108 protein-coding genes and 3 pseudogenes (1 of these 111 running past the window's edge) are annotated in these 110,631 nt (G+C 72.3%); 55 read left to right on the top strand and 56 right to left on the bottom strand.

Translation table 11 applies throughout. The annotated features are described in order from the left end of the window. Window positions 1-103: 103 nt before the first annotated feature. The gene (locus ACWEF6_RS03655; RefSeq protein ID WP_449681479.1) at window positions 104-439 is read right to left on the bottom strand and encodes a DUF3140 domain-containing protein; all 336 of its coding nucleotides are present in this window, start codon (window positions 437-439) and stop codon (window positions 104-106) included. A gap of 175 nt (window positions 440-614) precedes the next feature. On the opposite strand from ACWEF6_RS03655, the gene ACWEF6_RS03650 reads away from it, so the two are divergent. Then, window positions 615-1,340, top strand: a complete 726-nt coding sequence (locus ACWEF6_RS03650; RefSeq protein WP_310968470.1) for an ANTAR domain-containing response regulator — start codon at window positions 615-617, stop codon at window positions 1,338-1,340. Here the strand turns inward: ACWEF6_RS03650 and ACWEF6_RS03645 are convergent. Together ACWEF6_RS03645 and ACWEF6_RS03640 are read right to left on the bottom strand one after the other, a co-directional pair. Beyond that, complete coding sequence (locus tag ACWEF6_RS03645) at window positions 1,294-2,031, bottom strand: aspartate racemase/maleate isomerase family protein (protein ID WP_449681478.1); 738 nt, start codon at window positions 2,029-2,031, stop codon at window positions 1,294-1,296. The two genes, ACWEF6_RS03650 and ACWEF6_RS03645, sit on opposite strands and share 47 nt — an antisense overlap. 9 nt (window positions 2,032-2,040) lie before the next feature. Next, complete coding sequence (locus ACWEF6_RS03640; protein ID WP_310968471.1) at window positions 2,041-2,910, bottom strand: MurR/RpiR family transcriptional regulator; 870 nt, start codon at window positions 2,908-2,910, stop codon at window positions 2,041-2,043. A gap of 118 nt (window positions 2,911-3,028) precedes the next feature. Here ACWEF6_RS03640 and ACWEF6_RS03635 point away from each other — a divergent pair, with 118 nt between their 5' ends. From ACWEF6_RS03635 to ACWEF6_RS03625, 3 genes are read left to right on the top strand one after another with little or no spacing between them, the layout of a single operon-like run. Beyond that, window positions 3,029-4,420 carry an MFS transporter gene (locus tag ACWEF6_RS03635; RefSeq protein WP_449681477.1) on the top strand — a complete coding sequence of 464 codons (1,392 nt, stop codon included), beginning with the start codon at window positions 3,029-3,031 and terminating at the stop codon, window positions 4,418-4,420. After that, window positions 4,417-4,839: a GAF domain-containing protein gene (locus ACWEF6_RS03630; RefSeq protein ID WP_449681476.1), complete on the top strand. Its 423-nt coding sequence runs from the start codon at window positions 4,417-4,419 to the stop codon at window positions 4,837-4,839. Before ACWEF6_RS03635 ends, ACWEF6_RS03630 begins: the two co-directional genes overlap by 4 nt. Further along, window positions 4,836-6,044, top strand: a complete 1,209-nt coding sequence (locus tag ACWEF6_RS03625; protein ID WP_449681475.1) for an amidohydrolase family protein — start codon at window positions 4,836-4,838, stop codon at window positions 6,042-6,044. The genes ACWEF6_RS03630 and ACWEF6_RS03625 overlap by 4 nt, the downstream gene beginning before the upstream one ends. A gap of 1 nt (window position 6,045) precedes the next feature. Here ACWEF6_RS03625 and ACWEF6_RS03620 read toward each other — a convergent pair whose 3' ends face one another. Beyond that, a complete protein-coding gene (locus tag ACWEF6_RS03620) occupies window positions 6,046-7,110 on the bottom strand; it encodes an aldo/keto reductase (RefSeq protein WP_449681474.1) in 1,065 nt (354 codons plus the stop codon). Window positions 7,111-7,189: 79 nt separating this feature from the next. Continuing rightward, on the bottom strand, window positions 7,190-8,692 hold the full coding sequence (locus ACWEF6_RS03615; protein ID WP_449681473.1) for a tannase/feruloyl esterase family alpha/beta hydrolase: 1,503 nt from the start codon (window positions 8,690-8,692) through the stop codon (window positions 7,190-7,192). Window positions 8,693-8,827: 135 nt separating this feature from the next. On the opposite strand from ACWEF6_RS03615, the gene ACWEF6_RS03610 reads away from it, so the two are divergent. Both ACWEF6_RS03610 and ACWEF6_RS03605 read left to right on the top strand, forming a co-directional pair. Continuing rightward, the gene (locus ACWEF6_RS03610) at window positions 8,828-11,533 is read left to right on the top strand and encodes an ATP-binding protein (protein WP_449681472.1); all 2,706 of its coding nucleotides are present in this window, start codon (window positions 8,828-8,830) and stop codon (window positions 11,531-11,533) included. A gap of 93 nt (window positions 11,534-11,626) precedes the next feature. Further along, window positions 11,627-12,655 (top strand): alpha/beta fold hydrolase, encoded by a 1,029-nt coding sequence (locus ACWEF6_RS03605; RefSeq protein WP_449681471.1) that lies wholly within the window; start codon window positions 11,627-11,629, stop codon window positions 12,653-12,655. A 52-nt stretch (window positions 12,656-12,707) separates the two neighbouring features. Here ACWEF6_RS03605 and ACWEF6_RS03600 read toward each other — a convergent pair whose 3' ends face one another. Together ACWEF6_RS03600 and ACWEF6_RS03595 are read right to left on the bottom strand one after the other, a co-directional pair. Further along, window positions 12,708-13,139, bottom strand: coding sequence for an organic hydroperoxide resistance protein (locus tag ACWEF6_RS03600; protein WP_310967412.1), 432 nt, complete (start codon window positions 13,137-13,139; stop codon window positions 12,708-12,710). Window positions 13,140-13,210: 71 nt separating this feature from the next. Continuing rightward, on the bottom strand, window positions 13,211-14,806 hold the full coding sequence (locus ACWEF6_RS03595; protein WP_449681470.1) for an ABC-F family ATP-binding cassette domain-containing protein: 1,596 nt from the start codon (window positions 14,804-14,806) through the stop codon (window positions 13,211-13,213). 195 nt (window positions 14,807-15,001) lie between these two features. On the opposite strand from ACWEF6_RS03595, the gene ACWEF6_RS03590 reads away from it, so the two are divergent. After that, window positions 15,002-16,018 carry an NAD-dependent epimerase/dehydratase family protein gene (locus ACWEF6_RS03590; RefSeq protein ID WP_449681469.1) on the top strand — a complete coding sequence of 339 codons (1,017 nt, stop codon included), beginning with the start codon at window positions 15,002-15,004 and terminating at the stop codon, window positions 16,016-16,018. Between the two features lie 2 nt (window positions 16,019-16,020). Here the strand turns inward: ACWEF6_RS03590 and ACWEF6_RS03585 are convergent, their stop codons facing one another. From ACWEF6_RS03585 to ACWEF6_RS03575, 3 genes are all read right to left on the bottom strand, one after another. Further along, the gene (locus tag ACWEF6_RS03585; protein ID WP_449681468.1) at window positions 16,021-16,488 is read right to left on the bottom strand and encodes a DUF4383 domain-containing protein; all 468 of its coding nucleotides are present in this window, start codon (window positions 16,486-16,488) and stop codon (window positions 16,021-16,023) included. A gap of 37 nt (window positions 16,489-16,525) precedes the next feature. Further along, window positions 16,526-16,795, bottom strand: a complete 270-nt coding sequence (locus ACWEF6_RS03580; protein WP_449681467.1) for a hypothetical protein — start codon at window positions 16,793-16,795, stop codon at window positions 16,526-16,528. A gap of 393 nt (window positions 16,796-17,188) precedes the next feature. Further along, window positions 17,189-18,148 (bottom strand): ArsR/SmtB family transcription factor, encoded by a 960-nt coding sequence (locus ACWEF6_RS03575; RefSeq protein WP_449681466.1) that lies wholly within the window; start codon window positions 18,146-18,148, stop codon window positions 17,189-17,191. Window positions 18,149-18,521: 373 nt separating this feature from the next. Here ACWEF6_RS03575 and ACWEF6_RS03570 point away from each other — a divergent pair, with 373 nt between their 5' ends. The 6 genes from ACWEF6_RS03570 to ACWEF6_RS03545 all read left to right on the top strand — a co-directional run bounded on the left by ACWEF6_RS03570 (window position 18,522) and on the right by ACWEF6_RS03545 (window position 23,838). After that, window positions 18,522-20,705 (top strand): HAMP domain-containing sensor histidine kinase, encoded by a 2,184-nt coding sequence (locus ACWEF6_RS03570; RefSeq protein WP_449681465.1) that lies wholly within the window; start codon window positions 18,522-18,524, stop codon window positions 20,703-20,705. Next, window positions 20,702-21,136: a roadblock/LC7 domain-containing protein gene (locus ACWEF6_RS03565; protein WP_310967420.1), complete on the top strand. Its 435-nt coding sequence runs from the start codon at window positions 20,702-20,704 to the stop codon at window positions 21,134-21,136. Before ACWEF6_RS03570 ends, ACWEF6_RS03565 begins: the two co-directional genes overlap by 4 nt. Next, complete coding sequence (locus ACWEF6_RS03560) at window positions 21,133-21,510, top strand: DUF742 domain-containing protein (protein ID WP_086842601.1); 378 nt, start codon at window positions 21,133-21,135, stop codon at window positions 21,508-21,510. The genes ACWEF6_RS03565 and ACWEF6_RS03560 overlap by 4 nt, the downstream gene beginning before the upstream one ends. Further along, entirely contained in the window at window positions 21,491-22,105 is a 615-nt protein-coding gene (locus tag ACWEF6_RS03555; protein ID WP_449681464.1) for a GTP-binding protein, read from the top strand. The genes ACWEF6_RS03560 and ACWEF6_RS03555 overlap by 20 nt, the downstream gene beginning before the upstream one ends. A gap of 18 nt (window positions 22,106-22,123) precedes the next feature. Continuing rightward, window positions 22,124-22,882: an MHYT domain-containing protein gene (locus ACWEF6_RS03550; RefSeq protein WP_449681485.1), complete on the top strand. Its 759-nt coding sequence runs from the start codon at window positions 22,124-22,126 to the stop codon at window positions 22,880-22,882. A gap of 62 nt (window positions 22,883-22,944) precedes the next feature. After that, window positions 22,945-23,838, top strand: a complete 894-nt coding sequence (locus ACWEF6_RS03545; RefSeq protein WP_449681463.1) for an IS982 family transposase — start codon at window positions 22,945-22,947, stop codon at window positions 23,836-23,838. A gap of 19 nt (window positions 23,839-23,857) precedes the next feature. Here ACWEF6_RS03545 and ACWEF6_RS03540 read toward each other — a convergent pair whose 3' ends face one another. Next, a complete protein-coding gene (locus ACWEF6_RS03540) occupies window positions 23,858-24,484 on the bottom strand; it encodes a PaaI family thioesterase (protein ID WP_449681462.1) in 627 nt (208 codons plus the stop codon). A 181-nt stretch (window positions 24,485-24,665) separates the two neighbouring features. Here ACWEF6_RS03540 and ACWEF6_RS03535 point away from each other — a divergent pair, with 181 nt between their 5' ends. After that, entirely contained in the window at window positions 24,666-24,830 is a 165-nt protein-coding gene (locus ACWEF6_RS03535) for an aromatic-ring hydroxylase C-terminal domain-containing protein (protein ID WP_449681461.1), read from the top strand. On the opposite strand, the gene ACWEF6_RS03530 is transcribed toward ACWEF6_RS03535, so the two are convergent. Then, window positions 24,808-25,557, bottom strand: a complete 750-nt coding sequence (locus tag ACWEF6_RS03530) for an SDR family NAD(P)-dependent oxidoreductase (RefSeq protein ID WP_449681484.1) — start codon at window positions 25,555-25,557, stop codon at window positions 24,808-24,810. The two genes, ACWEF6_RS03535 and ACWEF6_RS03530, sit on opposite strands and share 23 nt — an antisense overlap. A 56-nt stretch (window positions 25,558-25,613) precedes the next feature. Here ACWEF6_RS03530 and ACWEF6_RS03525 point away from each other — a divergent pair, with 56 nt between their 5' ends. Next, window positions 25,614-26,150, top strand: a complete 537-nt coding sequence (locus ACWEF6_RS03525; RefSeq protein ID WP_449681460.1) for a ferritin — start codon at window positions 25,614-25,616, stop codon at window positions 26,148-26,150. A 14-nt stretch (window positions 26,151-26,164) separates the two neighbouring features. Here ACWEF6_RS03525 and ACWEF6_RS03520 read toward each other — a convergent pair whose 3' ends face one another. Further along, the gene (locus tag ACWEF6_RS03520; protein ID WP_449681459.1) at window positions 26,165-26,779 is read right to left on the bottom strand and encodes a helix-turn-helix domain-containing protein; all 615 of its coding nucleotides are present in this window, start codon (window positions 26,777-26,779) and stop codon (window positions 26,165-26,167) included. Between the two features lie 58 nt (window positions 26,780-26,837). On the opposite strand from ACWEF6_RS03520, the gene ACWEF6_RS03515 reads away from it, so the two are divergent. From ACWEF6_RS03515 to ACWEF6_RS03500, 4 genes are all read left to right on the top strand, one after another. Continuing rightward, entirely contained in the window at window positions 26,838-27,461 is a 624-nt protein-coding gene (locus ACWEF6_RS03515) for a hypothetical protein (protein WP_449681458.1), read from the top strand. A gap of 208 nt (window positions 27,462-27,669) precedes the next feature. Then, window positions 27,670-28,440, top strand: a complete 771-nt coding sequence (locus ACWEF6_RS03510; protein WP_449681457.1) for an SGNH/GDSL hydrolase family protein — start codon at window positions 27,670-27,672, stop codon at window positions 28,438-28,440. Continuing rightward, a complete protein-coding gene (locus ACWEF6_RS03505; protein WP_449681456.1) occupies window positions 28,437-28,628 on the top strand; it encodes a hypothetical protein in 192 nt (63 codons plus the stop codon). Before ACWEF6_RS03510 ends, ACWEF6_RS03505 begins: the two co-directional genes overlap by 4 nt. Beyond that, the gene (locus ACWEF6_RS03500; RefSeq protein WP_449681455.1) at window positions 28,628-29,539 is read left to right on the top strand and encodes an extracellular catalytic domain type 1 short-chain-length polyhydroxyalkanoate depolymerase; all 912 of its coding nucleotides are present in this window, start codon (window positions 28,628-28,630) and stop codon (window positions 29,537-29,539) included. The genes ACWEF6_RS03505 and ACWEF6_RS03500 overlap by 1 nt, the downstream gene beginning before the upstream one ends. Window positions 29,540-29,595: 56 nt before the next feature. On the opposite strand, the gene ACWEF6_RS03495 is transcribed toward ACWEF6_RS03500, so the two are convergent. From ACWEF6_RS03495 to ACWEF6_RS03470, 6 genes are read right to left on the bottom strand one after another with little or no spacing between them, the layout of a single operon-like run. Next, window positions 29,596-31,698, bottom strand: a complete 2,103-nt coding sequence (locus ACWEF6_RS03495; RefSeq protein WP_449681454.1) for an alpha/beta hydrolase family protein — start codon at window positions 31,696-31,698, stop codon at window positions 29,596-29,598. A 14-nt stretch (window positions 31,699-31,712) separates the two neighbouring features. Beyond that, window positions 31,713-31,928 (bottom strand): hypothetical protein, encoded by a 216-nt coding sequence (locus ACWEF6_RS03490; RefSeq protein WP_449681453.1) that lies wholly within the window; start codon window positions 31,926-31,928, stop codon window positions 31,713-31,715. A gap of 20 nt (window positions 31,929-31,948) precedes the next feature. Beyond that, window positions 31,949-32,818, bottom strand: coding sequence for an alpha/beta hydrolase family protein (locus ACWEF6_RS03485; RefSeq protein ID WP_449681452.1), 870 nt, complete (start codon window positions 32,816-32,818; stop codon window positions 31,949-31,951). Window positions 32,819-32,838: 20 nt separating this feature from the next. Next, a complete protein-coding gene (locus ACWEF6_RS03480) occupies window positions 32,839-33,822 on the bottom strand; it encodes a transporter (RefSeq protein WP_449681451.1) in 984 nt (327 codons plus the stop codon). Continuing rightward, a complete protein-coding gene (locus tag ACWEF6_RS03475; protein ID WP_449681450.1) occupies window positions 33,819-34,700 on the bottom strand; it encodes an ABC transporter ATP-binding protein in 882 nt (293 codons plus the stop codon). The genes ACWEF6_RS03480 and ACWEF6_RS03475 overlap by 4 nt, the downstream gene beginning before the upstream one ends. Beyond that, on the bottom strand, window positions 34,697-35,089 hold the full coding sequence (locus tag ACWEF6_RS03470) for a GntR family transcriptional regulator (RefSeq protein WP_449678439.1): 393 nt from the start codon (window positions 35,087-35,089) through the stop codon (window positions 34,697-34,699). The genes ACWEF6_RS03475 and ACWEF6_RS03470 overlap by 4 nt, the downstream gene beginning before the upstream one ends. Before the next feature lie 173 nt (window positions 35,090-35,262). Here ACWEF6_RS03470 and ACWEF6_RS03465 point away from each other — a divergent pair, with 173 nt between their 5' ends. Continuing rightward, complete coding sequence (locus tag ACWEF6_RS03465) at window positions 35,263-36,786, top strand: alpha/beta hydrolase (RefSeq protein ID WP_449681449.1); 1,524 nt, start codon at window positions 35,263-35,265, stop codon at window positions 36,784-36,786. Here ACWEF6_RS03465 and ACWEF6_RS03460 read toward each other — a convergent pair. Beyond that, entirely contained in the window at window positions 36,714-38,114 is a 1,401-nt protein-coding gene (locus ACWEF6_RS03460) for an NAD(P)/FAD-dependent oxidoreductase (RefSeq protein ID WP_449681448.1), read from the bottom strand. The genes ACWEF6_RS03465 and ACWEF6_RS03460 overlap by 73 nt on opposite strands. 109 nt (window positions 38,115-38,223) lie before the next feature. Between ACWEF6_RS03460 and ACWEF6_RS03455 the strand changes: the two genes are divergently transcribed. The 3 genes and pseudogenes from ACWEF6_RS03455 to ACWEF6_RS03445 all read left to right on the top strand — a co-directional run. After that, entirely contained in the window at window positions 38,224-38,787 is a 564-nt protein-coding gene (locus tag ACWEF6_RS03455) for a GNAT family N-acetyltransferase (protein ID WP_449681447.1), read from the top strand. Further along, the gene (locus tag ACWEF6_RS03450; protein WP_449681446.1) at window positions 38,784-39,698 is read left to right on the top strand and encodes an SAM-dependent methyltransferase; all 915 of its coding nucleotides are present in this window, start codon (window positions 38,784-38,786) and stop codon (window positions 39,696-39,698) included. The genes ACWEF6_RS03455 and ACWEF6_RS03450 overlap by 4 nt, the downstream gene beginning before the upstream one ends. A gap of 41 nt (window positions 39,699-39,739) precedes the next feature. Then, window positions 39,740-40,579: pseudogene (locus ACWEF6_RS03445) on the top strand (hypothetical protein); the annotation flags it as partial. Here the strand turns inward: ACWEF6_RS03445 and ACWEF6_RS03440 are convergent. Continuing rightward, window positions 40,495-41,109, bottom strand: a pseudogene (locus ACWEF6_RS03440) (pentapeptide repeat-containing protein); the annotation flags it as partial. The pseudogenes ACWEF6_RS03445 and ACWEF6_RS03440 sit on opposite strands and share 85 nt — an antisense overlap. A 59-nt stretch (window positions 41,110-41,168) precedes the next feature. Here ACWEF6_RS03440 and ACWEF6_RS03435 point away from each other — a divergent pair. Next, window positions 41,169-42,749: a DNA polymerase Y family protein gene (locus ACWEF6_RS03435; RefSeq protein ID WP_449681445.1), complete on the top strand. Its 1,581-nt coding sequence runs from the start codon at window positions 41,169-41,171 to the stop codon at window positions 42,747-42,749. Between the two features lie 161 nt (window positions 42,750-42,910). On the opposite strand, the gene ACWEF6_RS03430 is transcribed toward ACWEF6_RS03435, so the two are convergent. Beyond that, the gene (locus ACWEF6_RS03430; RefSeq protein ID WP_449681444.1) at window positions 42,911-45,775 is read right to left on the bottom strand and encodes a BTAD domain-containing putative transcriptional regulator; all 2,865 of its coding nucleotides are present in this window, start codon (window positions 45,773-45,775) and stop codon (window positions 42,911-42,913) included. 175 nt (window positions 45,776-45,950) lie between these two features. On the opposite strand from ACWEF6_RS03430, the gene ACWEF6_RS03425 reads away from it, so the two are divergent. Next, window positions 45,951-46,172 (top strand): hypothetical protein, encoded by a 222-nt coding sequence (locus ACWEF6_RS03425; protein ID WP_449681443.1) that lies wholly within the window; start codon window positions 45,951-45,953, stop codon window positions 46,170-46,172. A 131-nt stretch (window positions 46,173-46,303) separates the two neighbouring features. Further along, the gene (locus ACWEF6_RS03420) at window positions 46,304-49,630 is read left to right on the top strand and encodes an error-prone DNA polymerase (RefSeq protein WP_449681442.1); all 3,327 of its coding nucleotides are present in this window, start codon (window positions 46,304-46,306) and stop codon (window positions 49,628-49,630) included. A 29-nt stretch (window positions 49,631-49,659) separates the two neighbouring features. Here ACWEF6_RS03420 and ACWEF6_RS03415 read toward each other — a convergent pair whose 3' ends face one another. From ACWEF6_RS03415 to ACWEF6_RS03405, 3 genes are read right to left on the bottom strand one after another with little or no spacing between them, the layout of a single operon-like run. After that, window positions 49,660-50,685, bottom strand: a complete 1,026-nt coding sequence (locus tag ACWEF6_RS03415) for an alpha/beta hydrolase (protein WP_449681441.1) — start codon at window positions 50,683-50,685, stop codon at window positions 49,660-49,662. Between the two features lie 4 nt (window positions 50,686-50,689). Continuing rightward, window positions 50,690-51,049: a hypothetical protein gene (locus tag ACWEF6_RS03410; RefSeq protein WP_449681440.1), complete on the bottom strand. Its 360-nt coding sequence runs from the start codon at window positions 51,047-51,049 to the stop codon at window positions 50,690-50,692. 13 nt (window positions 51,050-51,062) lie between these two features. Continuing rightward, window positions 51,063-51,554, bottom strand: coding sequence for a TetR/AcrR family transcriptional regulator (locus ACWEF6_RS03405; RefSeq protein ID WP_449681439.1), 492 nt, complete (start codon window positions 51,552-51,554; stop codon window positions 51,063-51,065). A 153-nt stretch (window positions 51,555-51,707) separates the two neighbouring features. Here ACWEF6_RS03405 and ACWEF6_RS03400 point away from each other — a divergent pair, with 153 nt between their 5' ends. Further along, entirely contained in the window at window positions 51,708-53,741 is a 2,034-nt protein-coding gene (locus ACWEF6_RS03400) for a cellulose binding domain-containing protein (RefSeq protein WP_449681438.1), read from the top strand. Window positions 53,742-53,795: 54 nt separating this feature from the next. On the opposite strand, the gene ACWEF6_RS03395 is transcribed toward ACWEF6_RS03400, so the two are convergent. Beyond that, window positions 53,796-54,197, bottom strand: coding sequence for an SRPBCC family protein (locus tag ACWEF6_RS03395; RefSeq protein WP_449681437.1), 402 nt, complete (start codon window positions 54,195-54,197; stop codon window positions 53,796-53,798). Between the two features lie 53 nt (window positions 54,198-54,250). Here ACWEF6_RS03395 and ACWEF6_RS03390 point away from each other — a divergent pair, with 53 nt between their 5' ends. Continuing rightward, entirely contained in the window at window positions 54,251-54,667 is a 417-nt protein-coding gene (locus tag ACWEF6_RS03390; RefSeq protein ID WP_449681436.1) for a MarR family winged helix-turn-helix transcriptional regulator, read from the top strand. 458 nt (window positions 54,668-55,125) lie between these two features. On the opposite strand, the gene ACWEF6_RS03385 is transcribed toward ACWEF6_RS03390, so the two are convergent. Next, the gene (locus ACWEF6_RS03385) at window positions 55,126-55,980 is read right to left on the bottom strand and encodes an LLM class flavin-dependent oxidoreductase (protein WP_449681435.1); all 855 of its coding nucleotides are present in this window, start codon (window positions 55,978-55,980) and stop codon (window positions 55,126-55,128) included. Continuing rightward, window positions 55,977-56,999, bottom strand: coding sequence for an aldo/keto reductase (locus ACWEF6_RS03380; RefSeq protein ID WP_449681434.1), 1,023 nt, complete (start codon window positions 56,997-56,999; stop codon window positions 55,977-55,979). The genes ACWEF6_RS03385 and ACWEF6_RS03380 overlap by 4 nt, the downstream gene beginning before the upstream one ends. 87 nt (window positions 57,000-57,086) lie before the next feature. Here ACWEF6_RS03380 and ACWEF6_RS03375 point away from each other — a divergent pair, with 87 nt between their 5' ends. The 6 genes from ACWEF6_RS03375 (at window position 57,087) to ACWEF6_RS03350 (ending at window position 61,482) form a co-directional block, all read left to right on the top strand. Then, a complete protein-coding gene (locus ACWEF6_RS03375; protein WP_449681433.1) occupies window positions 57,087-57,653 on the top strand; it encodes a TetR/AcrR family transcriptional regulator in 567 nt (188 codons plus the stop codon). Continuing rightward, window positions 57,650-58,084, top strand: coding sequence for a pyridoxamine 5'-phosphate oxidase family protein (locus ACWEF6_RS03370; protein ID WP_449681432.1), 435 nt, complete (start codon window positions 57,650-57,652; stop codon window positions 58,082-58,084). Before ACWEF6_RS03375 ends, ACWEF6_RS03370 begins: the two co-directional genes overlap by 4 nt. A gap of 116 nt (window positions 58,085-58,200) precedes the next feature. Next, a complete protein-coding gene (locus tag ACWEF6_RS03365; protein ID WP_449681431.1) occupies window positions 58,201-59,409 on the top strand; it encodes a cytochrome P450 in 1,209 nt (402 codons plus the stop codon). Window positions 59,410-59,453: 44 nt separating this feature from the next. Beyond that, complete coding sequence (locus ACWEF6_RS03360; protein WP_449681483.1) at window positions 59,454-60,089, top strand: TetR/AcrR family transcriptional regulator; 636 nt, start codon at window positions 59,454-59,456, stop codon at window positions 60,087-60,089. A 20-nt stretch (window positions 60,090-60,109) separates the two neighbouring features. Then, window positions 60,110-60,310: a ferredoxin gene (locus tag ACWEF6_RS03355; RefSeq protein WP_449681430.1), complete on the top strand. Its 201-nt coding sequence runs from the start codon at window positions 60,110-60,112 to the stop codon at window positions 60,308-60,310. After that, window positions 60,307-61,482: an NAD(P)/FAD-dependent oxidoreductase gene (locus tag ACWEF6_RS03350; RefSeq protein WP_449681429.1), complete on the top strand. Its 1,176-nt coding sequence runs from the start codon at window positions 60,307-60,309 to the stop codon at window positions 61,480-61,482. The genes ACWEF6_RS03355 and ACWEF6_RS03350 overlap by 4 nt, the downstream gene beginning before the upstream one ends. A 45-nt stretch (window positions 61,483-61,527) precedes the next feature. Here ACWEF6_RS03350 and glmS read toward each other — a convergent pair whose 3' ends face one another. The 3 genes from glmS to dapA form a co-directional block, all read right to left on the bottom strand. Next, entirely contained in the window at window positions 61,528-63,351 is a 1,824-nt protein-coding gene (gene glmS / locus ACWEF6_RS03345) for a glutamine--fructose-6-phosphate transaminase (isomerizing) (RefSeq protein ID WP_449681428.1), read from the bottom strand. Between the two features lie 14 nt (window positions 63,352-63,365). Beyond that, window positions 63,366-63,638, bottom strand: a complete 273-nt coding sequence (locus tag ACWEF6_RS03340; RefSeq protein WP_449681427.1) for a hypothetical protein — start codon at window positions 63,636-63,638, stop codon at window positions 63,366-63,368. A gap of 111 nt (window positions 63,639-63,749) precedes the next feature. Continuing rightward, entirely contained in the window at window positions 63,750-64,631 is an 882-nt protein-coding gene (gene dapA, locus ACWEF6_RS03335; RefSeq protein WP_449681426.1) for a 4-hydroxy-tetrahydrodipicolinate synthase, read from the bottom strand. 72 nt (window positions 64,632-64,703) lie between these two features. On the opposite strand from dapA, the gene ACWEF6_RS03330 reads away from it, so the two are divergent. Further along, entirely contained in the window at window positions 64,704-65,630 is a 927-nt protein-coding gene (locus ACWEF6_RS03330; protein ID WP_449681425.1) for a LysR family transcriptional regulator, read from the top strand. 65 nt (window positions 65,631-65,695) lie between these two features. Beyond that, window positions 65,696-66,064 carry a hypothetical protein gene (locus ACWEF6_RS03325; protein ID WP_449681482.1) on the top strand — a complete coding sequence of 123 codons (369 nt, stop codon included), beginning with the start codon at window positions 65,696-65,698 and terminating at the stop codon, window positions 66,062-66,064. On the opposite strand, the gene ACWEF6_RS03320 is transcribed toward ACWEF6_RS03325, so the two are convergent. From ACWEF6_RS03320 to ACWEF6_RS03305, 4 genes are read right to left on the bottom strand one after another with little or no spacing between them, the layout of a single operon-like run. Continuing rightward, on the bottom strand, window positions 66,054-66,398 hold the full coding sequence (locus tag ACWEF6_RS03320) for an STAS domain-containing protein (protein ID WP_449681424.1): 345 nt from the start codon (window positions 66,396-66,398) through the stop codon (window positions 66,054-66,056). The genes ACWEF6_RS03325 and ACWEF6_RS03320 overlap by 11 nt on opposite strands. After that, complete coding sequence (locus ACWEF6_RS03315; protein ID WP_449681423.1) at window positions 66,395-67,624, bottom strand: PP2C family protein-serine/threonine phosphatase; 1,230 nt, start codon at window positions 67,622-67,624, stop codon at window positions 66,395-66,397. The genes ACWEF6_RS03320 and ACWEF6_RS03315 overlap by 4 nt, the downstream gene beginning before the upstream one ends. Beyond that, a complete protein-coding gene (locus ACWEF6_RS03310) occupies window positions 67,624-68,424 on the bottom strand; it encodes an alpha/beta fold hydrolase (RefSeq protein ID WP_449681422.1) in 801 nt (266 codons plus the stop codon). The genes ACWEF6_RS03315 and ACWEF6_RS03310 overlap by 1 nt, the downstream gene beginning before the upstream one ends. Before the next feature lie 56 nt (window positions 68,425-68,480). Further along, window positions 68,481-69,149, bottom strand: coding sequence for a TetR/AcrR family transcriptional regulator (locus tag ACWEF6_RS03305; RefSeq protein ID WP_449681421.1), 669 nt, complete (start codon window positions 69,147-69,149; stop codon window positions 68,481-68,483). Window positions 69,150-69,205: 56 nt separating this feature from the next. Here ACWEF6_RS03305 and ACWEF6_RS03300 point away from each other — a divergent pair, with 56 nt between their 5' ends. After that, entirely contained in the window at window positions 69,206-70,210 is a 1,005-nt protein-coding gene (locus ACWEF6_RS03300) for a hypothetical protein (RefSeq protein ID WP_449681420.1), read from the top strand. Here ACWEF6_RS03300 and ACWEF6_RS03295 read toward each other — a convergent pair. From ACWEF6_RS03295 to ACWEF6_RS03285, 3 genes and pseudogenes are all read right to left on the bottom strand, one after another. Then, complete coding sequence (locus tag ACWEF6_RS03295) at window positions 70,200-70,574, bottom strand: STAS domain-containing protein (RefSeq protein WP_449681419.1); 375 nt, start codon at window positions 70,572-70,574, stop codon at window positions 70,200-70,202. The two genes, ACWEF6_RS03300 and ACWEF6_RS03295, sit on opposite strands and share 11 nt — an antisense overlap. Window positions 70,575-70,673: 99 nt before the next feature. Further along, the gene (locus tag ACWEF6_RS03290) at window positions 70,674-71,012 is read right to left on the bottom strand and encodes a pyridoxamine 5'-phosphate oxidase family protein (protein WP_449681486.1); all 339 of its coding nucleotides are present in this window, start codon (window positions 71,010-71,012) and stop codon (window positions 70,674-70,676) included. Between the two features lie 29 nt (window positions 71,013-71,041). Further along, window positions 71,042-71,134: pseudogene (locus tag ACWEF6_RS03285) on the bottom strand (PPOX class F420-dependent oxidoreductase); the annotation flags it as partial. Between the two features lie 61 nt (window positions 71,135-71,195). On the opposite strand from ACWEF6_RS03285, the gene ACWEF6_RS03280 reads away from it, so the two are divergent. After that, window positions 71,196-71,789 carry an acyl-CoA-like ligand-binding transcription factor gene (locus tag ACWEF6_RS03280; RefSeq protein WP_449681418.1) on the top strand — a complete coding sequence of 198 codons (594 nt, stop codon included), beginning with the start codon at window positions 71,196-71,198 and terminating at the stop codon, window positions 71,787-71,789. Window positions 71,790-72,016: 227 nt separating this feature from the next. Here ACWEF6_RS03280 and ACWEF6_RS03275 read toward each other — a convergent pair whose 3' ends face one another. Continuing rightward, a complete protein-coding gene (locus ACWEF6_RS03275; protein WP_449681417.1) occupies window positions 72,017-73,027 on the bottom strand; it encodes a hypothetical protein in 1,011 nt (336 codons plus the stop codon). A gap of 406 nt (window positions 73,028-73,433) precedes the next feature. Between ACWEF6_RS03275 and ACWEF6_RS03270 the strand changes: the two genes are divergently transcribed. The 7 genes from ACWEF6_RS03270 to ACWEF6_RS03240 all read left to right on the top strand — a co-directional run bounded on the left by ACWEF6_RS03270 (window position 73,434) and on the right by ACWEF6_RS03240 (window position 81,515). Further along, window positions 73,434-74,543 (top strand): glycoside hydrolase family 53 protein, encoded by a 1,110-nt coding sequence (locus tag ACWEF6_RS03270; RefSeq protein ID WP_449681416.1) that lies wholly within the window; start codon window positions 73,434-73,436, stop codon window positions 74,541-74,543. A gap of 156 nt (window positions 74,544-74,699) precedes the next feature. Beyond that, window positions 74,700-76,976, top strand: a complete 2,277-nt coding sequence (locus ACWEF6_RS03265; RefSeq protein WP_449681415.1) for a cellulase family glycosylhydrolase — start codon at window positions 74,700-74,702, stop codon at window positions 76,974-76,976. 49 nt (window positions 76,977-77,025) lie between these two features. Next, complete coding sequence (locus tag ACWEF6_RS03260) at window positions 77,026-78,843, top strand: rhamnogalacturonan lyase (protein WP_449681414.1); 1,818 nt, start codon at window positions 77,026-77,028, stop codon at window positions 78,841-78,843. 166 nt (window positions 78,844-79,009) lie between these two features. Then, window positions 79,010-79,312: a hypothetical protein gene (locus tag ACWEF6_RS03255; protein WP_449681413.1), complete on the top strand. Its 303-nt coding sequence runs from the start codon at window positions 79,010-79,012 to the stop codon at window positions 79,310-79,312. A 32-nt stretch (window positions 79,313-79,344) separates the two neighbouring features. Further along, window positions 79,345-79,740: a VOC family protein gene (locus ACWEF6_RS03250; protein ID WP_449681412.1), complete on the top strand. Its 396-nt coding sequence runs from the start codon at window positions 79,345-79,347 to the stop codon at window positions 79,738-79,740. Window positions 79,741-79,755: 15 nt separating this feature from the next. Further along, complete coding sequence (locus tag ACWEF6_RS03245) at window positions 79,756-80,586, top strand: MEDS domain-containing protein (RefSeq protein ID WP_449681481.1); 831 nt, start codon at window positions 79,756-79,758, stop codon at window positions 80,584-80,586. Beyond that, complete coding sequence (locus ACWEF6_RS03240) at window positions 80,583-81,515, top strand: anti-sigma factor RsbA family regulatory protein (RefSeq protein ID WP_449681411.1); 933 nt, start codon at window positions 80,583-80,585, stop codon at window positions 81,513-81,515. The genes ACWEF6_RS03245 and ACWEF6_RS03240 overlap by 4 nt, the downstream gene beginning before the upstream one ends. A gap of 7 nt (window positions 81,516-81,522) precedes the next feature. Here the strand turns inward: ACWEF6_RS03240 and ACWEF6_RS03235 are convergent, their stop codons facing one another. After that, entirely contained in the window at window positions 81,523-82,464 is a 942-nt protein-coding gene (locus ACWEF6_RS03235) for a lysyl oxidase family protein (RefSeq protein ID WP_449681410.1), read from the bottom strand. A 162-nt stretch (window positions 82,465-82,626) separates the two neighbouring features. Between ACWEF6_RS03235 and wecB the strand changes: the two genes are divergently transcribed. After that, entirely contained in the window at window positions 82,627-83,793 is a 1,167-nt protein-coding gene (gene wecB / locus ACWEF6_RS03230) for a non-hydrolyzing UDP-N-acetylglucosamine 2-epimerase (protein ID WP_449681409.1), read from the top strand. Here wecB and ACWEF6_RS03225 read toward each other — a convergent pair. Further along, on the bottom strand, window positions 83,766-85,073 hold the full coding sequence (locus ACWEF6_RS03225) for an NAD(P)/FAD-dependent oxidoreductase (protein ID WP_449681408.1): 1,308 nt from the start codon (window positions 85,071-85,073) through the stop codon (window positions 83,766-83,768). The two genes, wecB and ACWEF6_RS03225, sit on opposite strands and share 28 nt — an antisense overlap. 4 nt (window positions 85,074-85,077) lie before the next feature. Next, window positions 85,078-85,908, bottom strand: a complete 831-nt coding sequence (locus ACWEF6_RS03220; RefSeq protein ID WP_449681407.1) for a glycosyltransferase — start codon at window positions 85,906-85,908, stop codon at window positions 85,078-85,080. Between the two features lie 305 nt (window positions 85,909-86,213). Between ACWEF6_RS03220 and ACWEF6_RS03215 the strand changes: the two genes are divergently transcribed. Together ACWEF6_RS03215 and ACWEF6_RS03210 are read left to right on the top strand one after the other, a co-directional pair. After that, window positions 86,214-87,644, top strand: a complete 1,431-nt coding sequence (locus tag ACWEF6_RS03215; RefSeq protein ID WP_449681406.1) for an exopolysaccharide biosynthesis polyprenyl glycosylphosphotransferase — start codon at window positions 86,214-86,216, stop codon at window positions 87,642-87,644. Beyond that, complete coding sequence (locus ACWEF6_RS03210; protein ID WP_449681405.1) at window positions 87,626-88,987, top strand: putative glycoside hydrolase family 15 protein; 1,362 nt, start codon at window positions 87,626-87,628, stop codon at window positions 88,985-88,987. The genes ACWEF6_RS03215 and ACWEF6_RS03210 overlap by 19 nt, the downstream gene beginning before the upstream one ends. Window positions 88,988-89,178: 191 nt before the next feature. On the opposite strand, the gene ACWEF6_RS03205 is transcribed toward ACWEF6_RS03210, so the two are convergent. The 9 genes from ACWEF6_RS03205 to ACWEF6_RS03165 are packed head-to-tail and all read right to left on the bottom strand — an operon-like array spanning window position 89,179 to window position 98,952. Then, the gene (locus ACWEF6_RS03205; RefSeq protein ID WP_449681404.1) at window positions 89,179-90,303 is read right to left on the bottom strand and encodes a glycosyltransferase family 4 protein; all 1,125 of its coding nucleotides are present in this window, start codon (window positions 90,301-90,303) and stop codon (window positions 89,179-89,181) included. Beyond that, window positions 90,300-91,409, bottom strand: a complete 1,110-nt coding sequence (locus ACWEF6_RS03200) for a glycosyltransferase (RefSeq protein WP_449681403.1) — start codon at window positions 91,407-91,409, stop codon at window positions 90,300-90,302. The genes ACWEF6_RS03205 and ACWEF6_RS03200 overlap by 4 nt, the downstream gene beginning before the upstream one ends. Next, window positions 91,406-92,830: an oligosaccharide flippase family protein gene (locus ACWEF6_RS03195; protein ID WP_449681402.1), complete on the bottom strand. Its 1,425-nt coding sequence runs from the start codon at window positions 92,828-92,830 to the stop codon at window positions 91,406-91,408. Before ACWEF6_RS03195 ends, ACWEF6_RS03200 begins: the two co-directional genes overlap by 4 nt. Then, complete coding sequence (locus ACWEF6_RS03190; protein ID WP_449681401.1) at window positions 92,827-94,062, bottom strand: glycosyltransferase 87 family protein; 1,236 nt, start codon at window positions 94,060-94,062, stop codon at window positions 92,827-92,829. Before ACWEF6_RS03190 ends, ACWEF6_RS03195 begins: the two co-directional genes overlap by 4 nt. After that, on the bottom strand, window positions 94,059-94,907 hold the full coding sequence (locus ACWEF6_RS03185) for a hypothetical protein (RefSeq protein ID WP_449681400.1): 849 nt from the start codon (window positions 94,905-94,907) through the stop codon (window positions 94,059-94,061). The genes ACWEF6_RS03190 and ACWEF6_RS03185 overlap by 4 nt, the downstream gene beginning before the upstream one ends. Then, window positions 94,904-95,947: a glycosyltransferase gene (locus ACWEF6_RS03180; protein ID WP_449681399.1), complete on the bottom strand. Its 1,044-nt coding sequence runs from the start codon at window positions 95,945-95,947 to the stop codon at window positions 94,904-94,906. Before ACWEF6_RS03180 ends, ACWEF6_RS03185 begins: the two co-directional genes overlap by 4 nt. Continuing rightward, entirely contained in the window at window positions 95,922-97,157 is a 1,236-nt protein-coding gene (locus tag ACWEF6_RS03175) for an O-antigen ligase family protein (protein ID WP_449681398.1), read from the bottom strand. The genes ACWEF6_RS03180 and ACWEF6_RS03175 overlap by 26 nt, the downstream gene beginning before the upstream one ends. Then, window positions 97,154-98,119: a polysaccharide deacetylase family protein gene (locus ACWEF6_RS03170; RefSeq protein WP_449681397.1), complete on the bottom strand. Its 966-nt coding sequence runs from the start codon at window positions 98,117-98,119 to the stop codon at window positions 97,154-97,156. The genes ACWEF6_RS03175 and ACWEF6_RS03170 overlap by 4 nt, the downstream gene beginning before the upstream one ends. Next, complete coding sequence (locus ACWEF6_RS03165; RefSeq protein ID WP_449681396.1) at window positions 98,116-98,952, bottom strand: hypothetical protein; 837 nt, start codon at window positions 98,950-98,952, stop codon at window positions 98,116-98,118. Before ACWEF6_RS03165 ends, ACWEF6_RS03170 begins: the two co-directional genes overlap by 4 nt. A 408-nt stretch (window positions 98,953-99,360) precedes the next feature. Between ACWEF6_RS03165 and ACWEF6_RS03160 the strand changes: the two genes are divergently transcribed. From ACWEF6_RS03160 to ACWEF6_RS03145, 4 genes are all read left to right on the top strand, one after another. Next, window positions 99,361-99,729: a hypothetical protein gene (locus tag ACWEF6_RS03160; RefSeq protein ID WP_449681395.1), complete on the top strand. Its 369-nt coding sequence runs from the start codon at window positions 99,361-99,363 to the stop codon at window positions 99,727-99,729. Window positions 99,730-99,835: 106 nt separating this feature from the next. Next, complete coding sequence (locus ACWEF6_RS03155) at window positions 99,836-100,186, top strand: hypothetical protein (protein ID WP_449681394.1); 351 nt, start codon at window positions 99,836-99,838, stop codon at window positions 100,184-100,186. Between the two features lie 92 nt (window positions 100,187-100,278). Further along, window positions 100,279-100,572 carry an ANTAR domain-containing protein gene (locus tag ACWEF6_RS03150; protein ID WP_449681393.1) on the top strand — a complete coding sequence of 98 codons (294 nt, stop codon included), beginning with the start codon at window positions 100,279-100,281 and terminating at the stop codon, window positions 100,570-100,572. Window positions 100,573-100,979: 407 nt separating this feature from the next. Next, the gene (locus ACWEF6_RS03145) at window positions 100,980-101,330 is read left to right on the top strand and encodes a hypothetical protein (RefSeq protein WP_449681392.1); all 351 of its coding nucleotides are present in this window, start codon (window positions 100,980-100,982) and stop codon (window positions 101,328-101,330) included. Between the two features lie 239 nt (window positions 101,331-101,569). On the opposite strand, the gene ACWEF6_RS03140 is transcribed toward ACWEF6_RS03145, so the two are convergent. Together ACWEF6_RS03140 and ACWEF6_RS03135 are read right to left on the bottom strand one after the other, a co-directional pair. Continuing rightward, entirely contained in the window at window positions 101,570-101,791 is a 222-nt protein-coding gene (locus ACWEF6_RS03140) for a hypothetical protein (protein ID WP_449681391.1), read from the bottom strand. A gap of 155 nt (window positions 101,792-101,946) precedes the next feature. Beyond that, on the bottom strand, window positions 101,947-103,575 hold the full coding sequence (locus ACWEF6_RS03135) for a glycoside hydrolase family 27 protein (RefSeq protein ID WP_449681390.1): 1,629 nt from the start codon (window positions 103,573-103,575) through the stop codon (window positions 101,947-101,949). Between the two features lie 235 nt (window positions 103,576-103,810). On the opposite strand from ACWEF6_RS03135, the gene ACWEF6_RS03130 reads away from it, so the two are divergent. From ACWEF6_RS03130 to ACWEF6_RS03120, 3 genes are all read left to right on the top strand, one after another. Continuing rightward, entirely contained in the window at window positions 103,811-106,687 is a 2,877-nt protein-coding gene (locus ACWEF6_RS03130; protein ID WP_449681389.1) for a glycoside hydrolase family 9 protein, read from the top strand. A 169-nt stretch (window positions 106,688-106,856) separates the two neighbouring features. Further along, window positions 106,857-107,582 (top strand): ABC transporter ATP-binding protein, encoded by a 726-nt coding sequence (locus ACWEF6_RS03125; protein ID WP_449681388.1) that lies wholly within the window; start codon window positions 106,857-106,859, stop codon window positions 107,580-107,582. After that, entirely contained in the window at window positions 107,579-108,304 is a 726-nt protein-coding gene (locus tag ACWEF6_RS03120) for an ABC transporter permease (RefSeq protein WP_449681387.1), read from the top strand. Before ACWEF6_RS03125 ends, ACWEF6_RS03120 begins: the two co-directional genes overlap by 4 nt. Window positions 108,305-108,335: 31 nt before the next feature. Here the strand turns inward: ACWEF6_RS03120 and ACWEF6_RS03115 are convergent, their stop codons facing one another. The 3 genes from ACWEF6_RS03115 to ACWEF6_RS03105 all read right to left on the bottom strand — a co-directional run. After that, the gene (locus ACWEF6_RS03115; RefSeq protein WP_449681386.1) at window positions 108,336-109,526 is read right to left on the bottom strand and encodes a glycoside hydrolase family 5 protein; all 1,191 of its coding nucleotides are present in this window, start codon (window positions 109,524-109,526) and stop codon (window positions 108,336-108,338) included. A gap of 157 nt (window positions 109,527-109,683) precedes the next feature. Beyond that, window positions 109,684-110,373 (bottom strand): PP2C family protein-serine/threonine phosphatase, encoded by a 690-nt coding sequence (locus ACWEF6_RS03110; RefSeq protein ID WP_449681385.1) that lies wholly within the window; start codon window positions 110,371-110,373, stop codon window positions 109,684-109,686. Window positions 110,374-110,414: 41 nt separating this feature from the next. Beyond that, on the bottom strand, window positions 110,415-110,631 hold the 3' end of the coding sequence (locus tag ACWEF6_RS03105; RefSeq protein WP_449681384.1) for an FHA domain-containing protein. Its footprint extends 368 nt past the window's final position; 217 of the gene's 585 nt are visible here — the last part of the coding sequence; its start codon lies off the right edge, out of view — the gene reads right to left on this strand; it ends in the stop codon at window positions 110,415-110,417.

Here is a 110,631-nt window from a genome sequence, read left to right as displayed (position 1 = left end):
CAACGCGGTGAGCGACATCGTCAACGCCGTCGCGAAGAACGCCGGCATCGGGATGGCGCTGACCCCGACCGCGGGCACCCAACGCCACATTGGGGCGCTTTGGTCAGGCGGGTTTGAGCGGGTCGTGGCCGAGCGACATCAGGCGGTGGCGCCAGTGGGCCTCGCCCGCGGTCGGCTCCAGGTCGTCGCGGCGCTGCGCGTGCACCCGGTCGACGACCCGGCGCATCACGTCGGCGTCGTGGGCGTCCACGTCGGACTTGCGCTTGCGCAGGATGGCCAGCACCTCGTTGCCCGTCGGCGGGCCCGCCTCGTCGGGGAGCGGTTCGGTCTCCGGGCCCGCGTCGCGGGTGCGCAGCCAGTCCTCCAGCTCGCGCGAGGTCATGTTCACCACCCGGTGGAACTCCGCCCACAGGTCGTCGTCGACTGCCGGATTGTCCATCTTCGGCGGCTACCCGGCGCGGCCTACGTCAAACCGCGGTCCCGTGGCCGGTAGAATTCGTTCGGACCCGTTGAAACGCCAGCGGTGGTCTCTGTTGACGCTGCTGGCGAGCTCGATCCCGTGCTCGCCGCTTGACGCATGGGAGGGGTGGGCCTTGCCGACCACTGGCGACGGCATGGCGGCACGGGTCGACGAGCTGAACGCGGTGCTGGCCGATCTCGTCGGGGTCCTCGAATCGATGTCCGACACGCCGGGGCTGCTCGACGCGGTCTGCGGCGAGGCGGTCCGGGTGGTCCCGGACGCGGACCTGGCCAGCATCATGGTCGTCCGCGACGGCGTGACCCAGACGGCGGCCTTCACGGACGAGCGAGCCCGGCGCATCGACGACGTCCAATACGCGGCGGGCGACGGTCCGGGCCTGCTCGCGGCCCTGACGGGTGAAGTGGTCCGGGTGGCGGTCGCGGAGACGGGTGAGCAATGGCCCGAATTCGTGGCGGCGGCCAAGGAACTCGGCGTGGGCAGCTACCTGGCGGTCCCGCTGCGGGTGGACGACACGCTGGTGGGCGCGATCACGCTGTTCGGCTTCGAGACCCACGGCTACCACGAGTTCGACACGAAGGTGCTGCGGCTGTTCACGTTGTGCGTGGAGACGGTGCTGCGCCTGACGCGCCGGTACCGGGAGGCGCGCGGGCTGGCCGACGAGCTTCGCAACGCGATGGAGACCCGCGCGGTGATCGAGCAGGCCAAGGGCATGCTGATGCTGATCCACCGGGTCAACGAGGACGCGGCGATGCACCGCCTGATCGTGGAGTCCCAGCACACGAACATCAAGCTCCGCGACGTCGCGGCCCGCTTCACGAAGCGAATGAGCTCGGCGGACGGCGGCCCGGCCCGGCCCTGAACAAGGTCCCCAGGCCGCTCTGCGCCGTGCCGCCGAGCGCGTCCCACACGGTGACCGCGGTCGCGGTGAGCACGGGCTTCTCGAGCCGTTCCTCCAGCTCGGCGAGCAGGGGCGTGGTGTGCAGGGCGGTCTCGGGGACGAGCACGGCAGCGGCGTCTTCGTGGTCGGCCGCCACGGCGAGTTCGGTGATCCGCGGCGCGTCCCAGGCGGCGAGAGCGCGATCGGAGCCCGCATCGGCCGAGACGGCGTGCACGGTGCTCACGCCGGCCTCGGCGAGGAAGGCGGCGAAGAGCGCGGTCAGGTCCGGGTGGTAGACGGAGGCGAGCGCAACACGCTCGACGTCCAGCCGCTCGAGGGCGGCGAGGTAGGCCAGTGAAGTGCTGCTCGCCGGGACGCCGAGGTGATCGGTCAGGGCTCGCGCCTGGTCGCGGGCCCCGTCGAGACCGTGGGTGAAACTGCAGCTGGAGCACGCCCAGCTGACGACGTCCGGAGTGGTGTCGAGCCGGTCGGCGGCGGCGACGAGACGGCCGGGCGTGCCGAGCGCCCGCACGGCGGCGGTCTGGCCGGCCGCATCGGGATCCCATTCGACATAGGCGAAGTCGAGATCGGGAGCGGGGTCGAGCCGGCGGCAGAGGGCGGCGAAGTCGTCCTCGCCGCAGTCGCGGGTGGGGTAGAGCAGGCCGATGCGCATGGTCTCCGGTTACCCGGACGGGCGCCGGTGCAAGAGGTCGAAGCGGGACCACATCGCCTCGGCCGCTTCGATCGACGCGCTCGTCCGCGCCGGGTCGACCGCCGCCAGCTGGGCCACGATCGCCTGGGCCAGGGCCATCCCCGCCGTCAACGAGGGGAAGAACGTCACGCCCTCCGCCGGCACCATCAGCACCTGCTCCGCCGCTCCCGCCAGGGCCGGGCTCGCCGCGTCCGTGATCGCGAAGACGCGGGCGCCGCGGTCGCGGGCCTCGTTCGCCGCCAGGACCGTGCTCTCGTACAAGCGCCAGAAACTGATCGCCACCAGGACGTCGTCCGCGGTCAGCTTGGCCGTCTGATTGGCCAGTTCCGCGTCGCCCGCCGTGATCGCGTGGACGTCGTAGCCCGCCAACCTCGCGTTGTGGGCCATTGCGATGCCGACCGCCGCGTAGCTCCCGTCCGCGATCACCAGTGTTCGGCGGGCCGCCGCCATCGCTCCCGCGACCGTCCGCAGCAGCGGCTCGTCGAACCGGCGGTTCAGCAGCGCGAGGCTGTCGAGGTCACGCCGGAGGGACGCCGACCCCGGTGAGCCGACGTCGCGGTGCTCCTCCGCGACCTGCGGCGCGCTCAGCGACGACATGTACCGCGCCCGCAGCTCCTGCTGCAGCGCCGGCCAGCCCGCGAAGCCCAGCGCCTGGGCCGTGCGCGTCACCGTCGCGACGTTGACGCCGGCCAGCTGCGCCAGCTCGGCCGTCGAGCCGAACGACGCCCGGCGCGGCTGCGAGACCAGCACTTCCAGCACCGCGGCCGACTTCGGGCGCAGCCCCCGCTCGGGCAGCCGGTCGCGCAGCCACGCCTCGAAACCGTCGTCGGTCTCCGCCACTTCGGCGCCCTCCCCTGCTGTCGGGTGCACCGTAACGCACCCAGTTTTGCAAAGAACGTTGCAGTTTTGACGAAATGCAGTCTATGTTGTCGGCACTCCCCGACGGAAGGCGTTCCCCATGACGCTGCTGACCCGGCTGGACCGGCTCCCGCTGAGCCGTCCCCACTACAAACTGCTGCTCATCGGCGGCCTCGGCTACACCTTCGACGGCATGGACTCGGCGGTCGTCGCCTTCCTGCTGCCCAGCGCCAAAGCCGCGTGGCACCTCGACAACGGCCAGCTCGGCCTGATCGGCTCCGCGACGCCGTTCGGCTTCCTCTTCGGCGCGATCGCGGCCGGCCTGCTCGGCGACCGCATCGGCCGCAAGAAGGTCATGATGTACGCGCTGGCCTTCTACGCGCTGTTCTCCGTCATCGCGTCCTTCTCCCCGAACTACGAGGTCTTCCTCGGCGCCCGCGTGCTCGCGGGGGCGGGCGCGGGCGCCGAAAGCGCGATCATCGCGCCCTTCCTGTCCGAGTTCGTCCCGGCCAAGCGGCGCGGCTGGTTCGTCGGCGCGCTCGCCGGGTTCTTCTCCTTCGGCTTCGTCGCGGCCGCGCTGATCGGGCGGTTCGTCGTGCCGTCCTTCGACGAAGGCTGGCGGGTCGCGCAGCTGGTCACCGCGCTGCCGATCGTCATGCTGCTGTGGTGGCGCCGGTCCCTGCCCGAATCGCCGCGCTTCCTGCTCGCCCACGGCCGGGCCGCCGAGGCCGAGGACGTCGTCGCCAAGATCGAGCGGGGCGTCGAGAAGGCCACCGGCACCACCCTCCCGCCGGTGCCGCCGGCCGACGCCGCCCCCGCGACCGAGACGCCGAAGGTCAACCTCCTCAGCGCGCTGAAGTTCCTGTGGAGCCCCGCCATGCGGCGCCGGACGGCGGTGATCTGGACCGTCTGGTTCGTGATCACGTTCTCCTACTACGGCTTCTTCTCGTGGATCCCCACGCTGCTGGTGGAACGCGGCATCACGGTGACGAAGAGCTTCGAGTTCTCGATCATCATCTACCTGGCCCAGGTGCCCGGGTACTTCTCCGCCGCGTGGCTGTCCGAACGGCTCGACCGCAAGCACACCATCGCCCTCTACCTGGCCGGCTCGGCGGTGAGCGCGTTCTGGCTGAGCCAGACCAGCGCGCCGTGGTCGATCACGCTCGCCGGTGCGGTGCTGTCCTTCTTCCTCAACGGCACCTACGCCGGGGTGTACTCCTACACGCCCGAGGTGTTCCCGACCTGGATCCGCGCCAGCGGCACCGGCCTGTCCAGCGCGTTCGGCCGGGTCGGCAGCATCCTGGCGCCGACGATCATCGGCCTGTCCGCGGCGAGCCTCGGCTTCGCCGGCGTCTTCGGCCTGACGACGGCGGTGCTGGCGGCCGGGGTGCTCTGCGTGCTCGTCTTCGGCCTGTCCACCGCGGGCCGCTCGCTGGAGGAACTGACCGAACACGGCGCCCCGGTGGCGGCCGCGAAGGAGATGACGAAGTGAGTCTGTCCACTGTGGAGGAACGGGTGCGCGCCGAGCTCGGCGTGCGGCTGTTCACCGTGCTCGCCTGGATCCCGGACCGCCGGGCGCTGCGCCGCGTGCACAGCAGCCACCCGGCGGAGTACCCCGTCGGCGGCGAGAAGACGGTCGAGGTCGCGGCGGGCTGGCTCGACCGCTGCATCACCGCGCAAGAGCCCTACTTCGGCCCGGACAAGGCGGCGGTGCGGGAGATCTTCGCCGACCACGAGCTGATCGAGTCCCTCGGCTGCGGCTCGATCATCAACGTCCCGGTGGTCGACGGCGACCGGACCCTCGGCGTGCTCAACATCCTCGACGCGGAAGGCGCCTACGACGAGGATTCGGTCCAGGTGGCCCGATCCCTCGCCCCGCTCGCCGTGCCGGCGCTCAAGGAGGAACAGTGACCCTGCTGCTGCGCAACGCCCGACTGCTCGACCCGCTCTCCGGCGAGTACACCGAAGGCGACCTCCGGTGCGCCGACGGCCGGATCGCCGAGGTCGGACCCGGCCTGACCGCGCCCGACGTCCCCGCGCTGGACCTGCGCGGCGCGGTCGTGCTGCCCGGGCTGGTCGACGCGCACGTGCACGTCACGGCGTCGACCGCGGACCTGGGCTCGCTGTCGTCGTCGTCACCGAACTACGTGGCCGCGCACGCCGCCCGGACGATGAGCCGGATGCTCGACCGCGGGTTCACCACCGTCCGCGACGCCTCGGGCGCCGACTTCGGCCTCGCCGACGCCCAGGCGGAGGGTCTGTTCCGCGGCCCGCGGCTGCTGTTCTGCGGGCGCGCGCTGAGCCAGACCGGCGGTCACGGCGACAGCCGCACCCGCGGTACGCAGGTGCAGGACGACCACCCGTGCTGCGCCGGGCTCGGCCGGGTGGCCGACGGCGAGGACGCCGTCCGCGCCGCGGCCCGCGACGAGCTTCGCAAGGGCGCCCACCACATCAAGGTGATGGCGTCGGGCGGCGTCGCGTCCCCGACCGACCGCATCGACTCGACGCAGTATTCGGCCGGGGAATTGCGCGCGATCGTCGAGGAAGCCGAGGCGGCCAACCGGTACGTCGCCGCGCACGCGTACACCGCTCGTGCTGTGAACCGGGCCCTCGAACTGGGCGTCCGGTCCATCGAGCACGGCAACCTCCTCGACGACCGCAGTGTCGAGCTCTTCCTCGAGCACGACGCCTTCCTCGTCCCGACCCTGGTGACGTACTGGGCCCTGAAGGAGGAAGGCCGCGAGCACGGGCTCCCGGAAGCCAGCTGGCGCAAGGTCGACGAGGTCCTCGGCGCCGGCTTGGCGGCCCTGGAGCGGGCGTCCCGCGGCGGCGTCAAACTGGTCTACGGCACGGACCTGCTCGGCGGCATGCACCGCCACCAGAACCACGAGTTCCGCCTGCGCGCCGAAGTCCAGTCACCGCTGGAAATCCTCCGCTCGGCCACGTCGACGGCGGCGGAGCTGCTGAACCTCACCGGCGAGATCGGGACCCTGGCCCTGGGGGCCCACGCGGACCTCCTGGTCGTCGACGGCGACCCCCTGTCCGACATCGGGGTGCTGGCCGAGCCGGAGAAGTTCCGCCACGTCATCCAGGGCGGCGCGGTGGTGTCCGGCTGAGCTACCAGTTCCGCACCGCGGGCGCGTACCCCGCCGGCTTGTCGCCGATCTTCAGCCCCGGACTGACGATCCAGTTCTGGTACTCCGGGGTGAACATCCGGTAGACCGACGCCGGCGGGACCGCGCTCGCCTCGTCGAGCAGCGTGCGCAGCTCGGCCGGGATCTCGAAGTCCAGCGCCGCCATGCTCGTGCCGAGCTGGCCGGCGCTGCTCGCGCCGACGATCGCCGCCGCGATGCCCGGCTGGGTGGCCACCCAGTTGATCGCCACCTGGGCCATCGTCACCCCCAGCTCGGCGGCGATCTTCCCGAGGGGTTCCAGCACCTGCGGCGTGCGGTCCGTCCCCGAAGGACCGTCGCTGAGCCGTCCGGTGCCGCCGTCGCGGTACTTGCCGGTGAGGACGCCGCCGGCCAGCGGGCTCCACGCCGTGACCCCGAGGCCGAGGTGCTGGGCCATCGGGACGTGCTCGGTCTCGATCTGCCGCTCGACCAGCGAATACGGCAGCTGCAGGTTGATCATCGGCGCCAGCGAGTGCGCCTCGGTCAGCGACTGCGCCCGTGCCGCGTACCAGCTCGGGACGTCGGACAGGCCGGGGTAGCGGATCTTGCCCGCGCGGACGAGGTCGTCGAGCGTGCGCACCACCTCCTCGACCGGGGTGATGCGGTCCCAGGTGTGCAGCAGGAAGACGTCGACGTAGTCGGTGCCCAGCCGGCGCAGCGACGCCTCGAGGGCGCGGATCAGGTGCTTGCGGCCGTTGCCGCCGGCGTTGGGATCGGCCGGGTCGACGCTGTTGGTGTACTTGGTGGTGAGCACGACCCGGTCGCGGGAGTGCGTTTCGGCGATGAGCTTGCCGAGGATCGTCTCGCTCTCGCCCGCGGTGTAGAAGTCCGCCGTGTCGACGAAGTTGCCGCCCTCGTCGAGGTACTTGCGGAAGACGGGGCGGGCTTCGTCCTCGGTTTTGCCGTAGGCGGCGTGGAAACCGCCGGTGCCGAAGTTCATCGTGCCGAGGGCGAGCCGGCTGACGCGCAGCCCGGACCGCCCGAGGAGGTAGTACTGATCGAGTGCCATGACCTCAGCGTGCCGAGCCATTTCTGGACCCGCAAGTCCAGTCCGCGAGCGCCGGGGGAGGGCGCTCGCGGACCGGAGCTCAGCGGCAGCGGTAGCTCGACGCCGTGGCCGGGTCCCCGCCGGTGTAGCGGGAAACCCGCGGGAGCGGGCACAGGTCGCGGGTCTTGCCGTCCGCGGACGCCGCCGTCAGCGTGGCCGGCGCCGTCCCGTGCTCGACCCAGTCGACCAGCTGCCCGAGCGCGTTCGTCGGCTCCGGGCCGCCACCGCCGAAGCAGTGCTCGACACCCGGCGCGAGGAACAGCCGGTAGAAGTCGTTGACCCGCTGCGGGCCACCCATCGTCCGTTCCACCTCCGCGCGGTAGGACAGCGTGCCGCCCGGCGGGATGAGCTGGTCGTTCGCGCCGACGAACGTGATCAGCTTGCCGCCGGCGCGGCGGAACGCCGAGAGATCGGGGTCGGACGTGCCGATGACGTCGTCGTACTCACGCACCGACTGGCGGAACAGGGCCGCGAACTGCGCGTAGGTCAGCTTCGAGGTGTCGAAATCGGCCTGCTTCTCCAGGAACGACTGCACCCACTTGACGGCCACCGGGAAGCCCGGCGCGGTCAGCGTGCCGTCGGGACCCGGCTGGGTGCCGGCGAGCCAGGTGAAGTCCGCGCCCTTCGGCAGCCCGGCCCACAGCTTGCGGCCGCGCTCGTCGGTCGGGCCCGCCCAGATCTTGCGCACGACCTCGGCGTCCGCGGCCGTGACGGTGACCTCGTGGCCATCGCAGACCACCTTCGTCCCGACGAGGCGACGCGGGTCGTAGCCGCACTCGTCCGGCCGGTCGACGATGCCGTTGGTCACGCCGTCCTTCGCGTCGCACGCCTGGACGGCGGCCGTGCGGAACGCGGAAAGCACGCAGGGGCTCGGGAAGTCGTGGCTCTGGTTCATCACGACCTGCGGCCAGAGGGTGGCGACCGCGAACTGCGTCCAGTCGACGGCGGGGGCGTTGGCCAGGATCCCGTCGAAGTCCTTCGGATAGGACTGGGCCTCGGAGTAGCCCTGGCGGCCACCGGTCGAGCAGCCGGTCCAGTACGCGTACGAGATCGGCCGCTGGTAGTACCGCTGCGTGACGGCCTTGCCGATGACGGCCTCTTCGTGCACCGATCGGGTGGCGAAGTTGGTCAGGAGCGTCTGGTCGACCCGGCCGCCGTTCAGCGCCCAGGACGTGTCGAGGCCGTCCAGGGACACGCCCGCGTCGGTGGTGACGGCGGCGTAGCCGGCCTGGGCCGCCTGGGGGAGCGCGTCGAAATTGCCGGCGGCGTAGGCACTGCCGCCGAGGGCTTGGAGCCGGCCGTTCCACCCGGTGTCCGGCAGGGCCACGGCGACCTTGACGTGGTCCTTGCCGGTGTGGGTGAGCGTGACGGTGATCAGGCAGTACGACGCCTGGGGCGTGGCCTGCACCGACTCGATCCCGGCGCCCGGCGGGGCGGGCACCGAGACGGCGGCGCAGGGGGCGGGGGTTGCTGCCGAGGCGGCCGGCTGCGTGACGGTGGTCAGCAGGAGCGGCACGGCGGCAGCGAGAAGGAGGCGTTTCATCGGTCTCTCCGGTCGCTGGTCATTGCGGGGGAACGCTAGGTGCCGGCGGGGCGGCCCGGCGCCCGTCGGATGACGCTGCCGCTGTACGTCACTCGGCCGTGAGCTGCGGAAACAGTGTTGGGTAAGGTCGTTTCCATGGCGCTGACCGGGCGGGACACCGAGCTGAAGGAGCTGGGCGAGCTCGTCGACGGCCCGGAGGACCGCGGCGGCGTCCTGATCCGCGGCGAGGCGGGCATCGGGAAGTCCGCGCTGGTGGCTTCGACGGCCGCGGCGGCCTCGGTGGCGGGGTTGCGGGTGCTGCGGACGACCGGGGCCGAGGCCGAGCAGAACCTGGCCTACGCCGGGCTGCACCAGCTGCTGCACCCGGTCCGGGCCGGGGTGGCGGAGCTGCCCGCGCCGCAGCGGGACGCCCTGCGGACGGCGCTGGGGCTGGCTTCGGGGGCGGAGCCGAGCGCGTATCTGGTCGGGCTGGCGGTGCTGACGCTCCTGGCCGAGGAGGCGGCGGCCAAGCCGTTGCTGCTGGTGGCGGAGGACGTGCACTGGCTGGACCGGGCCAGCGCGGACGTCCTGGCGTTCGTGGCGCGGCGGATCGAGACCGAGCCGATCGTCCTGGTGGCGACCCTGCGGGACGGCGCCGAGTCCCCGCTGCTGTCGGCGGGGCTGACGTCGATGGTGCTGGAGAGGTTGCCGGCGGACGCGGCGGCGGAGGTGCTGGATTCGGTGGCGCCGCGGTTGGCGCCGGCCGTCCGGACACGGCTGCTCGCCGAGGCGGCGGGGTTACCGCTGGCGCTGACGGAGCTGCCCGCGGCGGTGGCCTCGCTGGACGGCGTGGACCCGGTGCTGCCCCTGACCGAACGGCTGGAGCGGACGTTCACGGCCCGGGTGGCGGCGCTGCCCGCGGCGACCCGGACGGCCCTGCTGGTGGCGGCGCTCAACGAGACGACATCGTTGGCAGAGACCCTGGCGGCGACGGACGCCCTGCTCGGGACGGGTACCGCGACCGAGCGCGCCGCCGATCCCGCGGTCCTCGCCCCCGCCGTCGAAGCGCGGCTGGTCGAGCTGTCCGCGGGGGCCGTCACCTTCCGGCACCCCCTCATGCGGTCCGCCATCCCGGCCTCGGCCACCCCGCTCGACCGCCGCAACGCGCACCTCGCCCTCGTCGAAGCCCTCCGCGACCAGCCCGATCGGCGTGCCTGGCACCAAGCCGCCGCCACCGCCGGGCCGGACGAGACCGTGGCCGGCGAACTCGAACGCACCGCCGAGCGCGCCCGCTTCCGCGGTGGTGCCGCGGCCGCCATCGCCGCCCTCGAACAGGCGGCCCGGCTCAGTCCCGACGCCGGGGCCAGGACCGACCGGCTGCTGCTGGCCGCCGAACTGGCCGTCGAGTCCGGGCGGCGGGAGACCGCCGAACGCCTGGTCCACGCGGCCAACCCGGCCGATCCCCGGCGCCGGGCCACCGCCGGCCGGTTGCTCAGTGAGTTCGAAGACGGCGTCCGCGAAGACCCCGCCCGCGTCGCCGAACTCGCCCGGACCGCCGCGTCCGTCGCCGAAGACGGCCACCACGACGCCGCCATGCGGATCCTCTGGAGCGCCGCCATGCGCTGCTTCTGGACCGAACCCGGTCCGAAGGCGCGGAAGGCCCTCCTGGACGTCGCCGATCGGCTGCCGATCCCGGACGGCGACCCGCGGATCGTCGCCGTCACCGCCTATGTCGCTCCCTTCGAACGCGGCGCGGCCGTCCTCGGGCACCTCCGGGAGCTGGTCGCCAAGACCGGCGCCGACCCCGAAGTGGACCGGTACCTCGGCAGTGCCGCACTGCAGGTCGGTGCCTTCGACCTCGCCGCCCGGTTCTCCGCCGCCGCGGCGCCCGGGCTGCGGGCGCAGGGGCGGCTCGGGCTGCTGCCGCGGGCGCTGGCCGTGCTGGCGTGGAGCCGGGTCCGGCTCGGCGATCTGGCCGGTGCCGTGCCCGCCGCCGCGGAAGCGGTCCGGTTCGCGCGCGAGACCGGCCAGCCGTTCATGGCCGGTCTCGCCACCGCGGTCCAGGCCGAGATCGCCGCCCTGCGCGGCGAGCACAAGCAAGCGAAGGCCCTCGCCGACGAGGCCGAACGCGCCGGGCTCGCGGCCGGCGCCCGGCCGGTGCTGGCCACCGTGCAGCTCACGCGCGGCCTGGCCGGCCTGAGCGAAGGCCGGTTCGAGGACGCCTTCGCCGACCTGCGCCGGTTGCTCGACCCCGCCGACCCCGCCTACCAGCTGGCGTTGCGCACGTATTGCGTCGCGGAACTCACCGAAGCCGCGGTGCGGGCGGGCCGGACCGGCGAGCTGCGGGAGGTCGTGGCCGGACTCGAGTGCCTGGACACGCCGTCACCCGCGCTGCACATCGGCCTCCGGTACGCCCGGGCCGTGCTCGACCCGAGCGACGAGCGGTTCGCCAAGGCCCTCGACTCGGCCGGCTGGCCCGCCGAACGCGGCCGCGTCCACCTGGCGTACGGCGAGTGGCTGCGGCGGCAGCGGCGGGTCGTCGAATCGCGGACGCACCTGCGCACCGCCCGCAAGACGTTCGACGCGCTCGGCATGGCGGCCTGGGCCGACCGGGCCCGCCGCGAGCTGCGCAGCGCGGGCGAGTCGAGCCCGAACCGCGGGCCGGACGCCCGGGACAAGCTCACCCCGCACGAGCTGAGCATCGCGCAGCTGGCCGCCGAGGGGCTGACGAACCGGGAGATCGGGCAGCGGCTGTACCTTTCGCACCGGACCGTCGGCACCCACCTGCACCGGATCTTCCCCAAGCTGGGCGTCAGCTCGCGCGCCGACCTCGCCGGGATGCTGAAGACCCTCGAAGGATGACGTACACCGGCTGCGTCACCTGACGGGCGCGAAGGTCACCAAACGGCTCCTAACGTCGTGAAAGTCCCACAGTCTTTCGCGCAGGAGCAGCAGATGATCAGCAGGAGAAGGTTCGGGCACGTGTTCGCGGCCGGGCTCGCGGCGACGTCCTTGGCGGCCTGCTCGTCGGGCCCTCCCGCGGCCGCCCCCGCGCCGGCCCCCGACCTGCGGGCCGGGTCCGGGGAGCACACCTCGCTCGGGCCGGTCAAACAGGCCGACGCCGGCCTGGTCACGATGGCCTACCACGAGTTCGGCCCGGCCGGCGGGCAGCCGGTGGTGCTGCTGCACGGCTGGCCGTACGACCCGTACAGCTACGTCGACGTCGCCCCGATCCTGGCCGGCGCGGGTTACCGGGTGATCGTCCCCTACCTGCGCGGCTACGGCCCGACGGCGTTCAAATCGGCGGCGACGGTCCGCAACGGCCAGCAGACGGCCGTGGCGCTCGACGTCATCGCCCTGCTGGACGCGCTGAAGATCGACAAGGCCGTCTTCGGCGGCTACGACTGGGGTGGCCGGACCGTCGACATCATCGCCGCGCTGTGGCCGGAACGCTGCACGGCGATCGTCGCGGTGAGCGGGTACATCGTGACGAACCTGGCGGCGAACCAGAAGCCGCTGGCCCCGGCCGCCGAGCTCGGCTGGTGGTACCAGTACTACTTCGCGACCGAACGCGGCCGCGCGGGCTACGCGGCCAACCGCCACGACTTCAACAAGCTGATCTGGAAGACGGCGTCGCCGGCCTGGCACTTCGACGACGCGACGTACGACCGCAGCGCGGCGGCGTTCGACAACCCGGACCACGTCGCCATCGTCATCCACAACTACCGCTGGCGCCTGAGCTTGGCGCCGGGCGAGCCGCAGTACGAGGCGTACGAACAGAAGCTGAACGCGGGAGCGACCATCGGCGTCCCGGCGATCACGATCGGCAGCGACTTCGACGGCGCGGCCAAGGACGGCAAGGCCTACCGCGCCAAGTTCACCGGCAAGTACGAACACCGCGTCTTCGACGGCATCGGCCACAACGTGCCGCAGGAAGCACCGCGCCCGTTCGCCCAGGCCGTCATCGACGCCACCCACCTGTGAGCCTCGTGAGTGGTAAGGCGGGTTCTAACCCGCCTTACCACTCACGACGGCGTCAGGCGACCGTCGCGTCGAGGGTGACCTCGATGTTGCCGCGCGTGGCCTTCGAGTACGGGCACACCTGGTGCGCGCCCTGGACGAGCTCGTCGGCCGTGGCCTGGTCGATGCCCGTCGCCTCCAGGTGCAGCACCGCGCTGAGCCGGAACTCGCCGGCCTCGGTGTCGTGGTGCAGGGTCACTTCGGCGACCACGGCGAGGTCGTTCAGCGGCACCTTCTTCGCGCCCGCGACCCGGCGCACGGCCCCGACGAAGCAGGACGCCCAGCCCGCCGCGAACAGCTGCTCCGGGTTGGTCCCGTCGCCCGCGCCGCCGAAAGCCTTGGGCACGGCGAGGGTGACGTCGAGCGCGCCGTCGTCGGAGGTCGCGCGGCCGCCGTTGCGGCCCTCCGCGGTGGACGTGGCGACGGCGGTGTAGGTCACTTCGGACATCGTGTTCCTTTCAGCGGGTGACTTCACCACGCTAGAAATCCCGGAGAGCCCGCGGCGACCGTCGCCCGACGTCACCCGTGTACGTCACCGTTCTCCAGCCGCAGCCACCGGTCGATCCCGATCTCGGCGAGGAAGCGTTCGTCGTGGCTGACGACGACGAACGCGCCGCGGAACGCCGTCAGCGCGCTCTCCAGCTGCTCGGTGCCGACCAGGTCGAGGTTGTTCGTCGGCTCGTCCAGCAACAGCAGCTGCGGTGCCGGTTCGGCGAACAGGACGCAGGCGAGCGTGGCGCGCAGCCGTTCCCCGCCGGACAACACACCGACCGGCAGGTGCACCCGGGAACCGCGGAACAGGAAGCGGGCCAGCAGGTTCATCCGCCGGTCGGCCGGCAGCGCCGGGGCGGCCGCCGCCAGGTTCTCGGCGACGCTGCGGTCGTCGTCCAGCAGGTCCAGGCGCTGCGAGAGGAAGGCGATCCGGCCGTCGGCGCGGGTGAGGGTGCCGCCGTCGGGCTCGAGATCGCCGTGGACCAGCCGCAGCAGCGTCGACTTCCCGGCGCCGTTGGGGCCGGTGAGCGCGATCCGCTCGGGGCCGCGGATCGCCAGGTCGACGCCGTCGCCGAAGAGCCCGCGCACGCGCAGGCCCTCGCCGAGGAAGAGCGTCCGCCCGGCCGGGACCTCGGTCTGCGGCAGCTGCAGGCTGAGCTTCTGCTCGGGGCGCAGTTCGCGTTCGGCCTGGTCGAGCTTGGCCTTCGCGGCGCCGACGCGGGCGGCGTGCGTGCCGTCCGCCTTGGCCGCCGACTCCTGCGCGTTGCGCTTCATCGTGCCGGCGAAGATCTTCGGCAGTCCGGCGTTGCCCAGGTTGCGCGACGCCGTGCTGGCGCGACGGGCGGCGCGCTCGCGGGCCTGCTGCATCTCCCGCTTCTCGCGCTTGACCTCCTGCTCGGCGGTGCGGATGTTCTTCTCGGCGACCTCGCGCGCGGCTTTGACGGCCTCTTCGTAGGCGGTGAAGTTGCCGCCGTGGAACCGGATTTCGCCGCCGTGCAGCTCGGCGATCCGGTCCATCCGGTCGAGCAGCGCGCGGTCGTGGCTGACCACGAGCAGGCAGCCGGACCAGTCGTCGAGCACGGCGCGGAGCTTGTGGCGCGCCTCGGCGTCCAGGTTGTTGGTGGGCTCGTCGAGCAGCAGCACGTCCGGGCGTTTCAGCAGTTGCGCGGCGAGGCCCAGTGAAACGATTTGGCCGCCGCTGAGCGTGCTCAGGGTGCGTTCGAGCGCGAGGTCGGCGAGGCCGAGCCGGTCGAGCTGGGCGCGGGTGCGTTCCTCGAGGTCCCAGTCGGTGCCGATGGTGGTGAAGTGCTCCTCGGCGACGTCCCCGGATTCGACGGCGGCGATGGCGCGCAGAACCGGGGCCACGCCGAGGATTTCGGCGACGGACGGCTCTCCGCTCAGCGGCAGGTCCTGCGGGAGGTAGCCGAGCACGCCGTCGGCGGTGACGCTGCCGGCGGCGGGCTGCAGGACGCCGGCGACGAGCTTGAGCAGCGTCGTCTTGCCGGAGCCGTTCGGGGCGACGAGACCGGTGCGGCCGCTCGGGAAGGTGGCGGACAGGCGGTCGAAGACGGGGGTGTCGTCCGGCCAGGAGAAGGACAGGCCGGACAGCACGATTTCGGACATGGCGAAGACCTCGATGGCGTGAAAGCGGAAAAGGGGACGTCGACGGCGGCCCGCACCGGCGGTGCCGGGGGCCTGCGGACTCCGGGGCTACCCGGAGATGTCGACGTCACCTGCCACGACTGGTCTCCTCACGAAAGGATCTTCCCCTGCGAAGATAGCAGGGTTGTCCGCGCGGACCCCGGGTAACCGGCCCCGATGCGCATCGTGGTGACCGGAGCGACCGGCAACATAGGGACCGGGGTCGTGCGCGCGTTGGGCGCGGACCCGCAGGTCGAAACCATCGCCGGGCTGGCCCGGCGCCCGGCGGAGGGCGTCGTCACGGCCGACGTCGAACGCGACGACCTCGTGCCGCACCTGCGCGGCGCCGACGCGGTGGTGCACCTGGCGTGGCTGTTCCAGCCCACCCGGCGTCCGGAACGGACGTGGCGCGCGAACGTCCTCGGCTCGATGCGGGTGTTCGAGGCGGCGGTCGCGGCGGGCGTGCCCAAGATCGTCTACACGTCGTCGATCGGGGCGTACTCGCCGCGGACGGACGACGAGCCGGTGACCGAAGACTGGCCGACGCACGGCTGGCCCGGGGCCGCGTACACCCGGGAAAAGGCTTATCTGGAGCGGTATCTGGACGCGTTCGAGGGCCGGCACCCGAAGTTGGACGTCGTCCGGATGCGGCCGGGGTTCGTCTTCCAGCGCAGTGCCGCGACCGAGCAGCGCCGGCTGTTCGCGGGACCGTTCGTGCCGGGCTCGCTGGTGCGGCTGCTGCCGGTGGTGCCGGACATCCGCGGGCTGCGGTTCCAGATCGTGCACACCGACGACCTGGCCGACGCGGTCCGCCGCGCGGTGACGCGGCCGGTGCGCGGGGCGTTCAACATCGCGACGGGCCCGGTCGTGGACCCGCGGTTCGCGGCGGACCTCCTGGGCGCGCGCACTATCCCGATGCCGGCGGCGGCGGTGCGGGCCGCGGTGGAGGCGGCCTGGCGGGTGCACGCGATCCCGGCGTCACCGGGCTTGTTCGACGCGGTCATGCGGCTGCCGGTGATGAGCACGACCCGCGCGGAGTCCGAATTGGACTGGCAGCCGGGCCGGGACGCCGCGGCCACGCTGCAGGATTTCCTGACGGGACTGCGGGAGGGCGCGGGCGCGGAGACGGCCCCGCTGGCCCCGGACCGGCACCGGCTGCACGAGATCGCGACGGGCGTCGGCCGGAAGCCCTGAGTTCAGTGGCCCTGCTTGTCCGGTTCGGGGTACTGGCCGCGCGCCCGGTCGGCGGCCGCGGTCGCGATGCCGGCGGCGATCATCGCCACGCCCAGGCCGAGGTGCAGCCAGTCGTCGGCGTTGTCGATCGGCAGGAAGTTGGCCGGGCTGTCGTGGTCCATGGCGAGGCCGAACACCCACAGCAGGACGTAGATCCCGCCGCCGATCATCAGGAACGCGCGCGAACTGCCGTCGGCGCGCGCGGCGAGGACGCCGAGCACGCCGAACAGCAGGTGGACGAGGTTGTGCAGCACCGACACGGTGAACACGCCGAACAGCTGGGCGCCCGACTCGTGCCCGGCGAACTTCAGGGCGTCGTAGTCCGCGGTGATCCCGGGGACGAACCCCAGGACGCCCACGAGCAGGAACGCGAGGCCGAACAGCAGGGCGGCGGTCCGGGCGGTGCTCCGCCGGGTTTTGACGTCCGTCATGGCGCCGGGCTACCCGGCGCCGACTCCGGCAAACGCCTCAGGCGAGCTCGGCCGAGACAACGGACGGCAGCGCACGCAGCCGGTCCAGGAGGGGACCGGTCTCCTCGGCGGCCAGCAGGACGGCGCAGACCATGCTGCTTTCGCGGACGCCGTCCTTGACGTCGACGGCCAGTTCGTGAACGGGCCGCCCGCCGAGCGCGCCGACCAGAGCGGGGACCTCATCGGCCCCGCCGACGAAGTAGGTGGCGATGCGCCGGCGCAGCAGCATGGCGGACCGGGGCGCGGGAACGGCGAAGGAAGTGGACATGGCGGATCTCCTGTGTGGAAGGAACGAGATCGGGGCCAGGTCCCGGAAAGAAGCGATCGCCGACTCAGCACGCCGGCAACCTGGGTTCAGCCGGCGCGCCGGGTTACGAGTCGCGGAAGCAACATCGGACGCAGCACGGCGACAGGCTAACACGACCCCGCCCCACCCGGCACCACAACCGAGCGGCACGGCCGGCCAGTGCCGCGACGCCCAGTGCCGCGACGCCCGGGTTCGAGCGCCCCAATGTGGCGTTGGGTGCGTGGGACGCAGCGAATGTGGCGTTGGGTGCGTGGGACGCAGCGAGTGTGGCGTTGGGTGCGTGGGATGCGCCCAACGCCACATTGGGTGCGTGGGACGCACCCAACGCCACATTGGGTGCGTTTGGGCCGGACGTCAGCTCGCCCGGATGATTCCCAGGCCCAGCGGGGTGATCTCGTGGATCTGCGACTTCCCCGACCGGTTGCTGCTGATCAGCCCGCTCGCCCGCAGGACCGATGCGTGCTGGCTCGCCGTCGCCGGGGAGATGCCCGTCAGGTCCGCCAGCTCGCTCGTGTTGCAGCGGGTCGTCGCGATCGTCACCAGCACCCTCGCGCGCGTCTGGCCCAGCAGCGCCGCCAGGGAGGGGCCCGGCTCCGCGTCGCTGTCGAACCTCGGGTGGCTGATCGAATACACCAGCGCCGGGGGGAGCACCGGGTCCTTGTACGTCGTCGGCATGCCGTGGGCGAAGAAGGCCGGGATCAACCTGAGCCCGCGGCCGTTGAGGTGCAGTTCCTGGTCGATCGGGAAGCGCACCCGCAACACCGGCGGGGACCACGTCACCTCCGGGTGCAACGTCGACAGCAGCAGCTGCGGCCCACCGCGGTCCAGGTTCGCCTGGAGGCGGTGGCGGTCGCGGGCCACCGAGCGGCGGACCGTGGCCCAGTCCGGGGCCACGCACTGGCGGTAATAGTCGTGCAACGCCGCGCCCAGGCGGCGGAGCTCGCCCGCCTCGCCGTCGCCCACCCGGCGGAGCCAGGCCGGGACGTGGGTGCCCTGCGCCACCAGTTCGGCGACGTCGGTGGCCAGCACCGGCGCCGGCGTCTCGAGCACCGCCGCGATCCCGTCGCCGATCGTGCGGGTGCCCGCCGGGGTGAGGAAGTCCGGGCAGTACCCGTACGGCGGGACCGCGGACATCAGCAGCCGGCCGGACTGCGGGACCGCCGACCGCGAGCCCCGCCGCCAGCGGCCGAAGAACGGCTCACCCTCCGGCCGCCGGATGCGGTAGCTGCTCATCAGCAGCTCCCACATCGGGTCGGCGTCCTCGGCGATGGTGATCTTCGCCAGGTCCGCTTCCGTGAAGTGAATCTTCAACATCGACGCCGGCCTCCTTTCCCGGCCGAGGGTAACGGGCAGTGCCGGGACTCCCGACGGAGGTCGCGCGGCCGCCGGAAATTCACGCACCCGGGCCGGAATTCCACACGGTCTGGCGAGCCTTCTTCACTCTCCGCAAGGGTAAAAAGTCGCGTAGTGGCAGTTCACGCTGTGTGATTGGTGCGTACGGGGGAAACGAACGGCATTCCTTGACAACACCGCGTCCACCGGAGTTACGTCGTCGGCTGAATTCCGCGGAAAAGGAACCGGAAATCGTTCTCGGGCCACCGGTACGAATCGAGCCACGCCACCGATGAAAGAAGACGAACCCTCGTCCCGTCGTTCCGTCGCCTCCTGGAATCCGGGCAGCTGGCGGTTGCGCACCAAGATCTCCGTGGTGCTGTTGCTGCCCGTCCTGGTCGCCCTGCTGCTGGCGGGCGGCCGGGTGCAGGCCGAACTCGCCCGGGCCGGCGGGCTCAGCGCCGTCCGCGATCAAATGCCGGTCGTGCAAGGCATTTCCGAACTCGCCGGCCTCGTCGACGAGGAGATGATCCACGACGGCGGGGCCGCCCAGACCGCCGCGGTCGACGAGAAAGCCGCCGTCGTGCGCCACGACGCATCATTTTCCCAGCTCAACCCGGAGTTGTCGCGATCATTGGAAGATCAGCTGGGGAAATTGGCCGACCTGCGGCAGCAGACCGGTTCGCCGGCCGCGAAAACCGCGGCTTACCACGACTTCGGCGTCTCGCTCAGCGAGGTGATCGGCGGAATCGCGGAGCAGGCGGGGAATGGTGATCTCGACGCGGCCGCGGCCGGCGCCGAATCATTGGTGCAGCTGAGGACCAGTCTCGCCGATCAACAGGCGCTGGCCGGGCGGCCCGACGGCACTTCGGTGGCGGCCGCCGCACGCGCCGCGGCCGAAGAAACCGTCCTCACCGGACAGATCCGGCGCGCGCTGCCCGCCGGGGCCGCGGCCGCCCGGTTCGCCGCGGCGACCAGTCCCGGGGCCGGCGGCGCCGAGGCGAAGCGCGCGATGCTCGGCACCATCCTCGCCGAGCAGGTGAAAACGCTTTCGGACGCGGTCGGCGCGCAGACCAACACCGCCCGGTCCGACGCCCTGCGCGACGCCGCGCTGGTGCTCGCCTCGCTGCTCGGCGCCCTCGCCATCGCCCTCGCCGTGGCCCGGTCGGTGGTCGCCCCGATCCGGCGGCTGCACGCCGCCGCGCTCGACACCGCGCAGCGCCGCCTGCCCGGCACCATCGAACGCATCCGCGACGGCGAGGACGTCGACTGGCGGACGACCGCGCCGATCCCGGTCGACTCCGAGGAGGAGATCGGGCAGCTCGCGCGGGCCTTCGACGACATGCACCGGCAGGCGGTGCGCCTGGCCGTCGGCGAACAGGCCGAGATGCGGATCCAGGTCAGCGAGATGTTCATGACGCTGTCCCGGCGCAGCCAGTCGCTGGTGGAGCTGCAGCTGTCGGTGATCGAGGACCTCGAAGCCGACGAGCAGGACCCGCAGCGGCTGGCCGAGCTGTTCCAGATCGACCACATCGCCACCCGGCTGCGGCGCAACGGCGAAAACCTGCAGGTCCTGGCGGGTGGCAAGCCGGTGCGCCGCGACGTCGGCCCGGTCGCGACGGTCGAGCTGCTGCGGGCCGCGACGTCGGAGGTCAAGGACTACCAGCGCGTCTCCCTCGGCAACGCGCCGCGCGGGTCGGTGCAGTCCGAGGCCGCGGCGGACGTCGTGCACATCCTCGCCGAGCTGCTGGAGAACGCCATCCGGTCGTCGCCGCCGGAGGAGCAGGTCGTGCTCACCGCCGACCGGGGCTTCGACGGCGGCCTGCTGATCGAGGTGGTCGACGTCGGGCTCGGCATGACCCGCGAGGACCTCGAAGCGGCGAACGCCCGGCTGGCCGCCGGGGCCGCGGTCAGCCCGGAGACCACCCGCCGGATGGGCCTGTTCGTGGTGAGCAGGCTGGCCGCCTCGCACGGGATCACCGTCCGGCTGCGGCCCACGACCACCCGGACGGCCAGCGCCGGCATCACCGCCAGCGTGCACGTCCCGGGCGTACTGATTCTGGTCGACCTGCCGCCGCGGGCCCTCCCGCCCGAGCTGCCCGCGGCAGTCAACGGCTCCCTCAACGGCTCGCTCAACGGCACTGCCCGGCACGAACTCGAACCGCGGTGGCCCGCCGAAGAACCGCCGCCGGTGGCCGACCCGCCGACGCCGATCTTCGACCAGATGCTGTCGCACTGGTTCGCCGAAAGCACCCCGGCGGCGCCCGGCGCCTGGGCGACCCCGGCCGACCAGGTCCGCCAGGCCGCGGAAGCCGCGGTCGGCACCCTCGACGACGCCGAGTTCACCGACTCGGGGCTGCCGGCCCGGACGCCCGGTGCCCAGCTCGCGCCGGGCTCGGTCACCCCGCGCGCGCCGCAGCAGGCGGACCCGTCCTTCCGCGACCCGGCCGCGGTGCGGAACAACCTTTCCCGGCACTACAGCGGCATGCGCGCGGCCCGGCACCGGGTCGCGGGCGAGCCCGAGGCGGAGCGGCGATGAGCACCCGGCAGGAAGGAGCGGAAGTGGCCGAGAGGTCCCGGAACTGGCTGGTCTCGGCGTTCACGCAGGAGGTGCCCGGCGTCGCGCACGCCGCGCTGGTCTCGGCGGACGGGCTGCTCGTGGCGGCGAACGACACCCTGCCACGCGATCGCGCCGACCAGCTTTCGGCGATCGCGTCCGGCCTCTCCAGCCTCGCGCTCGGCACCGCCGACCTGTTCACCGCGGGCCGGGTGGTGCAGTCGGTGATCGAGATGGAGCAGGGCTTCCTGCTGCTGATGAACGTCGGCGACGGCTCGAACCTGGTGGTGCTGGCCAACCCGGGCTGCGACATCGGGCTGGTGGGCTACGAGATGACGCTGCTGGTGGACCGGGTCGGGAAGGTGGTCGAGACCCCGGCTCGGCCCGCGGCCGCCCCGGGGGCGGCCCGGTGACCGAAGGCCGGCGACGCGAGGGCGGGCGGCACGCGGCGTCGCTGGCCCGCCCCTACGCCTGGACCGCCGGCCGCACCCGGCCGACGGTCGACCTGGCGGTGGAAGCCCTCGTGGAAACGACCGCGGAGGGCCGGACGGCGCCCTTCAGCCCGACCAACCCCCTGGCCGTGGTGACGCAGTTCTGCCTGCACCAGCGGTCGGTGGCCGAGGTCGGCGCCCACCTGGGCGTGCCGCTCGGCGTGGCCAGGGTGCTCATCGGCGACCTGCTGATCGCCGGCCAGGTGTCGATCCGCGACACGCTCACCGCGGACGCCTCCTGGGACGAACGGAACGACCTGCTCGAAAGGGTCCTCAGTGGACTACGTGCGCTCTGAAAGTGTTGCCAAGAACGGTCTCGCCAAGGGCCGGATCACCTCGGCGAAGATCGTCGTGGCCGGCGGGTTCGGGGCCGGCAAGACGACGTTCGTCGGTGCCGTCTCGGAAATCGACCCGCTGCGGACCGAAGCCCTCATGACGTCCGCGGCCGTCGGCGTCGACCGGACCGAAGCGGTGCCGGGGAAGTTCGCCACCACGGTCGCGATGGACTTCGGCCGGCTCACCCTCGCCGAGGACCTGGTGCTCTACGTGTTCGGCACGCCCGGCCAGCACCGGTTCTGGTTCATGTGGGACGACCTCGTCTGCGGCGCGGTGGCGGCGATCGTCCTGGTCGACACGCGCCGGCTGGCGGACTGCTTCGCGTCGATCGACTTCTTCGAATCGCGCGGCCTGCCGTTCCTGGTCGCGATCAACCAGTTCCAGGACACCCGCCAGCACGGGCCCGAGCAGGTGCGCGAGGCCCTCAAGATCCCGGCCGCGGTGGAGGTCGTCACCTGCGACGCGCGGTCACCGGAGTCGACGAAGCAGACCCTCATCGCCGCGGCCGAGCACGCGCTCGCCGAACACCACGCCCCCAAGTCACGGAAAGCTTGAAGGAGCCCGGAAATGCCCATGGACCACGAAGACTTCGCGATGGGCAACTGGCTCGTCGTGCTCGCCTACCTGACCTCGGTGGTGGGCTGCGCCCTCGGCCTCGCCTGCACGCTGCAGGCGAGGTCCACCGACAGCCCGCGGGCCCGGCTGACCTGGCTGGTGCTCGCGGCGGTGTCCATCGGCGGGGTCGGCATCTGGGTCATGCACTTCATCGCGATGCTCGGGTTCTCCACGCCCGGCCTGCCGGTGCGCTACGACATCCTGCGCACGGCGCTGTCGGCGCTCCTGTCGGTGGCGGCGGTGTTCTGCGGACTGCTGGTGTTCGGCGTCCGCAACCGGTTCGCCTGGAAGCGGCTGCTGCTCGGCGGCCTGCTGACCGGGCTCGCGGTGGCCGTCATGCACTACACGGGGATGTGGGCCGTGCAGGTCAAGGGCTCGATCGGCTACGACCCGACGCTGGTGGTGCTGTCGGTGGTGATCGCGGTCGTCGCGGCCACGGCGGCGCTGTGGTTCACGGTCGGGCTGGACAAGCTCCTGCCCCGGCTGGCGGCGGGCCTGGTGATGGGCGCGGCGGTGACGGGCATGCACTACACGGGCATGGCGGCGGTGCGCCTGCACCTGGACCCGGGCGCGCCCGACCCGGCCGGCACGGAGGTGTTCTCGTTCCTGTTCCCGGTGTTCGTCCTGGCGGCGCTGGCGATGGCGGTCCCGATCTGCGCGGTGCTGATGGCGACGTCGAGCTCGGAGGCGCCCCGGCACACGACGGTCGCGTCCTAGACGAGTAAGTCCTAAGGCCGGGTGGTGTCTGGAGACGGGCGAAGGGTGTTCAAGATCAGTTTGTGACGACCGACCTGAACACCCTTCTCACCGCACTCTACGTCAAGATCGACGACCATCTGGGCAGGCCTGCCCGGACCGGACGCCCACCATGGCTGACCGACGCCGAACTGATCACCCTCGCCGTGGCCCAGCCCTTGCTCGGCATCCGGTCCGAGGCCCGCTGGCTGCGGTTCCTGCCCCGCCACCTGCCCGGCGCATTCCCCTACCTGCCCCAGCAATCCGGCTACAACAAGCGACTACGCACCGCTGTCCCGCTGCTCAAACGCGTTATCCGCATGCTCGCCCTCGACACCGACCTGTGGACCGACACGACCTGGGTCGTGGACTCCACCCCGGTCGAGTGCGGCCGCTCCCGCGAGACCGCCAAGCGCTCCGAGCTGGCCGGCTGGGCCGGCTACGGCTACTGCTCGTCGCATTCACGGTTCTTCCGGGGCCTGCGCCTGCACCTGATCTGCACCCCCGCCGGGCTGCCGATCACCTGGGCCCCGGCCACCCCGAAACTCGATGAACGTCAGGTGCTGATGGCGATCCTGGATCACGACCCATCCGTGCTGGCCGACCGGCCCGGACTGCTGATCATCGCGGACAAGGGCTACGTCTCCCGCGAACTGGACGCGTTCCTGGCCGAACGCGGGGTCCGGCTCCTGCGGCCCAACTACCGCAACCGCACCCCGCACCCGGCCGAGCACCTGCTCAAACCCGTCCGCCAGCTGATCGAATCGGTCAACGACACCCTCAAAGGCCAGCTCGACCTCGAACTGCACGGCGGCCGCACCATCGACGGCGTGACCGCCCGCATAGCCCAACGCGTACTCGCCCTGACCGCCGCCATCTGGCACAACCGCGCCACCGGCCAACCTGTCACCCGATCACTGATCGCCTACGACCACTGATCACTTAGGACTCACTCGTCTAGGCCCTCGCCACGGGGAACCGGTCGGCGCTGAAGTGGACGAGGATCGCCCTCGCCGAGGCGCACACGAGGTCGCCGGCCTTGACTTCGCCGGTGGCGTGCAGCTTGCGCCCGTCCCGGCGGACGAGCCGGCCTTCGACGGTGAGCGGAACCGCGTACGGCGTCCCGTGGTGGTAGTCGACGGTCAGGGAAGCCGTCATCCCCGGGAACCCGGCCGCGGCGGTGGCCCGCCCGAGCACGTGATCCAGCACGGCGGCGACCCACCCGCCGTGCACGCGCCCGGGAGGCCCTTCGTGCGCGGCACCGAGGAGAACGTCGGCGCACACCGACTCCGGTCCGACGCGCACCCACGAAAGCGGCGGCGCCAGGGGATTCCCGGGCCCTTCGAGGGGGTTGTTGATGCTCAGGTGACCCCCACCGTCGAGGGCGGCGAGCAGGAGGGGGTTCGCCCCACCGGCGGCCCGCAGCGCAGCGGTGACGGCCTCGACCCGACGCGCGGCGGCGGCGAGATCGGCCTCGTCGTCGCGGACGCAGACGGAGGCCTCGATCAGCTCGCGGATCCGGTCGCCGAGCAGGGCCCGCCCCGGGGGTACGCCGTCGACGACCGGGAATGGGTTTTCGGACATCGCGCTCCCCGGGGGGCCTGGAACTAGAACACGTTTCAGCTTAGCAGGCGGGTCGCATGGTGGGCGGCGATCGCGGCTGCCGTGGGGTGGGCGGCCGTGGCGGGCGGGCCTTGGCAGCGCGCGGCCGGCAGCGGCGCGGCCGGCGGCAGCGAGCGGCAGCCGCAGCGCGGAGCCGTGAGCGGTGATCCCAATCCGGACCACCGCTCATGGACCCCCCCTCGGCGCACCGGCGGTCCTGCTGCGCCCGGACGGGTACGTCGCTGGGACGAGCCGGGACGCGGCTCACCTGGCGCGGGCTCTCACGGCCTGGTTCGGGCCCCGGGTCACCAGGTCGGGCGGGCCGTGACACCGCCGTCGACGACCAGGTCGTGGCCGGTGATCCAGGACGCCAGCGGGGAGGCGAGGAACACGCACGCGTTGCCGACGTCGGCCGGTGTCCCCAGCCGGCCCAGCGGGGCCGCGCGGTGCCAGCGCTCGACTCCCTCCGGCCAGTCCTCGGCCAGGCCGGGCCGCGAGATCAGCCCCGGCGACACCGTGTTGACCCGGATCCCGCGCGGCCCGTACTCCAGCGCCGCGCCGCGGGCGTGCATCACCAGGGCCGCCTTGGCCGCGCTGTAGTGGACGTGCCCGGGTGCCGGCTGCCGGGCCTCGATCGAGGCGATGTGCGTGACGCTCCCGCCGTCGCCCATCAGCCGGGCCGCGGCCTGGGTGCAGGAGAACGCGCTGGTCAGCGTGCTGTCCAGCATCTCCCGCCAGCGCGCCGCGGTCAGCTCGCCGAGGGCCTCGACCGGCTGGATCCCGGCGTTGTTGACCAGCGTGTCGAGGCCGCCGCCCCAATCCGCGACGGTGTCGAGCAGGGCGTGGCAGGCCTGGTCGTCGGTGAGCTCGGCGGCGAACGCGCGGGCCCGGCCGCCCGCGGCTTCGATCGCCGCGACGACGTCGCCGGCCGCGCCGGGCCGGCGGTGGTGCACCGCGACGGCCGCGCCCGCTTCGGCGAACCGGAGCGCGATCCCGCGGCCGATCACCCCGGAAGCACCGGTGACGCAGGCGATCGTGCCGGTCAGGTCGGGCAGGGAGGTCACCGCGCCGAGCGTAGCTGTGCGCCCCGGTCCGTCGTAAGTTGTGGGACATGGCCAAGACCCGGAAGTTCGCCGAACTGCTGCAGACGCAGATCAGCCACGAGTTCACCGCCGCCCAGCAGTACATCGCCCTGGCCGTCTGGTTCGACGCCCGCGATCTGCCGCGGCTGGCCAAGCGCTTCTACCGGCAGGCGATCGAGGAGCGCAACCACGCGCTGGCGATGGTCCGCTACCTGCTCGACCGCGACGAGCCGGTGGCCGTCCCGGGCAGCGGCGATGTGCGGAACGACTTCTCGAGCGTGCACGAAGCGATCGAGCTGGCCTTGACGCAGCAACGCGCGGTCACCGCCGACATCGAGGCGATGGCGAAGGCCGCGCGGCTGGAGGAGGACTACCTCGGCGAGCAGTTCGTGCACTGGTTCCTCAAGGAGCAGGTGGAGGAGGTGGCGCAGATGTCGACGCTGCTCACCGTGGTCGAGCGGGCCGGCGGCAACCTCTTCGAGGTGGAGAACCACCTGTTCCGCGAGTCGGCCACCGGGGTGGCCGACGCCCCGGACATGCCGCCGGTGGCCGGCGGGAAGCTCTGAGGAGGGGCCGGCCGCTACGACCGCCCGCTGAGCAGTTCCCGCGCCAGCGCCTCGGCCCACCAGTGCTCGACCCGCTCCGGTGACCACTCGCGTTCGACGGTGAACGTCGTGTAGACGTCGACGTTGCACAGGCCCGCGTAGATGTCCACCGCGGTCGGCACGTCCGGCCGCAGCGTGCCCTCCGGCCAGGACGTGAACACCAGCCGGCGGGTGCCGTCGGCCGTCTCGCGGGCTTCGCGGTAGACGTCCGCCAGTTCCGGCTCGGTGCGGCCCGCCTGGCGGACCAGCGCGATGAGGTCGCCCGCGCGCTCGAACAGGCGCCGGTCGAAAGCGGCCATTGCCGCCAGCTGGGCGGCGGGTACCGAGGTGGCCTCCAGCTCGTCGAGCAGGCGGGGGAGGTCGGCGGTCAGGTCCGCCGCGTCGGCGAGGGCCCGGACCAGGGCCGCCTTGTTCCGGTACGCCGCGTAGACGGTCGGCACCGAGACCCCGGCCTCCCGCGCCACGTCCCGCACCGTCGTCGCCGCCCAGCCCTGGGCGGAGAACCGGCGGCGGGCCGCCGCGGCGATGTCCGCGCGCGTGCGTTGTGCCTGCTCCAGGCGGCGCAGTGAGTCGTAGCGACGCTCTCCCATGAGTTCCTTCCGGTGATTATATTCAATATAACATCCGTAAAATCAAAGGGGGACGATCATGAGCTTCACCGTGGTGGCGGGCCTGGGTGGCCTCGGGTTCGTGCTGCTGGCCGTCGTGGTCAACGTCTGCTACGTCCGGGCCCGGCTGCCGATGCCCGGGCGGCACCCGGGCGACGTCGCCCAGGCCTTCGCGGCGTCGGGGGACGCGCTGAAGCGGCCTTCGATGCTGGCTCCGGCGTCCTGGGTGTGCCTGACCGTCTTCGCCGCCGGGCTGCTTTCGGTGCTGCCCGGCCCGTGGGCGCTGACCGGGTTCGCCGGCGTGCTCTTGCAGAACGCCACCTTCGCGGCTGTGGAGGCGTTGCGGTTCGGCGTGGCCGCGGCGGCGCGCGACGGCGGCCCGGTGGCGGGGCTGTGGGGGTTCAGCGCGGTGCTCTTCGGGTTCAACCAGGTGTTCCTGGCGATCGCCCTGCTCGGCTTTTCCGTGGCAGGGGCGCAATCGGGGCTCTTCGCCGGCTGGCACGCCTGGCTCGGGTACGTCAGCGCCGCACTGCTGTTCGTCTCGGCGTCGGCGGCGCCGTACCACGCCGACGGCACCAACCGGCTCGCCCCGGCCGGGCTGGCCGGCTGGCTGGGCTGGGCCGCGTGGATCGTCACCGGCGGGATCACCCTGCTGGCGCACTGACTGTCCACAATGGAATGAAGCCTGGCCGTTGTCAGCGAGCGGTGTGCGGGTTTAAGCTGGCGCGAACAATGGAATGTTATCGCTAACAGGATTACGAAAGTTTCGAGAATCCGTCGAATTCCGGCCCGGTGGCGAAACTTTCGGCCACGGCGAAATGAGCTGCTCCGGCAACGAACCTGTACCCGACCGACCCGTTGAGAGGATGGCGATGAAAAGGTTCCTGGCCGCCGCGGCGGCCTTCGCGATCGCGTTCACCGGACTGACCGGGATCGCCCACGCGGAATCGAACGGCGGCGTGCGGATCATGCCGCTGGGCGACTCGATCACCTACGGCACCGGCGTGCCCGGCGGGTACCGGATCGGCCTGTGGCAACGCCTCGCCGCCGGCCGGTACACCAACGACTTCGTCGGCTCGCAGTTCAACGGCCCCGGCAGCCTCTGGGACCACGACCACGAAGGCCACCCCGGCTGGCGCATCGACCAGATCGACGCGAACATCACCGGCTGGCTGCGCACCTACAACCCGCGCTCGGTGCTGCTGCACATCGGCACCAACGACGTGCTGCAGAACTACAACGTCGCGGGCGCGCCCGGCTGGCTGTCCACGCTGCTCGACCACATCACCGCCACCGCACCCGGTGCCGACGTCTTCGTCGCCCAGCTCATCCCGATCGGGTGGGCGAGCGGGGACGCCGCCGTGCGGACGTTCAACAACGCGCTGCCCGGCATCGTGCGGAGCAAGGTGAACGCGGGCAAGCGGGTGCACCTGGTCGACCTGCACAGTGCGGTGTCCGCCGCCGATCTCCCCGACGGCGTCCACCCGAACGCCGGCGGCTACGACAAGATGGCGGCCGTCTGGTACAACGCCTTGCGGTCGGTCCCGGGCAGCATCGGCAACCCGCGGGCCGCGGTGGCCACCGAGGGACTGGCCGCGGCGACCCTCGGGTCGGCGGCCGCCGCGAAGGGCCGGACGAGGTGAAGCGGGACGCCACCGAGCCGTCCCGCGGTTCGTTCCGCCTCGGCGGTTCGCCGCTCTCGGGCGTCGACGTGAACATCACCGAGATCGACGTCGGCGGCTCCGGCAGCGCCCAGGCGAACACCTTCGGCCAGGTCGTGCGGGCCTGCCTGGCGGTTCCGCGCTGCACGAGCAGTAAGGGAGATCGATGATGAAACGCGTGCTCGGCGTCCTGCTGGCGCTGGTGGTCACGGTCACCGGCCTGGCCGCGCCCGCCCAGGCGGCCGCGCTGACCAGGGTGCCGAACTTCGGTACCAACCCGACCAACCTGAACATGTACGTCTACGTCCCCGACCGGGTCGCGGCCAAGCCGGCGCTGCTGGTGCTGGTGCACTACTGCGGCGGCTCGGCGAGCTCGATCTTCGGCTGGAACGGCAAGGACTACGTCACCGCGGCCGACCGCTACGGGTACGTCATGGTCCTGCCGGAAGCCACTCGCAGCGAGAAGTGCTTCGACGTCTCGACGCCGAAGGCGCTGAAGCGCAACGGTGGCGGGGACTCGACCGGGATCATGTCCATGGTCGCCTGGGCCAAGTCCCGGTACAACGTCGATCCGGCGCGGGTCGTCGTCAGCGGGTTCTCCTCCGGGGCGATGATGACGAACGTGCTGGCCGCCCAGTACCCCGACGTGTTCGCGGCGGGTTCGGCGTTCTCCGGCGTGCCCGCCGGGTGCTTCGCGACGACGAACGGCTCGCTGTGGAACAGCACCTGCTCCGGCGGGCAGTCGATCAAGACCGCGCAGCAGTGGGGTGACACGGCCCGGGCGATGTACCCCGGCTACACCGGGCGCTACCCGCGGATGCAGCTGTGGCACGGCACCACCGACACGACGTTGTCGTACCCGAACTTCGGGGAAGAGCTCAAGCAGTGGACCAACCTGAACGGGTTGGGCCAGACCCCGGCGTTCACCGACCACCCGCAGTCCTCGTGGACGCGCACCCGGTACGGCAACACCGGCACACAGGCCACGGTGGAGGGCGTCAGCGTCGCCGGCGTCGGGCACCAGCTGCCGATGACCGGCCAGCTGGCGTACGCGATTTCGTTCCTCGGCCTCGACCACTGAGTGCTTGAACGCGGCGAGCGGCGGAGGCGGCACCCCCAGTGCTGCCTCCGCCGGTCTCAGCGGCAGAAGGAGACTTCCGGGTACCCGGGCCGGTCGAGGATCGGCTGAGGCGTGCCGCGCAGGTGCTGGTCGAAGAACGCGTTCACGTACGCGCGGGTGATCTCACTCGCCCGCGCCGCCGCGTTCGGGCCGCCGATGGGGACGCCGAACTCCTCGGCCAGCAGCCCGACGTCGGTGAAGGACGCGTGCTGCGTGCCCGCCACCTCGATCCACCGCTTCCACCCGGTCATCTGCGCGTAGTCCCGCTCCCACGGCACGTTCCCCGGCGCGCACTTCGGCACCTGCTCGTGGTTGACGAACAGGAACGGCCGCGCCAGCCCGGGTGCGGTGAGCGGGAGTTCGGTCGTCCCGTCGATGTCGATCCCGGCCTTGATCCGGTGGTCGGCGACCATCGCGGGGATGGTGCTCGCGCCGCCCATGGAGTGCCCGGCCATCCCGATCCGCGCCGGGTCGATCAGGCCCGGCCGGGAGCGGAGCAGCGAGTCCAGTACGAACGAGACGTCGGCGGCCCGGCCCCGTTCCAGCTTCTGCCAGAACGCGGTGTCGTGCGGGATTTCGCAGGACGCGCACCCGGCGAAGTGCCCGTCCGGGAAGCTCTGGCCGGTGCTCTCGTGGGTGTGGCCGATCAGCGCGACCGCGTACCCGTGGCTGGCCAGGTCTTCGGCCAGGGTGCTGAGCGTGGCGCGGGGTTTGGTGTAGCCCGGCGACAGCACGACCAGCGGCAGCCCGTGCCCGGCGGGCCGGGCGTCGGCCACCGAGTTGGTCACCATTGTCGTGAGCAGGTCCGCGGGCACGTCGAGGCCGCTGCCCTGCAGCAGCGCCGCCGACTCCGCCGCGGTCAGGTACTGCGTCTTCGGGCCCTTCGCCGAAGCGGCCGGGTAGAAGAGCGAGACCATCAGTTCCCGGTAGGGGACCGACGGCACCCACGGGTCGGGGCGCGAAGTGTCCTTCAGGTACACGGCCGTGCTGCCCACCGGCCGGTCGCCGGTCGGGGCGGGCAGGTACGGCGTCGACGTCCGGGCGAAGGCCACTTCCGGGTACCGGCCGGACGGCTGGTCCAGCAGCGGCTGCGGCCGGCCGCGCAGGTGCTGGTCGAAGAACGCCCGGACGTACGCCGCCGTGATGGCCTGACCGCGTACCGCCGGCGTGGTCGCGCCGAAGTCGAGGCCCAGCTGCTCGCCCACCAGGCCGATGTCGGTGAACGACGGGTGCACCACGCCGGCCACGGTGAGCCAGCGCTTCCAGCCCTTCAGCTGCTTCCAGTCGTCGTCCCAGGTAGCGGATTCGACGCCGGTGCCGGGGGCGTAGAGGCTCTGGCGGCCGAAGAACAGGAACGGCCGGTCGAGGCCCGGGGCGAGCAGCGGATCGTTCTGCGTGCCGTCGATGTCGATCCCGGCCTTGATCCGGGGATCGGTCACCATCGCGTTGACCGTGCTCGTGCCGCCGACGGAGTGCCCGGCCATCCCGATCCGGGAGCCGTCGAGCAGCGACGCCCACTTCGAGTGCGCCAGCGAGTCCAGGACGAACGACACGTCCTTCGCCCGGCCGCGCTGCAGCTTCTGCCAGAACTCGGGGCTGTAGTTGCCGCAGGCCGCGCAGCCGGTGACCCGGCCGTCCGGGAAGGTGGTGGCCACGTTCTCGTAGGTGTGGTCGACCAGCACGACCAGGTAGCCGTGGCTGGCCAGGTCTTCCGACAGCGAGGTCAGCTCGGCGCGGGGCCGCTTGAAGCCGGGGGACAGGACGACGGCCGGCAGCTCGCGCCCGGCCGGCTTCGCGTCGACGACGGCGTCGGTGTGCACCGTCGTCAGCACCGACGGCGGGATGCCCTCGATGCCGGCTTCGTCGAAGACGGCCTTCGCCTCGGCCTCGGACATGAACTGCTTCTTCGGCCCGGATGCGGAAGCCGCCGGGTAGAAGAGGGAAACCATCAGTTCGCGGTAGGGGACCGACGGCACCCACGGGTCGGGTCGCGAAGCGTCCTTCAGGTGCAGGGCGGTGGTGCCGACCGGCCGGTCGCCGGTCGGTTTCGCCAGCGTGAGGGCCGGGTCCGCCGACGCGGACGGCGACGTCAGCGCGAGGGTGAGGGCGGTGCTGACCATAAGGCTCTTGATTCTCATCCGATGAAGGTCACTTCCGGGTAAGCGGGCGAGGGCGCGGCGAGCAGTGGTTGCGGGCGGCAGCGCAGGTGCTGGTCGAAGAAAGCGCTTACGTAGGTCCGGGTGACGGCCAGCGCGCGGTAGGGGTCGATCGAGTCGCCGATGTCGACGCCCAGCTGCTCGGCGAGCACGCCGAGGTCGGTGAACGACGAGTGGACCGTGCCGGAGACCATGATCCAGCGCTTCCAGCCGGTCAGGTGCGTCCAGTCCGTCTCCCAGTCGTCGTACGGGCCCTGCGTGCCGGGGACGTAGCCCTCCGTGCGGCCGACGAACAGGAACGGCCGGGACAGCCCGGACGCCGGGATCGGGACGTGGACGCTGCCGTCGAGGTCGGCGCCGGCGCGGATCCGGGGTCGGCGAGCATCGCCTGGGTGGTGATCGCGCCGCCCGCGGAGTGCCCGGTCATGCCGATCCGCTGCGGGTCGATCAGCGCGCCCAGCTTCGAGCGCAGCAGCTGGTCGAGCACGAACGACGTGTCCTTCGACCGGACCTGCGCGAACTTCTCCCAGAACCCGTCCTGCTCGTCGAAGGCACAGGCGACGCAGCCGGTGACGTGCCCGTCGGGGAACGTCGTGGCGCGGTTTTCGTAGGTGTGGTCGATCGCCGCGACGGCGTACCCGCGGCTGGCCAGCTCCTCGGCCAGCGCGGTGAGCGTCACCCGCGGCTGCGTCCAGCCCGGCGACAGCACGACCAGCGGCAGGCTGTGCCACCGCCCGGCCGGCTTCGCGTCGGCGACGGCGTTGGTCCGGACCCTGCTGAGGATGTCCAGGGGCAGGCCCGGGATGTTCTCCCGCTCGAGGTTGCGTTCCGACTCGAGCGGGGTCATGTACGGCTTCTTCGGCCCGTGGGCCGTGGTCGCCGGGTAGAAGACGGAGACCATCAGCTCCCGGTAGGGCACCGACGGCACCCACGGGTCAGGCCGCGAGGTGTCCTTCAAGGACAGTGTGGTGACACCGACGGGCGAGTGGCCGGTCGGGGCGGGCAGGTAGGGCGTCGGCGCCGCCGAGGCGGGCGACGCGGACAGCGTGAGTGTGAGTGCGGCGGCTACCGCGAGAGCGCGCATGATTCCCCCAGTCGGAATCGTCAGGACAGGTGGCGGAGACGGCGGAAGCAGAACCAGGTCAGCAGGGCGGTCAGGGCGAGGTAGAGCGCGAGTTCGAGCCACTGCAGCGGCCAGAACCGGGAACCGGGCTGGTAGGTGACCCGCTGCTGGTAGCCGTGGGTGCCCAGCTGGGCCAGGCACTGGTCCATGGAGCCGCGGGGCGGCGGGCCCTCGCCCGGCCGCGGGGCGCACGTCTGGATGAAGTCCGGCAGCGGATCGGCCACGTTCCCGGCCGGGTCCAGGGTTTCGTTCGCCAGCTCCCAGGAGCCGGCCGGCTTCCGCACCCCGATCTCCAGGATCCCGTGGGTGTCGTCGCCGCTGATGTTCGTGATGTTGTCCCCGGTGATCGCGACCGTCTCGGTCTGCGGCGGCAGCAGGTACGGCCGCACGAACGCCGGCACCAGCAGCAGCACGGCGGCGAGCGTGACGAGCGTGACGGCCATGGCGGCCACAGTCCGCTTCAGCAGCATCCCGACCGCGACGCCGAGCGCGAGCGCGAAGGCCGCGTAGCCGATCGGGACGATCCCGCGGGCACCGAACACCACCGGCGCGATGCGCGACAGCATGCCGCGGTCGGTTTGCTGCGCGGAGAGCGCGTCGATCGGGCTCGCCCACCACGAAACCGCCACGCCCAGCAACGCGGCGGCGAGCATCGCGGCGAGCAGGCCGAAGCCGAGCTTGGTGGTGAGCCACCGCTTGCGCGTGACGGTCTGGTTCCACACCAGGCTGTGCGTGCCGCTCTCCAGCTCGCGGGTGATCATCGGGACACCCCAGAAGACGCCGATCACCGCGGGCAGCAGGTACAGCGCCAGGATGGTCCCGCCGAAGAGGACGTCCTCGTCGGAGAAGTCCGTGCGCCCCACCAGGTCGGGTCCGGTGATCGCGAGCACGACGGCGATCGCGATCAGGCCCGCCAGCACGGACAGCGCGGGCAGGCGGAACTGGCGCCAGGTCAGCCAGGTCATCGGAGGACCTCCAGGGCGGGGCGGGCGGCGGTGGGGTTGCTCATGTATTCGAGGACCAGGTCTTCGAGGCCGAGCTGCCCGACCGTCCAACCGGGGTCGAGGATCGGGGCCTCGGTGCGGACGAGCACGGTGGTCTGGCGGTCGGTGTGCTTCGCGGAGACGACGTGCTGGTCCGCCGGCAGCGTGTCGAGGTCGCGGCGCGGCCCGGAAAGCCGGTGGTGCGTGGCGAGCAGCGTCTCCACCTCGCCGATCACCCGGACCTGCGAGGCCACCAGCACGACGAGGTGGTCGCAGACCCGTTCGAGGTCGTTGACCAGGTGCGAGGACATGATGACCGACAACCCGTGCTCGGCGACGGCTTCCATGAGGTCCTGCAGGAACTCGCGGCGGGCCAACGGGTCCAGCGCGGCGACCGGCTCGTCGAGCAGCAGCAGTTCGGGGCGCTTGGCGATGCCGAGCGTGAGCGCCAGCTGGGCGCGCTGGCCGCCGGAGAGCTTGCCGGCGTGCTGCCCGGGGTCCAGCCCGAGCCGTTCGATCCGCTTCTCCGCGAGCGAGACGTCCCAGCCGGGGTTGAGGTGGGCGCCGAGCCGCAGGTGCTCCTCGATGGACAGTCCACTGTAGACGGGCGTGTTCTGGGCGACATACCCGACCTTGGCCAGCTGCTCCGGGCCGCTGCCGGGCACCCCGCCGCACACCTCGATGGTGCCGGTCGTCGGCTCCAGCATGCCGGCCGCGATGTTCAGCAAGGTCGACTTGCCGGCGCCGTTCGGGCCGACGAGCCCGGTGACGTGGCCGGCCTCGATCTCGAGCGTGCAGCCGGTAAGCGCTTGCTTGCGCTGGTACTTCTTGCCCAGTCCCTGGGCGCGCAGGACGGTCACGCTATTCCCTCTCTGGCGGAGTCGCGAAACGTGGACATCAGCAGGGCCTCGATGCTCTCTTCGTCGAGGCCGGCCTTGCGGGCCTTCCCCAGCCAGCGGCGCAGGTCCTGCCGCAACGGCCCGAGCACGGCGAACGAGGCGCCGTTCAGGCTCCCGGTGACGAAGGTGCCGACGCCGGGACGGGCCGACACCAGGCCGTCGTGCTCCAGTTCGCGGTAGGCCTTCAGCACGGTGTTCGGGTTGATCGCGAGGCTCGCGACCACGTCCTTGACCTTCGGGAGCTGGTCTCCCTCGGACAGCAGGCCGAGGCGCAGCGCGTGCCGCACCTGCTGGACCAGCTGCTGGTACGGCGACAGGCCGGACCTCGTGTCCAGGTGGAACTCGATCATCGGCAACTCCATTTATCTAGTTGCCTAGCACTATAGCTAAAGAGTGCCGCTCGAGCCAGTGATCTTTTTGCCGACCCGGCTGAACCTCGGTACCCCCTCGTCCGTCTGTGGTGGTGATCGTTTCCCCTCTCGAGAGGATTTCTTTCGTGCGTCGAATTTCTGGGGGAGGCATCGTGCGCGGCGTGGTCGTCGCGCTCGGTGTCTCGATGGCCGTCTCGGCGGGACCGGCGGTGGCGTCCGCCGCACCGGTGTCGATCGACAAGGTGCCCACACCGCAGCTGAGCTGGACCGACTGCGCCGACGGCTTCCAGTGCGGCAAGGCTTCCGTGCCGCTGGACTACGACCGCCCGTCCGGCGCGAAGATCGACCTCGCGCTCATCAAGCTGCCCGCCACCGATCCCGCGCACCGGATCGGTTCGCTGTTCGTCAACTTCGGCGGCCCCGGCGCGTCCGGCCTGCAGCGGCTGCGGGAGCGCGGCAAGTGGCCGTGGCTGTTCTCCGACGACCTGCGCGCGCGGTTCGACCTGGTCTCGTGGGACCCGCGCGGGATCGCCGACAGCACGGCGGTCCGGTGCTTCGACACCGAGGCCGAGCAGCAGGACTTCTTCGGCTCGTTCCCGGAAATGCCGGGCGACCCGAGCGGCAACGCGGCCTTCTACGCCAAGTCGAAGGAGCTCGCCGACCGCTGCTCGGCGAAGGCGGGCCCGATCCTCGAGCACGTCTCGACCGCCAACACGGCCCGTGACCTGGAGCTGCTGCGCCGCGCGGTCGGCGACCCGAAGCTGAACTACCACGGCATTTCCTACGGGACGCAGCTCGGGGCGACTTACGCGAACCTGTTCCCGAACCGGATCCGGGCCATGGTGTTCGACGGCACCATGGACTTCGCCGGCAACTCGACCGGCCAGAACGGCAACGGCAAGAGCGTTCCGCTCGACACCCGGCAGGACGTCGCGACCGGCATCGCGCAGACCTTCGAGCAGTTCCTGCGGCTGTGCACGGAAGCCGGCCCGAAGTGCGCGTTCTCCTCGGGTGACCCGAAGGCGAAGTGGGCGGCGCTGACCGCGCGCGCCAAGCAGGCTCCCATCGTCAGCGACGGCGAGACCTGGACGTACTCGGGCATCGTCAATGCGGCCGCCGACCTGTCCGACTCACGGGGCTGGCCGGACATCGCCGCGTTGCTGCAGCGGCTTTACGACGCTCCGGCCACGCCGGCCCGGCGCACCGCGGCTGTCAAGGGCGAGCAGTACGTTTCGAACCGGACCGAAGCGTTCAACGCCATCCAGTGCTCCGACAGCGACGTGCCGGCCGACCCGGCGGTCTACAGCCGGTACGCCGAGTCGGAAGACCAGCGCGTCCCGTACTTCGGGCGGATCGCGGTGCTGGACATGATGAGCTGCGCGTTCTGGAAGGCGAAGGACACCGACCGCTACACCGGCCCGTGGAACCGCCCGACGTCGGCGGAGATCCTCGTGCTGAACAACCGCTACGACCCGTCCACCCCTCTGCACGGCGCCCGCGACGGCGCCGCGGAACTGGCGCGGGCGCGCGTGTTCGTGACCGAGGGCTACGGCCACTCCTCGATGTACGTGCCGAGCACGTGCACCGAGAAGGTCAAGCGGGACTACCTGATCTCGGGGACCTTCCCCGCGGCGGGCAAGACCTGCGCGATCGACGCCAGCCCGTTCGCGGGCTGAGCTTCCTCGCGGCGGGCCGTACCGGCAGCGGTGCGGCCCGCCGCCACGAAGGCGTCTCGTGGGTGCTGCACCGAGGCGAGGCTGAGGATGTCGCGGCCGAACAGCGCCTGCGTCAGCCAGATCGCGAGCACCCGGATCTTGCGTTCCCAGGTGGGCACGGCGAGCACGTGGTAGCCGCGGTGCATGAGCCAGGCCGGGAGTCCTTTGAGGACGATCCGCCGGTACTGGAAGATCCCGCGGCCCAGGCCGAGCGTCGCGATCGCGCCGAGGCTGTGGTGCACGTACGGCTTCGGGTCCCGGCCGCGCAGCGTCGCGATGATGTTGCGGGCCAGCAGCTTTCCCTGCCGGTAGGCGTGCTGCGCGTTGGGCACGGTCCGCGCGCCCGGGACCGGCGAGGCCAGGTCGGGCACCGCGGCGTCGTCCCCGGCCGCCCAGGCGTCGGCCACGCCCTCGATCCGCAGGTCCGGCCGCACGAGGAGGTAGCCGCGCTCGTCGACGGGAAGGTCGGTGTGCCGGCCGACGACCGGGTTGGCGCCGTTGCCGGCGGTCCAGACGATCAGCTCCGAGTCGAACTCCTCGCCGGTCGAGAGCGTCACGTGGCCGTGCTCCGCCGACGTCACCAGGGTGTCCAGGTGGACGCGGCCGCCGCGGCGTTCCAGCTCCCGTACGACCCAGCGCCCCGGCCGGTCGGTGACCTCGGGCAGGATGCGGCCCGACGCCTCGACGAGGTGGAAGCGCAGTTCGTCGCGGTGCAGTTCGGGGTAGCGCTTGAGCAACGCGGTCGCGAGCGACAGCAGCTCGCCGAAGCCCTCGACGCCCGAGAAGCCACCACCGACGAAGGTGACGGTGAGCAGCTTCCGCCGCTGCGGCCCGGCCGGCAGCGCGGCGGCCCGGTCGAAGGCGGTGAGCAGCCGGTCCCGGATGGCGACGGCCTCTTCGACGTGCTTGAGGCCGATGGCCTGGTCGGCGATGCCCGGCACGGGCAGGGTGCGCGTGACGGCCCCGGCGGTCACGACGATGGTGTCGTAGCCCAGTTCGCGGGGATCGCCGTCGGCCGGCTGCACGGTGACGGCGTGGTGGGCGTGGTCGATGGCGGTCACCTTCCCGGCGACGAGCCGGGTGCGCTTCAGGTGCCGCCGCAGCGACACGGCGGCGTGCCGCGCCTCGACCGAGCCGGCCACGACCTCGGGCAGGAACGGCTGGTAGGTGAGGTAGGGCCGCGGGTCGACGAGGGTGACCTCGGCCTCCCCGCGCCGCAGCTTCTTCTCGAGCTTCCAGGCGGCGTAGAACCCGGCGTAACCACCGCCGACGATCAGGATCCGGCGCATTTCGTCCTCTTTTCTCGCTTCACCCCCTGGACGAGCCGGCGGACGCCGGTGTGACCGCGATCCGCGTCACAGCGAGGACGCGCACCCGGCTTTCGGGCAGAATCGCGGGATGACGCACACCGTCCGGCCGCTCGACGCCTCGACGTGGGCGGCGTTCGCGGAACTCGTCGAGCGCAACAACGGCATCTTCGGCGGCTGCTGGTGCCTGGGGTTCCACCCGGAACGGGCCCAGCGGGGGCCGGTGCGCCGCACGCTCAAGGAGGAGCGCGTCCGGACCGGCGGGGCGCACGCCGCGCTCGTGTTCGACGGCGACGGCGTCGCGCAGGGGTGGTGCCAGTACGGCAGTCCCGAAGAGCTGCCCGGCATCAAGCACCGGCGGGCCTACGACCAGGACGCGCCGCGGCGGCCGGACTGGCGGATCACCTGCGTCTTCGTCGACAAGAAGCACCGGGGCCGCGGGGTCGCGCGCACGGCGGTGGCCGGGGCGCTCGACCTGATCGCGCGGGCCGGCGGCGGGCTCGTCGAGGCCGTCTCCGAAGCGACCGCCGGCCGGGACGCGCCGGGGCGGTTCCTGTTCACCGGCACGGTGGAGCTCTTCGAGGAACTCGGGTTCGCCCGCGGACGGCAGCTCGGCACGCACGCGTGGCTCGTGAGCCGGGTGGTGCAGGCGTGACCGGGCGGCACGACGGCGACACGTGGGACCTGGCGTCGAGCGTCGGCGCGACCGCCACGATGGCCGCGGCGGCGCGGGCGATGGCGACCCGCGCGGACCCGGCGCTGATCGACGACCGGTTCGCCGAACCGCTCGTCCGGGCGGTCGGCGTCGACCTGCTCACCCGGCTGGCGAGCGGCGAAGCGGCGCCCGGCGAGCTGGTCGCGCCGGTGTGGATCGACGTGGCGAAGGTGCGGACGAAGTTCTACGACGAGTTCTTCCGCGAGGCCGGCCTCACGCAGGCCGTGATCCTGGCCTCGGGGCTGGATTCGCGCGCGTACCGGCTGCCGTGGCCGGCCGGGACCGTCGTGTACGAGATCGACCGGCCGGAGGTCCTCGAGTTCAAGACCCGCACCCTGGCCGGCCTGGGCGCCGAGCCGACCGCCGACCGGCGGGTGGTGCCGGCCGACCTGCGCGAGGACTGGCCCGCGGCGCTGCGCGCGGCCGGCTTCGACCCGGCGCGGCCGACCGCGTGGAGCGCCGAAGGCCTGCTGGGGTACCTGCCGCCGGAGGCGCAGGACCGGCTGCTGGACACGATCACCGGGCTCAGCGCGCCGGGCAGCCGCGTCGCGACGGAGAACCGGCCCAACCCGCGGCCGGGTGACGAGGCCGGGACGAAGGCGGGCCTGGACCGGATTTCCGGGCGCTGGCGCGAGCAGGGCTTCGACACGGACATGGCGAGGCTGCGCTATTTCGGTGAACGCAACGAAGCCGAGCCCTACCTGGCCGCGCGCGGCTGGGTGCTGACCGGGAACACCGTCCGCGAGCTGCTCGCCGAGCACGGCCTCGCGCTCCTCGGCGACGACGACCTGCGCACGGGCGACGTCCGGTACGTCCGCGGCGTCCTCCCCCGGACGTGGTCCCCGGCTTGACAGCGAGCCGTCGCATCTCGCAGTATGCGAACAAGTGTTCGATGATTCGCCGGCAGGGTTTCCGGTACGAGTACGTGGTGCTGGAGGTGAGCGGCGGTGGCGGAAGCGCTCACGGCCATTCCTGGGGTCCGCACGGCGGCGGAGCTGAGCAAGCCGACGCTCACGGTGCTGCCGGAGCTGGCGGCTCTCCTCCCCGGTGGAGGGCTGCGGCGCGGCAGCACGATTTCGGTGCGCGGAGCGACATCCCTGGTCCTGGCGCTGCTGGCGGCGGCCACCCGCGACGGCTCCTGGGCGGCGGTGACGGGCCTCCCGGAACTGGGCCTGGCGGCGGCCGCCGAGCTCGGCGTCGACTTGGACCGCATCGCCCTGGTGCCGGAGCCGGGCGCGGAGCTGGTGGCGGTGGTATCGGCGCTGGTGGACGGCTTCGACGTGGTGGTCCTCGGCCGGTCGGCGACGGTCCAGCCGCAGACGGCACGCAAGCTGGCGGGCCGGGTCCGCAACCGCGGGACGGTCCTCCTGACGGCGGGAGCGTGGCCGGGAGCGGACGTGGAGCTGAAGGTCTCGGGCCGCCGCTGGCACGGCCTCACCCAGGACGGCCACGGTCACTTGAGCGCCCGCAACGTGGTGGCCACAAGCCGAGGCCGTGGAGCGGCGGCCCGCCCGTCGTCGGTGGGGTTGGTGCTGCCGGGCCCGGAAGGAGCTCTGGCGGGGAGCCCCTCGCCGGGGCGCCGGCTGGTCGAGGTGGCCGGGTGAGGTGCCCCCGGCCGAGACGGGCTGCGCCGAGGCGGGCTGCGCCGAGACGGGCTGCGCCGAGACGGGCTCGGCTGAGGCGGGCTCGGCTGAGGCGGGCTCGGCTGAGGCGGGCTCGGCTGAGGCGGGCTCGGCTGAGGCGGTGGTTCCGGGCCGGCCGAGGCACGGGATGACAACCCGAGTTCCGCCCCGAGTCACGCGAGTTCCGCTTCCGATCACGCGAGTTCCGCCCTCGATCACGCGAGTTCCGGCTCGGAGCACGTGGGTTTCGGCTTGGGGCATGTGGGTTTCGGCCCCAGCCGCGCGAGTCCCGGTTCCGATCCTGCAGGTTGCGGCTGGGATCACGCGAGTTCGGCTTCCGATCACGCGAGTTCCGGCTCGGAGCACGTGGGTTTCGCGTTGGGGCATGCGGGTTTCGGCCCCAGTCACGCGAGTCCTGCTTCCGGTCCCGCGGGTTGCGGCTGGGATCACGCGAGTTCGGCTTCCGATCACGCGAGTTCCGGCTCGGAGCACGTGGGTTTCGGCTTGGGGCAGGCGGGTTCCGGCCCCAGTCACGCGAGTCCCGGCTCGAGCCACGCGGGTTTCGGCCTGGCGCAAGCGGGTTCCGCCCCAAACCACGCGAGGTGCGGTCGCGCGCATCGGCGTCGGCGCTGTGCCGCACCCGTCCGGGCGCGTTTTCCCCATCGTGACCGAACCCCGGCGGCAGGAGCAGGCCGCCGGATGAGCGATGCGCCACGGTTGCTCGTGCTGTGGTGTCCGGACTGGCCCGTCGTCGCCGCCGGGGCCGCTGCCGGGTCGCCGCCCACCTTGCCCGCCGCCGTTTTCTCCGCCAATCGCGTCGTGGCCTGCTCCGCTTCCGCGCGGCAGCACGGCGTCGGGCGCGGGATGCGGCGGCGGGACGCCCAGTCGCGGTGTCCGGAACTCGTTGTGCACCAGCACGATCCCGATCGCGATGCCCGGCTGTTCGAACCCGTCGCCGCCGCCGTCGAAGCGCAGGCCGTCGGGGTGGAAGTCGTGCGGCCGGGGCTGGTTGCCGTGCCCGTCGACGGTGCTGCCGGGTACTTCGGCGGCGAGGCCGCCCTGGTCGAGCTGCTCATCGACGAAGTCGCCGCGCGGGCCGGGGTCGAATGCCAGGTCGGGGTCGCGGACGGGCTGTTCGCCGCCACCCTCGCCGCCCGGCGGTCCGCGCTCGTTGCGCGTGGCCGGACGAAAGAGTTCCTCGCGCCGCTCTCGATCGCCGAGCTGAACCAGCCCGGTGAGGACCGCGGCGAGCTCGTCGACCTGCTCAAACGGCTCGGGTTGCGTACCCTCGGCGCGTTCGCCGCGCTGGCCGAACGGGACGTCGCCGGCCGGTTCCCCAAAGACGCCATCGTCGCCCACCGGCTCGCCCGCGGCCTCTCCGAACGCCCGCCGCTGCGGCGCGCCCTGCCGCCGGACCTCGCCGTCACCGAAATCTTCGACGAACCGTTGCACCGGGTCGACGAAGCCGCCTTCGTCGCGAAGACCCTCGGCGAACGCTTCTTCGCCGGGCTTGCGAACCACGGTTTCGCGTGTACGCGCCTGGCGATCGTCGCCGTCACCGAAGCCGGCGAAGAGCGCGTACGCGTCTGGCGCTGCGCCGAACCCCTCACCGCCCGCGCGACCGCCGACCGCGTGCGGTGGCAGTGCGAAGGCTGGCTCACCGCGCGGGACCGGCCGACCGCCGGCATCGTCCGGCTGCGCCTCGACCCCGAGGAGGTCGTCGGCGGCCAGGCACTGCAGTTTCAGCTCGGTTCGGTGGGCCGCGACGCCGACGCCGCCGAACGCGCCGGCCGCGCCCTGGTCCGCATCCAGGGCCTGCTGGGCCCGGACGCGGTCGTCACCCCGCTGCTGGACGGCGGCCGCGGCCCGGGCGAACGCGTCCGGCTCATCCCGTGGGGCGAGCCGCGCCGCCCGCTGGCCGAGGACCGCCCCTGGCCGGGACGGCTGCCCGCACCTTCGCCGACGGTCATCCCGCCGCGCCCGGTGCCGGCCGAGGTGCTCGACGCGGTCGGCGACGTCGTCCGCTGCACCACCCGCGGCGAACTCGGCTACCCGCCATCAACGGTCGCCGTCGACGGGGGACCGCCCCGCCGCGTCATCGGCTCGGCCGGCCCCTGGGTGGTCCACCCGGTCCTCCCGGGCCGCCGAGGCGAGCGGCCCCTGGCCCGCGTCCAGGTGGTCCTGGAAGGCGACACGACAGAGGACGGCGACATCGCCCTGCTGCTCAGCGCCACGATCGGCGAGAATCCACAGTGGACGGTCGAGGGCTGCTACGACTAGCGACGCCGGCCGCCTGCCGCAGTTCGGGTAGGTCGATCGCGGGGCCGGCGCCAGTGCCAGCCGACCGCTGCGGCCACGGCGCTCGGCGAGCCGGGTAGTCCCGCGGGGCCGGGGTCGCGCCTGCCGCAGCGTGGCCGCCAAGTCCACGCCGAACGCCGGCGTCAGCCGCCCGTCCCGAGCAACGTGGCCTCCACCGCCTCCGCCCGCTCCGGCAAACCGACCGCCCGCCACAGCTCCGCCGCCAACCCCAGATGACGCCGGGCCGCGGCCTGGTCTCCCAGCTCCCTCTCGAGCTCGCCCAGCTGCTGCCAGCACGCCGCCTCGTTGCTGCGGTCGCCGTTGGCGCGGAACACGTGTGCCGCGCGTTGGAGGGCCGACTCCGCCCTTGCCCGGTCGCCCAGTTCCGCGTGGATGGCTCCGAGCCGCTGGTCGGTGTACGCGCCGCAGCGCTCGTCGCTGATTTCGCTGAAGATCGTCAACGCTTCGGTGAGGTTGCGCAGCGCCGCCGGGGTGTCGCCCGTCTCCAGGTGGTAGCGGCTGAGGGTGCGGAGGATCACCGCCTGGCGGTGGCGGTCTCCGAGGCGGCGGGCGATCCTCAAGCCCTCCTCGATCCACGGGCCCGCGTCACCGGCTCCCTGCTCGAAGCCGATGATGCCGATGGCCGTCCGGAGCTGGGCCTCCGCCTGGCCGTGTCCGGCGGCCACCACGTGCTCCAGCGCCTCCCGGTCGACGGCCAGCGCCGCGTCGAGTTCGCCTCGGACGCGGTGGACCGTGCCCAGGCTCGCCAGCGCGAGGCCTTCGCCGCGCCGGTCGCCGATCGACTGGTACAGCTTCACGCACCGGTGCAGGTCGTTGCGGGCTTCGGCCATCTCGTCCAGGTAGATGTGCACCTGGCCCAGCCCCTGCAGCAACGCCGCCTCGCCGTGGGTGTTGCCGGCCGCGGCGGTGGCGTCCAGCGCGATCCGGTGGCTGCGGTTCCAGTCCTGGTACAGGCTGCGGTGGTCGTAGTACGGCACCGCGGCGACCGCCAGTTCCCAGGCCGCCTCGTCCAGGCCCCAGTCCGCCGCGAGTTCGATCGCCCGCAGCAGCGTCCCGCGCTCGGCGTCGAACCAGGTGATGGGGTCGACGACCACGTGGTCCGGGGTCCAGCGCGGCGAGCGGCCCGGGGTCGGCCGGAAGAGGCTGGGGTAGCACAGGTCGCGGGCCTGCTCGGCGAGGGCGAGCCACGCGGCGAGGACCCGCTCCACCGCCGCCCGGCGGTCCTCGAACGAGTAGTGCTCCTGCGCGCCTTCCGACGCGTACGCGCGCAACAGGTCGTGCAGCCGGTACCTCGGCTGGCCGGCGCGGTCGGTCGTCACCAGGCGCACGAGGTAGGCGTCGACCAGCGCGTCCAGCACGTCGTCCGGGACGGGCCGGCCCAGCAGCGGGCCGATCACCCACGCCGGCAGCGTCTCCGCGCCCAGCAGCCCCAGCAGCCGGAACGCCCGGACGGCGTCCTCGGGAAGCAGCCGCAGGCTCAGGTCGAAGTTGGCCCGCACGTCGAGGTCGCCGACCCGCAGCTCGCGCAGCCGCCGGGATTCGTCCGCCAGGCGGTCGCGCAGCACCTGCAGGGTCCACGCCCGCCGGCTCGCGAGCTTCGCCCCGGTGATCCGGATGGCCAGCGGGAGCCGGCCGCACAGCCGGACGATCTCCTCGGCCTGCTCCGGTTCCCGCTCGACGCGCTCCGCCCCGGCGATGCGGGCGAAGAGGGCGAGGGCGTCTTCGGTGGGCAGCACGTCCAGCTCGACGTGCTCGGCGCCGGCCAGGTCCGCCAGCCGGTGCCGGCTGGTGACGACCACCGCGCAGCCCCCGGACGGCGGCAGCAGCGGCCGCACCTGCTGGGCGCCGGCGGCGTCGTCGAGCAGCACCAGCATCCGGCGATCGGCCAGCCGCGACCGGTAGAGGGCGGCCCGTTCGTGCAGGCCGGGCGGCATGACCGCGTCCGTGACGCCGAGCGCGCGCAGCAGTTCGGCCAGCAGCACCGCCGGGTCGCGCGGGACCGCGGAGGTGCCGGCGAGGTCGAGGTAGAGCTGGCCGTCGGGGAACTCGTCGCGGGCGTCGTGGAGCGCGCGCACGGCGAGCGCCGACTTCCCGGTCCCCGGCGCGCCGGCGACGACCACCACCCGGCGCCCGGCCAGCAGGTCCATCAGCTCGCCCAGCGGCCCGGCCCGGCCGGTGAAGTCCGGGATGTCGGCGGGCAGCTGGGCGACCGGGCGTGGCCGCGCACGGGTGACCAGGTCGAGCGTGGGGTCGGCACGCAGGATCCGGGCGTGTACGCGCTGCAGGCCGGGCCCGGGGTTGGCGCCGAGCTCCTCGGCCAGCAGCCGCCGGATGTCGTCGAACACGGCGAGCGCGTCGCCTTGGCGGCCGCTGCGGTAGAGCGCGAGCATCAGCAGCTCCCGCGCGCGTTCGCGGTACGGGTGCTCGCCGGTCAGCCGGGACAGCTCGGGGATGGCCGGCGCGGGCTCCCCGCGCAGCAGGTCGAGCTCGGCGAGGTCTTCCAGCGCGCCGAGGCGGTACTCGTCGAGCCGGGCGCGTTCGGTGGCGGCCGCGGGCGTGTCGATGCCGCTGAAGGCGGGCCCGCGCCACAGCGTCATCGCCTCGGCCAGGTGCTGCCGGGCGGCGGTCAGGTCCCCGTCGCCGCGGGTTTCGCGCGCCCGGTCGAGCCCGGCCGCGAACCGGTCGCTGTCGAGCCGGCCGGGGGCCACCCGCAGCAGGTACCCGGTGCCGACGGTCTGCAGCGAGCCGTCGTCGAGCTCCAGCGACCGGCGCACGTCCCCGACGTACTTCTGGACGAGGTTGACCGCGCTCCGCGGCGGCTTCCCGCCCCAGGCACCCTCGATGATCTGCTCGCGGTCCACCCGCCGGTTCGCGTGCAGCAGCAGCACCCCGAGCACCCGGAGGCACTTGGCGGACCCCACCTCGACCGGGGCCGCACCGCGCCAGGCCGTGATCGGCCCGAGCACGCCGAATCGGACATCAGACACGCAAATCGCCCCCTCCCCACGGCGAGCGTACCTCCGACCGGCGACGTTCCGTAAGACTGCAGTGCGATTGCAGTGAACGCTGCCACGCTCCCGTCGCCGGTCGAATGCGGGCCGGCGAGGGGAGAACCACGATGGGAACCAGCACGACGGCCGGGTCCGTGTGCCGCGGCCGGCCTTGACCGCGAACCCCGCGCGCCGGCTCGCGGCGGTGCTGCTGAGCGCCGCGGCGGTCGTGGCGACCGCGCCGCCCGCCGGCGCGACGACGGCCCCGCGCGTGGTCCGCGAGGTCGTCACCACCGTCGAGTGGGCGGCCGTCGACGTCGTCGACGCCGGGTTGCAGCATCGGCGGCTGATGGTGCGGCTGACCCGGGCGTTCACGGTCGACCGGGTGCTGTGACCGACGCGACTCCGGTCCGTCCACAGTTGACACCGGCCGCGCGCCCGGCGCAGGATCGGACCACAGTGGTCGATCGTGTGTTCGAACAGTAGTCGCTGGCTTCCCCACAGCGAAATCGGTGGGAGCCCGCTTTGGCGTTCAACAATCCGCGTGTGCCGTGGTCCGAAGTGGAGCGGATCGCCTCCGGGCGGCCGCCCGTTCCCGGGGACGGCAACGACGCCCCCGCGTGGTCGCGCAAACGGGAGGGCTACGCGGGCGCGCCACCCGATCTCGTGGACCGGCGTGGCCGGGACGACGGCGGCGACCGGATCCGGGCGCCCTACGCCGAGCTGCACGTCCACTCCAACTTCAGCTTCCTCGACGGCGCCTCGCACCCCGAGACGCTCGTCGAGGAGGCCGCGCGGCTCGAGCTCGACGCGCTCGTCCTGACCGACCACGACGGCCTGTACGGCGCCGTCCGGTTCAACGACGCCGCGCGGGAGCTCGGGGTGCGGGTCGGGTTCGGGGCCGAGCTCTCGCTCGGGCTGCCCGCGCCGCAGGGCGGGGTGCCCGATCCGGCCGGGTCGCACCTGCTCGTGCTCGCCCGGCAGCAGACCGGGTACCACCGGCTGTGCCGCGTCATCTCCCGCGCCCAGCTCGCCGGCGGGGAGAAGGGACGGCCCGTCTACGACTTCGACGAGCTCGCCGACGAGCTGGCCGGGCACGTCGTCGTCCTCACCGGCTGCCGCAAAGGAGCCGTCCGGCAGGCGCTCGCGCGGCAGGGCCCGGCCGCCGCGCGAGCCGAGCTGGCCCGGCTCGTGGACCGGTTCGGGCGGTCGCACGTCGCCGTCGAGCTGATCGACCACCGGCTGCCTGCCGACGAAGCCGCCAACGACCTGCTCGACGCGCTGGCCAAGGACCTCCGGCTGCCGACGGTGGTGTCCAACAACGTGCACTACGCCCGCCCGGAGGACGCCGTCGTGGCGGACGCGGTCGCCGCCGTCCGGGCCCGGCGGTCGGCCGAGGACCTCGACGGGTGGCGGCCGCCGTCGGGACAGGCGTTCCTGCGGTCCGGGATGGAGCAGCGGCGCCGCTTCGAGCGCCGCTACCCGGGCGCGGTCGGCCGCGCGGCCGTCCTGGGCGTCGAAGTGGCGTTCGACCTGCAGCTGGTCGCGCCGGACCTGCCGCCGTTCCCGGTCCCGGCCGGGCACGACGAGATGTCGTTCCTGACCGAGCTGACCTGGCGGGGCGCGCGGAAGCGCTACGGCCCGCGCGAGGAGAACCCGAAGGCCTACGCCCAGCTCGAGCACGAACTCGCCGTCATCGGCAAGCTCGGCTTCCCCGGCTACTTCCTCGTCGTCTGGGACATCGTCCGGTTCTGCCGGGAGGCGAACATCCTGTGCCAGGGCCGCGGATCGGCCGCGAACTCGGCGGTCTGCTACGCGCTGGAGATCTGCCACGCCGACCCGGTGCGGTGGAACCTGCTGTTCGAGCGGTTCCTCGCGCCGGAGCGGGACGGCCCGCCGGACATCGACGTCGACATCGAGTCCGGCCGCCGCGAGGAAGCCATCCAGTACGTCTACGAGAAACACGGGCGGTTCCACGCCGCGCAGGTCGCCAACGTCATCACCTACCGGGCGCCCTCGGCGATCCGCGACGCGGCGAAGGCGCTCGGCCACAGCCCCGGGCAGCAGGATGCCTACGGGAAACTCGTCGACCGCTGGGGCGGCGTCGCCGCGACCAGGCAACAGGCGGCCGGGTCGATCCCGGACGACGTCCTCGACCTGGCCGCGCGGATCGAGGACTTCCCGCGCCACCTCGGCATCCACTCCGGCGGCATGGTGCTTTCGAAGCAGCCGGTGTCCGAAGTGGTCCCGGTCGAGTGGGCGACCATGAAGGACCGCAGCATCCTGCAGTGGGACAAGGACGACTGCGCGACCGCCGGGCTGGTCAAGTTCGACCTGCTCGGCCTCGGCATGCTGTCCGCGCTGCACCACATGATAGACCTCGTCGCCGAGCACCACGGATCCACTGTGGACATCGGGAAGCTGGACCTCGCCGACCCGGCGGTCTACGACATGCTCTGCGCAGCCGACGCCGTCGGGGTGTTCCAGGTGGAATCCCGGGCCCAGCTGGCCACGCTGCCGCGGCTGCGGCCCCGGAAGTTCTACGACCTGGTCGTCGAGGTGGCGCTGATCCGGCCCGGCCCGATCCAGGGTGGTTCGGTGCACCCCTACATCCGCCGTCGCCGCGGCGACGAGGAGTGGGAACACGCGCACCCGCTGCTGGCCGCGTCACTGGACCGCACCCTCGGCGTGCCGTTGTTCCAGGAGCAGGTGATGCAGATGGCGGTCGACGTCGCCTCGTTCACCGCCGCCGAGGCCGACCAGCTGCGGCGGGCCATGGGCGCCAAGCGGTCCAGCGCCAAGATGAAGGCCCTGATGGCGCGGTTCTTCCGGGGCTGTGCGGCCAACGGCCTCGACCGCGAGCTGGCCACCCGGATCTTCGAGCAGATCCACGCCTTTTCCGGCTACGGTTTCCCCGAAGCGCACTCGATGTCGTTCGCGCTGCTCGTGTACGCGTCGGCGTGGTTCAAGCGCTACTACCCGGCCGCGTTCTGCGCCGGGTTGCTGCGCGCGCAGCCGATGGGCTTCTACAGCCCGCAATCGCTGGTCGCCGACGCCCGCCGCCACGGCGTGCGCGTCCGCGAGCCGGACATCAACGCGAGCCTCGCCGGCGCCACCCTGGAGCCGGACGCCGCCAGCACCGGCGGCGTCGCGCTCCGGCTCGGTCTCGCCGCGGTCCGCCACCTCGGCGAGGACGCGGCGACGCTGGTGGTCACCGAGCGGGAGGCGCACGGGCCGTACCCGAGCATCGGCGACCTGACCCGCCGGGTGCGGCTGAAGAGGAACGCCGTGGAGGCGCTGGCCACGGCCGGGGCGTTCAGCGGCTTCGGCGGCGACCGGCGCCAGGACCTGTGGGCGGCGGGCGCGGCGGCGGCGACCCGGCCGGGGCACCTGCCCGGCCTGGCCCCCGGCCTCGACGCACCGGCGCTGCCCGGCATGACCCGGCTGGAGGTGACGGCGGCCGACCTGTGGGCGACGAGCGTCTCCCCGGACAGCCACCCGGTGGAGTACCTGCGCGAGCTGCTGGACGAGCGCGGCGCGATCACGGTGGCCGAGCTCATGCGGACCGAAGACGGAACGCGCGTGTGGGTGGGCGGAGCGGTCACCCACCGCCAGCGCCCGGCGACGGCCGGCGGCATCACGTTCCTCAACCTCGAAGACGAGACCGGGATGGCCAACGTCCTGGTCTCGCCGGGCCTGTGGCGACGGCAGCTGCTCGTGGCCCGCACGAGCGCCGCATTGCTCGTCCGCGGCCAGGTCCAGGCGGCCGAAGGGGTGGTCACGCTGGTGGCCGACCGCATCGAAAACCTCGAGCTGGCGGTGCGAACCGGCCCCTCCCGCGACTTCCGGTGACTCGACGGGAACCCCAGGGCACGCAAGGGTCACCCGGCGAACCGGTGCAGGGCTTCGAGCACGGCCGGGGCGAGGGTGTCCTGGTGCCCGGCGTCGTGCAGGAGGTGGTCCACTCCGGACAGTGGCACCCGGCCCGGCCCGCCCGCGTGGGCGCGACGCAGCGCGGCGGTCAGGGCATCCGTTGTGGTGCAGGGGACCTGGACGTCGTCGGTGCCGCAGGTCAGCAGCACCCTGGTCCCCGGCCGCAGAGCCGCGGCGGTGTCCGGCGGGTAGACGGCGTCGTCGCTGTCCACGAACCGGCTGCTCGGGCCCTGGAAGGCCGTGAAGAGCTGGGCGACGGCGGGCGGCAGGCCGGTGGGGTCGACCGGCCGGTGTTCGCGCAGGGCGGTGACGGCGGCGTCGATCGCCGCGTCGATGGTGTTCCGCTGCTCCGGGGTGAGCTGGCCCTGGCGGGCCGCTTCGGCGACCTGGGCGTGCAATTGCAGCGCGACCAGGTCCAGCAGGCGGATCGCCTGCGGCTGCAGCAGTCCCACGCCGGCCGGGCGCGGGCGGGCGGTGCCGCCGAGCAGCAGCGCGGTCATCGCGCCCTCGCTGTGCCCGACGACCATCAGCGCGTGCGGGTCGGTCTCCGGCTGGTCGCGCAGCACCTGGTAGGCCGCCGTGGCCTGCCGGACGAACGCCGGGTAGTCGAGCGTTTCCGGGTGCTCGCGGTAGGCGCCGAGCCCGGTCCGGCCGGTGCCGTACTTGTCGAACCGCAGGGTGGCGACCCGGTCGTTGCCGAGCGCGGCGGCCACCTGCGCCAGGGTGTTCGGGGTCGCGTGGGGTGGCTGGTCGCCGTCGCGGTCGGTGGGGCCGCTGCCGGGCAGCAGCAGGGCGGCGCGCAGCCGCTGCCCGGGACGGTGGGCGGGAACGTGCAGGGTGCCGTACGTCGCCGTTCCCTCGACGGTGAAGACGACTTCGCGATCGACAGCGGGCACGAGACGTGGTGCCGCCTCGGCGGGGACGGCGGTCACGACGGCCAGCGTCAGCACGGCCGCGGCGAGGTGGGGAATCATCGGTCTACTTCCTCCGGGCCAGGGTGTTCTCGACCAGCGCGACGGTCTCGCGCGGGTCGTCGACCTGGAGGACCAGGCGGGCGTAGCGCTCGTCGGCGAGTTCGATCACGACGGCCTTCGACGCGTCCTTGACGTCCCAGAAGACCTTTTCGCCGTCGAGGTGGAACGTGCCCGCCGTGATCACGCCGGGCAGGTGGGCGCCCGGCGCGCGGATCCCCTTGGGGTCGGCGGCGATGCCCGGGTCCGCGGTCGCGCCGCGGACGTTGGCCAGCGGGATGGTGAGGCTGCTCTTGAAGGCCCAGAGCTTGTCGAGACCCTCGATCACGACCACGAGGTCGTCGCCGTCGATGTGCACCAGTGCCATGTCTTTTCCTTTGTCAGTCGAAATGTTGGGTGAGCGCGGCGCCGACCCCGTCGGGGTTGCCGCGCAAGAGGATGCCCAGCGCGGCCGCCGTGAGGGCGGCGGCCAGGACGGGGGACAGGCCGAGCGCGTCGGCGATCGCCTGGTCGATGGCGGCCAGCGCCGCGGCCACCTCGGTGGCCACCTCCTCGTCGGCCGGTGCCCGTTCGACGACCGCGAGCAGCAGCAGGCCGAGGTCGGCCGAGGTGACGAGCTGCAGCGCGGTCGCGGCGTCGGGTGCCGCGGCGAGCGCTTCGGTCAACGGGCGGACGTCGTCGGCGAGGTGGCGACGCAAGGCGACCAGGTAGAGGCCGCGCTTGCTGCCGAACGTCTTGTACAGGCTGTTGCGGTGCACGCCGAGGTGGGTCACGAGGTCGTCGACGGACACCCCGTCGTACGCGCGGCCACCGAACAACTTCACGGCGCTGTGCACCACTTCGTCCTCGTCGAACGCTCTCCGCCTGCCCATGCCAGGACCCTAGCCTTTTGAGGAACGATCAGTCAAGAACGATCATTCCTCAAAATTCGAGGGCTTCCGTTGACTTCGGGCCCCCTCGGTGGTTCTCTCGCTGAGAGCGCTCCCAGTCATCCGTTCGTGCCCGACGAGTGAGGATGGACCTTCATGACAGCTCGACGTCTGCGCTGGGCAGCGTGGCCGGTGATCGCCGTGCTCGCCGCGGTTGTTCCGGCCGCCGGCACCGCCGGGGCGGCGACCGCGCCCACGGCGACGGTCACCGTCAACGCCCGAGCCGGGCTGGCGACCATGCCGGACACCGGGATCGGCATCAACCACGCGGTCTGGGACAGCCAGCTGGGGACCGACGAGGTGGCCGACCTCTTCGGCGCCGCCGGTGTCCGCACGATGCGTTACCCCGGTGGTTCCTACGGCGACATCTACCACTGGAAGGACAACACCGCGCCGGGCGGGTACGTGGCGCCGAACACCGATTTCGACACTTTCATGGGCGGCGTCCGAAGAGCCGGGGCCCAGCCGATCATCATCGCCAACTACGGCACCGGCACCCCGGAGGAGGCCGCGGACTGGGTCCGGTACGCCAACGTCACCAAGGGGTACGGTGTCAAGTATTGGGAAATCGGCAACGAGCTCTACGGCAACGGGCACTACGGCGCGAACTGGGAAGCCGACAACCACGCGGACAAGAGCCCGACCGGTTATGCGAACGGCGTCGTCGCTTACGCCGACGCGATGAAGGCCGCCGACCCGTCGGTGAAGATCGGGGCCGTGCTGACGACCCCGGCGAACTGGCCCGACGCCATCGTCGGTGCCGGTGACACGGCGAGCTGGAACCAGACCGTGCTTTCGATCGCGGGCCCGCACATCGACTTCGTCATCCTGCACTGGTACCCCACCGGCTCGACGGCGGCGGAGGCGCTCGCGAAGCCGGAGCAGATCAACGACATGATCTACCTGACGCGCGAGCAGATCGCCCGGTACGCGGGCCCGAACTCCGGCCGCATCGGCATCTCGATGACCGAGACCAACACGCCGGTCGGCATGAACACCCAGCCCGGCGCCCTGTTCGCCGCGGACACCTACAGCTCGCTGCTGGCGAACGGCGTCTTCACGATCGACTGGTGGGACACGCACAACGGGCCGACGAAACTGTCCACAGTGGCCGGATACCCGGACTACGGCGACGGCGGCCTGCTCTCCAGCGGCACGTGCCTGGACGGCGGTGGCTGCGAACCCCCGCTCAACACCCCGTTCGCGCCCTACTACGGCTTGAAGATGCTGAGCACCTTCGCGCATCCCGGCGACCAGTTCGTCCGCGCGGGAGCGGACGACCCGCTCGTCGGCGCGCACGCCGTCCGCCGCCCGAACGGCGACCTGGCCGTCCTGCTGCTCAACAAGGACCCCGACCAGGCCAGGGCGGTGACCTTGGACTACGCGGGCTACACGCCGGCCGCGGGCGCGCCGCAGGTATTCACCTTGACCAACGGCGCGACGTCCATCGGTAGTGCAATGACCGGCACGAGCACGTCCCAGACGCTGCCGCCGTACTCGCTGACCACGGTGGTGCTGCACCCCGCGACCGCCGCGGCTGCCGCTCCCGGGAAGCCGGGGCAGCCGACCGGCACGGCGACCGACCGCACGGCGACGATCAGCTGGCCCGCGGCCGCGCCCGGCGCCCACCCGATCGCGAAGTACGAGGTCTACCGGCAGGTCGGCACGACCAGCGAGCAGTGGGGCGAGACGACCGGCACGTCCCTGGACGTCGGGAACCTGGTGCCGGGCAGCCGGTACACGGTCAACGTCCTGGCGCGCGACACGGCCGGCAACGTGTCCGCGGCCTCCCCACCGCTGACGTTGACGACCGGCGCGCCGGCGTCGAGCAGCTGCACGGTCCGGCTGACCGACAGCACCGACTGGGCGAGCGGTTTCGTCGGCGGCATCCACCTCACCGGCACCGGCGTGGTGGGGGACTGGACGTTGACGTTCAACTGGCCGACCGCGCGGCAGAAGCTCACCGGCGGCTGGAGCGGAACCTGGGCGCAGAACGGCACGACGGTGACGGTCTCGTCATCGGCCCCACCGGCGGCCGGGGTGGACGTCGGGTTCACGGCCGACTACAGCGGGCCGAACATCCTGCCGACGGCGTTCACCCTGAACGGCGTCCTCTGCGCGGCGGGCTGACTCGCGGGTCTTCCCTCCTCGCCGGCGGAAGAGGCCGGTGAGGAGGGTCCCGATTCACCGGCCTCTCTCGACGCGCTCGCGCACGGCCCGCAGTTCCTCGCCGACGACCGCCATCTGCGCGTCGACCGCCGACGGATCGGTGTCCTGGGGGAAGAACAGGCTGAAGATCAGTTCGGCGCCGGCCAGGTTCGGCACCACGCGGGTGAACAGGCCCAGGGTGGGGGCATCGGCGCTGACGACGTCGACCACCCCGTGCTCGGCCGCGACCCGCACGGCGACCCGCTGCGGGCCGCGTTCGGTCTGGACGCGCCAGACGTCGTCGTGCTCGTGGTCGACGGCGCTGGCGAACCCGGGCGCCCATTCGGGCAGGTGCCGCGGATCGGCGAGGTAGTCGACGACCCGCGCGGGCGAAGCGGCGACGGAGATGGTGCGGGTTTCGGCGCGTCCCAGTGTCATGCCGGAAACGATACGCACCTGCGTATGATTTGTCGACGCGTAAAATCCCGCCGGTGAACGAGGACGACGATCTCGGAGCCCTCTGCGCCGCGGCGGGCCGCAACCTGGCCGAAGCCGAGCGGCCGGTGCTGGACGGGCACGGGCTGTCGATGTGGCAGTACGTGGTGCTGACGGCCCTGGCCGCCGGATCGGCGCCCAGCCAGCTGGTCTTGGCCCAGCAGATCCGCTACGACAAGACCCGCTTGATCGCCTTGCTGGACGCACTCGAGTCGGAGGGCTTGGTGATCCGCGAGCCGGACCCGGCCGACCGCAGGGCCAGGGTGGTCCGGTTGACGCGGGAGGGGGGTGCGCGGCACGCGGCGGTCCGGGCTGCGATCCGGGAGGTGGAGGACCGGAAGCTGGCGGGCCTGCCGTCGGAGGTCCGGCAGGTGCTGCGGTCGGCCTTGGCGCATTTGGCCAACTCGGTTTGATTGCGGTGGGGGGCTGCGGCCGCCTCCGGACCGGCGGCCGGGAGCGCGGGCCGGCCAGGGCATCGCCTCCCGCGGACCGGCGGCCAAGGGCGCAAGCCGGGTTGGGGGCGCTGCGAACCGGCGGCCGGGGGCGCAAGGGAACCAACGACGTCACCAGACCTCCCCCGCCCCAGCCGCGGCAGATCTTTCTGCCGCGGCAGAAAGACAAAAAGCGTCCTCGCCGGACAGGCAGGCTCCGGGATGACCACCCCTTCGCGCTGCTGGCCAGCGTTGGGTGGGGTGGGCCGCGGGGTGGTCATCCCGTCGCCTGATTGAGGCCTATCACTTTGAGCCGGGCCCGCAAGCCCGCGTCGTCACCCAGCCTCGCGCTGTGGGTTGCGGGCCCGGCTCAAAGTGATTTTGACGGCCTCAGGCGACGGGATGACCACCCAGCTCCTCCGATGACAAGCGCGCCGTGCTCACCTGCGGATCAGTTCCTCCGCCACCCACTTCGCCACTCCCTCGGGGTACGGGCTTCCCAAGCCCAGCACCACATGTTCGAAGCCCGCCTCTGCTGCTTCGGCTATCTTCCCTCGCGTCAGCTCCGGTTGGTTGTACTCCACCGGGAGGAAGATCGATCGCGTTATCTCGGCGGGGTCTCGGCCGATCTCCGTGCAATACCTGTCCAGCAACCGGCTGCGGGCCGCCAGATCCTCGATGTCGCCGCCGCCCGGGATGTTCCACTGGTTTGCGTGCTCGGCTACCACTCTCAGTGTTGCGCTTGCCCGGCCGCCGATCATGATCGGGGGGTGTGGTTTCTGTACCGGCTTCGGGTTTCCGAATGCTCCCGTCAACGATACGTGCTTGCCCGCGAAGTCGAACGGTTCCGGGGATGTCCACAAGCGACGGATCACCGTGCACGCCTCCGCCAGGGCCGCCACCGCGTCGTCCTGGCTGTCGTACGGCAAGCCGTGTGCGTCGTACTCTCGGCGCGCCAAGGGGTGGCTTGGCCGGGAGCCCGCGCCGATGCCGAAGTCGAGCCTTCCGCCCGATACTATGTCGACCGTCGTTGCGATCTTGGCCAGCATTGCCGGTGGGCGGAACCTGTTGCTGGTCACCAACAGGCCGATGCGCATCCGCGATGTCCGGGCCGCCAGGGCCGACAGCAGGGTCCAGCCCTCGAAGATCGGGCCGGACGGGTCGCCCGCGATCGGCAGCAGGTGGTCGAACAGCCACGCGTGCTCGATCTCCGGCACCTGGTCCGCTTCGCGCCACACGCGCAGGATCTCGTCGTACCCCACCTGCATCGGTGCGGTCATGATGCCGAACTTCACCGGCGCCGCCGCAAGGTCGGGTCCAGCAGGGCCGGCGGGGTGTCGAACTTCTCGTCCGGGGCCAGGTCGACGCCGGGCGCGACGATCGTGTCGAGCTCGTCCAGGACGTCGGCCGGCAGCACGGTGTCGGCGGCCGCCAGCTGGGACGTCAGGTGGTCGAGCGTGCGCGGGCCGATCAGTGCGCTCGTCACGCCCGGGTGCGCCGTGACGAAGCCGAGCGCCAGCTGGATCAAGGTGAGGCCGGCCGCGTCGGCCACCTTGACCAGCTTTTCGACGGCGTCGAGCCGGGCGCGGTTGGCCGGGACGTCGAGGTCGAAGCGCTGCGGCAGGACCTTGGCGCGGTTGCCGCTGAGCTCCCGGCCCGCGCGGACCGCGCCCGACAGCCAGCCCGAAGCCAGCGGGCTCCACGCCAGCACACCCATGCCGTACTCCTCGGTCACCGGCAGCACGTGCGCCTCGATGCCGCGCTGCAGGATCGAATAACTCGGCTGCTCGGTGACGTACCGGCCGAGGTGGTGCTCGCGGGCGGTCCACTGCGCCTGGACGATCCGGTAGGCCGGGAACGTCGACGACCCGAAGTACCGGATCTTGCCCGCGCGCTGCAGGTCCGTCAGTGCGGAAAGCGCTTCCTCGTCGCTGGTCGCCGGGTCCCAGCGGTGGATCTGGTAGAGGTCGACGTGGTCGACGCCGAGGCGGCGCAGGCTGTTGTCGAGCGCGGTGACCAGCCAGCGGCGCGAATTGCCGCGGTGGTTGCGCTCCTCGCCGATCGGCATGGTCGCCTTCGTGGCCAGCACGAGGTCGTCGCGGCGGCCGGCGATCGCCTTGCCGACCATCGTCTCCGACTCGCCCTCGCCGTAGAAGTCGGCGGTGTCGACCAGGTTGACGCCCGCCTCGAGGGCGGCGTCGACGATGGCGGTGGCGTCGTCCTGGGTCGTGTTCCCGATGGCGCCGAAGTTCATCGCGCCGAGCGCGAGGGTGCTGACCTGGACACCGGTGCGGCCCAAGGTGCGGTACTGCATGAGAGATGCCTCCGTGGCAAGATGGAGCAAACGGAACGTTGCTCCGCTAACAATACGGAACACTGCTCCGCTTAGCAAGGAGGATCGGTGGACAAGCCCAAGCGCGCGGACGCCCGGCGCAACGAGAAGGCGTTGCTCGACGCCGCGGCCGCGGTCTTCGTCGCCTCCGGCGTCGATGCGCCGGTCCGCGACATCGCGGCGAAGGCCGGCGTCGGGATGGGCACCATCTACCGGCACTTCCCGACCCGCGCGGACCTGATCATCGCCGTCTTCCGGCACCAGGTGGACGCCTGTACGGAGGCGGCGCCGGCCCTGCTGGCTTCGTGTGAGTCGCCGTACACCGCGCTGATGCGGTGGATCGACCTGTTCGTGGACTTCCTGGTGACCAAGCACGGCCTCGCCGGGGTGCTCCAGTCCGACAACACCGGCTTCGAGGCGCTGCACGCGTACTTCCTGGACCGGCTGGTGCCGGCCTGCGGCGAGCTGCTCGACGCGGCGACGGCCGCCGGCGAGGTGCGGGCCGAGGTGGCGCCGCTGGACCTCATGCGCGGGGTCGGCAACCTCTGCATCGGCGCGGACGACCCCCGCTACGACGCGCGGGGGATGGTGAAGCTGCTCGTCGCCGGGCTGCGGTGCGAGACCATGGACGCATGACGGCGTGGCGGGAGTTCGAAGCGGCGGAGCCGGAGTTCGCGGTGCGGGTGCGGGCGTTGTTCGACGCGCACAAGCACAAGACGATCGCGACCCTGCGGGCGGACGGTTCACCGCGGATCTCGGGGATCGAAACGGTCTTCGAGGACGGTGAGCTGACCTTCGGGTCGATGCCGAACGCGCGCAAGGGCGCGGACCTGCGGCGGGATCCGCGGTTCGCGCTGCACAGCGCGACGGTCGACCCGGTCGACGGCGCCGAGGCCCAGTGGCCGGGCGAGGCCAAGATCGCCGGGCGGGTGCGCACCGAGGACGGCGAGCGGTTCGTGGCCGACGTCGCCGAGGTCGTGCACACCCACCTGAACGACGCGGCGACGCTGCTGGTCGTCGAGTGGTGGACGCCGGGCGGCGGCCTGCGCAAGGTCGAGCGCGAATAACTCCGGTTCGGGCGATTGGTGTCGTGTTGTCTCCGGCAATTAAATCAACTGCTTGACTTAACACAAGATCGTCGCCATCCTCGGGACAGGGGACATTCACCAACGAGAGGCCCGTCATGACGCCAAGCCACCCCGAATCGCTGCCGCGGTTCCCGTTCCAGGCCGCCACCGCGCTGGAGCCGCCCGCCGAGTGGGCCGAGTTCCGCGAGAAGTGCCCGGTCGCGCGCGTCGCGCTGGCCAGCGGGGACGAAGCCGCCCTGATCACCCGCTACGCCGACGTCAAGACCGTCCTGTCCGACCCGCGGTTCACCCGGCCGACGCCGGGGGACAACGCCGCCCGCGTCGCGGACACCGAGTCGGGCGGGGTGTTCAACAGCGAGATGGCGTCGGTGCTGCCGCAGCACGGCGAGGACCACCTGACGTGGCGCCGCACGATCGGGAAGTGGTTCACCGCCAAGCGGATGAACGCGCTGCGGCCGGGCATGGCGGCGATGGCCGGGCAGCTCATCGACGAGATGGTCGCCAAGGGCGCGCCCGGCGACCTCAAGGCGGGCCTCGCCTTCCCGCTGCCGGTCTGGGTCATCTGCGACATGCTCGGCGTGCCGGACACCGACCGCGACCGGTTCGCCCACTGGTCCGACGTCATGCTCAGCATGACCCGCTACACCCAGGCGGAGTTCGACGCGGCGCAGGCGGAGTTCGGCCGGTACATGGGCGGGCACCTCGCCGCCAAGCGGGCCGAACCGGGTGACGACATCCTCAGCGCGCTGATCGCCGACGCTCCCGGCTGGTCCGACGCGAAACTGGCCGCCACCGGCATCGGCCTGCTCATCGCCGGCCACGAAACCACCGCGAACATGATCGCCAAGATGACGGCGATGCTGCTGGCCGACCGCAGCCGCTGGGAGCAGCTGCTGGCCGATCCGTCGCTGGTGCGCACGGCGGTCGAGGAGGCGCTGCGGGCGGACGCCGACGCGGGAGTCGGCATGCAGCGTTACCTGACCGAGGACTTCGAGGTCGGCGGCACCGTGCTGCCGGCGGGCACCACCGCGATGTGCAGCATGGCCGCGGCCAACCGGGACGAAGGCGCCTTCGAGAACGCCGCCGAACTCGACCTGACCCGCAGCCCGAACCCGCACCTGGCCTTCGGTGCCGGCGCGCACGCGTGCCTCGGGCAGCCGCTGGCCCGCACCGAGCTGCAGGTCGTGCTGGAAGTGCTGCTGCGCAAGCTGCCGAACCTCGAGCTCGCGGTCCCGGCGGACGAGCTGCGCCGGGTCGAGGGGCTCGCCGTCGGCGGGCTGCGGGAACTGCCCGTCCGCTGGTGACGGCGGCGCACGGGCCCGGCCGGGGCTGCGCGGCCGCGCCCGGGGTGACCGCGGCGGGCCGGGCCGGACGCGCCCGGGCGACCCGGGAGCGGATCTTGGTCGCCGCGGAACGTCTTTGCGCCGAGCACGGCGTGCTGGCCGTGTCCAACCGGCAGATCAGTGAGGCGGCCGGGCAGGGGAACAACACCGCCGTGGGCTACCACTTCGGCACCCGGGCCGAGTTGGTGCGGGCCATCGTCCGCAAGCACACCGGGCCGGTCGAGCGGCTGCGTGGCCGCCGGCTGGACCGCGGCCAGGACGGACTGCGGGACTGGCTCGCGTGCCTGGTGCACCCGACGACCGAGCACCTGGCCGAGCTGGGCACGCCGACCTGGTTCGCCCGGTTCGCCGCCCAGGTGAGGACCGAGCCGTCGCTGCGCGCGGTCATCATCGAGGAGACCCTGACGTCCCCGTCGCTGGCGCGGACCCTCACGGGCCTCTACCGCTGCCTGCCCGGACTGCCCGCCGAAGTCCGCGCCGAACGCAACGACGTCACCCGCCTCGTGCTGATGCACGCGATGGCCGAGCGCGAACGCGCCCTCGCCGACGGCACGGGCACCCCGAGGGCCGGCTGGCGCGACACCGCCGCCGCCCTCACCGACGTACTGGCCGGGCTGTGGCTCGCGCCGGTCACGAAGTAACCGCGAGGAAAGGAAAAGCCATGAAGGTCATCGTGGACGAGGCCAAGTGCTGCGGCGCCGGCACCTGCGTCATGCTCGCCCCGGACGTGTTCGACCAGCGCGACGACGACGGCATCGTCGTCCTGCTCGACGAGCACCCCGCCGAGGCGCTGCACGCGACCGTCCGCGAGGCGGCGAGCGTGTGCCCGGGGGTCGCGATCTCGGTCAGCGAGGAGGGATGATCGGCGACGTCCTGGTCGTCGGTGCCTCGGCCGCCGGGCTCGCGACCGTGGAAGCCCTGCGCCGCAAGGGGTACCCGGGCCGCGTGACCGTGCTGGGCGCCGAAGCGCACCTGCCCTACGACCGGCCGCCGCTGTCCAAGCAGGTCCTCGGCGGGAGCTGGACACCCGAGCAGACTCGGCTGCGAGCATCGGACGCACTGTCCGCATTGGACGCCGAGTTCGTGCTCGGCGACGCCGCGGTGCGGCTGGACGCCGGGGCGCGGACCGTCCACAGCGCGGCCGGGCGGACCCTGACCGCCGACGCGGTCGTGCTCGCCACCGGGCTGCGGCCGCGCACCCTGCCCGGGCAGGACGGCCTGGCCGGCGTCCACGTGCTGCGCACCCTCGACGACACCCTGGCCCTGCGTGCGGACCTGGCGCCGGACAAGCGGGTGGTGGTCGTCGGCGACGGCGTGCTCGGTGCGGAGATCGCCGCGACCGTGTGCGCGGCGGGCGTGCCGGTCACCCTCGCCGGCCCCCAGCCCGCGCCGCTGGCCTACCAGTTCGGCCCCCTCGCCGCGGGCTTGCTCGCCGAACTGCACTCCGCTCGCGGCGTCGAGCTGCGGCTCGGCTCGGCGGTCACCGGGCTCGCCGCGGAAGACGGCCGGGTGACCGGAGTGCGGCTGACGACCGGCGAGGTGCTTCCCGCCGACGTCGTCGTGGTCGCCTTCGGAGCCGCGCCGGCGGCGGAATGGCTGGCGGGCAGCGGGGTGCTGTGCGACAACGGCGTGGTGTGCGACTCCCGCTGCCGGGCGGCGGAGGGGATCTACGCGGCCGGTGACGTCGCCCGCTGGCACCACGAAGGGCTCGATGCGGTGCTGCGGCTGGAAAACCGGACCAACGCCACCGAACAGGCGGTCGCGGTCGCGGGGAACATCCTCGGCGAGGACCGCCCGTACACGCCGGTGCCGTACTTCTGGACCACCCAGTTCGACGCCCGGATCCACGTCCACGGAACGCTGTTCGCGGACGCCGAAGTGTCCGTTGTGGAGGGTGACCCGGCTGCGGGGCGGTTCGTGGCGGAGTACCGGCGTGGCGGGGGCGTCACCGGGGTGCTCGGCTGGAACATGCCCAAGCAGGCCCGGCTGCGGCGCCAGGACATCGCCGGGGCGGCCCTCGCCGGGAGAGCCTGAAACCTCGATCCGCCGGGCAGTCCGCACGGCGCCTGGGCTGAAGTGTCACTCGACCGTGACGGATTTCGCCAGGTTGCGCGGCTTGTCGATGTCGTAGCCCAGAGTCAGCGCCGCGTGGTAGGCGAGCAGCTGCAGCGGGATGGTCAGCAGGATCGGGTCGAGCTCCGGCTCGGTCTTGGGCACCACGATCCGCGGGACGTCGAGTTCGCCGAAGTCGACGTCCGCGTGGGTCACCGCCAGGACCGCGCCGCCACGGGCCTTGATCTGCTGGACCGCGGCCAGGTTGCGCTCGGTCAGCTCGTCCGACGGCACGACGGCGACCGTCGGGAGGGCTTCGTCGATCAGGGCCAGCGGGCCGTGCTTGAGCTCGGACGTCTGGTACGCCTCGGCGTGCCGGTAGGAGATCTCCTTGAACTTCTGCGCGCCCTCGCGGGCCACCGGGTACCCGCGGACGCGGCCGACGAAGAACAGGCTCTTCGCGGCGGCGACGGTCTTCGCGTGCTCGGCGATCTCCGGCTCGAAGTCCAGGATGGACTTGATCTGGCCGGGTAGCGCGCGGACGGCGTCGATGATCCGCTGACCGTCCGCATTGGACAGATCGCGCACCCGGCCGAGCGCCAGGGCGATCAGGGCGAACCCGACGGCCATGTTGGTCAGCGCCTTGGTCGAGGCGACCGCGATCTCCGGGCCGGCGTGCAGGTAGACGCCGCCTTCGCAGGCGCGGGCGATGGTCGAGCCGACCACGTTGACCAGGCCGACGACCCGGCCGCCCTTGCGCTTGATCTCCTCGACGGCGAAAGCGGTGTCGATCGTCTCCCCGGACTGGCTGACCGCGATGTAGAGCGTGTCGGCCTCGATGATCGGGTTGCGGTAGCGGAATTCCGACGCGGCTTCGGCGTCGGCCGGGATCCGGGCCAGTTCCTCGATCATCGTCGCGCCGATCTGGCCGACGTAGTAGGCGGAGCCGCAGCCGAGGATCTTCACGCGGGCGAACCCGCGCAGCTCCCGCGGCGTCAGGTTGAGCCCGTCCAGGCGGGCGACGCCGAACCGGTCGTCGAGGCGGCCGCGGATGATCCGCTCGACGGACTCGGGCTGCTCCTGGATCTCCTTGGCCATGTAGTGCGGGTAGCCGCCCAGGTCGAGATCCTCGGCGTCGATGTCGATCTCGGTGGCGGGCTTGGTGGTGTCGCTCTCGTCGACGGTGAAGGTGCGGTAGCCGGTGGCGAAGACGGTCGCGAACTCGCCGTCGTCGAGGTGCGCGACCTGCGAGGTGTGCCGGACGAGCGCGGCGAGGTCGCTGGCGACGAACATCTCCCGCTCGCCGACGCCGATGATCAGCGGCGAGCCGTTGCGCGCGATGACCAGCCGGTCCGGGTGCGCGCTGTCGGTGACGGCGATCGCGTACGTGCCGGTGATCCGGGAGACCGCCTCGACGACGGCGTCTTCGAGGGTTTCGGCGGCCGAGCGCGCGATCAGGTGGGCGAGGACCTCGGTGTCGGTTTCGGACGCGAGGGTGACGCCGGCGTCGGCGAGCTGGGCGCGGAGAGTGTCGGCGTTGTCGATGATGCCGTTGTGGACAACGCAGATCCGGCCGTCTTCGGAGGTGTGCGGGTGCGCGTTGGCCTCCGACGCGGGCCCGTGCGTGGCCCAGCGCGTGTGCCCGATGCCGGCCTTGCCGGTGAGCCGCTTGGGCAGCGCGGCGGCGAGGTTGCGCACCCGCCCGACGACCCGGTGGACCTGGGCGGCGCCCTTCGCGCCGAGGACGGCGATGCCCGCCGAGTCGTAGCCGCGGTACTCGAGCCGGGTCAGGCCTTCGAGCAGGATGGGGGCGGCGTTCTGGCCGCCGATGTAACCGACGATCCCGCACATGGGGAGACCTCTTCCTAGCCGTAGACGATGCGGCGCAGCTGCCGCTCGGAGAGAACGGGCGCGGCCACCAGCCGCCCACGGAGCTCGCCGGCGATCAGGGGGAAGATCTCGGGGTTCTTCCGGCCCTGGGCCTGCAGCTCGGCGTGCCGGCGGCGCACGTAGTCCTCGGTGGGCGTCCGGTAGAAGGCCAGGACGTCGTCGACGACCCGGGCGGCGACCCCGGGCGGCAGCCCGGTGGACGCGGCCACGCGCTCGACGATGTCGGTGTCCTCCACGCGGGTCATCATGCCTCTTCGGGTCGCGAACCCCAAATTCCTGCCCGAAATCGGGCAAGTTCTGCATGGTTGGACAGTTTCCGCACCTCCAGGCGAGGGCGGGGGACGTGCGACAAGACGAGGTCACGACGGAGTCGCGCTCGCACGTCTCGGTGTACCGGCTCCGCTGAGCGCCGGCTCCGCTTCGACCAGCGGAAGGCGCACGCTCGCGTGCGGGATGACCCCCAGCGCGGCCAGCGCGGCCTTGGCGTTCGCCGCGCCCGTGCCGGACCGCATGAGCCGGTCCGTCAGCGGGATCAGCTCGTCGTGGATCGCACGCGCCGTCCCGAAATCGCCGTCGCGGACGGTGCGGATGAGGTCGGCGGTGCGCTCGGCCGCCACGTTGGCCACGACGCTGACCAGGCCCGCGGCGCCGCACGCCAGGTACGGCAGGTTGAGCTCGTCGATGCCGCAGTAGTACGCCAGCGACGTCCGGCCCATCACTGTCATCGCCTCGAACAGGTCGCCCTTCGCGTCCTTGACCGCCCGGATCCGCGGGTGGCCGGCCAACTCGATCAACGTCGCCGCCGCCATCGCGACGCCGGTGCGCGCGGGGACGTCGTAGAGCATCACCGGCAGCTCGGTGGCGTCCGCGACGGCCAGGCAGTGGGCGACCACGCCGGCCTGCGTCGGCCGGGAGTAGTAGGGGCAGACGAGCAGCAGCGCGTCGGCGCCCGCCGCCTCGGCCTCGCGGGCCCTGCGGACGCTCGAGGCCGTGTCGTGGGTGCCGACGCCGGCGATCACGCGCGCCCGGTTCGCCACCTGCGCGGCCACGGCCCGGACGAGGCCGGCGGACTCGGCGGCGGAGAGGGCCGGGGACTCGCCGGTGGTCCCGCCGACGACGAGGCCGTCGCACCCGGTGGCCAGCAGGTGCTCGACGAGCCGGGTCCGGCCGGGCGCACTGAGCGCGCCGCCGGGCTCCATGGGGGTCACCATCGCGACGAGGTTGGTGCCGAATTCGGTCATGGTCCGACCGTGCCGGGCAGGACTGCTGCGGTCCAGCGATGCTTTTTTGCCGATATTGCGTAGCGTGGCTTCATGATTGAGGTGGGTGCACTGCGGGCGTTGCGCTCGGTGGCGGCGCTCGGGACGCTGGCGCGGGCGGCCGAGGAGCTGGGGTTCACGGCGTCGGCGGTCTCGCAGCAGATCAAGCGGCTGGAACGGCAGGTCGGCGTCCCGGTGCTGGCGCCGGCGGGCCGCGGGGTGGTGCTGACCCCGGCGGGCCAGGCGATCGTCGACTCGGCGCCGGAGGTGTTCCAGGCCCTCGAACGCTGCGCCGAAGCCGCCCAATCGGTGGCGGAAGGCGCCCCGCGGGGCACGCTCCGGGTGGTCGCCTTTTCGACGGCGATCCGCGGCCTGCTGGCGCCCCTGATGCCGCGGCTGGCGTTCCCGGAACTGCGCGTCGAGGTCACCGAGCAGGACCCGGACGAGGCGTTGCGCAGCGTCCTCGCGGGGACGGCCGAGCTGGCCCTGGTCCACGACGCCGACGGGTTGCTGCCCACGCCGTTGCCGCCGGCGCTGGCCCGGCGGTGGGTGCACACGGACGTCGGCGACGTGGTGGTGAGCCGCACGCACCCGCTGGCGGAGGCCGGCGCGCCCCTGGACGAGGTTTCGCTGGCCGGGCACGCGTGGGTGACCAGTCCGCCGGGAACCGTGTGCCACCAGTGGTTCCGGCGGTTGTTCGCGGAGGAGCCCGACGTGCGGCACCGGGTCGACGACTTCGCGACGCAGCTGTCGCTGGTGGCTTCGGGGCAGGTGGTGGCGCTGGTCCCGAGGCTGGCGCGGCCGCCGCTGGGGGATCGCTTGCTCGCGCTCCCGCTTCGGCGGCCGCCGAAGCGAGAGGTGCACGCGGTGTGGCGGCGGAGCGCGGAGGCCAGCCCGGCCATCCGGGCGGTGCTGGCCGAGCTGGATCCGGCCGCGCGTCTCGAGAGCGGGGCTTCGGCCGGCGCTAGGGTCGGGGTATAACGGGAGCCGCTCGCGAGGAGGGCGCTGTGCCGGTCGCCGCCGCGATCGCCTTCACCTGGCTGGGGATGGTGCTGGCGATTTCGTTCCTGGAAGCGCCGTTGAAGTTCCGCGCCCCCGGTGTCACGCTCCCGCTCGGGCTGGGCATCGGCCGGGTCGTGTTCGCCGCGCTGAACCGGGTCGAGGTCCTGTTCGCGCTGGGGCTCGCCGGGTGCCTCGTGCTCGGCCCGCGGACCACGACGGCGGTGGTCCTCGGCGCCGCGGTGGCGCTCGTGCTGCTCGTCCAGCTGGTGGCCGTCCGGCCCGCGCTGACCCGTCGCTCGGATCGGGTGCTGGCCGGGGAAACCGGGCCGCGCAGTCACGCGCACTTCGGCTACATCGGACTCGAGGTGCTGAAGGTCGCGGGCCTGCTCGCCTTCGGGATCGTCAATCTTTGAAGGCGTCTTCGGCGCTCGGGTAGGTCGGGAAGAAGTCGCCGAGGCCGATCAGCCCGAAGGTCCGGCTCAGCCGGGCCGGAACCGCCGCCAGCGCAACACCCGCCCCGGCCGCCTCGGCGACGTTGCGGGCCGCGATCAGCGCGGAAATGCCGCTGGAGTCGCAGAACGTCACCCCGGCCAGGTCCACCACCAGCAATTGACCGGACCCCAGGGCGAGCGCGGCCACCCCGGCGCGGAGGCGGGGCGCGGTCGCCACGTCGAGTTCGCCCTCGACGGTGACCACCGCCCCGGCCCCGGTGGTGCGGGTCGTGACGGAGAACGGGATGCCGGTCACGCTGAATCGCCTCCGGGAAGCGGGATGCTCAGCGCCAGCAGCGCCGTGTCGTCGTCGACGCCGTCGCCGAAGCCGGCGAGCAGGCCGGTCGCCGCCGTGATCACCGCCGGTGCCGTCGTCGGCGCCAGGCCGGTCAAGTGCGTCCGCAGCTGCTCTTCGCTGTAGCGGACGCGCCCCTGTGTGCGGGCTTCGGTCAGGCCGTCGGTGTAGAGCAGCAGAGTGTCGCCCGGGTTCAGGAAGACGTCCTCGGTGGCGAAGCGCGCCCGGGGCAGCGCGCCCACCAGTTGGCCGCCCGGGACCGGCAGGAACGCGGACGTGCCGTCGGCGCGGATCAGCAGCGCCGGCGGGTGGCCGCCGGTGGCCAGGGTGACCGCCGCGCCGTCCGCCCCGGGCCGGATGCGGCCCTGGATGACGGTGCAGTAGCGCGGATCGGCGCCGCGGTACTCGTGGTGCAGCACGGTGTTGAGGCGGTCGAGCACGGTGGCCGGCTCGGGATCGTGCACCGCGGCGGCCCGCAGGGTGTAGCGCGCCAGCGACGTCACCACGGCCGCGGCGGCGCCCTTCCCGGACACGTCGCCGAGGAAGAACCCCCACGTGTCCTCGGTGAGCGGGAACAGGTCGTAGAAGTCGCCGCCGACCTCGTCGGCCGACGCCGGGTGGTAGTAGGCCGCGACCTGCACGCCGGGCACCTCGGCCAGCGTGGGCGGCAACAGAGTCTGCTGCAGCGTCCGCGCGAGCCGCTGCACCCGGTCGCGTTCGCGCTCGGCTGCTTCGCGGGCCCTCAGGAGTTCCTGTTCGTAGGCCCGCCGGTCACGGGCGTCGAAGATCGTGGTGCGGATCAGCTGCGCCTGCCCGTCGGTGCCGGTCTTGACCGTCGAGGTCACCAGCACCGGCAGCCGGCTCCCGTCGGCGGTCTTCAACTCGAAGGCGACGCCGCCGAGCTCGCCCTGCATGCGCAGGAGCGGCGCGAAGTGCGTCTCGTGGTAGATCCGGCCGCCGACGGTGAGCAGATCGGCGAACCGGCGCCGGCCGACGACGTCGTCGCGCTCGTAGCCGAGCCAGCCGAGCAGAGTGGTGTTGATCTTCGCGATGGTGCCGTCGAGCAGCGTCGAGAGGTACCCGCAGGGGGCGTGCTCGTAGAGGTCTTCCGCGCTGTCCTCCAGCAGGGCCGAGAATTCCGGGGCCGCGCTCTCCCGACCACCCGGACCAGGGTGGTCTTCGCACATCACGGCCCGCTCACGAACGCCGTGATCGCGGCGGCCGTCGCCTCCGGCGCGCTGAGCTGCGGGCAGTGCCCAGTGGCGGCGAGCGTCACCAGGGTGCTGCCGTCGATCTGCTCGTGGGTGAACCGCCCCACCGCGGGCGGCGCGATGGCGTCGTTCTCGCACTCGAGGATCAGCGTGGGCACGGAAACCTTCGCCAGATCGGCCCGGTTGTCGGAGAGGAAGGTGACCCGGGCGAAGACGCGCGCGATCGCGGGATCGGTGCGGCAGAAGCTGTTCGTCAGCTCCTCGCCCAGCTCGGGGCGGTCCGGGTTGCCCATGATGACCGGCGCCATGGTCGCCGACCAGCCCAGGTAGTTCGACTCGAGCGACTCGAGCAGTTCGTCGATGTCGGCCCGGCTGAACCCGCCGTGGTAGTCGCCGTCGTCGAGGTAGCAGGGCGACGGCGTGAGCAGCACCAGCTTCGCGAACCGGTCCGGTTCCCGGTTGGCGGCCAGCACGGCGATCATCGCGCTGACCGAGTGGCCCACGAGAACGACGTCCCGCAGGTCCAGTTCGTGGCAGATGGCGAGGACGTCGTCGGCGTAGCCGTCGAGGCTGCCGTAGCGCTCGGGAGACCAGGCGGAAAGGTCGGAGCGCCCGGCGCCGGTGTGGTCGAAGAGAACGACCCGGTACCGCTGCGCGAGGGCCGGGACGACGAGCCGCCAGAGGTTCTGATCACAGCCGAAGCCGTGCGCGAGCACCAGGGTGGGGCCGTCGTCCGGGCCGGTGACGGTCACGTTGTTCCTGGCGCGCATGCTCACCGCGCACATCCTGCCACCCACCCCGCGGCCCTGCGTCCTGAGCAACGCACCCGCGGTCAGCGGCGCCGCTGGGCGAAGCCGTCGAGCAGGCAGTCCAGGCCGAGCTCGAAGCGGCCGTCCGCCGTCAGGTCCGGCATGTCCGCCAGCCACGTCGCGAGCGAGTCGTCGGCCATCTCGGGTGCGTACGCCTGCAGGTCCTCCGTCGAGCCGATGCCGAAACTTTCGAGCAGCACCAGCTCCCGGCTGACGCTCATCGCCGTTCCCGTCACGTAGTTGTCCAGGAGCGACGCATACGCGACGGCGGGGGACAGGCCGGCGCCGTCGAGCACCGACAGCAGGAACGCCGCCCGCCGTAGGGTGTGCGGGCCGAACGGGGGCCGGCCGTCCACCAGCTCGGCGTACCAGCGGTGCCGGCCGATCACCGCCCACAGGCTGAGCGCGAGCCCGCGCAGGTCGGCGCGCCAGTCGCCGCCGGGGGTGGCCGGCACCGCGACCTCGGCCGACACCGCGTCGAGCATCAGGTCGACCAGGCCGTCCTTGTTCAGCACGTACCGGTACAGCGACATCGGCGTCGACACGCCCAGCGCGTCGGCCACCGTCCGCATGGTCAGCGCGGCGACCCCGCCGGCGTCGGCGACCTCGATCGCCGTGCGCACCACCGCAGCGCGGGTGAGCGCGTTCTTCCGGCCCGGCGGCTCCGGGTGGTGCCAGATCAGCTGTGGCATGTCCGGAATATACAGCGTACATTCAAGTGTACGACGTACATTCCGAAGGGGGACGGATGCAGCTCAAGGGAATCAACTACGACACCGGCTTCGGCGGCGCGGTCGGCGACCGGTCGCGCCGGGACTTCGAGCCCGCGATCGTGCGGCGGGAGCTGGAGATCATCGCGACCGACCTGCACTGCGACACCGTCCGGATCAGCGGCGACGATCCGAGCCGTCTCGCCTTCGCCGCGCACGCCGCGGTCGACGCCGGGCTGCGCGTGTGGTTTTCGCCGTTCCCGATGGACCTCACGCCGCCGCAGCTGACGCCCTACTTCGCGGAGTGCGCCCGGCGGGCGGAGGAGATCCGGGCGCGGGACCCGGAGACCGTGCTCGTGCTCGGCTGCGAGATGTCGTTGTTCTGCACCGGTTTCGTGCCCGGCGCCGTCCTCATGGAACGCCTGCGCAACGCCGCGGACCCCGCCGCCTGGGCCGGGTTCGAGCACGAGTGGGACTTCGGCGCGATGCTGCGTGACCTCGGCAAGACCGCGCGGGAGCACTTCGGCGGCCAGGTCACCTACGCCGCCGGGGATTGGGAAGAGATCGACTGGACCGCGTTCGACTTCGCGGCCGTCAACCTGTACCGCTCGGCCGCCAACGCCGAGGGCTTCGCCCGGCACGTGCGTGGCCACCTGAGTCACGGGACGCCGCTGGTCGTCACGGAATTCGGCTGCTGCACCCACCGCGGCGCCGCCGACGCGGGCGGTACCGGGTGGACGATCGTCGACTTCGAGAGCGAGCCGCGCGTGCTGAACGGCGACTACGTCCGCGACGAGGCCGGGCAGGCGGCGTACTTCACCGAGCTGATGGACGTCTTCGAGGCCGAAGGGGTGCACGGCGCGTTCTGGTTCACCTTCGCCGGCTACGAATGCCCGTCCGATCCGGACCCCCGGCGCGATCTCGACCTGGCGAGCTACGGCGCCGTCAAAGTCCTCAATGGACAGAGCGGAACGGCGTATCCGGGGCTCACCTGGGAACCGAAGGAGGTCTTCCGCGCCATCGCGGCCCGGTTCAGCCGCTGAGCGCGTCTTCCCGGGTGGTGGTGACGGCCAGGGCCTCGTGCAGGCCGGTCAGCCGGAGGGTGCGGCTGACGACGCCGTCCCCGGGCGCGACGACCCGGAGCCGGGCGGCAGTGCCGGCCGCGTGGCGCGCTTCGAGCAGCACCGTGATGCCGATGGACGCCAGGAAAGACACTTCGGACAGGTCGATCACCAGCAGGTCCGGCGCGCCGGCGAGCGCGGTGGTGACGCCGTCGCCGAGGAGGGGCGCGCTGAGCAGGTCGACCTCGCCCGCGACCGCGAGCACGACCGCGCTGCCGGCGTCGTGGGCCGTCACGCGCAGGAGGTCCTGGGGGCGGACGCGGTTGCCGTCAGCGGTCACGATCACCCCTGGTCTGCATGTGTGGATCCCTTCTTCCGGTTCACTCCGGGTAGGAGTTACCCCGGGTGTCCGACGACGAAACATCCGGCAACGACCCGAACGGAGTCACCGCGCGGTGGAGCCGCCGAGCGGCATCGCGGGCAGGCCGAGCTTGCGGTGGTCCCACGAGCGCGTCCGTTCGACGTCGAGACGGACGGCGACCCGCTTGGTGAGCATGAACTCGACCATCGGCCGGACGTCTTCGCTGTACGGGCCGGTGTACCGCTCCCAGACGTTGACGCCGACGGCCCACAGCGCGTCCGGGTCGTCGACGATCGTGGCCCGGCCTTCGAGAGCGACCCCGCGCAGCGCGTCGTAGGTGTCGCCGGTTTCGACCAGCACGGTGACGCGGCCGTCACGGCGCAGGTTCGCGGCTTCTGCGACTTGGCCTTGGTTTCGAACCACAGCACCCCGTCGAGCACGGCGTACCACATCGCGACGAGGTGCGGCTGGCCCGACGGCCCCAGGGTGGCGAGGGTGGCGACGCGCTGCTCGTCGAGGAACCGGCTGACCTCGTTCGCGGACATGACGATCTGCGCGCGTTGGTTCACCCGTGCTCCTCCGTGAGAGATAGTCCAGAATGAGACTATGTCTCAAAGCGAACCGGAAGGCCTGGCCGTCCGCAAGAGGCGGGCGACGAACGCCCGGATCGCCGCGTCGGCGGCCCGGCTGGCGGGACGGCACGGCGTCACCGGCACGACGGTCGAGCACATCGCGGCGGACGCCGACGTCGCCCGCGCGACCTTCTTCCGGTATTACGACACCAAGGAAAGCGCGGTGGCGGCGGGGATCACCGGCCCGTGGCTGACGTTGGTCACGGCGGCGATCGCCCGGCAGCCGGCCGAGCTGTCGCCGAAGCAAGCACTGGTGGTGGCGTTCGCGGAGCTGGCGGCGGAATTCCCGGCCCACGAGGACGCGATCCGCGAGCTGGCCCGCCTGACCCGGACATCGGCGACGCTGGCGGCGTGGACGGCGCAGACGTACCAGCGTTACGAGCGTGCCATCGCGGAGCTGCTGACCCCACGGTTCCGGGACGCGCCGGAGGGCGATCCACGGCCCCGGATGCTGGCGGCCCTGGCGATGGCGGCGGTCCGCATCTCCCTGGACGACTGGGTCGGCGGCGAGGGCCCGCTGCCGGACCTCATCGGCCGCGCACTGGCCGCGATCTCGGTGGCGGGGTAGGCGGCTCGCGGGAGTGGGGCCGTAGCCGGCGTGGCTGGGCGCGCATCTCGCGTGTTTGGAGGGGCCGCACGCGTGATTGGGGGCGCATCTCGTGTGATTGGGGCCGCAACTCGCGTGATTGGGCGCGCATCTTGCGTGATTGGGGGCGGATCTCGTGTGAATTGGGGGCGTATCTCGCGTGTTTGGTGGGGCGACACGCGTGATTGGTGGGGCGACACGGGTGGGGGTCAGATCAGGGGTTGGGCTCGGTAGTGGGCGATGCGGTCGGCCAAGCTCTGGGCGGCCGGGTCGCTCCGGTGGTGGGTGAGGAGGCGCTCGAGCGGGGCCAGGCGGTCCTTCGGGCGGACCGAGCCGACCGTCCCGGCCAGGTCGACCGCCTCTCCGCCGATCCGGGTGGCTTCGTCGACGTCGCCGCGGAGGGCGTGGTTCTGGGCCAGCATGATCAGCGTCAGGGAGCGGCTCCGGGCCATGTCGGCGCCGTAGCGTTCGGCAGCCGCGGTCAGCTGGGTGATCGCCGCGCCGCTGTAGCGGGCCGCCGCCGCGGTGGCCAGCTCGGTCAAGACCGTGCCGCGCATGGCCGCCATGTCCGTCTCGCGGAAGAACGCCTCCCACGGCCTCGGTTCCGGCCACGAGTCCGCCGTCGCGAACGCGGCTTCGGCCTCCTCCAGCCGGGTCAGGGCCGAGTGCTCGTCGCCGGCCATCGCGCACGCCCACGCCTCGTTCGCCGCGAGGATCGCCAGGGCCCGGCGGGAGTCCGAGCGCCGCGCCGCCGCCCGGCCGCGGGCGAACTCGGCCAGCGCGCCGTCGACGGCTGTCCTGTTCGCGGCTTCGCCCCGGGCCTCCCGGAGAACCTGGTGGCGGTGCAGGTGCACGCGGCCGAGCCGGTAGCGGATGTTCGCGATCAGGCTGTCGTTGCCGGCCACGGCCGCGATGTCCAGTGCGCGCTCGAAGCGACGCCGCGCCGGCTCGTCGCGTCCGATGTCGAACTCCGTCCAGCCCAGCAGGTTGTGCACGTCGGCCAGCACGGTGTACAGCCTGGCCCGCAACGGATCCGGGACCGTGCCCCAGTGCAGCAGCAGGCTCGCCGTCTTCACCACCTGGACGGCGTCCCGGCAGAACCCGCCGCCCTGCCGGTAATCCAGGGCCCGCAGAACTCCGACGGCCGCTTCCAACTGGGCCACGTCGGTGTCTTCGATGCCGATCGGAAGCGGAAAGCCATCACCTGTCGTCGTCACCATGACCTCACCTCGCGCAGGAGCGCACGCATGGTCGGGTTAGCGGCGCAGGGGTAATACCCAGAAGGGGCGGGAAAGAAACGGCCCTCACCCGTCAGGGGGGGGCGCAGGAACCGCGGGATCGGCAACCGGGCGCGGCCCGCCGGGCCGGCCGTGCCGACGTGGCCTGTCGAGGCAACCCCACCGACCCGAACAGATCACGCCCCGAGTAAGCGCTTTCTCGATGATCGCCCGCCTCGGCCGAACCAGTTCGACTTCTTCGAAAGTATCGGTACTTCCGGGCAAATCATTGCTGGTTGACGCCCGTCCGCGCGCGGACTTATCGTGCTTGAACCGATTCGGAGGTCCGCGAGTCCGTCCGCCGCGGAGACGTCACCCTGCCCGGAAAGGCCCCTTCGAAGGAGATCGGATGACCCTCTTGCGCACCGGCCGCCTCGCCACGGCGGCCCTGATCCTGGCGACTGTGGTCCTGCCCGCCCCGGCGGCTTCGGCCGCGAACTCCCTCGGCATGCTGGGCGCGGACGTCTCGACCGTCCAGCGGGCGCTCGACCTCGGCGCCAAGTACACCGACGCGGCCGGGGTGGTCCGCGATCCCCTGGACATCCTGAAGGGCGCGGGCGTCAACTACGTGCGGCTGCGCGTCTGGAACAACCCGCGCAGCGGCTACAACAACAAGGCCAAGGTCCTGCAGTACGCCCGCGCGGTGAAGGCCAAGGGGCTCAAGCTGCTGGTCGACTTCCACTACTCCGACACGTGGGCCGATCCCGATACGCAGACCAAGCCCGCCGCCTGGGCGTCGCACGCCATCGGCCGGCTGCAGACCGACGTGTACGACTACACCTACGACGTTTGCGCCGGATTGAAAGCCCAGGGCGCGACGCCGGACAGCGTGCAGATCGGCAACGAGATCAACGTCGGCATGCTGTGGAACGACGGGAAGGTCGTCGACAACGACTTCACGAACCTCAGCCTCCTGCTCAAGGCCGGCTACGACGCCACCAAGGCGTGCAACGGCGGCACCCAGGTGGTCGTCCACACCGCCGACGCCGACAGCGACGCCCACGCCCGCTGGTTCTACGACGGCATCCGGGCGAAGGGCGTCCCGTGGGACATCACCGGCTTGTCCTACTACTGCTACTGGCACGGCACGATGGCGACCATGGCCGGCGTGGTGTCCGACGTGCGGTCCCGGTACGGCAAGCCGGTCGTCCTCGCCGAAACGGCCTACCCGTACACCACGGCCGACGACGACGGCACCCCGAACGTCATCTCGGCCGCGCAGCCGTGCGCGGGGTACCCGGCCACGCCGGCCGGGCAGGCGGCGAACTTCACCGCGGTCCAGGACACCGCCCGCGCGGCCGGTGCGATCGGCGTCTTCTACTGGGAACCCACCTGGTACGCGGTGCCCGGCAACGGCTGGGACCCGGCCGACATCGCCGGGTCCGGCAACGGCTGGGAGAACCAGGCCGTCTTCGACCGCTCCGGCCGGTTCAACGCACAGGTTCGCTGGCGGGCGTGAAAACGCTTTCTCAACCGAGTGGGCGGCGAGCTTAACGTTAAGCAGTTTGACCGGTTTCTGTCTCGTGGCCGGTGTTCCGCCCGGGTTCCGCGTGTTACCGTGGGAGCGCTCCCAGCCTGAAACTTTCCTGTCGAGTGGCTCTCCAGGAGGTCGGTAATGAACTGGCGATTCCTCCGCGTGCTCGTGGCCGGCCTGCTGCTGGCCGCCTGCGCCGTCGTGGCGCCGGCCGGGCCCGCCGCGGCCCGAGCGGCCGCGCCCACGCGGGTCATGGCGCTGGGTGACTCGATCACCGGGTCGCCCGGCTGCTGGCGGGCGTTGCTGTGGAAGCACCTCCAGGACACCGGCCACACCGACGTGGACTTCGTCGGCACCCTGCCCCCGCAGGGCTGCGGCTTCACCTACGACGGCGACAACGAGGGCCACGGCGGGTTCCTCGCCACCGGCATCGTCCGCGACAACCAGCTGCCCGGCTGGCTGTCGGCGACGCACCCGGACATCGTCCTGATGCACCTGGGCACCAACGACGTCTGGAACAACATCCCGGCGAGCACGATCCTCGACGCCTACACCACGCTCCTGGGTCAGATGCGCGCTGCCAACCCGGCGACCAAGCTGGTCGTCGCGAAGATCATCCCGATGAACCCCGCCAATTGCGCCGCCTGCGGCCAGCGGGTCGTCGACCTGAACAACGCCATCCCCGGCTGGGCGCAGGCGCATTCGACGGCCGCGTCGCCGATCACCGTCGTCGACCAGTGGACCGGGTTCGACACCGCCGCCGACACCGGTGACGGCGTGCACCCGAACAACACCACCGGCATCCAGAAGATGGAGAGCCGCTGGTACCCGGCGCTGGTGGCCGCCCTCGGCACCGACACGCCCGCCGCGACCGGCCTGCACGTCGACGGCACCCGGATCCTCGAGGGCAACGGGAATCCGTTCGTGATGCGCGGGGTGAACCACGCGTACGTCTGGTACCCGAGCCAGAACCGGGCCTTCGCCGACATCAAGTCCTTCGGCGCCAACACGGTCCGGGTCGTCCTCGGCAGCGGGCAGCGGTGGGGACCGACGCCGGCCGCGGAGGTCAACAGCGTCATCGGGCAGTGCAAGCAGAACCGGCTGATCTGCGTCCTGGAGGTGCACGACACCACCGGGTACGGCGAGCAGAGCGGGGCCGCCACCCTGGACCAGGCGGCGAGCTACTGGATCAGCGTCGCCAGTGCGCTGAAGGGCCAGGAAGACTACGTCGTGATCAACCTGGGCAACGAGCCGTTCGGCAACGACCAGCAGGTGAGCGCGACCTGGCCGACGGCGACGGGCAACGCGGTCAAGCGGCTGCGGGCCGCCGGGCTGACGCACCTGCTGATGGCCGACGCGCCGATGTGGGGCCAGGACTGGCAGAACATCATGCGCGACAACGCGGGCACGGTGTTCGCCGCCGACCCGCAGCACAACACCGTCTTCTCCATCCACATGTACGGCGTCTACGACACCGCGGCCGAGATCAACGCCTACTTCGACGCCTTCCGCACCGCCGGGCTGCCCCTGGTCGTCGGCGAGTTCGGCAACATGCACACCGACGGCAACCCGGACGAGGACACCATCATGGCCCAGGCGCAGGCCCGCGGCCTCGGCTACCTCGGTTGGTCGTGGAGCGGCAACAGCAGCGACGTCGCCTACCTCGACATGACGAACAACTTCGACCCGGCCGGCCTGACGACCTGGGGCCAGCGGTTCCTCAACGGCACCGACGGCGTCCGCCAGACGTCGAAGGAAGCCACCGTCTACGGCGGCGGCCAGGCGGACACCCAGGCACCGTCCGTTCCGGGCACCCCGGCCGTGTCGGGCGTGACGTCGAGCGGTGCCACGCTGAGCTGGACGGCTTCGACCGACAACGTCGGCGTCACGGGCTATGACGTCCTCCGCGCGCCGGGGGCGAGCGGTGGCACGTTCGCGGTGGTGGGGTCGACGGCGACGACGTCCTACACCGACAGCGGGCTGGCCGCTTCGAGCACGTACCGGTACCAGGTGCGGGCCAGGGACGCCGCCGGCAACACCTCGGCCGCTTCCGGCGCCGCTTCGGTGACGACGAGCGCGGGCGGCGGGACCGGGGCGTGCAAGGTCGCCTATTCCGCGTCGAACTGGGGTGGCGGCAACGGGTTCACCGCCAACGTCACCATCACGAACACGGGCACCGGCGCGCTCACGGCCTGGACACTGGGGTTCACCTTCGCCGGCGGCCAGCAGGTGACCCCGCCCGGCTGGGGCGCCACCTTCGCCCAGTCCGGCGGGGCCGTCACCGCCAAGAACCTGAGCTGGAACGGTTCGCTGGCGCCGAACTCCTCGACCGGCATCGGCTTCAACGGCACCTATACCGGTGCCAACCCGGCGCCGACGGCGTTCACGCTCAACGGCAACGCCTGCACGACCGGCTGAGTCCACTTTGGACAAGATCGTCCTGCACCGAACCCGGAACGGAGGAACCATGCGTGACTTCGGCAAGCGGCTGGTCTTCGCCGCCACCGGCCTGGTCGTGGCCGGGCTGCTGCCCGCCCCGGCCGCCGGCGCGGCCGCCGCTCCGCAGCTCGACCGGCTGAACCGCGGAGTGGTCAGCGTCCACACCGCACAGGGCAACACCGTCGGCTGGCGCCTGCTGGCCGGCGACCCGGCCGGCGTGGCGTTCAACGTCTACCGCGACGGCGCCAAGGTGACCGCGAACCCGGTCAGCGGGCCGACGAGCTTCGTCGACGCGGGCGCGCCCGCCGGGGCCCGGTACACCGTGCGGGCGGTCGTCGGCGGTGTCGAGCGGATGTCCGCCTTCGCCGCGGAGGACTCGCTGACCTTGCAGGGCGGTCTCGCCGCGAGCACCCGGGACGTCCCGATCCAGCCGCCGTCCGGCGGCACGACACCGTCGGGGGAGAGCTACACCTACACCGCCAACGACGCCAGTGCCGGTGACCTCGACGGCGACGGCCAGTACGAGCTCGTGCTGAAGTGGGATCCGACCAACTCGAAGGACAACTCGCAGTCGGGCTACACCGGCAACGTCTACGTCGACGCCTACCGGCTCGACGGCACCCGCCTCTGGCGGATCGACCTCGGGCGCAACATCCGCGCCGGCGCGCACTACACGCAGTTCCAGGTCTTCGACTACGACGGCGACGGCAAGGCCGAGGTGGCGATGAAGACCGCCGACGGCACCCGGTCGGGCACCGGCCAGGTGATCGGCAGCGCGAGCGCCGACTACCGCAACTCGAGCGGGTACGTCCTGTCCGGCCCGGAGTTCCTCACCGTGTTCAACGGCCAGACCGGTGCCGCGGTGTCCACGGTGAACTACGACCCGCCGCGCGGCACGGTGTCCTCGTGGGGCGACAGCTACGGCAACCGCGTCGACCGGTTCCTCGCCGGGACGGCGTACCTGGACGGCTCCCGCCCGAGCCTGATCATGAGCCGCGGCTACTACACCCGGACCGTGATCGCCGCTTGGGATTTCCGCAACGGCGCGCTGACGAAGCGGTGGACGTTCGATTCGAACTCGGCCGGCTCGCAGTACACCGGCCAGGGCAACCACCAGCTGGCCATCGCGGACACCGACGGCGACGGCCGCGACGAGATCGTCTTCGGGGCGATGGCGATCGACGACAACGGCAGTCCACTGTGGAACACCCGCAACGGCCACGGCGACGCCATGCACGTCGGCGACCTGATCCCGGCGCGGGCCGGCCTGGAAGAGTTCAAGGTGGACGAGGACAAGTCCAAGCCCGCCGCCTGGATGGCCGACGCGAGGACCGGCCAGATCATCTGGCAGAACGCCTCCTGCAACTGCGACAACGGCCGCGGCGTCTCGGACGACATCTACGCCGGCAGCCCCGGCGCCGAGTCGTGGTCGTCCGCGGTGTCCGGGTTGCTGAACACCAGCGGCCAGGACATCGGGCGCAAGCCGTCGTCGGCGAACTTCGTCATCTACTGGGACGGCGACGCTCAGCGCGAACTGCTGGACGGCACCCACATCGACAAGTACGGCACCGGCGGTGACACCCGGCTGCTGACCGCCTCGGGGGTGCACGCGAACAACGGCACGAAGAGCACGCCGTCGCTGCAGGCCGACCTGTTCGGCGACTGGCGCGAGGAGGTCGTCTGGCCGACGTCGGACAACCGCGCGCTGCGGATCTACTCGACCACGGACGCGACGAGCATCTCGCACGTGTCGCTGATGCAGGACCGCCAGTACCGGGAGGCCGTCGCGTGGCAGAACACGGCGTACAACCAGCCACCGCACGCCGGCTTCGCGCTCGCCGGCTGACGGCGGTGGCCCGCGCGGAGATCGATTAGGGTGGGTGGTGCCTGGGGGAAGGCGAGAACGAGGAGCAGCCGTGCCCACATTGACCGAATTGCCCCGGTGGACGATTCGGACCGCCGGCGACCAGGCCACCTTCACACCCACTGGCCCCGAAGCCGCGGCACCCGGGATGTCGCGCGGACTGGTCCTGCGCGAGGAAGACCTCCCCGGCTTCGCCAAGGCGCTCGGCGAGGTGATGAAGCTGCCGACCTACTGGACGGCACGCGCCCGGGCGGGCCGGCTCGCGCTCGACGGCGAGCCGGCCTGGTCGGCGCCCCGGCACGACCCGGCGGACGGCCTCGTCCACGTCGACGGCCCGTGCCACGGCTCGGGTGCCCCCTTCACCGTCGACCTGGCCGACGTCCGGGCCCTGCGGGTCCGGATCGCCGCCTACCTGCACCAGCGGGGGTTCGAGGCCCGGTCCGGCGGGTAGCCCGGTGGCACCCGCGGGAACAGGGAGACGACATGGCCATCCGGCTCGGCAGCACCGTGCTCAACTGCACCGACCTCGACAGGATGACCCGCTTCTGGGGCGCGGCGCTGGGCCTCGAGCCGTCCTCCGAAGACGACGGCTTCCGCCTGCTGCGCGGCCGGTACGTCAACCTTTCCCTGCAGCGATCCTCGGCGCCGGTGTCCGCGCGCGACCAGATGCACCTCGACCTCTACACCGACGACCAGCGGCACGAGGTCGACCGGCTGATCGGCCTGGGGGCGCGGTTCGTGCGGCACGTCGACGACGACCCGGCCGACGACTGGGTCGTCCTCGCCGACCCGGAGGGCAACCTGTTCTGCGTCTGCGCGAAACCGGCGGAGGAGGTCCGCGACCCCGCGGTCCGGGCGGCTGCCGGCCCGGCAGCGTAGTCTCGGTCTGTGCCGATGCCGACCGAGCGGGACAGCAGACCCCGCGACCACGTGTGCCGGGGGTACCGGCGGCGCGGCGAATTCGTGTCCCACGCGCAGGAGTTCCTGGCCGAAGGGCTGGCCGCCGGCGAGCGGGTGCTCTACGTCGCCCCTGGTGACGAGGCCGCGCTGACCGGGCAGCTGCGGGCGGACGAGCGCTGCGACGAAGGCCTGGACAGCGGCGCGGTCCAGGTCGCTTCGGTCGACGCGACGTACGCCATGGGAGCCGTCGTCGACCCCGCCGGCCAGGTCGAGCTCTACACCGCGGCGACCTCCGACGCGCTGGCGGCCGGGTTCACCGGGCTGCGGGTCGCGGCCGACGTGACGTCGCTGGTGCGCACCCCGGCCCAGGTGGACGCCTTCGCCCGCTACGAGCACCTGGTGGACCACTACATGGCCGGCCACCCGATGTCCGCGATGTGCGGCTACGACGTGGCCGAGCTCGGCGGCGACGTCGTCGCGCAGCTGGCGTGCATGCACCCCACCGACTACGACGGCGGGACCCGGTTCCACCTGCACGGCCACGCGCGCGGCGGCAGCGCCGCGGCGCTCGACGGGGAGCTGGACCTGGAGTCTCGCGGGAGCTGGCCGCTGGCGCTGGAGCGCGCCGGCCTTCGGTCCGAAGGAGGAACGATCGCCATCGACGCCGCCGGCCTCGACTTCGTCGACCACCGCAGCCTGGTCGCGCTGGCCGACTACGCCGAGCGGCACGCCACCACGGTGGTGCTGCGGACGAAACTGTCCACGCCGGCGCGGCTCCTGGAGCTGCTGGACCTGCCCGGCGTGCGCGTGGAGCGTGCCGCATGAACGTCCAGGGCTACGACCACGCCGCCGTCCACTACAGCGGCGACGAGGACCTGCTCGCCGTCGCCGTGCCGTTCCTGGAAGGCGGGCTGGCCGGCGGCGAACCGACGCTGGTGTCGCTGGAGCCGGAACGCGCCGAACTGGTGCGCGCCGCCCTGCCGTCGTCGGCGCGGGTGGAGTACCTGTCCACCAGTGACCTGTACGCGCGGCCCGCCGCGGCGATCAAGTCCTACCGCGAGCTGCTGGCCGGGTTCGTCGCCGGTGGCGCGGCCGGGATCCGCATCTTCGGCGAGATCCCGCAGGCGGCGATCGACACGTCGTGGGACTGGTGGGCCCGCTACGAGGCGGCGGTCAACCACGCCTACGGCGAGTTCCCGCTGCGCAGCATGTGCGCGTACGACACCCGGACGACGCCCCGCCACGTCCTCGACGACGTGGCCCGCACACACCCCTTCGTCGCCACCGCCGGCGGCGGGCACCGGACGAACACCGGCTACGTCGACCCGCTGGCGTTCCTGGCCGACCCGCGGCCGATGGCGCCGCTTCCGATCGAAGGCACCGCGCCGCTGGCCGAGCTCGCCGACCCGCGGCCGTCGGACGCCCGCCGGGCGGTGCTGGCCACGGCGCCGGTGGACCTGCCCGCGGACGAGGTGGACGACCTCGTGCTGGCGGTCAGCGAGATCGTGGACAACGCGCTCCGCCACGGCCGCCCGCCGGTCCGGGTGCGGATCTGGGCCGGCGCCGGGCAGATGGTCGTTTCGGTGCACGACACCGGGCCCGGGCCGGCCGATCCGTTCGCCGGGCTGCTGCCGGCGGACCGGAGCATCGGCGGCCGCGGGTTGTGGATCGCGCACCAGGTCTGCAGCGAGGTGACGCTGCACCGGGACGAGACCGGCTTCACGGCTCGTCTCACCGCGGGCCGTCCCTGGTGACGGTGGATCAGGCGCAGCGCGGCTGGCCCGGGCAGCTCCGCAGCAGCTTGACGACCGGCGCGGCCGGGATCGGCCCGTCCGGTTCCGGCATCCCCTGCGGCCAGGAGATCGACAGCGCGATCGCCGAGGAATTGTTGCGGTAGTTCGTCTCCAGCAGCGTCCGGTCCGCGTTCACCGTGTTCACCAGGTCGTACGTCCCGGTCGGGACGCGGGTGATGTCCAGCCACTGGAAGTCCACGGTGAACTTGTAGTCGTCGCCCGAGCCGACCGAAATCCCTTCGAGCACTTCCAGGGCCGTGGGTTCGTGGTGGCGGCACATGTTTTCGCGCAGGGTCGCCGCGAGGTCGGCGTCGGGTCCGGTGTCGCCCGGGACGTGGGCCAGCAGGGCGGCGTCGTGCACCTCGAACCGGTCGCCGAGGCAGAAGCCGTTCTTGCGGTCGGTGACCACCGTCTTGCCCTGCCGGGAAACCAGCGCGAAGTGCTCGAAGTTCATCAGGTGCCAGTGCTGGTGGGCGAGCGCCGGTTCGTAGTACGTGAACGCCCCGGTGGCCCGCTGTGCCGCCGCGTAACTGCCCGGGATCGCCCCGGTCGTGCCGATGCGCAGCGCCTGCCGGACCGTCATGTTCGCCTGCTGCGTGGTGTCGCGGCGGCCGTACAGCAGGAGCGGCCCGTCGCCGACGTTCTCCTCCGAGCTGGTGAACCGCAGCCGGACGGCCTTCGCCGCCGACGGCGCGACGCAGGGGCCGTTGGGCGCGGCCGGGTCGATCACCGGGCAGACGTCCCAGGCCGTGCACAGCGGGAGGAGCCCGGCACTGCCGCCGGCGCACCCCGGCGGGGCCTGGCGGAGGTCGGGGAGGAGGAAGTCCGGCCCGGTGTCGGCGCGGGGAGCGGAGGCGGAAACGGTGGCCGTGAGGGCCACGAGCGCCAGTACCGCGAATTTCTTGAGCAAGAGCGGGCCGTCCTGTCCGGTATTCCGATCGCGGTCAGTCTAGGGCGTCCGCAATTCCACCGGGCGACACCGTGTCGTCACACGATCGACTGAGTGTCCCGCGGTTTCCGGGTTCCGGTCAGTAGCGTGCGGCGAACTCCCCGCCCGAAAGGACCGCACCGCATGTCGACGACCACCGCAGATTTCCGTGGAGCCGGCTCGCCGGCCGTGGGGCCCGCCGGAACCGGGGGGATCACGCTGGTCTGCGGCACGCGGCCGGAACTGATCAAGCTGGCGCCGCTGATGCGGGTGTTCGGCGACGAGTGCGCCGTCGTCTACACGGGACAGCACTACGACCGCTCGCTGTACTCGCGCATCCGCGCGGATCTGCCGCCGTCCGACCGGTTCCACGAACTCGGCGTGGGTGCCGGCCGCCGCGGCGGCCAGCTCGGCCGGACGATCAGCGCGGTCGACGAGGTCCTCGCGGACCGGCCCGGCCGGGCGGTGATCGTCCAGGGCGACACGACATCGGCGCTCGCCGGCGCGCTGGCGGCCAACGCGCACGACCTCCCGCTGGTGCACGTCGAGGCCGGGCTGCGCAGCCACGACCGGGCGATGCCGGAGGAGCACAACCGGGTGCTGATCGACCACCTCGCCGACCTGTGCTGCGCGCCGACCGAGCTCAACCGGACTCACCTGCTGGCGGAAAACGTGCCGGAGGACCGGATCACCGTCACCGGCAACACCGTCGTCGAGGCACTGCAGGCCGCGCTGCCGTCCACAGAGGACCGCCGGGCGGTGCTGTCGGCCCGGGGCCTGGAGCGCGACCGCTTCGTCCTGGCGACGATCCACCGCCCGGAGAACGTCGACGACGCCGCGCGGCTGGCGGTGATCCTGCACGAGCTGGGCCGCCTGCCGCTGCCGGTGGTGTTCCCGCTGCACCCGCGCACGGCCAAGAGCATCGACCGGTTCGGCCTGCGGCACCTGCTGGAGCCGCTGGTCGAGCTGGAGCCCCAGGCCTACCCGGCGTTCCTCGCACTGGCCGCGGAGGCGGCGGTCCTCGTGTCGGACTCCGGTGGCATCCAAGAGGAAGCAAGTGTCCTCAAACGACCGGTGGTGGTGGTCCGGCGCAGCACGGAGCGCCCGGAGATCGCCGGCACGTTCGGCACCCGGGTGCTCCCCGGCCCGGGCATCGGCGCGGAGGTGGCCCGCTGGCTCGACGACGTGGCCGCCCACCGCGAGCGCCTCCACCACCTCCCCTCCCCGTACGGCGACGGATCCGCCGCCACCCGCATCGCGACGGCCCTCGCCGCCCTCCTCGATCAGCGAGCCGGGGCGGCGGCGGGCTGATCCGCCAGCAAGGAGACCACGTCGTTGGCCAGCCGGACGCTCGAGTTCCAGCTCGTGACGTCCGGGTAGACGTGGGCGGTGGTGGCCAGCAGTAGTCCGGTTCCCTCGACCGTCACCGGCGGGCGCTGGGCCAGGTATCCCAGCGGGTACACCGGTTCCACGAACGGTGCCTTGAACACCCGGACCTCCTCGACGTCGTCCGCGCCGAGCTGCGGGTACAGCTGTCGCAGCTGTGCCGTCCAGCGCGCCGCGATCGCCGTGTCGTCGTCGCGGTACAGCGGGGAGCCGCGGTCCGTGTAGTGCATGACGTACGCCAGGTGGCGGCCGTCGTGCACGCCGGCCAGCGCGGACATCGCCACGACGCCGTCGAACTCCGTGCCCGAGTGCAGTACCGGTGTCCAGTAGTGCTCGGTGACCGGCTTCCGGAGGAAGAACACGCCGTTGACCACGCCCTGGTAGGGCAGCTCCACCTGGGGCAACCGGGCGGCGAGCGCGTCGTCGGCGATGCGCCGCAGCAACGGCAGCGGCACCGTCGAGATCACGTGGTCGGCTTCCAGGACCTCGCCGTCGGCCAGGGTGACGACCGAACGGCCGTCGCCGCTGCTCAGCCGCCGGACGGGCGTCGACGTGCGCACCACGCCGCCCTCGCGCGAAATCGACGTCCGCAGGGCGTCGATGATCGCCTTGTAGCCGCCGTCCGGGTAGCCGCGGGTGGCGACGTTGCGCTCGCGGCCGAGCCGCTGCCACAGGTACAGCGCCGGCACGTCCCCGAACGACGGCCCGAACTTCGAGCCGAACATCGGCGCGAAGAGCCGCTCCCAGACGACGCCGCCGTAGAGCCCGCGCAGCCAGTCCTCGGTGCGGAGCGTGTCGAGGTCGCGGCCCTGCCCCAACCGGCGCAGCAGCAGCGAAACCACGCCGAAGCGCACGCGGTCGTGCAGCCGCAGCGGGGAGAAGCGGAGCAGGTCGAGCGGGGAGTTGAAACCGTGGTGGCGGCCGTCGACGACCATGCCCATCGTCGTCTCCCGCCACCGCACCGCGTCCCGCAGGCCGACTTCGCCCAGCAGGGCCAGCAGGCTCGCGTCCGACGGCATGATGCAGTGGTAGAAGCGCTCGATCCACCGGTCGCCGTGGGCGAAGAACGTGCCGAGGCCGCCGAGCTGGTCGCTGCTCTCCAGCAGGGTGACGCGGGTGCCGCGGCGGGCGAGGCGGTGGGCGGCGGCGAGGCCGCAGATGCCGCCGCCGATCACGGCGACGTGCGGGGAGTCGGGAGAGGTCACCGGGTCACAGCTTCCGGTAGGGCGCCGGGCTGAGCCGGTCGCGGGCGAGCAGTTTCAGGTATTGCACGACGGTCCGCCGCAGCTTCAGCTTGCTCGGCCCCTGTTTGCGGTCGTACCGCAGGGCCAGCGGGACCTCGGTGATCACCGGGCGGCAGTGGCGCAGCTTGAGCAGCAGCTCCACCATGCAGGCGAACCCCTGCTCCTCGATGAGCCGCTCGCCCCAGTGCGCCGACGCCCGCGCCAGCAGCGACGCCCGGTAGGCGCGGTAGCCGCTGGTGAAGTCCCGGACGCCGTCGACGTCGAGGGCGCGGTGGAACAGCTGGGCCGCGCCGCGCGAGAGCAGCCGCCGCCCGAACGGGGCGGTGCGGTCGTCGCCGCCCGGGACGAACCGGGAGCAGATGGCGACGTCCGCGCCGGCGGTGATCTCCGCCTGCAGCGCGCGGATCAGCGACGGGTCGTGCGTGTCGTCGGCGTCCATCACGACGACGACGTCGTCGGGGCCGGCTTCCTCCAGCGCCGCCCGGAGCCCGGACTGCACCGCGCGGCCGAGCCCGAGGTTCACCAGGTGCCGCACGACGCGGACGTCGAGCCCGCAGTAGCCGGCCTCGGCCACCGCGACGGTGGCGTCGGCCGAACCGTCGTCGACGACCCAGACGGTGACCTCTTCGGTGCGGGCCACGTCGGCGAGCCGGTGCAGCAGCGGCGGCAGGGACGCTTCTTCGTTGAACGCGGGCAGCACGACGTGCGCCCGTCCGCCGGTCCGGCCCGCGGTGGGGTCTCCTCCGGTGCGGTCCGGTTCGGACAGTGTGGCCAGGGTGGTCTCTTCGCGTGCCACGGTTCCCCTCGTCTCGTCTTTGCGCATCACCCGGCCGGAATCGGGTTTCGTGCGGCCGTCGAGTCCTATTCGGCTATGTTGTGTGGTTTCTTTAGTGGCCCCGGAAGTCCCTCGGAAGGATGCGTGTCATCAGAATTACTTGGTGTTCCCGAAAATCACCGGATCGGGTTGGTGGGCCGCCCCGATCGAGTGCATTTCCGGGGACGCGCGGAAAAATTCACCCGATCGAGCCGGTGTTGCCTCGAATGGCTGAGTCGTGAAGAAAGCGAGAATGGAATCCTCATGTCAAGTAGAGGTCGAGACCGGTGACTGAACTCAGAGACACGGTCGTCACCGAAGCGGTGCCGGCGCAGCGGCGCGTCCGCACGGGCGACCGGCCGCGCGACGCCGTCCGCTCCCGCCCGTTCCTCGCCCGGGTCAACGCCGTGGCCGTGCTGCTCGTCGCCGTCGACGGCGCCGCCTGGCTGACCGCGGTGCTGCGGACCGGGCCCGGCCCGGCGTGCGCGGTGGTGACCGCCGCGGCCCTCGCCGGGGCGCGCGTGGCCGGCCGCGTCCACCGCCGCCGCCTCTGGCTGTCCTGGCTGCAGGACCTCCCGCGTTCGGTCACCGCCACCGCACTGGCGTTCGCGCTCGTCACCGGGTTCGGCCTGGTGGCCGGGGTGGACGGCGACGACACGGCCCGGATGCAGGAGGTCGTGCTGTGCTTCGCCGTGCTCAGCGAGGCCGTCCGCCCGGCCGTCTTCGCGTTCGGCCGGTGGGGGCGGCGCCGGCTGCGGCGCTGCGACCGGGCCGTCGTCGTGGGGTCCGGCCGGATCGGCGGCGAACTGGTCCGCACCATGCTGGAGCACCCCGAATTCGGGCTGCTGCCGGTCGGCGTCGCGGCGTCCGGCCGGGAGCCGGTGCCGTCCGGGCTGCCGGTCGAGCGGATCGACGGCGACCTCACCGGGGCCATCACCCGGCTGCGCGCGGGCACGGTGATCCTCGCCCCGGCCGACGACCGCGACCACGCGATCGTCGACGCCGCCATCACCGCCCACCGCCTCGGGTGCGTCACCCTGGTGCTGCCGCACCTGTTCGAGCTCTGCCCGGACGGCCCGGGCGTCGACCGCCTCCGCAGCTACCCGCTGGTGTGGCTGGGCGGCGCGCCGACCCGGCGGCCGAGCTGGTGGGTCAAGCGCGCGGTCGAGACGGCGCTGGCCGCGGCCGCGCTCGTCGTCCTCGCCCCGGTCATCGCGGTCTGCGCGCTCGCGGTCGCGGTGGAGAGCGGGTTCCCGGTGTTCTTCCGGCAGGTGCGGGTCGGGATGGACGGCGGCACGTTCGTCCTGTTCAAGCTGCGCAGCGTCCGGCAGGCCGCCGTCGACGATTCGCAGACGCGCTGGTCGGTCGCGGGGGACCACCGGGTCGGCCCGGTCGGCCGCTTCCTGCGCCGGTCCTCTTTGGACGAACTGCCGCAGCTGTGGAACGTCGTGCGCGGTGACATGTCGCTGGTCGGCCCGCGGCCCGAGCGGCCGGTGTTCGTGCACGAGTTCTCCGCCGTCCACGACCTGTACTGGGCCCGGCACCGGGTGCCGACCGGGCTGACCGGGCTGGCGCAGGTGCACGGCCTGCGCGGGGACACCTCGATCGCGGACCGGGCGCGCTACGACAACTACTACATCGCGAACTGGTCGTTGTGGCTCGACGTCAAGATCATCATCCTCACGGTGGGAGAACTGCTGTGCCGAAGGCAACGCTGAGCCGCCGTCGCCCGGCGGCGTCCTGGACGGCCACGGTGGTGCTGCTGGCGAGCTGCCTGGCCGGCTGCGTCGCCAGCTCGGCGCAGGAGCTCGCCGCGCCGCCGCCGAAGCCCCTGGCGCCCTGCGCGTGGTGGTACGGGATCGGCCAGCCGCCGACGGCGCAGGAGATCGAGCTCGCGGCCAAGCGCTACCAGGTCGTCGTGCTCAACGCCGACCAGGGCGCGGCCATGCGCCGGCTGCACCAGCTCAACCCGCGGGTGAAGGTGCTGGTGTACAAGGACCTGTCGAGCACTCGCAACTATGCGGGCGCGGTCGACAGCGGCCAGGACGCGGTGTTCCTGCCGAGCGGGATCGGGTACGTCGCCGCGCAGGAGCACCACCCGGAGTGGTTCGCCCAGGACGTCAACGGCCGCCGGATCGAGTGGCAGGGCTACCCGAAGCACTGGCAGATGACGGTGTGGAACCAGGACTACCAGCAGGCCTGGACCGACGCCGTCGTCGCGGAAGTGAAGCGCGAGGGCTGGGACGGCGTCCTCGCGGACAACGACTTCAACTCCCTGAGCCACTACTCGTCCGCGGTGCTGGCGGGCACGGCGAACGTCACGGAGACCGACCGCAAGCTCCGCGACGGCCTGGACGCGTTCCTGGCCAAGGCCGGCGACGCCCTGACGAACGCGGACAAGCTCCTGGTGCCCAACGTGTCCGAGACGCACCTGGTGCCGGGCCGCTGGACCGCCCACTCCCGCTTCGGCGGCGCGATGGAGGAGAACTTCGGCTTCCGCGAGAACGGCGGCACCGGCGGGTTGCTGACGTTCCGCGGCAACGAGTTCCAGGAACTGCGCGCGCAGGCGGCGCTCGGCGAGTCCCTGTTGCTGCTGGTGACGCGGACACACAACGCGCGTGAGGAGCGGTCCGGTTACGCGAGCGCGGCGTTGCTGGCGGGCCCGCGCACGTGCTGGACCCGCGCGACGACGGACGACTACCGCGACCCGGAGTGGTCGACGCTGCAGGATTCCGGGCTCGGCGAAGCGGTCGACGCGGCGAGCCGGCTGCCCAACGGCGTCTGGAGCCGCACGTTCACCAACGGCTGGGTCGCGGTCAACCCGACGGCGTCCAGCCAGACGGTGGTCCCCCCGGAGGGCCTCGTCAAGCCCGGCGCACCCCCGACCCCCACTTCGTCCCCCACGTCTTCACCCACCCCCACCACAACTTCGGCCCCACCCCCGCTCACCATCGAAGCCGCGGACGCGGTCGTCCTGGTCGACCCGCGCCAGCTGGTGAAGCGAGGAGCCTGGCGAGTCACCCGCGACGAGTTCCGAGTCGGCCGCCTCTGGGCCCGCTGACCCGTGTCGCCTCCAATCACGCGAGTTCCGGCCCGAATCACGCGAGTTCCGGCCCGGATCACGCGAGTTCCGGCCCGAATCACGCGAGTTCCGGCTCGGATCACGCGAGCTCGGGCTCGGATCACGCGAGTTCCGGCCCGAATCACGCGAGTTCCGGTGTCTGGAGGGGCATCACCCGTGATCGGAGGGCATCACGCGTGATTGAAGGGTCGACACGATGTCGTCAGCTTCTCGTAGAGGTCGAGGTGACGGCGGGCGCAGGACTCCGGGCGGTAGCGGGCGTGGGCGCGTTCGGCGAGGAGACGGCCGAGCCGGCCCGGGTCCGGCTCGGCGAACAGGGCGCGTAGGCGCTCGGCCAGGGCCGGGACGTCGCCCGGCGGGGCGAGGAACGCGGGGCCGCCCGGGACGTCGAGCATCGCGGGGACGCCGCCGGTGGCCGTCGCCAGGACCGGCTTGCCCGCCGCCATCGCTTCGGCCACCACCAGCGGCTGTTGCTCCATTGTGGACGGCAGGACCAGCGCGTCGGCGGCCGCCAGCAGCGCCGGGACGTCCGGCCGGAAGCCGAGGAACGTCACGCGCCCCGCCAGCGGCTCCTGCCGCGCGGCCCGCTCCGCCGCCGCCCGCTCCGGGCCGTCGCCGACCACCGTCAGCCGCGCGTCGGAAGGCAGCACGCCCGGGAGGGACAACGCCGCCAGCAGGTCGAGCAACCCCTTGCGCTCCACCAGAAGCCCGGCGAAGACGAGGTGCCGCACCGGACCCCGCGGCGGGGACGGCGAGGCCTCGGCGACGCAGTTGTCGACGTGCACGATCCGCCGCTCGGGCACCCGCAGGCGACGGCGCAGGAACGCCCCCATCGCGGCAGCCGGCACGATCGTCCGGTCCAGGATCCGCGCGACGACGGCGTCCGCGGCCAGCACCGTCCGCGTGTACGCCGACGGCCCCGCGGCTCCCCGCACACCCCGGAACCACGGCTCCGCGACGTCGTCGGGCACGCCGTGGTAGGTCTGGACCAGAGCCGGGCCGCGCCCGAACCGCAGGCCGGCGATCACCAGCCCCGCGCGCCGGTCCTGCGCGTGCACGACGTCGGGCCGCCACGCCCGCAGCGCCGCCCGCGCCCGGCCCGCCGCGGCGAGGTCCTCCTTGTCGGCCACCGCGAGTTCCTCGTGGAGGCCGTCGAGCAGCGAAGCTCCCCGCGCGGGCACGGGACCGAAGACGCGGACGTCGTGGCCGTCGGCGGCCAGCGTCGCGGCCAGCCGGACGGTGACGTCCACCGGGCCGCCGCGGTCCTGGGTGAGCAGATAGGCGATGCGGGTCACGAGAGGCGCTCCGACGGGGTGAGTTTGTCGACGAGGGCGGCGATCTGGTCGGTCATCCGCCCCCGGTCGAAGGACAGTTCCACGCGCCGGCGGCCGAGTTCGCCTTCGCGCCGGGCCAGCGCGGGTTCGGCCAGCCGCGCGGCGACGGCCTCGGCGAGCAGGCCGACGTCACCGGGCGGCACCATCGCGCCCGCGTTGGCGACGCTCTGGCGCATCCCGCCGACGTCGAACCCGACGATCGGCCGCGCGCACGCCATGGCTTCCAGCGGCACCAGCGCCATGCCTTCGGCACGCGAGGGCAGGACGACGACGTCCGCGGCGGTGTACCAGGTCGCGGGGTCGTCGGTGTGGCCCGGCCAGTGCACGGACGCGTGCCCCGCGACCGGGTGCCGCTCCCGCCAGAGCGGGCCCATCGGGCCGTCGCCGGCGAGGACGAGCTGCGCGTCCGGCAGCCACCGGAGCACCGCGGGCCACGCCGACAGCAGCTGGTCCTGGCCCTTGAGCTCGGCGAGCCGGCCGAGGCAGACGGCGATGGGCGCGTGTTCCGGCAGCCCGAGCCGCCGGCGCGCGGCGGCCCGGTCACCGGGGACGAACCGGGTGGTGTCGACGCCGTTGCAGACGACCTCCGCCTCGGCGGTCACCCCGGCGGCCCGCCCGGAAACGAGCTCGTCGTCGCTCACGCACACGAGAAGGTCGGTCCACCGCGAAGCGAACCGCTCCCACGCGGCGGACGCGCGCAGCAGCGGCCCGCTCGCCGACTCGAAGGACCACATGTGGGGCTGGAACACCGTGGGCCGTGAGCCGCGCACGGCCAGCCGCCCGGCCAGCCCGGCCTTGGAGCTGTGCAGGTGGACGACGTCGGGGTCGAGGCCGGCGAGCAGCCGGCGCAGCCGCAACGCTTCGGTGAACGAGCCGGGCCCGGGCGAGCGGCCGGCGGACCAGCTGCGCAGGGCGACCCCGTGCTCGCGCGCGCGGTCGGGGAGCCAGCCGGACGGCGGGCAGGCGATGGTGACCGACCACCCGCGATCGCGTTGGGCGACGGCGAGTTCCAGCACGACCGCGGCGACCCCGGCGGTGACCGGCTGGGTGACGTGCACGAGCTTCACCGGAGCCCTCCTCGCCGCAGTTCGGCGAGCGCACTGCGCTGCAACATCACCGTCGCCCCGGCGTACCCGGCGACGAGCACCACCGCCTCCGCCACCACCCCCGGCAGCGAGCCTCCGAACCACCGTCCGGCCACCACCGCCGGCACCGCGCCCGCCACGCAGGCCAGCGCCACGCGAACCGCCATCCCGCCCAGCTCCGCCACCGGCGGCGCCACGCCCACCCCGGCCAGCACCCGCCACGCGACCGGCACCACCAGCCACGCGGCCGCGAGCTGCACGACCGACACCGCCCCGATCCCGGCGTGCGTCAGCACCACCAGCCCCACCGCGAGCAACACCAGGTGCGTCGTCTCGAGCGCCAGATACCGCCGCACGTGCCCGGTCGCTTTCACCGCCTGGTACCAGATCTGCAGCAGGCAGATCCCCACGCCGTAGCCCGACAGCAGCACCAGCGGCCCGGCCGCCCCCGCCCAGCGCTCGCCCAGCAGCATGACGTGGCCGGCGAGGACCGCGAGCGCCAGGTACAGCCCGCCGGTCACCACGAGGACGGCCCGGGTGAACCGCGCGACCGCCCCGGCGAGCGGCGCCCCTTCGCGCCGCAGCCGCGTGAACACCGGGAACGCGACCGCGCCGAGCACGACCGCCACCATGATGTACGGCACCCACGCCAGCCGGTACGCCAGCGAGTAGACGCCGACCGCGTCCGGCCCGAGCGCGTGTCCTACCGCGAAGTAGTCGACGTTCACCAGCAGCGCGCCCACGACCGCCGCCGGCCCGACCACGGCCACCCAGCCCAGGACTTCGTGCGCGGCCGCGGTGTCCCAGCACGGCCGGACGCCACCGCGGGCGAGCGCGCCGAACAACGGCTGCGACACCGCCGTGGCGAGCAGGCCGAGCACCAGCGACAGCGGCCCGGCGCCGGACACGGCGAGCACGACCGTCAGCACCGCGCCCAGCACCGCGCTGCCGCCGTCGGGCAACAGCCGCCGCCGGAAGTCGAGCTCGCGGTGCATCAAGCCCATCTGCACCCCGCCCGCCGCCGAGAACGGCAGGCCGAGCGCGGCCAGCCGGACCAGCCCGGCGGCGTCCGGCGTGCCGAGCAACGCCGTGAGCGGACCGGCCAGAGCCACCAGCGCCACGGCCAGGACGAGCCCGGCGCCGACGCTCAGCGTGAGCACCGTGCCCGCCGTCCGGCGCGGGTCGCGTTCGGTGCGCCCGATGACGTCGTAGACGCCGATCGACTGGACGACCTGGCCGAGGTTCACCAGCGCCACCGCGAGCGCCACGGCGCCGAGCTGGCCCTCGGTGAGCAGGGCGGCCAGCACCAGCGTGACCAGCATCTGGCTGCTCTTGCTGACGAGGTTGACCACGCCCAGCCACAGCGAGCCGCGGACCGCGCGGGTCCCGAGCGCGGCCGTCACGCGGCCCTCCTCGCGGCGACCACGGCGAGCACCCACGCCACGACCACCGCGGCCCCGTCCACGGTCACCGACGTCCGCGGCCCCAGCAATCTGTCCACTGTGTACAGATGGGCGAAGGGGACGGCGAGCGCGAGGACGGCCAGTCCGCCCGCACCCCACCCGGGTTCGCCCCGGTGGCGCCACCACAGCGCGGCCACCACGGCCATCGCGGGCACGGCGATCAGCACGTCACCGGGCTGGTGCACCACGCAGACGACCACGGCGAGGAGGGTCAGCAGATCGGCGACCGGCTCGTTCGCGCGCCGGACGAGCAGCGCGCTCGCGACGAGCACCCCGGCCAGCACCAGCAGCTCGGAGGGCGTCCAGCCGGTGACGCGGAAGACCACCGCGGCGACGTCGATGCGTTGCGCGGTCACGGAATCGACGGCGCCGTAGTCGGTGCCGCGGGCGTGGGCGAGGTTCGCGAGGACGACGTCGACGAACGGCCCGATGCCGCCCCCGCGCACCACGAGGAGCACGACGACCGGCAGGCTGGCGGCCGCGGCGATGGCGGTGCCCAGCAGCGCGACCCGTCGCGAGCCGCGGGCGAACAGCAGGACGGCCAGCGGGAAACCGTACTGCGGCTTGAGCCAGGCGAGCGCGAGGGCGACGGCCGCCCACCCGGGCCGGTCGCGCCGGGCGAGCAGGGCCCCGGCGGCGCCGAGGGCGATCAGCGGGTTGATCTGGCCGACGTAGAGCTGCGCCTTGCCGACCTGGCTGGTCACGAGCAGCGCGGAGACGACGGCGGTGGTGACGCCGAACGGCACCGGAACGTACCGCCGGACGGCGTGCGCGGTCAGCGCGGCGAGCGCGACGAGCAGCAGCAGCGAGAAGAGGGTGAACGCGACCGCGCCGACCCGGTAGCCGGGCAGGGCGAACGGGGCGTGCAGGATGAGGTGGTAGGGCTGGTAAAGGTTGAAGTCCTGGCGCACCGGCCAGTGCGCGAACATCGCGGCCGGGTCGTAGGGGTTGCCACCGGCGAGGAACTCGCGGATGGGGAAGTAGAGGGCGTCCCGGAAGTCCTGCAACCGCTCTTCGCCCGCGACGGCGGGGGTGGGCAGCGGGACCTGCCACGCGGGGGAGACGGCGTGCCAGGCGCTCACCACCCCGGCGAGCGTCGCGAGGAGCAGGACGAGACGCTGCTTGGGGGACATGCCGCGCTGTTCAAGGGCAACGCTCGGCTTCGAGGTCATGCCAGCACCACCGCCACCAGCACCGCGTCCACCGGCAGCACCCCGACCGCCGCGGTCAGCTCGGCCTGGTCGCGCCCACCCGTCGTCACCGCGACCACCGAGGCGCCCTCGCCGCTCTCCTCCGGCAGCCCCGCCGCCAGCTTGGCCGCGACCTCGGTCAACGACGGGGTCACCGGCACCACTCGCACCGGCCGTCCGGCCGCGCGGCACAGCACCGCCAGCCGGTCCGCCGCCGACGGGTCCTCCTCCCGCAGCACCGCCACCGGGCGACGCACGCCCGCCGCCGCCAACGCCCGGCGCACCGGGCCGGGGCCCGCGCCGCCCGGTGTCAACCGGCGCACGGCCGTCGTCGCCAGGCCCGCGGCGACCGCGCCCACCAGGGCCAAGCCGCCCACCAGCCGCACGTCCGGGGCCACCGTGACCACGTCGGGCCGCGCGTCCAGCGTCCGCAGCTTCCCGGCCGGCGCCAGCAGATCCGCGTCGATCATCGCCTTGCCCAGTGCCATCGCCGCGGCTCCGGCTTGCTCGGCCGAGGGCGCCCGCACCGACAGCCGCGCCAGGCCCGAGGCCGGGACCAGCTCGACCGCCACGTGCCCGGCCAGCTCGTCCGCGCTGTACCCCGAAACCGGGGCCGCCGCCGCGAGCACGGACGGGCTGCGGGCCAGTTCCACCACCGCCGGCAGCGCCAGCGACACGACCTCGCCGTACGGCGCACCGTCCGCCGCGGCGGGGGCGGCGAGCAGGCTCACCCGGCCCTGGTACTCGGCGCCGCGGGTCAGGCCGACGACCAGCACGAGCGCACCCACCAGCAGCGCCACGACGACGCTGGAAACCACGGACTTCATCGGGCACCTCGGAGCAATTCGTCGTAGGACTTCATGAGCGTGTGCGGGTCGTAATCGCGTTCGATGGCCCGGATTCCCTCAGCACCAACGGTTTCTCGCGTGGCCGGGTCGAACAGCAAGCGATCGAGCGCGGCCGCCGTCGCGGCCGGATCCGCGGGCGGCACCACGAGCCCGCCACCCCCGGCGAGCACCCCGCCGATCCCGCCGACGTCCGTCGCGACCACCGGCCGCCCGGCCGCCATCGACTCCAGGACCGCCAGCGGCAGGCCCTCCCAGTCGCTGGTCAGCACCGTCACGTCGGCCGCGGCCAAGAGGTCCGGCACGTCCGCGCGCGTCCCGAGGAACTCGACCCGGCGGCCCAGCGCCGCGGCCCGGCGCTCCAGCTCCGGACGCAGGCTGCCGTCGCCGGCCAGCCACAGCACGGCGTCGCCGTCGACCGCGGCCCAGGCGTCCAGCAGCACGTCGTGCCGCTTCTGCGGTTCGAGCCGGGCCAGGCAGAGCGCGACCGGCGTCCGCGAAGGGACGCCCAGCGACGCGCGGATCTCCGCGCGCCCGAACACCGGCGTCCTCGGGAACACGGCGTTGGGGATGACCACCGGACGCTGCAGTCCCGACGCCGTCAGCCGGTCCGCGGTGGCCTGCGAGACCGCGACGACCGCGCCGGACGTGCGGCGCAGGATCCGGGCCGCCGCGGCGTAGTCCGGCTCGGCCACGCCGTGGAAGACGGTGATCGGCCGGCGTCCGGCCAGGCGGGTCACCAAGCTCGCGCCGACGTTGTGGGCCAGCACGACGTCGGGCCGGAACCGCGAAATCGCCCGGCGGGTCGCCCAGGCCGCCTTCAGCACACCCGTCTTGCTGCGGCGGGCGAGCGGCACCGGGAACGTCGGCACGCCGGCCGCGGCGAGCGCGTCGGCGCGGAAGCCCCCGCCGCTGGCGACGGCGGACACCCAGCCGTACTCCTCGCCGCGGGTCACCATGCCGGCCACGAGCGTCTCCGCTCCGCCCGCCCCCATCTCACTGATCACGTGCAGCACCCGCATCGGCGCTCCCCTCTCCTTCTCGAACCCGGGCTTCGGCCGCGACGGCGAGCGCGGCCAGCGACCACAACGGCAGGTAGTACTGCTCGGACAGGAACGTCGAGGTGACCAGCACGGCGAGCAGGGACGCCTGGATCGCGACCGCTTCCGTCCGCCGCGGCCCGGGGCCGGCCTGCCGGACCGTCCGCTCGCTCGCCACCGCGGCGACGCCGACCACACCGGCGAACAGCGCGAACCCGGGCAGGCCGAGTTCCGCGGCGACCTCGAGGTACATGTTGTGCGCCACCGGGGTCTGCTCGTCGACCTCGGCGTTGTGCGACTCGGCGGCGTAGTGCTCGCGGAACCCGCCGGGGCCGACGCCGAGCCCCGGCCGGCCGGTCAGCATCCGGGCCGCCGCCTGCCAGCGCAGCTCCCGGGTGTCCACATTGGTCGCCGCGATGAAGCTCTTCTCCTGCAGCGCCCGGTCCAGCTGCGGCCCGGCGAACAGCAGCGCGCCCAGCCCCAGCCCGGCGACCGCGACGGCCGCGGCGGCGAGCACCCGCCACGGCAGCACGCGGCGCAGCAGCAGCCAGCCGACCGCGGCGGTCAGGCCGAGCGCGCCGCCGCGGGAGAACGTCGCCGTCGCGCCGGCCACCAGGACGATGCCCGCGGCGGTCAGGACGAACCCCCGGCCACGGCGGTGCAGGGCCGCGAGCAGCGGGACGGCGGCGACGAGGAAGTAGGCCAGGTCGTTCGGGTCCGGCTGCGGCCCGCTCGCGCGCGCTTCACCCTCGGCGACCAGGCTGTAGAGGGCGCCCGCACCGGCGACGGTGGCGCCGGCGGCCGCGGCCAGCAGCAGCCACCGGATCGGGACCTCGCGGCTCGCGACGTCCGCGAGCACCGCGGTGACCACCAGGAACGGCAGCCAGCGCACGGTGTACTCGGCGGTGAACGCGCCGGCCGCGTGCACGGACGCCGTCGCCGCCAGCACGACCGCGAGCAGCGCCAGGACCGCGTGCAGCGGCGTCGGGCGGGGTGGCTGCCGACGGCGGATCCGCACGACGAGCCAGACGACGACGAGCAGCGCGGGCGCGGCCTTCCCGAGCTGGCTCTGCACGGCCGTCAGGTAGCCCTCGACCGGCGCCAGGGCGACGGTCGCGCATGCGAGGACCCGAAGCAGGGTTGCCTCGACGGTTTCGCGCCGGGCCGGCCGGACGACCGTGACCGGTGTCATCTGCCGAGGTCCAACCTGGTCACCGGCCGGGTCCGCCGCACGGCCGTCCGGCGCACGTACTCCCCGGTAGCGACGACGTCGAAGTGCTCGCGCAGCGCGGAAAGCACCCAGCCGAGCCAGGCCACCTTCCGCGCGCCGGGTGCGGCCATCCCGGGGAAGAACTCCATCCCGGGCGCGTCGGCCGCCCCGAGGACGTCGGTGGGGTGCAGCAGCAGTGACGGCGAGACCCCGCGGACGAGACAGAGCCGCAACGCCGTCCGGAAGTACGCCCGGGCCAGCCGCGGCGAGACCGCGTGCAGCTGCAGGAGGTACGAGCCGTGGATCGGCGTGCGCAGCAGCGGCATCGTCGTCACCGGCAGCTCGACCAGCGCGCTGCCCGCGCACGTCTGCCAGCGGTAGGCGTGCACCGGCGCCAGCACCCGCGAGACGCCGCCGAACAGCTCGTCGAGCCCTTCGTCCGAGCTCTTCGCCGTGCGGTTGTGGTACGCGCGGGCCAGCGGGCCGATCCACGTCGGCAGCGTGCTGGCGTCGTAGGCGTACCCGCGCTCGGCGAGCAGCTCGACCAGGTCGCGCGTGACGCTGTAGCCGGGGCCGCGGAACCCGCTCGGCCGGGGCGCGCCCGCGGCGGCGATCGCCTCTTCGGTGCGGCCGAGCTCGTCTTCCAGACGGTCGCGGGAGTAGCGGTGCAACCAGGGTTCGTGGCCGAAGGAGTGGTTCGCCACCTCGTGCCCGGCCGCGGCGATCCCGGCGACCGCCTTGGCGCCGTCTTCGCGGACGACGTCGGCCCCCACCACGAAGACCGTCGTCGTCAGGCCCTGCTCGCCGAGGATCTCCAGCAGCCGCGGCACCGCGGACGGCAGGAAACTGGGCCGGTCCCGCCAGCCCGGATCACCGTGGGTCTTGAGGTAGGCCCACAGGTTGTCGAGGTCGACCGAGACGCTCGCGAGCGGCCGCGGCGTCACGCGGCTTCCCCGACGAGGGCAGGAGCGGCCGCGCGGGACTGCACGCCGAGCAGCAGGACACCGCACACGACCACGGCGAGCCCGGTGGCGACCCACGGCCCCTGCCCGGCGACGACGTGGTCGCCGAGAGCGGCGATGCCGGTGACCGACGCCAGCACGATCGTGGTCGCGTCCGCGGTGGCCACCACCGCGGCGGCCGGGCCGCGCTGCAGGGCGGTGGCCATCGAAGCCTGGCCGAGCACGGCGGCCGCCAGCATCAGCCAGGTCAGCGGATTTCCCGGCAGAGCCAGCAGATCGAGGTGGGCGAGGGTCCGGCTGGCGACCGCCACGACGGCGAACGCGACGCCGGACAGGACCGCGGCCGGCAGGAACGTCCCCGCCCGGCCCGCCGGGATCATGGCCAGCCCGACCCCGAGCACCACGGCCGCCAGCGCGGCGACCCCGGCGGCCGGGAGGTCCGTCGCGACCGAGGCCGACGACGACCCGGCCAGCACGACCAGCCCGGACGCCAGCAGCACCAGCGTCATCGCCTCCCCGGTGCGGATCCGCCAGCCGAGGACCACGACGCCGAACGCCGTCGCCAGCCCGATCGCCGACGACGACGCGGTCTGGACCAGGTACAGCGGCAGGGAAGCCCGCGCGAAGAACGCGAGCGCGAACCCGCCCACCTGACCGGCGAAACCCAGCAGGTACAGGCGATCGGCGGCGAGCCGGGCCAGCAGCCCCAGTCCCGCGCCCGGCCGGTTGCCCGCCCGCCGCGCGGCGACGCTCTGCGCGACGATCCCCACCGCGTAGAGCACCGCGGACGCCACGAGCACCGCGTAATCCACCACGAACCACTCCTCACGTCCCGCACCGCGAACCGGGTGATCCGGCAAAGCGTAGGAACGCGGAAGTGGCTTCACTTTCGAAGGATGGGGTTCCGCAATTCGTCACGCTCCGAGACGGATCTGCGGGCCGCGAGCAACCCCATAGCGTGACGCATCGCCGTGTCTCGAGGGGTAGAACACGCTGCGTAGTAACGGTTCGTCGATCATCCGCGACGTCCTCCGCGCCGGACCGCGGACACCCCGCGGTGGCCCACCCGTTCGGGCTACAGGAACCCCGGTCAGGGGTTCGCGCACCCCACACGATCGGTGAACCAGCTGGAATGCGCGGCGGCCCGTCAGTACGTTTTTCCCACCGAGGCGGAACAATGCCTTGAATGCTGCTCCAGCAATTGTCTTGTCGAGGAGAAATCCATGCTGAAGAAAATCGGCTTCGTCGCGGCCGCCATGGCGGCCGGCGCATTCGTCACCGGTGGGATTGCGGCCGCCGGGACGCCGGACGAAGAGCACGGCCACCACCACGGCCACCACGGCTACGACCACACCGGTCAGGTCGGCCTGGTGAACCTGAACAACACCGACGCGCTGCACAACGTCCAGGGCACGCTCGGCGTGTGCGGCAACGACGTCAACGTGCTCGGCGTCCAGGTGCCGATCCACGACTCGCTCAACGGCATCGGCGTGCCGGTCCTGTCGCCGGGCGCCAGCGAGGCCGAGGGCGAGTCGCCGTACAACTGCGCCTCCAGCGGGCTCGCCGACGGCGGCACCAGCCAGGGCGACTGAGCTTTCCGCTCCGGCGGAAAGAAATGATTTCCGGCAATGGCGCGGCTTCGGCCGGCGCCGTGAAGTACCGCCCCGGGTGCGGGCGGGCAGTTGAGGAGTTCTTTTCGTGATCAAGCAGCTCGGATTCGTCGCGACCGCACTGGCGGCCGGCCTGGCCGCGTTCGGTGGCTCGGCCTCGGCGACCAGCGTCACCGTCGAGGGCCACCCGATCGACCACAGCGAGCAGTTCGGCCTGGCCAACGTGCAGAGCCTCGACGCGCTGCACAACGTGAACGCGGTCGGCGGCGTCTGCGACGACAACGTCAACGTGCTCGGGGTGCAGGTCCCGGTGCAGGACGTCGCCCAGGGCATCAACGTCCCGGTCCTGTCGCCGGGGGCGAGCGAGGCCGACGGCGCGTCGCCGTCGAACTGCGCCAGCGGCAGCATCGCGGACGGCGGGACGGCCCAGGGCCACTGACCGACCCCGGTGGGGAGCCGTCGCGCGGATGCAGTGTCCGTGCGGCGGCTTTTCGCGTTTCGCGGGGCAGAGCAAGGCGGAGGAGCACGACCGTGCCCGGTGACGTCGACCCGGTGGCCGAGAACGCGCAACTGCGCGAGGCCCTGTCGTCCCAGCCGGTGATCGAGCAGGCCAAGGGCATGGTGATGCTCCTGCGCGGGTGCACCGCCGCGGAGGCGTTCGGCGTGCTGGTCACCGTGTCGCAGCTGAGCAACGTCAAACTCCGCGACGTCGCCACGGTCGTCGTGGCCGCCGGCAGCGAGGCCGGACCGGGGCTGTCCGATGCGGACGCCGAGAGCGCGGTCCGCGCCGTGTTGTGCCGTCACCTGCTGGACGCGTCGGAATGACCGCTGGGAACCGGCGAGACGGGGCGTCGCCCGGCTGCGGGCTCGGCTGAGGGGTTCAGGCCTCGCCGGTTCACCAGCCGGAATTCCGTTCCCGGGGTCGGGGGAACGAGTTCCGTATGCTTGAGCCTAGGGCTTCCGCCGCGTTTCCGCCGCGATTCTTCGAGTGGTTGCGGCCTGAACGAGTGTGCGAAGGAAGCCGGTTTTGCGGAAAACGGTTTTCCGCTCGATAAACCTCGCTGACCCGATCGGGCCAATCGTAGCCAGGTCAACGGCTTGCGGCGCGCACCCGATGGTGGCGCGAAGTGGAATTGTGCCCGTTCGGAACAGTACGTTTCCCCCACGCGGGACGGAGAACACACACCTCGCCCCCCGTCCTGTCCGATGCACCGAACGATCGAGGAGAACAAATGCTGAAGAAGGTTGGAATCGTCGCGGCTGCCATGGCGGCCGGCGCATTCATGGCCGGTGGCGTCGCGGCTGCCGACACGCCGTTCGACCATGACCACCACGGCGGCCACACCGGGCAGCTCGGCCTGCTCAACCTGAACAACACCGACGTGCTGCACAACGTCAACGCCGTGGTCGGCGTGTGCGACAACAACGTCAACGTGCTCGGCGTCCAGGTGCCGATCCAGAACTCGCTCAACGGCATCGGCGTGCCGATCCTGTCGCCGGGCGAGCACGAGGCCAGCGGCGAGAACCCGGAGAACTGCGCCTCGGGCGGCATCGCCGACGGCGGCACCAGCCAGGGCCACTGAGTCCCCGCGCCACGGCTGCCCGTTGTGTGTGCGGAAGCCGGCCGGGGCGCGGAACCCGGCGCCGCGCCTGATGTCGTGCGGCGTGCCCGGAACAGGGAGCGAGCTGCACACTCCGGTTCCCCGTCCCGGGCACGCAGCGACCTGGTGCCGACGCCGGCACGGGTGGGACCGGCCACCGGCCGGTCCCACCCGGCGCAGCGAAGCCGCGATCGGAATCCCGATCGCGGCTTTCGCCGTTTCTACCGCCGGCCGAGAAGCCGGCCGACGACCCCGCGGCGGCGCCTGGGCGTGGTGCCCACCCGCAGCACGATGTCCAAGACCGCCGCCTGCTGTTCGCTGGCGGCCCGGCTGTAGCCGGGCGACGCCGCCACGGCGCGGCGGAGGTCGTCAGGGTCGGCGGTGCCGCTGTCGAACCCGGTGACCCGGGTGACGTCGATGGGGCCTCGGCACGGTGTTTCCACGCGAAAGTTCTCCTGCGGTCGGACGGTCCGTGTCTCGTTATCGCTCCGTTACCGCCTGAGCGTTACCGCCACCGTGTCGCCCGGTCAGGTGAGAGCCGGCGAGCCCGGACCGCCGCCCGAGGTTTCGTACGTTCGCGGGAAGCCGGCGAAGAGGCTCAGACGCGGCTCCACTTCTGGTTCGCCTGGCCGTTGCAGGACCACAGGATCGCCCGGGTCCCGTTCGCGGTCGCCGCGCCTTCGGCGTCCAGGCACAGTCCTGATTGGACGTTGCGGAGCGTGCCGTCCGAGCCGAGCGTCCACTTCTGGTTGTTCTGCCCGGTGCACGAGCGGCTGGTCACCTGGGCGCCGCTCGAGCCGCCGTCGAGGCACTTGTCGCCGAAGACGCGGATTTCGCCGTTCTCCCAGGTCGTCCACAGCTGGTTGGCCGCGGTCTGGCAGTCCCAGAGCAGCGTGCCCGCGCCGGATGCGGTGGAGGCGTTGTCGACGTCGAGGCAGCGATTGGATCCCGTGCCGCGCAGCCGTGACGTCGTGGCCGCGAGCGGGGTGCCGCCGGAAACGCGGTAGGCGGCGATGCCGTGGGCCGGCACGCTCGCGCTGATCGGCCCGCTGGACGCCGACGTGCCGCCCGTCCACACGTCGGTCAGGGTGAACGACGTCCCGGACAGCCCGATCTGCGCCGCGGTGGTGCTGATGGTCGTCGTGCCGCTACCGCGGTTGAGCAATCCGACCGCGACCGACCCGTCGGACAGCGGCTTGGCGAACACCTCGACGTTGCCGTCGTCGCGCACCCGGCGGCCACCGGCGCCGAGCCGGTCCTGGTCGATCGCCAGCAGCCGCGGGTTGCGCAGGACCGCGCTGATGTCCGCGGACATCGTGCGGATGTCGTTGCCCGCCATCAGCGGCGCGGCCAGCAGGGCCCAGAGCGCGAAGTGGGCGCGGGACTCGGTCAGCGACAGGCCGGGCCGGCCGACGACGAGCATGTCCGGGTCGTTCCAGCGCCCGGGCCCGGCCTGCGCGGCCAGCGGCGCGGTGACGTCGAGGACGTTGCCGACCCCCATCGGGTAGCTGTTGGTGTTGCCGTTCTGCCAGATGTCGAGCAGGTCTTCGGTGGTGCGCCACAGGTCGGCGACCTGGCCCCAGTCGTACTTGTCACCGGTGATGGCGTGGTAGCTGTTGGGGTTGATGCTGTAGACGATGGGCCGCCCGGTGCCGCGCAACGCGTCGCGCATCAGGCCGAAGCGGCTGACCTGCTCGTCGCGCGTGCCGGCGGGGGAGCACCAGTCGTACTTCAGGTAGTCGACGCCCCAGGAGGCGAACGTGCGGGCGTCCTGGGCCTCGTGGCCCTGGCTGCCGGTCGAGCCGGGGTAGGTGCCGGTGCGCTGGGCGCACGTGCGGTCGGTGGGCACCTGGTAGATGCCGAACTTCAGGCCGCGGGCGTGGATGTAGTCGCCGAGGGCTTTCATGCCGCTCGGGAACTTCGAGGCGTTGGCGCGCAGGTTGCCCTGGCTGTCGCGCTGCGGGTCGAACCAGCAGTCGTCGACGACGACGTACTGGTAGCCCGCGTCGCGCATGCCGGAGGAGACCAGCGCGTCGGCCGCCTGGTGGATGGTCGGCTCGCTGACGCTGCACCCGAAGCTGTTCCAGCTGTTCCAGCCCAGCGGCGGGGTCACTGCCGGGCTCCCGGGCGCGGCGACGGCGGCCGCCGGGACCGCGGCGGACAACGACAACGCGGCGGCCGCCGCGGTGAACAAGTGCAGGACCCGTGAACGGGTTCGAGCGGGCATCGTCGCCCCTTTCCGGACGGGCGGACCGGGAGTTAGCGTTAACATTTCCGGTCGCGCTGAAACTTTCGGAAAATTTCGCGTTGGCTGACCCGGTGACCCAGGTATGTATAGACGAACGCCGGTACCGCGTCCACCCTCCTGCGCCGATCATTGCCAAAGGCGCACGCCGATGATTACAGTCCCCTGTCTGGGAGCGCTCCCACTTTTGCCGAGCTCGACGACGAGGAGATGGCGAATGCGGGTAAGAAGATTCCGGGCTGGTCTGGTGTTACTGGCGGTGACGGCGCTCGGGCTGACCGCGGGTTCGGTGCCCGCGTCCGCCGCGGAGTACGAGCGGCTGCTCAACGGCACCTTCGCCAGTGGCACCCTCGACCCCTGGTGGGCCGGGTCCGGGACCACCGGCCGCGTCACCGGCGGTGAGTTCTGCACCGACGTCACCGGCGGCACGGCCAACGGCTACGACGCGCTGGCCGGCCAGAACGGCGTCCCCTTCGAGGCCGGGCAGCAGTACACGCTGGAGTTCGACGCGCACGCGACGACCACCCAGCAGATCTCCGCCGTCGCCGGCGAGGCCGTCTCGCCCTACCGGCAGATCTCCCGCACCGACCTGACCGTCACGCCGGCGACCCAGCACTTCACCGTCACCTTCACGTCCACTTTGGACTTCCCGGCCGCCGGCAACGGCCAGCTGGCCTTCTGGTTCGGCGGCCAGGCCGCGAACAACACCGTCTGCCTGGACAACATCTCGCTGATCGGCGGCGTGCTCCCGCCCGGCGGCCTGCCGCCGACGAGCGGCATCCGGGTGAACCAGGAAAGTTACACCCCCGGCCTGCCCAAGCACGCCACCGTGATCAACAGCTCGACGTCGCCGGTGACGTGGACGTTGCGCAACGCCGCCGGCACCGCGGTGGCCACCGGCCAGACCCGCCCCCGCGGCGCGGACGCCGCCTCCGGCGAGAACGTCCACGACATCGACTTCTCCGCCTACGACACCGCGGGCACCGGCTACACCCTGGCCGTCGGCTCCGAGGCGAGTTTCCCGTTCGACATCTCCGCGGACGGCCTCAAGAAACTCCGCTACGACTCGCTGGCGTTCTTCTACAACCAGCGCAGCGGCATCGCGATCGACGCCCAGTACGTCGGGGCCACCTACGCGCGCCCGGCGGGCCACATCAACGTGGCACCGAACCAGGGCGACAACAACGTGCCCTGCCGGTCGGACCTCAACTGCGGATACACCCTCGACGTCCGCGGCGGCTGGTACGACGCGGGTGACCATGGCAAATACGTCGTCAACGGCGGCATCGCGACCTGGGAGCTGCTCGACGAGTACGAGCGCGCGCTGAAGCTGGGCGACGCGAGCGCGCTGGGTGACGGGAAGCTGGCCATCCCGGAGCGGGCGAACGGCGTCCCGGACATCCTCGACGAGGCCCGCTGGGAGGTCGACTTCCTGCTTTCCATGCAGGTCCCCGACGGCAAGCCGAACGCGGGCCTGGTGCACCACAAGATCCACGACGCGGCGTGGACCGCCCTGCCGACCCGGCCCGAGCTGGACAGCCAGCCGCGGCGGCTTTCCCCGCCGAGCACGGCGGCGACGCTGAACATGGCCGCGGTCGCGGCGCAGGCGTCCCGGCTGTGGCGGACCATCGACCCGGCGTACTCGGCGAAGCTGCTCGCCGCGGCCGAGAAGGCGTACGCCGCGGCCAAGGCCAACCCGAACCTGCTCGCCGACCCCAACGACGGCACCGGCGGCGGGACCTACAGCGACAACACCGTGACCGACGAGTTCTACTGGGCGGCCGCGGAGCTGTTCGCGACGACGGCGAAGAGCGCGTACCGCACCGACGTCACCGGCTCCGCGCTCTACCGCGGCGTCAGCTTCAACACCCACGGCTTCGACTGGGGCTCGACGGGCGCCCTCGGTGACATCACCCTCGCGCTGGTGCCCACCGACCTGCCCGCGGCGGACGTCGCGGCCATCAAGACGGCGATCACCACGACGGCCGACAGCCACCTCGCCCAGATGGCGGGCATGGGCTACCCCGCGCCGTACCGCACGGCCGACGGCACGTACGAGTGGGGCTCGAACGGCCTGGTCGCCAACAACGGCGTGGTGCTGGCCCTGGCCTACGACTTCACCAAGCTGGACAAGTACCGCGACGGCGCGTTCCAGGCCATGGACTACCTGCTCGGCCGCAACCCGGCGAACTACTCCTACGTCTCCGGGCACGGTGACCAGGCCGTGCAGAACGTCCACCACCGGTTCTGGGCGCACGAGCTGGACCCGTCGCTGCCGATCGCGCCGCCCGGGGCGCTGTCCGGCGGGCCCAACAGCGGCCTGCAGGACCCGACCGCGGCCCGGCTCCTCGCCGGCTGCCCGCCGCAGCGCTGCTTCGTCGACGACATCCAGGCGTACTCGGTGAACGAGGTCGCGATCAACTGGAACTCGGCGCTGGCCTGGCTGGCGAACTGGACGGCGGAGAAGTCGCCGTCCGCGGTGGACACGACCGCTCCGGCCGCGGCCGGCAAGCCCGCCGTGTCCGCGGTGGCCGCCACCGGAGCCACGGTGACCTGGGCGGCGTCTTCGGACGCCGAAAGCGGGATCAAGAACTACGACGTCGTGAGCGTGACCGGCGCGACCCGCAAGGTGCTCGCGACCGTCACCGGGACCAGTGCGACCCTGACCGGGCTGTCGCCGTCGACCGCCTACACGCTGGTCGTGGTGGCCCGCAACGGCGCGGGCCTGACCGGCCCGGATTCGGCGTCGACGCAGTTCACGACCCTGCCGGACGCCTCGGGCGGCGGCTGCTCGGTGACCTACACGGCGAACAGCTGGTCCGGCGGCTTCACGGCCTACGTCACGGTCACCAACACCGGGACGACGGCGTGGTCGAACTGGGTCTTGAAGTTCACCTTCCCGGGTAACCAGAAGGTGACCCAGGGCTGGTCGGCGACGTGGGCGCAGTCCGGTGCGGCGGTCACCGCCACGGCGATGCCCTGGAACGCGTCCGTGGGCGCGGGCAAGTCGGTGTCGATCGGCTTCAACGGCAGTTTCACCGGCAGCAACGCGTCCCCATCGTCCTTCGCGGTGAACGGGAAGACGTGCGGCTGACGCCCGTTCCGGTCATCCGATCGGCGAACTGACGGAGACTCCGCTAACGTCACACCTGCGGGCAGATGCGCCTCCTCCCCCCTCGGCGCATCTGCCCGCACTTTTCCGCCTCTTGTCTCCACCCGCACCGGCGCTCACCATGAGTGGTCCGGGGCGGAAGGAGGACGCCGTGGCCGAGCCGGCGATCGTCGTGGACGGGTTGCGCGTCCGCCGCGGCGGCGAAGAGGTGCTGCGCGACATCGGGTGCACCGTGCGGCGCGGGACGGTGACCGGCCTGCTGGGGCCGAACGGCTGCGGCAAGAGCACGTTGCTGCGTTCGATCGTCGGCGTCCAGCTCGTCGAGTCCGGGCGCGTGGACGTGCTGGGCCGGCCCGCCGGCCACCCCGAACTGCGTCGCCGGATCGGCTACGCGACCCAGGACCCGGCGATCTACGCGGACCTGACGGTGACCGAAGCCCTGCGTTACTTCGCGGCGGTGCTCGGCGTCCGGCTTTCCGATGTGGACCGCGTCATCACGCAGACCGGCCTCACCGGGTCGGCCCGCACCCTGGTCGGGCGGCTTTCCGGCGGCCAGCGCGGCCGGGCCAACCTGGCGGTGGCGCTGCTGGGCACGCCCGAGCTGCTGGTGCTGGACGAGCCGACGGTCGGCTCCGACCCCGAGCTGCGCGACGAGCTCTGGCAGCTGTTCCACGGCCTGGCCGCCACCGGCGTCACGCTGCTGATCTCCAGCCACGTCATGGACGAGGCCGCCCGCTGCGACGACCTCCTGCTGCTGCACCGCGGCCGGGTCCTGGCCCGCGGCACGCCGGAGGACCTGCGGGCGCGGACCGGCGCGCCCGATCTCGAGCAGGCGTTCCTGCGCCTGATCCGCGGCCGGACGGAGGCGGCGCGGTGAACGCGCCGGCCACCACCCGCCGGATCCTCACCCAGCTGCGCCACGACCCGCGCACGGTGGTGCTGCTCATCGCCGTGCCGAGTGTGCTGATGGTCCTGCTGCGGTACGTGCTCAACTCGGAGCAGCGGTTCAGCGCGGTCGCGCCGGCGTTGCTCGGGATCTTCCCGTTCACGATCATGTTCCTGCTGACCTCGGTGACGACGTTGCGCGAGCGCACGACGGGCACGTTGGAGCGCCTGATGACGCTGCCGATCGGCAGGCTGGACCTGATCCTCGGTTATGCCCTGGCGTTCGGCTTGCTGGCGGTGCTGCAGGTGGTCGTGGCGGCCGGGATCTCCCTGACCTGGCTCGGGCTGGACATCGCGGGCTCGGTCTGGGTGCTGCTGCTCGTGGTGGTGCTGGACGCGCTGCTCGGCACCGCGCTCGGGCTGTTCGTCAGCGCGTTCGCCCGCACGGAGTTCCAGGCGATCCAGTTCCTGCCGGTGTTCGTGCTGCCGCAGTTCCTGCTGTGCGGCCTGTTCGTCCCGCGTGGGGACATGGGCTGGGTGCTCGGCGCGGTGTCGGACGTCCTGCCGCTGTCGTACGCGGTGGACGCGCTGACGCAGGTGACCCGCTCGGCCGAGATCGACGGCACTTTGGTCCGCAACATCGGGATCATCGCGGGGTGCGTCGTCCTGGCCCTGCTGCTGGGTGCGGCGACGCTGCGCCGCCGCACGCCCTGAGCGGCGGCTCGGTCCACTGTGGCTGGTGGGGTCATCGACCGGCGAGGCCGCCCATGATGGCGTCGACGATCCCCTGGTGCGTCACCGCGTAGGACCGCCGGTCGAACAGGCCGAGGCCGTACTGGCCGTTGCTGCCGTTGTCCCAGTAGACGGTGGCGGCGCCGTACTTCTTGGCCGTCGACACGACGGCCCGCGCGAAGTCGGCCCGGTACCGGTTGTTCGCGGAATCGAACGCGGACTTGTCGACGGACCCGAATTCCCCGACGACCGCCGGGTAGCCCTTCGCGACGAATGCGTTGTACACGAGTTTCAGCTGAGCGTCGAGGTAGTCTTCCTGTCCCCAGGTCGACTTTTTCGACGGATTGGTCGCACCCCGCCCCCACTGCGTGATGTTGCCGTTTTCCTCACCGGCGAAGTCCCACGGGCTGTAGTAGTGCACGGAAATCATGATCCGCTTTTCGCCGGCCGGAATCGACGGGGAACGGAACTGGTCGGTCGGCATCGCGAAGCCGTAGTTCCCGGTGGTGTAGTCGATGTTGGTGTTCCAGCCGGCGACGAGCAACCATCGTGAACTGTTGTTCCCGCCGGTCTTGCGCACGGTGTCGACGAAGATCTGGTCGTAGGCGTTGATGTTCGAGTAGCACGGCTGCGTCGGGGTGCCGTACTGGCCGTCGAACTCCTCGTTCATCGCTTCCATGATCAGGTGCTGGTCGTAGCCGGCGAACCGGGCCGCGACCTGCTGCCAGACCTTCTGGTACTTGGCCTTGACGGTGGCCTGGTCGATGGCGTCGCAGATCAGCCAGGAGCCGCTGACGGTCTTGTAGCCGTCGCCGTGCATGTTGATCAGCACGTACAGGCCGCGGCGGTAGGCGTAGTCGACAACCTGCTGGATCCGGTTCAGCCAGTCGGCGTTGACGGTGTAGTTCGGCCCGGAGCCGATGTACCCGAGGTAGGAGATCGGAATCCGGATGGTCTTGAACCCGGCGGCCTTGACTTTGTCGATGAGCGCTTGGGTGACGGCGGGCTGCCCCCAGGCGGTTTCGCTGGGAACCCCGTTGCTGTTGGCTTCCAGCTGATTCCCCAGATTCCACCCGGCCCCCAGGTCGGCAACGATCTGCGACGCATTGAGCCGAGCGTCGGCACCGGCCGGAGCAACCCCGCAAACGCTCGCGGTGACACCCAGCACGGCGGCAAGGAAGAGCTTCATTGCTCTCGAAGTCATGGCGGATACCTCTCCTGCCCCTTGGTGGACATATTCCAACATGCCCGAAAGCAGGCGTCAATCCTCTCGCCGGTGACGATCTTTTTTGTGCGTAGGCTGCGGGATCGAAGAAATCGAATAATCGAAAGAATCGACGATCGGCGGCTCGGGAATCGGCTCAGGTGCCGGGGAAGTCGACGAGTGCGATGGTGATGTTGTCCCGTCCGGAGCCGTTCATCGCGGCAGCCCACAGCGACTTGACGACTCTGGCCGGCCCGCACCGGCCGCCGAGCAGTTCCTCGATCGTCCGGTGGTCCACCAGGTCGCTCAGCCCGTCCGAACACAGGAGCAGCCGGTCGGCGCCGGCCAGCCGCCCCACGGTCGTCGTCAGCGCGGTTCCGTCGGTCCGCCCGCCGAGGCACCGGGAAAGCCCGCCGAGCGGCCCTCGGTCGTCGGTGGACACCTGGGCCAGGTAGCCGCCGCTTTCGAGGTACACGCGCGAATCGCCGACCCCGAAGTGCATGCCGCCGCCGGCTTGCAGCAGGACACCCGCGACCGTGGTGCCCAACCCGGCCACCCCCGGATCGGCGCGGCCCATGGCGAGCAGGTCGGTGTCGATCTGCTCGAGCGCTGCTTCGACGCCGGTTTCGTCCCGGGGAGCGACGGCCGCGAGCGTGCGTACCGCATGCGCGGACGCCACTTCGCCCGCAGCGTGACCGCCCATTCCGTCGGCGACGGCAACGACCACCGGCGCCGACAGCGGGAGTTCGTGGGTGACAGGGTCGGAAAGGCTGACGCCGCAGGCGGTGAAGCCGCCGACCGCGAGAGCGTCTTCGTTGGTTTCCCGCACCGCTCCGCGGTGCGTCATCACCGTCACCCGAACGGCCTGTGCTCCGGCGTTCGCCGAAGTCACGACGGTCCGCCCGGCCCGAATTCGACGACGGCGACGACGTCGGACGCGATGCGGAGCCGGTCGCCGTCGGCCAAGGCGGTGGTCTGCCCGGCGGGCACCGGGGTGTTGTTCACGAACGTGCCGTTCGTCGAGTGCTCGTCCCGCACCCAGCCGCGGCCGTCGGTTTCGACGCCGACGCTCGCGTGCCGGCGGGAAACGTTGTCGTGCCGAGCG

Source organism: Amycolatopsis sp. NPDC004772 (assembly GCF_053601215.1).
Note: the sequence above shows the minus strand (reverse complement) of the source record. Positions and strands in the feature narration are given on the sequence as shown.

Coding starts and splice junctions, on each gene's coding strand:
- ACWEF6_RS03515 (WP_449681458.1), top strand. CDS start 26,838: ATGAGCTTCACCGTGGTGGCGGGCCTGGGTGGCCTCGGGTTCGTGCTG.
- ACWEF6_RS03635 (WP_449681477.1), top strand. CDS start 3,029: ATGACGCTGCTGACCCGGCTGGACCGGCTCCCGCTGAGCCGTCCCCAC.
- ACWEF6_RS03190 (WP_449681401.1), bottom strand. CDS start 94,062: ATGACCTCGAAGCCGAGCGTTGCCCTTGAACAGCGCGGCATGTCCCCC.
- ACWEF6_RS03300 (WP_449681420.1), top strand. CDS start 69,206: ATGCAGCTCAAGGGAATCAACTACGACACCGGCTTCGGCGGCGCGGTC.
- ACWEF6_RS03280 (WP_449681418.1), top strand. CDS start 71,196: ATGTCTCAAAGCGAACCGGAAGGCCTGGCCGTCCGCAAGAGGCGGGCG.
- ACWEF6_RS03250 (WP_449681412.1), top strand. CDS start 79,345: ATGGCCATCCGGCTCGGCAGCACCGTGCTCAACTGCACCGACCTCGAC.
- ACWEF6_RS03645 (WP_449681478.1), bottom strand. CDS start 2,031: ATGCGCATCGGCCTGCTCTACCCCACCCGCGACTGCGGCGAGGACGAC.
- ACWEF6_RS03260 (WP_449681414.1), top strand. CDS start 77,026: ATGCGTGACTTCGGCAAGCGGCTGGTCTTCGCCGCCACCGGCCTGGTC.
- ACWEF6_RS03490 (WP_449681453.1), bottom strand. CDS start 31,928: ATGGTCTCCGGCACGGTCCACTCGTCGTTCACCGACCTCGGCGTGCTC.
- ACWEF6_RS03455 (WP_449681447.1), top strand. CDS start 38,224: ATGACGCACACCGTCCGGCCGCTCGACGCCTCGACGTGGGCGGCGTTC.
- ACWEF6_RS03565 (WP_310967420.1), top strand. CDS start 20,702: ATGAGCACCCGGCAGGAAGGAGCGGAAGTGGCCGAGAGGTCCCGGAAC.
- ACWEF6_RS03610 (WP_449681472.1), top strand. CDS start 8,828: ATGGCGCTGACCGGGCGGGACACCGAGCTGAAGGAGCTGGGCGAGCTC.
- ACWEF6_RS03355 (WP_449681430.1), top strand. CDS start 60,110: ATGAAGGTCATCGTGGACGAGGCCAAGTGCTGCGGCGCCGGCACCTGC.
- ACWEF6_RS03350 (WP_449681429.1), top strand. CDS start 60,307: ATGATCGGCGACGTCCTGGTCGTCGGTGCCTCGGCCGCCGGGCTCGCG.
- ACWEF6_RS03550 (WP_449681485.1), top strand. CDS start 22,124: ATGGACCACGAAGACTTCGCGATGGGCAACTGGCTCGTCGTGCTCGCC.
- ACWEF6_RS03585 (WP_449681468.1), bottom strand. CDS start 16,488: ATGACGGACGTCAAAACCCGGCGGAGCACCGCCCGGACCGCCGCCCTG.
- ACWEF6_RS03245 (WP_449681481.1), top strand. CDS start 79,756: ATGCCGACCGAGCGGGACAGCAGACCCCGCGACCACGTGTGCCGGGGG.
- ACWEF6_RS03510 (WP_449681457.1), top strand. CDS start 27,670: ATGAAAAGGTTCCTGGCCGCCGCGGCGGCCTTCGCGATCGCGTTCACC.
- ACWEF6_RS03495 (WP_449681454.1), bottom strand. CDS start 31,698: ATGGTCAGCACCGCCCTCACCCTCGCGCTGACGTCGCCGTCCGCGTCG.
- ACWEF6_RS03470 (WP_449678439.1), bottom strand. CDS start 35,089: ATGATCGAGTTCCACCTGGACACGAGGTCCGGCCTGTCGCCGTACCAG.
- ACWEF6_RS03400 (WP_449681438.1), top strand. CDS start 51,708: ATGACAGCTCGACGTCTGCGCTGGGCAGCGTGGCCGGTGATCGCCGTG.
- ACWEF6_RS03340 (WP_449681427.1), bottom strand. CDS start 63,638: ATGATGACCCGCGTGGAGGACACCGACATCGTCGAGCGCGTGGCCGCG.
- ACWEF6_RS03265 (WP_449681415.1), top strand. CDS start 74,700: ATGAACTGGCGATTCCTCCGCGTGCTCGTGGCCGGCCTGCTGCTGGCC.
- ACWEF6_RS03135 (WP_449681390.1), bottom strand. CDS start 103,575: ATGCCCGCTCGAACCCGTTCACGGGTCCTGCACTTGTTCACCGCGGCG.
- ACWEF6_RS03655 (WP_449681479.1), bottom strand. CDS start 439: ATGGACAATCCGGCAGTCGACGACGACCTGTGGGCGGAGTTCCACCGG.
- ACWEF6_RS03160 (WP_449681395.1), top strand. CDS start 99,361: ATGCTGAAGAAAATCGGCTTCGTCGCGGCCGCCATGGCGGCCGGCGCA.
- ACWEF6_RS03370 (WP_449681432.1), top strand. CDS start 57,650: ATGACGGCGTGGCGGGAGTTCGAAGCGGCGGAGCCGGAGTTCGCGGTG.
- ACWEF6_RS03605 (WP_449681471.1), top strand. CDS start 11,627: ATGATCAGCAGGAGAAGGTTCGGGCACGTGTTCGCGGCCGGGCTCGCG.
- ACWEF6_RS03580 (WP_449681467.1), bottom strand. CDS start 16,795: ATGTCCACTTCCTTCGCCGTTCCCGCGCCCCGGTCCGCCATGCTGCTG.
- ACWEF6_RS03540 (WP_449681462.1), bottom strand. CDS start 24,484: ATGTCCGAAAACCCATTCCCGGTCGTCGACGGCGTACCCCCGGGGCGG.
- ACWEF6_RS03460 (WP_449681448.1), bottom strand. CDS start 38,114: ATGCGCCGGATCCTGATCGTCGGCGGTGGTTACGCCGGGTTCTACGCC.
- ACWEF6_RS03325 (WP_449681482.1), top strand. CDS start 65,696: ATGGTGCTGGCGATTTCGTTCCTGGAAGCGCCGTTGAAGTTCCGCGCC.
- ACWEF6_RS03435 (WP_449681445.1), top strand. CDS start 41,169: ATGAGCGATGCGCCACGGTTGCTCGTGCTGTGGTGTCCGGACTGGCCC.
- ACWEF6_RS03305 (WP_449681421.1), bottom strand. CDS start 69,149: ATGCCACAGCTGATCTGGCACCACCCGGAGCCGCCGGGCCGGAAGAAC.
- ACWEF6_RS03415 (WP_449681441.1), bottom strand. CDS start 50,685: ATGATTCCCCACCTCGCCGCGGCCGTGCTGACGCTGGCCGTCGTGACC.
- ACWEF6_RS03525 (WP_449681460.1), top strand. CDS start 25,614: ATGGCCAAGACCCGGAAGTTCGCCGAACTGCTGCAGACGCAGATCAGC.
- ACWEF6_RS03380 (WP_449681434.1), bottom strand. CDS start 56,999: ATGCAGTACCGCACCTTGGGCCGCACCGGTGTCCAGGTCAGCACCCTC.
- ACWEF6_RS03650 (WP_310968470.1), top strand. CDS start 615: ATGGCGGCACGGGTCGACGAGCTGAACGCGGTGCTGGCCGATCTCGTC.
- ACWEF6_RS03130 (WP_449681389.1), top strand. CDS start 103,811: ATGCGGGTAAGAAGATTCCGGGCTGGTCTGGTGTTACTGGCGGTGACG.
- ACWEF6_RS03620 (WP_449681474.1), bottom strand. CDS start 7,110: ATGGCACTCGATCAGTACTACCTCCTCGGGCGGTCCGGGCTGCGCGTC.
- ACWEF6_RS03500 (WP_449681455.1), top strand. CDS start 28,628: ATGAAACGCGTGCTCGGCGTCCTGCTGGCGCTGGTGGTCACGGTCACC.
- ACWEF6_RS03275 (WP_449681417.1), bottom strand. CDS start 73,027: ATGGTGACGACGACAGGTGATGGCTTTCCGCTTCCGATCGGCATCGAA.
- ACWEF6_RS03590 (WP_449681469.1), top strand. CDS start 15,002: ATGCGCATCGTGGTGACCGGAGCGACCGGCAACATAGGGACCGGGGTC.
- ACWEF6_RS03615 (WP_449681473.1), bottom strand. CDS start 8,692: ATGAAACGCCTCCTTCTCGCTGCCGCCGTGCCGCTCCTGCTGACCACC.
- ACWEF6_RS03485 (WP_449681452.1), bottom strand. CDS start 32,818: ATGCGCGCTCTCGCGGTAGCCGCCGCACTCACACTCACGCTGTCCGCG.
- ACWEF6_RS03110 (WP_449681385.1), bottom strand. CDS start 110,373: ATGACGCACCGCGGAGCGGTGCGGGAAACCAACGAAGACGCTCTCGCG.
- ACWEF6_RS03185 (WP_449681400.1), bottom strand. CDS start 94,907: ATGAAGTCCGTGGTTTCCAGCGTCGTCGTGGCGCTGCTGGTGGGTGCG.
- ACWEF6_RS03330 (WP_449681425.1), top strand. CDS start 64,704: ATGATTGAGGTGGGTGCACTGCGGGCGTTGCGCTCGGTGGCGGCGCTC.
- ACWEF6_RS03365 (WP_449681431.1), top strand. CDS start 58,201: ATGACGCCAAGCCACCCCGAATCGCTGCCGCGGTTCCCGTTCCAGGCC.
- ACWEF6_RS03395 (WP_449681437.1), bottom strand. CDS start 54,197: ATGACACTGGGACGCGCCGAAACCCGCACCATCTCCGTCGCCGCTTCG.
- ACWEF6_RS03270 (WP_449681416.1), top strand. CDS start 73,434: ATGACCCTCTTGCGCACCGGCCGCCTCGCCACGGCGGCCCTGATCCTG.
- ACWEF6_RS03180 (WP_449681399.1), bottom strand. CDS start 95,947: ATGCGGGTGCTGCACGTGATCAGTGAGATGGGGGCGGGCGGAGCGGAG.
- ACWEF6_RS03520 (WP_449681459.1), bottom strand. CDS start 26,779: ATGGGAGAGCGTCGCTACGACTCACTGCGCCGCCTGGAGCAGGCACAA.
- ACWEF6_RS03575 (WP_449681466.1), bottom strand. CDS start 18,148: ATGTTGAAGATTCACTTCACGGAAGCGGACCTGGCGAAGATCACCATC.
- ACWEF6_RS03410 (WP_449681440.1), bottom strand. CDS start 51,049: ATGGCACTGGTGCACATCGACGGCGACGACCTCGTGGTCGTGATCGAG.
- ACWEF6_RS03595 (WP_449681470.1), bottom strand. CDS start 14,806: ATGTCCGAAATCGTGCTGTCCGGCCTGTCCTTCTCCTGGCCGGACGAC.
- ACWEF6_RS03115 (WP_449681386.1), bottom strand. CDS start 109,526: ATGACTTCGAGAGCAATGAAGCTCTTCCTTGCCGCCGTGCTGGGTGTC.
- ACWEF6_RS03405 (WP_449681439.1), bottom strand. CDS start 51,554: ATGGGCAGGCGGAGAGCGTTCGACGAGGACGAAGTGGTGCACAGCGCC.
- ACWEF6_RS03315 (WP_449681423.1), bottom strand. CDS start 67,624: ATGTGCGAAGACCACCCTGGTCCGGGTGGTCGGGAGAGCGCGGCCCCG.
- dapA (WP_449681426.1), bottom strand. CDS start 64,631: ATGACCGAATTCGGCACCAACCTCGTCGCGATGGTGACCCCCATGGAG.
- ACWEF6_RS03480 (WP_449681451.1), bottom strand. CDS start 33,822: ATGACCTGGCTGACCTGGCGCCAGTTCCGCCTGCCCGCGCTGTCCGTG.
- wecB (WP_449681409.1), top strand. CDS start 82,627: ATGTCGACGACCACCGCAGATTTCCGTGGAGCCGGCTCGCCGGCCGTG.
- ACWEF6_RS03240 (WP_449681411.1), top strand. CDS start 80,583: ATGAACGTCCAGGGCTACGACCACGCCGCCGTCCACTACAGCGGCGAC.
- ACWEF6_RS03145 (WP_449681392.1), top strand. CDS start 100,980: ATGCTGAAGAAGGTTGGAATCGTCGCGGCTGCCATGGCGGCCGGCGCA.
- ACWEF6_RS03175 (WP_449681398.1), bottom strand. CDS start 97,157: ATGACACCGGTCACGGTCGTCCGGCCGGCCCGGCGCGAAACCGTCGAG.
- glmS (WP_449681428.1), bottom strand. CDS start 63,351: ATGTGCGGGATCGTCGGTTACATCGGCGGCCAGAACGCCGCCCCCATC.
- ACWEF6_RS03255 (WP_449681413.1), top strand. CDS start 79,010: ATGTCGCGCGGACTGGTCCTGCGCGAGGAAGACCTCCCCGGCTTCGCC.
- ACWEF6_RS03600 (WP_310967412.1), bottom strand. CDS start 13,139: ATGTCCGAAGTGACCTACACCGCCGTCGCCACGTCCACCGCGGAGGGC.